The sequence below is a fragment of the Myceligenerans pegani genome (assembly GCF_014892515.1).
Lineage (GTDB): Bacteria > Actinomycetota > Actinomycetes > Actinomycetales > Cellulomonadaceae > Myceligenerans > Myceligenerans pegani.
Genome location: NZ_JADBGR010000082.1, coordinates 1 through 114,756, shown reverse-complemented (window position 1 = coordinate 114,756; position 114,756 = coordinate 1). Strand labels below are relative to the sequence as shown.

Annotated in this window: 103 protein-coding genes (1 of these 103 only partly in view); 67 read left to right on the top strand and 36 right to left on the bottom strand. The window is 72.9% G+C overall.

The genetic code is table 11. The features are described from left to right. A protein-coding gene (locus IIE03_RS11470) for a carbohydrate-binding protein (protein WP_192862886.1) crosses the window boundary here: on the top strand, nt 1-403 show its end. It extends 2,279 nt beyond the left edge of the window; the window shows 403 of its 2,682 coding nt (coding positions 2,280-2,682); its start codon lies off the left edge, out of view; its stop codon occupies nt 401-403. Nucleotides 404-532: 129 nt separating this feature from the next. On the opposite strand, the gene IIE03_RS11465 is transcribed toward IIE03_RS11470, so the two are convergent. Together IIE03_RS11465 and IIE03_RS11460 are read right to left on the bottom strand one after the other, a co-directional pair. Then, entirely contained in the window at nt 533-988 is a 456-nt protein-coding gene (locus IIE03_RS11465; RefSeq protein ID WP_192862885.1) for a VOC family protein, read from the bottom strand. Nucleotides 989-1,116: 128 nt separating this feature from the next. Beyond that, nucleotides 1,117-1,506: a helix-turn-helix domain-containing protein gene (locus IIE03_RS11460; RefSeq protein WP_192862910.1), complete on the bottom strand. Its 390-nt coding sequence runs from the start codon at nt 1,504-1,506 to the stop codon at nt 1,117-1,119. A gap of 312 nt (nt 1,507-1,818) precedes the next feature. Here IIE03_RS11460 and IIE03_RS11455 point away from each other — a divergent pair, with 312 nt between their 5' ends. Both IIE03_RS11455 and IIE03_RS11450 read left to right on the top strand, forming a co-directional pair. Beyond that, nucleotides 1,819-2,523, top strand: a complete 705-nt coding sequence (locus IIE03_RS11455; RefSeq protein WP_192862884.1) for a GH12 family glycosyl hydrolase domain-containing protein — start codon at nt 1,819-1,821, stop codon at nt 2,521-2,523. A 216-nt stretch (nt 2,524-2,739) separates the two neighbouring features. Next, nucleotides 2,740-3,309 carry a GNAT family N-acetyltransferase gene (locus IIE03_RS11450; protein WP_192862883.1) on the top strand — a complete coding sequence of 190 codons (570 nt, stop codon included), beginning with the start codon at nt 2,740-2,742 and terminating at the stop codon, nt 3,307-3,309. A 166-nt stretch (nt 3,310-3,475) separates the two neighbouring features. Here the strand turns inward: IIE03_RS11450 and IIE03_RS11445 are convergent, their stop codons facing one another. From IIE03_RS11445 to IIE03_RS11425, 5 genes are all read right to left on the bottom strand, one after another. After that, nucleotides 3,476-5,176, bottom strand: coding sequence for a carbohydrate-binding protein (locus IIE03_RS11445; protein ID WP_192862882.1), 1,701 nt, complete (start codon nt 5,174-5,176; stop codon nt 3,476-3,478). 244 nt (nt 5,177-5,420) lie between these two features. Continuing rightward, the gene (locus tag IIE03_RS11440; RefSeq protein WP_192862881.1) at nt 5,421-6,356 is read right to left on the bottom strand and encodes a carbohydrate kinase family protein; all 936 of its coding nucleotides are present in this window, start codon (nt 6,354-6,356) and stop codon (nt 5,421-5,423) included. A gap of 33 nt (nt 6,357-6,389) precedes the next feature. Then, nucleotides 6,390-7,190 carry an ATP-binding cassette domain-containing protein gene (locus IIE03_RS11435; RefSeq protein ID WP_192862880.1) on the bottom strand — a complete coding sequence of 267 codons (801 nt, stop codon included), beginning with the start codon at nt 7,188-7,190 and terminating at the stop codon, nt 6,390-6,392. Further along, a complete protein-coding gene (locus IIE03_RS11430; protein ID WP_192862879.1) occupies nt 7,187-8,218 on the bottom strand; it encodes an ABC transporter permease in 1,032 nt (343 codons plus the stop codon). The genes IIE03_RS11435 and IIE03_RS11430 overlap by 4 nt, the downstream gene beginning before the upstream one ends. 6 nt (nt 8,219-8,224) lie before the next feature. After that, nucleotides 8,225-9,325, bottom strand: a complete 1,101-nt coding sequence (locus tag IIE03_RS11425; RefSeq protein WP_225997608.1) for a substrate-binding domain-containing protein — start codon at nt 9,323-9,325, stop codon at nt 8,225-8,227. A 116-nt stretch (nt 9,326-9,441) separates the two neighbouring features. Between IIE03_RS11425 and IIE03_RS11420 the strand changes: the two genes are divergently transcribed. Beyond that, complete coding sequence (locus tag IIE03_RS11420; RefSeq protein ID WP_225997633.1) at nt 9,442-10,503, top strand: LacI family DNA-binding transcriptional regulator; 1,062 nt, start codon at nt 9,442-9,444, stop codon at nt 10,501-10,503. 174 nt (nt 10,504-10,677) lie between these two features. Then, the gene (locus tag IIE03_RS26730) at nt 10,678-12,750 is read left to right on the top strand and encodes an endonuclease/exonuclease/phosphatase family protein (protein WP_192862878.1); all 2,073 of its coding nucleotides are present in this window, start codon (nt 10,678-10,680) and stop codon (nt 12,748-12,750) included. Between the two features lie 109 nt (nt 12,751-12,859). Here IIE03_RS26730 and IIE03_RS11410 read toward each other — a convergent pair whose 3' ends face one another. Next, nucleotides 12,860-13,297, bottom strand: a complete 438-nt coding sequence (locus IIE03_RS11410; protein ID WP_192862877.1) for an Lrp/AsnC family transcriptional regulator — start codon at nt 13,295-13,297, stop codon at nt 12,860-12,862. Between the two features lie 214 nt (nt 13,298-13,511). On the opposite strand from IIE03_RS11410, the gene tig reads away from it, so the two are divergent. The 4 genes from tig (at nt 13,512) to clpX (ending at nt 18,287) form a co-directional block, all read left to right on the top strand. Further along, nucleotides 13,512-14,891 (top strand): trigger factor, encoded by a 1,380-nt coding sequence (gene tig / locus IIE03_RS11405; RefSeq protein WP_192862907.1) that lies wholly within the window; start codon nt 13,512-13,514, stop codon nt 14,889-14,891. Between the two features lie 302 nt (nt 14,892-15,193). Continuing rightward, nucleotides 15,194-15,826, top strand: coding sequence for an ATP-dependent Clp protease proteolytic subunit (locus IIE03_RS11400; protein WP_318842933.1), 633 nt, complete (start codon nt 15,194-15,196; stop codon nt 15,824-15,826). 37 nt (nt 15,827-15,863) lie between these two features. Then, nucleotides 15,864-16,574 carry an ATP-dependent Clp protease proteolytic subunit gene (locus tag IIE03_RS11395; RefSeq protein ID WP_318842932.1) on the top strand — a complete coding sequence of 237 codons (711 nt, stop codon included), beginning with the start codon at nt 15,864-15,866 and terminating at the stop codon, nt 16,572-16,574. 423 nt (nt 16,575-16,997) lie between these two features. After that, nucleotides 16,998-18,287 (top strand): ATP-dependent Clp protease ATP-binding subunit ClpX, encoded by a 1,290-nt coding sequence (gene clpX / locus IIE03_RS11390; protein WP_192862876.1) that lies wholly within the window; start codon nt 16,998-17,000, stop codon nt 18,285-18,287. A gap of 84 nt (nt 18,288-18,371) precedes the next feature. Here the strand turns inward: clpX and IIE03_RS11385 are convergent, their stop codons facing one another. Continuing rightward, nucleotides 18,372-19,793 (bottom strand): glycosyltransferase family 61 protein, encoded by a 1,422-nt coding sequence (locus IIE03_RS11385; protein ID WP_192862875.1) that lies wholly within the window; start codon nt 19,791-19,793, stop codon nt 18,372-18,374. A 168-nt stretch (nt 19,794-19,961) separates the two neighbouring features. Beyond that, nucleotides 19,962-21,800: an AMP-dependent synthetase/ligase gene (locus IIE03_RS11380; protein WP_192862874.1), complete on the bottom strand. Its 1,839-nt coding sequence runs from the start codon at nt 21,798-21,800 to the stop codon at nt 19,962-19,964. A 270-nt stretch (nt 21,801-22,070) separates the two neighbouring features. Here IIE03_RS11380 and IIE03_RS11375 point away from each other — a divergent pair, with 270 nt between their 5' ends. The 4 genes from IIE03_RS11375 (at nt 22,071) to IIE03_RS26725 (ending at nt 25,835) form a co-directional block, all read left to right on the top strand. After that, nucleotides 22,071-22,415, top strand: a complete 345-nt coding sequence (locus IIE03_RS11375; protein ID WP_192862873.1) for a chorismate mutase — start codon at nt 22,071-22,073, stop codon at nt 22,413-22,415. A 155-nt stretch (nt 22,416-22,570) separates the two neighbouring features. Continuing rightward, nucleotides 22,571-23,821, top strand: a complete 1,251-nt coding sequence (locus tag IIE03_RS11370; RefSeq protein ID WP_192862872.1) for a baeRF2 domain-containing protein — start codon at nt 22,571-22,573, stop codon at nt 23,819-23,821. Nucleotides 23,822-24,039: 218 nt separating this feature from the next. Then, the gene (locus IIE03_RS11365) at nt 24,040-24,579 is read left to right on the top strand and encodes a DUF1877 family protein (RefSeq protein ID WP_192862871.1); all 540 of its coding nucleotides are present in this window, start codon (nt 24,040-24,042) and stop codon (nt 24,577-24,579) included. 281 nt (nt 24,580-24,860) lie between these two features. Next, nucleotides 24,861-25,835, top strand: a complete 975-nt coding sequence (locus tag IIE03_RS26725; RefSeq protein WP_192862870.1) for a hydroxyacid dehydrogenase — start codon at nt 24,861-24,863, stop codon at nt 25,833-25,835. A gap of 140 nt (nt 25,836-25,975) precedes the next feature. Here the strand turns inward: IIE03_RS26725 and IIE03_RS11355 are convergent, their stop codons facing one another. From IIE03_RS11355 to IIE03_RS11345, 3 genes are all read right to left on the bottom strand, one after another. Next, entirely contained in the window at nt 25,976-26,869 is an 894-nt protein-coding gene (locus IIE03_RS11355) for a VOC family protein (RefSeq protein WP_192862869.1), read from the bottom strand. Nucleotides 26,870-27,196: 327 nt separating this feature from the next. After that, on the bottom strand, nt 27,197-29,962 hold the full coding sequence (gene valS, locus IIE03_RS11350) for a valine--tRNA ligase (RefSeq protein ID WP_192862868.1): 2,766 nt from the start codon (nt 29,960-29,962) through the stop codon (nt 27,197-27,199). Nucleotides 29,963-30,085: 123 nt separating this feature from the next. Continuing rightward, nucleotides 30,086-30,592, bottom strand: a complete 507-nt coding sequence (locus tag IIE03_RS11345) for a hypothetical protein (protein WP_192862867.1) — start codon at nt 30,590-30,592, stop codon at nt 30,086-30,088. Nucleotides 30,593-30,842: 250 nt separating this feature from the next. Here IIE03_RS11345 and IIE03_RS11340 point away from each other — a divergent pair, with 250 nt between their 5' ends. The 3 genes from IIE03_RS11340 to cofE all read left to right on the top strand — a co-directional run bounded on the left by IIE03_RS11340 (nt 30,843) and on the right by cofE (nt 33,181). Further along, nucleotides 30,843-31,157: a hypothetical protein gene (locus IIE03_RS11340; protein WP_192862866.1), complete on the top strand. Its 315-nt coding sequence runs from the start codon at nt 30,843-30,845 to the stop codon at nt 31,155-31,157. Nucleotides 31,158-31,364: 207 nt separating this feature from the next. Then, entirely contained in the window at nt 31,365-32,354 is a 990-nt protein-coding gene (locus tag IIE03_RS11335; RefSeq protein ID WP_318842931.1) for a TIGR03557 family F420-dependent LLM class oxidoreductase, read from the top strand. A gap of 50 nt (nt 32,355-32,404) precedes the next feature. Next, entirely contained in the window at nt 32,405-33,181 is a 777-nt protein-coding gene (gene cofE, locus IIE03_RS11330; protein WP_192862865.1) for a coenzyme F420-0:L-glutamate ligase, read from the top strand. On the opposite strand, the gene IIE03_RS11325 is transcribed toward cofE, so the two are convergent. From IIE03_RS11325 to IIE03_RS11315, 3 genes are read right to left on the bottom strand one after another with little or no spacing between them, the layout of a single operon-like run. Beyond that, nucleotides 33,178-36,483 carry an ATP-binding protein gene (locus tag IIE03_RS11325; protein ID WP_225997628.1) on the bottom strand — a complete coding sequence of 1,102 codons (3,306 nt, stop codon included), beginning with the start codon at nt 36,481-36,483 and terminating at the stop codon, nt 33,178-33,180. The genes cofE and IIE03_RS11325 overlap by 4 nt on opposite strands. A 2-nt stretch (nt 36,484-36,485) precedes the next feature. Beyond that, nucleotides 36,486-37,244, bottom strand: a complete 759-nt coding sequence (locus IIE03_RS11320) for a DUF4194 domain-containing protein (RefSeq protein ID WP_192862863.1) — start codon at nt 37,242-37,244, stop codon at nt 36,486-36,488. Continuing rightward, a complete protein-coding gene (locus tag IIE03_RS11315) occupies nt 37,241-38,710 on the bottom strand; it encodes a DUF3375 domain-containing protein (RefSeq protein WP_192862862.1) in 1,470 nt (489 codons plus the stop codon). Before IIE03_RS11315 ends, IIE03_RS11320 begins: the two co-directional genes overlap by 4 nt. 212 nt (nt 38,711-38,922) lie before the next feature. Between IIE03_RS11315 and IIE03_RS11310 the strand changes: the two genes are divergently transcribed. The 4 genes from IIE03_RS11310 (at nt 38,923) to IIE03_RS11295 (ending at nt 41,426) form a co-directional block, all read left to right on the top strand. Then, complete coding sequence (locus IIE03_RS11310; RefSeq protein ID WP_192862861.1) at nt 38,923-39,135, top strand: helix-turn-helix transcriptional regulator; 213 nt, start codon at nt 38,923-38,925, stop codon at nt 39,133-39,135. Nucleotides 39,136-39,391: 256 nt separating this feature from the next. Then, a complete protein-coding gene (locus IIE03_RS11305; RefSeq protein ID WP_192862860.1) occupies nt 39,392-40,072 on the top strand; it encodes a YdcF family protein in 681 nt (226 codons plus the stop codon). Nucleotides 40,073-40,250: 178 nt separating this feature from the next. Then, nucleotides 40,251-40,577, top strand: coding sequence for a YkvA family protein (locus tag IIE03_RS25820; protein ID WP_225997605.1), 327 nt, complete (start codon nt 40,251-40,253; stop codon nt 40,575-40,577). Nucleotides 40,578-40,697: 120 nt separating this feature from the next. Next, a complete protein-coding gene (locus tag IIE03_RS11295) occupies nt 40,698-41,426 on the top strand; it encodes a hypothetical protein (RefSeq protein WP_192862859.1) in 729 nt (242 codons plus the stop codon). 29 nt (nt 41,427-41,455) lie between these two features. Here the strand turns inward: IIE03_RS11295 and IIE03_RS11290 are convergent, their stop codons facing one another. From IIE03_RS11290 to IIE03_RS11280, 3 genes are all read right to left on the bottom strand, one after another. Further along, on the bottom strand, nt 41,456-41,938 hold the full coding sequence (locus IIE03_RS11290) for a GNAT family N-acetyltransferase (RefSeq protein WP_318842930.1): 483 nt from the start codon (nt 41,936-41,938) through the stop codon (nt 41,456-41,458). Nucleotides 41,939-42,189: 251 nt separating this feature from the next. Further along, nucleotides 42,190-42,822, bottom strand: a complete 633-nt coding sequence (locus IIE03_RS11285) for a 1-acyl-sn-glycerol-3-phosphate acyltransferase (RefSeq protein ID WP_192862857.1) — start codon at nt 42,820-42,822, stop codon at nt 42,190-42,192. Between the two features lie 159 nt (nt 42,823-42,981). After that, on the bottom strand, nt 42,982-43,596 hold the full coding sequence (locus IIE03_RS11280) for a DUF4126 domain-containing protein (protein WP_192862856.1): 615 nt from the start codon (nt 43,594-43,596) through the stop codon (nt 42,982-42,984). 194 nt (nt 43,597-43,790) lie between these two features. On the opposite strand from IIE03_RS11280, the gene IIE03_RS11275 reads away from it, so the two are divergent. From IIE03_RS11275 to IIE03_RS11265, 3 genes are all read left to right on the top strand, one after another. Beyond that, nucleotides 43,791-47,441: a S8 family peptidase gene (locus IIE03_RS11275; protein ID WP_192862855.1), complete on the top strand. Its 3,651-nt coding sequence runs from the start codon at nt 43,791-43,793 to the stop codon at nt 47,439-47,441. A gap of 207 nt (nt 47,442-47,648) precedes the next feature. Continuing rightward, a complete protein-coding gene (locus tag IIE03_RS11270) occupies nt 47,649-48,572 on the top strand; it encodes a glycoside hydrolase family 19 protein (protein ID WP_192862854.1) in 924 nt (307 codons plus the stop codon). A gap of 177 nt (nt 48,573-48,749) precedes the next feature. Beyond that, the gene (locus tag IIE03_RS11265) at nt 48,750-50,027 is read left to right on the top strand and encodes a hypothetical protein (RefSeq protein ID WP_192862853.1); all 1,278 of its coding nucleotides are present in this window, start codon (nt 48,750-48,752) and stop codon (nt 50,025-50,027) included. Nucleotides 50,028-50,050: 23 nt separating this feature from the next. Here the strand turns inward: IIE03_RS11265 and IIE03_RS26720 are convergent, their stop codons facing one another. Together IIE03_RS26720 and IIE03_RS11255 are read right to left on the bottom strand one after the other, a co-directional pair. Then, a complete protein-coding gene (locus IIE03_RS26720) occupies nt 50,051-51,298 on the bottom strand; it encodes a trypsin-like peptidase domain-containing protein (protein WP_192862852.1) in 1,248 nt (415 codons plus the stop codon). Further along, complete coding sequence (locus IIE03_RS11255; protein ID WP_192862851.1) at nt 51,285-51,776, bottom strand: DoxX family protein; 492 nt, start codon at nt 51,774-51,776, stop codon at nt 51,285-51,287. The genes IIE03_RS26720 and IIE03_RS11255 overlap by 14 nt, the downstream gene beginning before the upstream one ends. 70 nt (nt 51,777-51,846) lie before the next feature. Between IIE03_RS11255 and IIE03_RS11250 the strand changes: the two genes are divergently transcribed. After that, a complete protein-coding gene (locus tag IIE03_RS11250; RefSeq protein ID WP_192862850.1) occupies nt 51,847-52,770 on the top strand; it encodes a LysR family transcriptional regulator in 924 nt (307 codons plus the stop codon). Here IIE03_RS11250 and IIE03_RS11245 read toward each other — a convergent pair. Continuing rightward, entirely contained in the window at nt 52,742-54,259 is a 1,518-nt protein-coding gene (locus IIE03_RS11245) for an MFS transporter (protein WP_192862849.1), read from the bottom strand. The genes IIE03_RS11250 and IIE03_RS11245 overlap by 29 nt on opposite strands. A gap of 91 nt (nt 54,260-54,350) precedes the next feature. Here IIE03_RS11245 and IIE03_RS11240 point away from each other — a divergent pair, with 91 nt between their 5' ends. The 4 genes from IIE03_RS11240 to IIE03_RS11225 all read left to right on the top strand — a co-directional run bounded on the left by IIE03_RS11240 (nt 54,351) and on the right by IIE03_RS11225 (nt 57,854). After that, a complete protein-coding gene (locus IIE03_RS11240; protein WP_192862848.1) occupies nt 54,351-54,905 on the top strand; it encodes a TetR/AcrR family transcriptional regulator in 555 nt (184 codons plus the stop codon). A 121-nt stretch (nt 54,906-55,026) separates the two neighbouring features. Further along, nucleotides 55,027-56,619, top strand: coding sequence for a cytochrome b (locus IIE03_RS11235; RefSeq protein ID WP_192862847.1), 1,593 nt, complete (start codon nt 55,027-55,029; stop codon nt 56,617-56,619). Nucleotides 56,620-56,700: 81 nt separating this feature from the next. Next, nucleotides 56,701-57,408 carry a TetR/AcrR family transcriptional regulator gene (locus IIE03_RS11230; RefSeq protein ID WP_192862846.1) on the top strand — a complete coding sequence of 236 codons (708 nt, stop codon included), beginning with the start codon at nt 56,701-56,703 and terminating at the stop codon, nt 57,406-57,408. After that, the gene (locus tag IIE03_RS11225) at nt 57,405-57,854 is read left to right on the top strand and encodes a hypothetical protein (protein ID WP_192862845.1); all 450 of its coding nucleotides are present in this window, start codon (nt 57,405-57,407) and stop codon (nt 57,852-57,854) included. The genes IIE03_RS11230 and IIE03_RS11225 overlap by 4 nt, the downstream gene beginning before the upstream one ends. A gap of 14 nt (nt 57,855-57,868) precedes the next feature. Here IIE03_RS11225 and IIE03_RS11220 read toward each other — a convergent pair whose 3' ends face one another. Next, on the bottom strand, nt 57,869-58,558 hold the full coding sequence (locus tag IIE03_RS11220; RefSeq protein ID WP_192862844.1) for a response regulator: 690 nt from the start codon (nt 58,556-58,558) through the stop codon (nt 57,869-57,871). Between the two features lie 113 nt (nt 58,559-58,671). Here IIE03_RS11220 and IIE03_RS11215 point away from each other — a divergent pair, with 113 nt between their 5' ends. After that, a complete protein-coding gene (locus tag IIE03_RS11215) occupies nt 58,672-59,925 on the top strand; it encodes a sensor histidine kinase (protein ID WP_192862843.1) in 1,254 nt (417 codons plus the stop codon). Between the two features lie 62 nt (nt 59,926-59,987). Then, the gene (locus tag IIE03_RS11210) at nt 59,988-61,094 is read left to right on the top strand and encodes a fatty acid desaturase family protein (protein WP_192862842.1); all 1,107 of its coding nucleotides are present in this window, start codon (nt 59,988-59,990) and stop codon (nt 61,092-61,094) included. A 51-nt stretch (nt 61,095-61,145) separates the two neighbouring features. Here the strand turns inward: IIE03_RS11210 and IIE03_RS11205 are convergent, their stop codons facing one another. From IIE03_RS11205 to IIE03_RS11195, 3 genes are all read right to left on the bottom strand, one after another. Further along, on the bottom strand, nt 61,146-62,639 hold the full coding sequence (locus IIE03_RS11205; protein ID WP_192862841.1) for a copper resistance CopC/CopD family protein: 1,494 nt from the start codon (nt 62,637-62,639) through the stop codon (nt 61,146-61,148). A gap of 55 nt (nt 62,640-62,694) precedes the next feature. Further along, complete coding sequence (locus tag IIE03_RS11200) at nt 62,695-63,267, bottom strand: DUF305 domain-containing protein (RefSeq protein WP_192862840.1); 573 nt, start codon at nt 63,265-63,267, stop codon at nt 62,695-62,697. Nucleotides 63,268-63,365: 98 nt separating this feature from the next. Further along, nucleotides 63,366-63,881, bottom strand: coding sequence for a DUF6153 family protein (locus IIE03_RS11195; RefSeq protein ID WP_192862839.1), 516 nt, complete (start codon nt 63,879-63,881; stop codon nt 63,366-63,368). Nucleotides 63,882-64,085: 204 nt separating this feature from the next. On the opposite strand from IIE03_RS11195, the gene IIE03_RS11190 reads away from it, so the two are divergent. Both IIE03_RS11190 and IIE03_RS26715 read left to right on the top strand, forming a co-directional pair. After that, on the top strand, nt 64,086-66,095 hold the full coding sequence (locus IIE03_RS11190) for a hypothetical protein (RefSeq protein ID WP_192862838.1): 2,010 nt from the start codon (nt 64,086-64,088) through the stop codon (nt 66,093-66,095). 39 nt (nt 66,096-66,134) lie between these two features. Continuing rightward, nucleotides 66,135-67,241, top strand: coding sequence for an NADAR family protein (locus tag IIE03_RS26715; protein WP_318842929.1), 1,107 nt, complete (start codon nt 66,135-66,137; stop codon nt 67,239-67,241). A gap of 101 nt (nt 67,242-67,342) precedes the next feature. Here the strand turns inward: IIE03_RS26715 and IIE03_RS11180 are convergent, their stop codons facing one another. After that, nucleotides 67,343-68,089 carry a phosphotransferase family protein gene (locus IIE03_RS11180; RefSeq protein WP_192862837.1) on the bottom strand — a complete coding sequence of 249 codons (747 nt, stop codon included), beginning with the start codon at nt 68,087-68,089 and terminating at the stop codon, nt 67,343-67,345. Nucleotides 68,090-68,175: 86 nt separating this feature from the next. Between IIE03_RS11180 and IIE03_RS11175 the strand changes: the two genes are divergently transcribed. Further along, nucleotides 68,176-68,748, top strand: a complete 573-nt coding sequence (locus tag IIE03_RS11175) for a GNAT family N-acetyltransferase (RefSeq protein ID WP_318842928.1) — start codon at nt 68,176-68,178, stop codon at nt 68,746-68,748. An 18-nt stretch (nt 68,749-68,766) separates the two neighbouring features. Here IIE03_RS11175 and IIE03_RS11170 read toward each other — a convergent pair whose 3' ends face one another. From IIE03_RS11170 to IIE03_RS11150, 5 genes are all read right to left on the bottom strand, one after another. Next, nucleotides 68,767-69,171: an ArsR/SmtB family transcription factor gene (locus IIE03_RS11170; protein WP_192862836.1), complete on the bottom strand. Its 405-nt coding sequence runs from the start codon at nt 69,169-69,171 to the stop codon at nt 68,767-68,769. Between the two features lie 120 nt (nt 69,172-69,291). Beyond that, a complete protein-coding gene (locus IIE03_RS11165; protein WP_192862835.1) occupies nt 69,292-69,879 on the bottom strand; it encodes an HhH-GPD-type base excision DNA repair protein in 588 nt (195 codons plus the stop codon). Between the two features lie 21 nt (nt 69,880-69,900). Continuing rightward, a complete protein-coding gene (locus IIE03_RS11160) occupies nt 69,901-70,794 on the bottom strand; it encodes a hypothetical protein (protein ID WP_192862834.1) in 894 nt (297 codons plus the stop codon). Between the two features lie 17 nt (nt 70,795-70,811). After that, nucleotides 70,812-71,297: a GNAT family N-acetyltransferase gene (locus IIE03_RS11155; protein ID WP_192862833.1), complete on the bottom strand. Its 486-nt coding sequence runs from the start codon at nt 71,295-71,297 to the stop codon at nt 70,812-70,814. Then, nucleotides 71,290-71,706, bottom strand: coding sequence for a PNPOx family protein (locus IIE03_RS11150; protein WP_192862832.1), 417 nt, complete (start codon nt 71,704-71,706; stop codon nt 71,290-71,292). Before IIE03_RS11150 ends, IIE03_RS11155 begins: the two co-directional genes overlap by 8 nt. 114 nt (nt 71,707-71,820) lie before the next feature. Here IIE03_RS11150 and IIE03_RS11145 point away from each other — a divergent pair, with 114 nt between their 5' ends. From IIE03_RS11145 to IIE03_RS11130, 4 genes are read left to right on the top strand one after another with little or no spacing between them, the layout of a single operon-like run. Beyond that, nucleotides 71,821-72,678 (top strand): tryptophan 2,3-dioxygenase, encoded by an 858-nt coding sequence (locus tag IIE03_RS11145; protein WP_192862831.1) that lies wholly within the window; start codon nt 71,821-71,823, stop codon nt 72,676-72,678. Further along, nucleotides 72,678-73,547, top strand: coding sequence for an amidohydrolase family protein (locus IIE03_RS11140; protein ID WP_192862830.1), 870 nt, complete (start codon nt 72,678-72,680; stop codon nt 73,545-73,547). Before IIE03_RS11145 ends, IIE03_RS11140 begins: the two co-directional genes overlap by 1 nt. After that, on the top strand, nt 73,544-74,938 hold the full coding sequence (locus IIE03_RS11135) for a kynureninase (RefSeq protein ID WP_192862829.1): 1,395 nt from the start codon (nt 73,544-73,546) through the stop codon (nt 74,936-74,938). The genes IIE03_RS11140 and IIE03_RS11135 overlap by 4 nt, the downstream gene beginning before the upstream one ends. Before the next feature lie 24 nt (nt 74,939-74,962). Then, on the top strand, nt 74,963-75,880 hold the full coding sequence (locus tag IIE03_RS11130) for a PaaX family transcriptional regulator (protein ID WP_318842927.1): 918 nt from the start codon (nt 74,963-74,965) through the stop codon (nt 75,878-75,880). On the opposite strand, the gene IIE03_RS11125 is transcribed toward IIE03_RS11130, so the two are convergent. The 4 genes from IIE03_RS11125 to IIE03_RS11110 form a co-directional block, all read right to left on the bottom strand. Further along, entirely contained in the window at nt 75,790-76,731 is a 942-nt protein-coding gene (locus IIE03_RS11125; protein ID WP_192862828.1) for a putative F420-0 ABC transporter ATP-binding protein, read from the bottom strand. The two genes, IIE03_RS11130 and IIE03_RS11125, sit on opposite strands and share 91 nt — an antisense overlap. Further along, nucleotides 76,728-77,876, bottom strand: coding sequence for a putative F420-0 ABC transporter permease subunit (locus tag IIE03_RS11120; RefSeq protein ID WP_192862827.1), 1,149 nt, complete (start codon nt 77,874-77,876; stop codon nt 76,728-76,730). Before IIE03_RS11120 ends, IIE03_RS11125 begins: the two co-directional genes overlap by 4 nt. Continuing rightward, complete coding sequence (locus tag IIE03_RS11115; RefSeq protein ID WP_318842926.1) at nt 77,873-78,916, bottom strand: putative F420-0 ABC transporter substrate-binding protein; 1,044 nt, start codon at nt 78,914-78,916, stop codon at nt 77,873-77,875. The genes IIE03_RS11120 and IIE03_RS11115 overlap by 4 nt, the downstream gene beginning before the upstream one ends. Before the next feature lie 281 nt (nt 78,917-79,197). Next, a complete protein-coding gene (locus IIE03_RS11110; RefSeq protein WP_192862826.1) occupies nt 79,198-80,448 on the bottom strand; it encodes a hypothetical protein in 1,251 nt (416 codons plus the stop codon). Between the two features lie 113 nt (nt 80,449-80,561). Between IIE03_RS11110 and IIE03_RS11105 the strand changes: the two genes are divergently transcribed. From IIE03_RS11105 to rplS, 30 genes are all read left to right on the top strand, one after another. Beyond that, nucleotides 80,562-81,329, top strand: coding sequence for an SDR family oxidoreductase (locus tag IIE03_RS11105; RefSeq protein ID WP_192862825.1), 768 nt, complete (start codon nt 80,562-80,564; stop codon nt 81,327-81,329). A gap of 151 nt (nt 81,330-81,480) precedes the next feature. Then, entirely contained in the window at nt 81,481-83,103 is a 1,623-nt protein-coding gene (locus IIE03_RS11100; RefSeq protein WP_192862824.1) for a molybdopterin-dependent oxidoreductase, read from the top strand. A 304-nt stretch (nt 83,104-83,407) separates the two neighbouring features. Beyond that, complete coding sequence (gene ileS / locus IIE03_RS11095; RefSeq protein WP_192862823.1) at nt 83,408-86,758, top strand: isoleucine--tRNA ligase; 3,351 nt, start codon at nt 83,408-83,410, stop codon at nt 86,756-86,758. Nucleotides 86,759-86,795: 37 nt separating this feature from the next. Further along, the gene (locus IIE03_RS11090; protein WP_192862822.1) at nt 86,796-87,731 is read left to right on the top strand and encodes a hypothetical protein; all 936 of its coding nucleotides are present in this window, start codon (nt 86,796-86,798) and stop codon (nt 87,729-87,731) included. A gap of 141 nt (nt 87,732-87,872) precedes the next feature. Beyond that, on the top strand, nt 87,873-88,877 hold the full coding sequence (locus IIE03_RS11085; RefSeq protein ID WP_192862821.1) for an ABC transporter ATP-binding protein: 1,005 nt from the start codon (nt 87,873-87,875) through the stop codon (nt 88,875-88,877). Further along, nucleotides 88,874-89,743 carry an ABC transporter permease gene (locus IIE03_RS11080; RefSeq protein ID WP_192862820.1) on the top strand — a complete coding sequence of 290 codons (870 nt, stop codon included), beginning with the start codon at nt 88,874-88,876 and terminating at the stop codon, nt 89,741-89,743. The genes IIE03_RS11085 and IIE03_RS11080 overlap by 4 nt, the downstream gene beginning before the upstream one ends. Then, nucleotides 89,733-91,019, top strand: a complete 1,287-nt coding sequence (locus IIE03_RS11075; RefSeq protein WP_192862819.1) for a sensor histidine kinase — start codon at nt 89,733-89,735, stop codon at nt 91,017-91,019. Before IIE03_RS11080 ends, IIE03_RS11075 begins: the two co-directional genes overlap by 11 nt. After that, entirely contained in the window at nt 91,016-91,627 is a 612-nt protein-coding gene (locus IIE03_RS11070) for a response regulator (RefSeq protein WP_192862818.1), read from the top strand. The genes IIE03_RS11075 and IIE03_RS11070 overlap by 4 nt, the downstream gene beginning before the upstream one ends. Before the next feature lie 99 nt (nt 91,628-91,726). Continuing rightward, the gene (locus IIE03_RS11065; RefSeq protein WP_192862817.1) at nt 91,727-92,371 is read left to right on the top strand and encodes an MSMEG_1061 family FMN-dependent PPOX-type flavoprotein; all 645 of its coding nucleotides are present in this window, start codon (nt 91,727-91,729) and stop codon (nt 92,369-92,371) included. A gap of 118 nt (nt 92,372-92,489) precedes the next feature. Beyond that, nucleotides 92,490-92,855 carry a TrmH family RNA methyltransferase gene (locus tag IIE03_RS11060; protein WP_318842925.1) on the top strand — a complete coding sequence of 122 codons (366 nt, stop codon included), beginning with the start codon at nt 92,490-92,492 and terminating at the stop codon, nt 92,853-92,855. A 380-nt stretch (nt 92,856-93,235) separates the two neighbouring features. Then, nucleotides 93,236-94,531: a bifunctional folylpolyglutamate synthase/dihydrofolate synthase gene (locus IIE03_RS11055; protein WP_225997617.1), complete on the top strand. Its 1,296-nt coding sequence runs from the start codon at nt 93,236-93,238 to the stop codon at nt 94,529-94,531. 70 nt (nt 94,532-94,601) lie between these two features. Next, nucleotides 94,602-95,597, top strand: coding sequence for a dihydroxyacetone kinase subunit DhaK (gene dhaK, locus IIE03_RS11050; RefSeq protein WP_192862816.1), 996 nt, complete (start codon nt 94,602-94,604; stop codon nt 95,595-95,597). Nucleotides 95,598-95,678: 81 nt separating this feature from the next. Continuing rightward, the gene (gene dhaL / locus IIE03_RS11045; protein ID WP_192862815.1) at nt 95,679-96,356 is read left to right on the top strand and encodes a dihydroxyacetone kinase subunit DhaL; all 678 of its coding nucleotides are present in this window, start codon (nt 95,679-95,681) and stop codon (nt 96,354-96,356) included. Nucleotides 96,357-96,429: 73 nt separating this feature from the next. After that, nucleotides 96,430-97,164 (top strand): dihydroxyacetone kinase phosphoryl donor subunit DhaM, encoded by a 735-nt coding sequence (gene dhaM, locus IIE03_RS11040; RefSeq protein ID WP_192862814.1) that lies wholly within the window; start codon nt 96,430-96,432, stop codon nt 97,162-97,164. Nucleotides 97,165-97,251: 87 nt separating this feature from the next. Then, entirely contained in the window at nt 97,252-97,938 is a 687-nt protein-coding gene (locus IIE03_RS11035) for a TetR/AcrR family transcriptional regulator (protein WP_192862813.1), read from the top strand. Continuing rightward, nucleotides 97,935-98,372 carry a DUF4233 domain-containing protein gene (locus IIE03_RS11030; protein ID WP_192862812.1) on the top strand — a complete coding sequence of 146 codons (438 nt, stop codon included), beginning with the start codon at nt 97,935-97,937 and terminating at the stop codon, nt 98,370-98,372. The genes IIE03_RS11035 and IIE03_RS11030 overlap by 4 nt, the downstream gene beginning before the upstream one ends. Nucleotides 98,373-98,409: 37 nt before the next feature. Then, a complete protein-coding gene (gene ndk / locus IIE03_RS11025) occupies nt 98,410-98,880 on the top strand; it encodes a nucleoside-diphosphate kinase (RefSeq protein ID WP_192862811.1) in 471 nt (156 codons plus the stop codon). 161 nt (nt 98,881-99,041) lie between these two features. Next, nucleotides 99,042-102,902 (top strand): chromosome segregation protein SMC, encoded by a 3,861-nt coding sequence (smc, locus tag IIE03_RS11020; RefSeq protein ID WP_192862810.1) that lies wholly within the window; start codon nt 99,042-99,044, stop codon nt 102,900-102,902. 243 nt (nt 102,903-103,145) lie between these two features. Next, nucleotides 103,146-103,658: a hypothetical protein gene (locus IIE03_RS11015; RefSeq protein ID WP_192862809.1), complete on the top strand. Its 513-nt coding sequence runs from the start codon at nt 103,146-103,148 to the stop codon at nt 103,656-103,658. A gap of 154 nt (nt 103,659-103,812) precedes the next feature. Beyond that, on the top strand, nt 103,813-105,048 hold the full coding sequence (gene ftsY, locus IIE03_RS11010; RefSeq protein WP_192862808.1) for a signal recognition particle-docking protein FtsY: 1,236 nt from the start codon (nt 103,813-103,815) through the stop codon (nt 105,046-105,048). A gap of 344 nt (nt 105,049-105,392) precedes the next feature. Further along, the gene (locus IIE03_RS11005) at nt 105,393-106,673 is read left to right on the top strand and encodes an ammonium transporter (RefSeq protein WP_264158583.1); all 1,281 of its coding nucleotides are present in this window, start codon (nt 105,393-105,395) and stop codon (nt 106,671-106,673) included. Between the two features lie 46 nt (nt 106,674-106,719). Continuing rightward, nucleotides 106,720-107,058, top strand: coding sequence for a P-II family nitrogen regulator (locus tag IIE03_RS11000; RefSeq protein WP_192862806.1), 339 nt, complete (start codon nt 106,720-106,722; stop codon nt 107,056-107,058). Further along, nucleotides 107,033-108,883 (top strand): [protein-PII] uridylyltransferase family protein, encoded by a 1,851-nt coding sequence (locus IIE03_RS10995; RefSeq protein ID WP_318842924.1) that lies wholly within the window; start codon nt 107,033-107,035, stop codon nt 108,881-108,883. The genes IIE03_RS11000 and IIE03_RS10995 overlap by 26 nt, the downstream gene beginning before the upstream one ends. A 90-nt stretch (nt 108,884-108,973) precedes the next feature. Further along, nucleotides 108,974-110,608, top strand: a complete 1,635-nt coding sequence (gene ffh / locus IIE03_RS10990; protein WP_192862805.1) for a signal recognition particle protein — start codon at nt 108,974-108,976, stop codon at nt 110,606-110,608. An 8-nt stretch (nt 110,609-110,616) separates the two neighbouring features. Then, nucleotides 110,617-111,720, top strand: coding sequence for an amidohydrolase family protein (locus IIE03_RS10985; RefSeq protein ID WP_192862804.1), 1,104 nt, complete (start codon nt 110,617-110,619; stop codon nt 111,718-111,720). Between the two features lie 205 nt (nt 111,721-111,925). Further along, nucleotides 111,926-112,348, top strand: a complete 423-nt coding sequence (gene rpsP, locus IIE03_RS10980) for a 30S ribosomal protein S16 (RefSeq protein WP_192862803.1) — start codon at nt 111,926-111,928, stop codon at nt 112,346-112,348. Next, entirely contained in the window at nt 112,348-112,587 is a 240-nt protein-coding gene (locus IIE03_RS10975) for an RNA-binding protein (protein ID WP_192862802.1), read from the top strand. The genes rpsP and IIE03_RS10975 overlap by 1 nt, the downstream gene beginning before the upstream one ends. Nucleotides 112,588-112,715: 128 nt before the next feature. Next, on the top strand, nt 112,716-113,288 hold the full coding sequence (gene rimM / locus IIE03_RS10970) for a ribosome maturation factor RimM (protein WP_192862801.1): 573 nt from the start codon (nt 112,716-112,718) through the stop codon (nt 113,286-113,288). A gap of 1 nt (nt 113,289) precedes the next feature. Next, the gene (trmD, locus tag IIE03_RS10965; RefSeq protein ID WP_192862800.1) at nt 113,290-114,159 is read left to right on the top strand and encodes a tRNA (guanosine(37)-N1)-methyltransferase TrmD; all 870 of its coding nucleotides are present in this window, start codon (nt 113,290-113,292) and stop codon (nt 114,157-114,159) included. Nucleotides 114,160-114,372: 213 nt separating this feature from the next. Next, nucleotides 114,373-114,729: a 50S ribosomal protein L19 gene (gene rplS / locus IIE03_RS10960; protein ID WP_192862799.1), complete on the top strand. Its 357-nt coding sequence runs from the start codon at nt 114,373-114,375 to the stop codon at nt 114,727-114,729. The last annotated feature ends 27 nt before the right edge of the window (nt 114,730-114,756 follow it).

Genomic DNA, 114,756 nt, shown 5'->3' with positions numbered 1-114,756 from the left:
CGGCGGCGGAACGGCCAACCACGGCGTCTGGGCGCGTCCGGCCGAGGCCGGGGCGGGCCCGTACGACCTCGTGGTCCGGTACGCGAACGCCGACAAGAACACCGGCCACGCCTACAACACCGACGTCATCAGCCGGTTCCTCGACGTGACCGAGGAGGGCGGCGGCACCACGCGCGGCGCCTTCCGGCACAACTACTCCTGGAACGGCTACTGGACCCACACGGTGCCGCTGGACCTGACCACCTCCGGCGGCGCGCTCCGGTTCGGCAACGCGACCGGGTGGGCGCCCGACATCGACTGGTTCGCCCTGGCGCCTCTGGTGCAGGGCGTGACCAACGAGTCGGCCACGCCACGGCACGGGCGCCCCGGGGGTCAGCCCGGCTCGTCGCCGGGTCGCCGGTAGCCGGCACCCCGAGCCCGAACCGCGGGCCATGAGCGCGCTGGCCGGACCCCGATCGACTCGGGGTCCGGCCGGCGTGGTCGGCCGGTCCGGCGTGGTCGGCCTGTTCGGCGGCGGGCCGGCGGGTCGAGGTCAGCTGCTCCAGCGGTCGATGTCGGCCTGGGTCACCTCCACCGGGCCGGTGGCGGGCTGGGTGATCCGGATGTGGTTGCCGAACGGGTCGCGCAGCGCGCAGTCGATGCCGTACGGCTGCTCGGTGGGCTCCTCGGTGAACTCCACGCCCTGGGCGCTCAGCTCCGCGTGGGTGCGACGGCAGTCGTCGGTGGTGAGGATGCACGCGAGGCCGAGCGCTCCCTTGGTCAGCAGGTCGCGCACCTGGACCGCCACCTCGTCGCTCACCGACGGCGGGCCCGGCACCTCGAGCAGCAGATGGCGGTCGGGATCGGCCGGCAACGCGACGGTCAGCCAGCGCATGAAGCCCAGGTCGACGTCGTTGCTCACCTCGAACCCGAGCTTGCCGACGTAGAAGGCGAGCGCCTCGTCCTGGTCGGTGACGTACACGGAGGTGATGGAGATGTTCTTGAACATGCCGGTCACGCTACGGCGGGACGACGGCGGTGCGCTTCTCCGAAACTGCTCAACCGTCGGCGGCTTCTCAGCCCGGCCGGTGGTTCAGCTCTCCGATGGCCTCTCGGCCGGCGGGCCGCGGTGGCCTGTCAGCCGGCCGGCCGCATCCAGCTCTTGGTGAAGCAGACGGGGGCCGCGACCGGTCGCACCCGGCGCCGGTACTCGGTCGGCGAGACGCCGAGGACGTCCCGGAAGGTGCGGCTGAACGTCCCGAGACTGCTGAACCCCACCGTCATCGCGACGTCGGTCACGGGTGTGGCGGTGTCGCGCAGCAGGGCCATCGCGCGCTCGATCCGGCGCCGCTGCAGGTAGCGGTGCGGTGTCTCGCCGAAGACCGCACGGAACCTCCGGCTGAAGTGTGCCGGCGAGACGTGCGCGATCCGGGCCAGTGCGGGCACGTCGAGCGGCCTGCCGTAGTCGCGCTCGATGGCGTCCCGGGCCCGTAGCAGCCGGCGATTCTCCTGCTCCCGCGGGGACATCGCCCGGCCCGCCGTCGGGCGGCTCAAGGTACCGGAAGTCACGCGACAACCCTACGCCGGGGCGCTCCCACGCGGCGCCGGCGGCCGCGGTGGCCAGCAATTACTCCGATGTCTGGCGACGAAATGAGGGTCATACTTCCCTTTTTCACCCCTTCGAGCTAGGCTCTGAACCGCAGTCATCGGAGCAAAGTTCCCGGCCCACCATCACGACCCCACCGAGGCCGACGTCGTCCTCCACGCCGGGAACCCGGGCCGTCCGGCCCGCAGAACGATGATCGCTCCGCTGTCATCCGAGACGGAAAGGCAGAACCGATGAGACGCCGATCATTTCTCCTGGCCGCCCTGGCGGCTCCCCTCGCCGGCACCGGTGCCGCGCTCGCTGTCCAGGCGCCCGCCCGGGCCGCCACCTGGTGGTCCTCCGACCGCTGGGGTACGTGGCGGACCGGTGAGTACACCCTCTACAACAACATCTGGGGCGAGGGCCACGGGGCGCAGACGATCTGGGCCAACTCCTTCGACAACTGGGGCGTGTGGGCCGACCACCCGAACACCGGCGGCATCAAGTCCTACCCGAACGTGTCCTACACGCTCGGACGCGACGTCTGGAACATGGGCAACGTCAACAGCTCCGCCAACGTCACCGTCCCCTCGGGTTCCGGGCTCGCCTACAACACCGCCTACGACGTCTGGGGCAACGGTCACGACCACGAGATCATGATCTGGACGCAGTGGACGTCGAACGTCGGCCCGATCGGCAGCTACCGCACCACCGTCGACCTCGGGGGCCGCCGATGGCGGTACTACCAGGGCCACAACGGGGGCAACCACGTCTACAGCTTCCTCGCGGAGTCCCAGAGCACCAACGCGTGGGTCGACATCACCGCCCACTGCCAGTGGCTGGTCGGCAACGGCTACATGCCGCGGGTCCGGATCGACCAGATCCAGTTCGGCTGGGAGATCACCTCGTCCGCCGGCGGCCGCGACTTCCGCGTGAACTCCTACTCACTGAACCGGTAGCCGGCCGCCATCTCCCACCGGACCGCCACCGCCTCCGGGGAACGTCGCCCCCGGCCGTCCCGGGCCGGCGTCCCGCTGCCGAGGCAGCGCCTCGCAGAGTGAGGTACTGCCTCGGCAGCGGGGGTTTCGTGGACCCGGGGCGCGCCGCGAAGCGATGCGGTCGGAGTGACGACGGCGCTCGGAGTGACGACGTGCTCGGGGTGACAGAGTGGGATCGTGAGCATCGAGGTCCGCCCCGCCACCGTGTTCGACGACGTCCGCACGCTCGTCGGCCCCAAGCGCCCGGACGCGAACGTGTGCTGGTGCCTGAGCTACCGGATCGAGCCGAAGCTGAACAGGTCGCTGCTCGGGACCGCCCGCGGCGAGTACGTCGCCGAACTGATGCGCGAGGGCCCCATCGGCGTCCTCGCCTACGACGGCGACGAGCCGGCCGGGTGGGCCGCGATCGCGCCCCGTGCGGCGACGTCGTTCGCGCGGAGCCGCAAGATCCCGCACGTCGACGACCTGCCCGTGTGGTCGCTGTGGTGCCTCCGCGTCCGGCCGGGCTTCCGGGGACGCGGGCTGTCCCACGCGCTGATCGCCGGGGCCGTCGACCTCGCGCGCAGCCAGGGCGCGCCGGCCGTCGAGGCGTACCCCGTCGACAACGGCCGTGAGAAGGTCGACCTGACCATGGCCTACGTGGGCATGCGCCGGACGTTCGAGGCCGCGGGTTTCGAGCACGCCGCGGACACGACGTCGGTCCTCAACGGCTTCCCGCGGGTTCTGATGCGCCTCGACCTGCGTTGAGGGGCCTGGCTCGGACGGGTCCCCGAGGATCCGGTCCGGGCCCGGTCGCCTGCTGTGTGGTCGGTCCGTTGTCGGGTGGTCGGCCGGATGTCGCGAAGTCGGCCCCTCGGGCGACCGATCTCACGACATCCGGCCGGCCACGCAGCGGCCGGCACCGCCGCGCGCGTCAGGAGAGCGTGATGCTGTCCAGTTCCGCGTAGCCCGTGCCGCCCTCGAAGTACGGGGAGCCCTTGGCGAGCCGGATCACGTTGTGGCCCGCACGCAGGTCGACCGTGACGTTCACCGTCGAGAACTGCGCCCAGCCCGCCGTCGGCGGGTAGGAGACGGTGGACCAGGCGCCGCCGTTGTAGGCCAGGCCGTGGGTCGACGTCGCCCCGGTGCCGTTCGCGTACCGGATCGTCATCGTGTAGCTGCGGGCGGTCGGCACGTTGACGGTGAAGTCGACGAAGCTGTCCGAGCGCATGTCCGCCGAGCCGTCGATGCCGCCGACGTAGTACCCGCCCGATGCGCCCGACGACGAGCGCGTCTGCGCGTTGACCACCGACGCGTTCTCCGCCTCGTAGGTCTGCTGCCACGACGACGTCGGACCACCCGCCGGCGTGACCACGACCTGGTACGCGCCCTCCGCGGTCATGCCGGTGACCGGAACGGTGACGCTGCCGTTCGAGACGTTCATCCTGGAGGTGGACCTGACGGTCGGGGCGGAGACGTGGGTGTGGCGGCCGGATCCGGGAACGGACCTGACGGTCACGTCGACCGAGGACCCGAACGAGGACAGCCCGTTCACCCGCACCGCGTTGTCGCCGCTGTCGCCGCCGAGGACGACGTTGACGATCTTGCGGGTCGAGTCGTAGGAGGCGACGCCGTCGAGCCAGCTCTGCGGTGTCGTCCGCACGACGTTCCCGGCCATCTCGCCGTACCAGCGGTAGGCCCAGTACGACGCCGTCGGCTGCCCCTCGAGCGTGAACAGGCCGTCGAAGGTGCCCGCCTCGAACCAGTAGGCGCGGTGCGCCTCGCGCGCGCCGTGCCGCTCGAAGACGGAGATCCAGTGGACGGCCACGCTCGGGATGTCCATCTGGTTGTACGAGTTGTACTCGTTGATCGCGATCGGCCGCGGGCTGATGCCCAGGGACCGCTCGATCGCGCGGTAGTCGGCCACGTGGTCGTCGAACGAGTTCCAGTCCATGTCGCCCAGCTCGTGCCAGACGATCACGTCCGGGAGCGTGTTCGTGTCCCGTGCGTGCGTCAGGAACGACAGCATCCGGTCGTGGCTGTAGTGGGAGTCGCCAGGGCCGACGATCGGCGTCACCGTGTCCATGGTCCGGATGAGCCGGTGGGTGCGGGTCCAGCCGTCGTGCCAGCTCCCGGCCGCGGCGGTGTCCCAGGTCCAGTCCGGCTCGTTCCAGATCTCCCAGCCGTGGACGTTCGTCGTGGCCGTGGCGTCCAGGCGTTCCTGGACCATCGTGCGGACCTTGTTCTCCCAGTCCGCCCAGCCCTGCCACTCGTACGGGAAGCGCGGGTAGATGTCCGGCATCCGGATGAACTGCTGCGCGCCGGCGCGGGTGATGTTGCCGGCCACGTCGAGCGCGTCGCAGCACGGCTCGGTGGCGCCGTTGCCCAGGTGCGTGGTGCCGGGCGGCGGCTGGGTGAAGCTGATGGGGCTGAGCGGCAGGAGCTGCTCCGTGCTCGGCTTCGTGTCCGAGCCGACGCCGTACAGGCCGCCGGCGGCGACGTGCGTGACGGGGCGGACGACGGAGCCGACGTCGACGGTGAGCGTGTTGCCCGCGGCCGACGCCGGGATCGCGGGGGTCAGGGACGCGCCCACCACGAGGGCGAGCGCGCAGGCTCGGGACAGGATTCTTCGCATGGCTTCTCCTCGTTGAGAACGTGACGGCGAACGTGAACCGGTTCGACGATCCCGGCTCGGTCCGCGACGCTAGCTTCGAACGCCGTTCGCTGCAATACCCTGAAACTCTGCAGGTCGGAGCTCCGTGCGAAGCCGCTTCCGGTGAATCGGTTCGAACCGGTTCGGCCCGCAACGCCCGGCCCTGCCTGCCCACGCCGGCGCGTACCGCCCGCCCTGCCCACGCGCATCGCCGTCCGTCGGCGGCTCAGGGCGCGACCGCGGCCTCGTCCAGCTCGGCGAGCCACGGCGGGTTCGCCCCCGACCGCGCCACGGTCCGGGCCGCCACCTCCGCGGCGAGCGCCACGACACCGCTCCAGTCGCCCGGGGCGGTGCCGTGCAGCGCCCCGCGCCGGTCGGCGCCGACGAGACCACGCGCGACCATCCCGTGGATCAGGCCGCCCATGAACGCGTCGCCGGCGCCGATCGTGTCGACGACGTCGACCCGCCGCCCCGGGACGTCGAGCTCGCCCCGGGCGGTCACCAGCAGGGCACCCTCCGCGCCCCGCGTCCCGACGACGACGGCGCCGCCGGCGGCCCAGCGGCGCAGCACGCCCGCGAACGGCTCGCCCGGGTACAGCCAGCGGAGATCCTCGTCGGACACCTTGACGACGTCGGCGAGCTGCACGAGCCGCTCCACCCGGCGGCGGACCGCCGCCCGGTCGGGTCGGATCGACGGGCGCAGGTTCGGGTCGTAGGTGATGGTCGCGGTCGCCCGCGCCTCCTCGACCAGCCGCAGCACGTCGCCGGCGCCCGGCTCGAGCAGGGTCGCGACGCTGCCCACGTGCACCAGGGACGCGTCCCCGGCGCGCGGCAGGTCCGGCTCCCACCGCAGCGCGAACTCGTAGCTCGCCCCGCCGTCGTCGTCCAGCCGCGACGCCGCGACCGACGTCGGCCCGGTCCCGACGGCGGCCGGCGTCAGTTCGACGCCGGACTCGTCGAGCCAGGACCTGATCCGCCGGCCGCGGTCGTCGTGGCCGATCGACGTCGCGAAGCGCGGCCGGCGGCCCAGCCGTCCCAGCGTCACGGCGACGTTGGCCGGGCTGCCGCCCGGATGCTCGCGCCGTTCGCCGCCGGCCGTGGTGACGACGTCGGTGAGCGCCTCGCCGATCACCAGGACCCGGCGTTCGTGCTGGTCGTTCATCGCTGATGCTCCTGTCCGGGATCGGGCGGGCGCTCAGGCCTCGGCGGCCCCGGTCATGAGCGCGACCGCCTCGGTCATCGTGTGCGACCGCGGCGTGATCGTCGCGGCACGCCGGCCGAGGCGCTGGACGTGGATCCGGTCGGCGATCTCGAACACGTGCGGCATGTTGTGGCTGATGATGATCACCGGCACGCCCTTGTCGCGCAGGGTCCGCACGAGTTCCAGCACCTGCCCCGACTCCCGCACGCCGAGCGCCGCCGTCGGCTCGTCGAGGACGACGACCTTGGACCCGAACGCCGCGGCGCGGGCGACGGCGACGGCCTGCCGCTGGCCGCCGGAGAGGCTCTCCACGGGCACGGTCACGTCCTGCAGGGTGGAGATGCCCAGGTCCGTGAGGTGGCGTCGCGCCGCCTTGCGCATCCCGGCCCGGTCGGTGAGGCGCAGCACGGACCCGAGCAGCCCGGGGCGCCGCACCTCGCGGCCGAGGTACAGGTTGGAGGCGATGTCCAGCGACGGCGCGACGGCGAGCGTCTGGTAGACCGTCTCGATCCCGGCCGCGCGCGCGTCCTGCGGTCGCTTGAAGTGGACGCGTTCGCCGTCGAGCAGGATCTCGCCCTGGTCGGGGATCTCCGCACCCGTGAGGCACTTGATCAGGGTCGACTTGCCGGCGCCGTTGTCGCCGATGATCGCGAGCACCTCGCCGGGGTACAGCTCGAGGTCGACGCCGTCGAGCCCGACCACGTGGCCGTACGTCTTGACCAGCCCGCGCGCCCGCAGGACGGGCGTTGCCACGGGGGAGGGGGTGCCGTTGACGGAGGTCTCTGCGGTGGTCATCTGCGCACCTTCCGGATCCACTGGTCGAGCGAGACCGCGACGATCACGAGGATGCCCACGGCCAGGGTCTGGTACAGCACGTCGAGTCCGGCGAGGGACAGCCCGTTGCGGAAGACGCCGACGATCAGCGCGCCGAGCAGCGTCCCCCAGACCGTGCCGCGCCCGCCGAACAGGCTCGTCCCGCCGATGACGACGGCGGTGATCGAGTCCAGGTTCATGTCGACGCCCACGTTCGGGCTCGCCGCGTTGGCGCGGCCGATCTGGATCCACGCGGCCAGGGCGAGGATCGCGCCGGCGGCGAGGTAGACGCTGATCAGCACGCGGTTGATGCTGATCCCGGACAGCCGGGCGGCCTCCTTGTCGTCGCCGACGGCGTAGACGTGCTTGCCCCAGGCGGTGCGGGACAGCGCGTACGCCGCGACGAGGTAGGCCGCGAGCATCAGCATGACGCCCGTGGAGACCCGTACCCCGCCCACCGGGATCGTCGTACCGGTCCAGGTGAGCAGGGCCGGCATGTCGCCACCGCGGACGGTGGCCCCGTGCGAGTACAGCAGGGCCAGGGCGGTGAACACGCTGAACGTGCCGAGCGTGGCGATGAACGGCGGCAGCGACAGGCGGGTCACCAGGAGCCCGTTCAGGCCGCCGCAGGCGACCCCGGTCGCGAGCCCGATGAGCAGGGCGAGCGCCGCCGGCACGCCGGACCCGCTGGCCACCTGGGCCACGACCATCGAGGACAGCACCATGACCGACCCGACGGACAGGTCGATCCCGGCGGTGAGGATGATGAGGGTCTGGGCCACGGCGAGCGTCCCCACCACCGCGACCTGCTGCGTGATCAGCGACAGGTTCGCCGGTGCCAGGAAGCGCTCGTTGAGCATCCCGAACACGACGACGGACAGGACGAGGACGATGGCCGGGCTCAGGGCGGGGTACCGGTGCAGCACGCCGCGGGCGCGCTCGAGCGGGCTGCGCCGGTCGAGGAACTCCGCGGCCGGGTCGGCCGGGGGCGCGGTGGTGGTGGCGCTCATCGGTGATCAGCCCCAGCAGATGTCGGTGGCCTCGGTCGAGTCGATCGACTCGACCCCGTCGACGGGCTCGTCGGTGACCAGCTCGACGCCGGTGTTGAAGAAGTCCAGCCCCTCGCTCGTCTCCGGCGTGGTGCCGTCGGTCGCGAGCTGCGCGATGGCCTCCACGCCGAGCTCGGCCATCTTCACCGGGTACTGCTGGCTCGTGGCGTCGATGACGCCGCCGGTCACGTTCTGCACGCCGGCGCAGCCGCCGTCGACCGACACGACCAGGACGTCGTCGCCCGTCTTGCCCGCCGCCTCGAGCGCCTGGTAGGCGCCGTACGCCGCGGGCTCGTTGATCGTGTACACGACGTTGATGTCGGGGTTCTTCGCGAGCAGGTTCTCCATCGCGGTGCGGCCGCCGTCCTCGGCGCCGTCGGTCGCCTCGTGGCCGACGATCTCGTAGTCGCCGCCGGAGTAGGCGCCGGTGGCCGCCTCGTCGCCGTTGGCCTGCGGGTCGGCGACGTCGATCCCCATGCCCTCCAGGAAGCCCTGGTCGCGGTCGACGTCGACGGTGACGACCTTGTCGGCGAACAGGTCGAGCATGGCGATCGTCGCCTTCTCGCCGTCGAGCGCGCCGGCGGTCCACTCGCCGATCTTCTGCCCGGCGAGCCGGTTGTCCGTGGCGAAGGTGATGTCCACGGCGTCGGCCGGGTCGGGCGGCGTGTCGAGGGCGATCACGTACAGGCCGGCGTCCCGCGCCGAGGCGATGGCGTCGACGACGGACGGGCCGTTCGGCGTGATGAGGATGCCGGCGTCGCCGCGGGCGATCGCGTTCTCGATCGCCTGGATCTGCGTGTCCTCGTCGCCGTCCTCGCGGCCGGCCGCCATCGTCAGCGACACGCCGTGCTCCTCGGCGGCCTCCTCGGCGCCGTCCTGCATCGCGACGAAGAACGGGTTGGTGGTGGTCTTGACGATCAGCGAGACGCCGATGGCGTCGCTGTCGGCGCTGCCCGTGCCGCCGCCGCACGCCGCCAGGGCGAGCGCCGCGGCGGTGCAGGTGCCCGCGAGCGTCGCGCCACGCCGCCACCGGCGCCGGTTCCCGGGCTTCGCGATCATGAGGGTCATCGTCGAACTCCTTTGCCGTGGGCTCTCGCCCGACAACGTTGTCAGCGCAATGTCTACCCGAGCCGCGCGGTAGGGTCAACCCACGAGGATCGAGGAGAGACAGTTTCGTGACATCGATGTCAGGCGACACTTCCACGCCCACCACGGCCCGCCGGCCCACGATGCGCGACGTCGCGCGGCTGGCCGGCGTCGGCGTCAAGACCGTCTCGCGGGTGGTCAACGGCGAGCCCAACGTCTCCGCCGACACCGCCGAGCGGGTGCGGCGCGCCGCCGCCGAGCTGCAGTACGAGCCCGACCTGCACGCAGGGAACCTCCGGCGCGCCGACGGGCGGTCCCACACCATCGGCCTGCTCGTGTCGAGCGTGGCGAACCCCTTCGCCGCGCAGGTGCACCGCGCCATCGAGCGCGTCGCCACCGAGCACGGCTACGCGGTCTTCGCCACCAGCCTCGAGGACGACCCGGTGGCCGAGCAGCGGGCGATCGCCGCGCTCTCGCGGCGCCGCGTCGACGGCTACGTGGTCACCCCCGTCCACGACGACCAGTCCTACCTGCGGGTGCACCTCGACCGCGGCACCCCGCTGGTCTGCATCGACCGGGAGCCGGCGGGCATCGACGTCGACAGCGTCGTCACGTCCAACTACGACGGCGCCCGCGACGCGGTGCGGCACCTCGTCGCGCACGGCCACCGGCGCATCGCGTTCCTCGGCGACCTCGAACGCATCCAGACCGCCCGCCTGCGCCGGGCGGGCTACCTCGACGAGCTCGCCGACGCCGGCATCACCCCCGACCCGGCGCTGATCGTCCTCGACCTGCACGACGACGCGAGCGCCACCGCGGTGACCCGGCGCCTGCTCACCCTGCCGGAGCCGCCGACGGCGATCTTCTCCAGCCAGAACCTCGTCACCGTGGGCGCGATCCGGGCCCTGCAGCAGCTCGGCCTCGAGCACGACGTCGCCCTCGTGGGGTTCGACGACGTCGAGGCGGGCGACCTGGTCAAGCCGCGGGTGTCGGTGGTCGCGCAGGATCCCGACCGGATCGGCAGGCTCGCGGCGGAGCGCGTCTTCGCCCGGATCGGCGGGGACGGGGGGCCGGCGCGCCAGATCGTCGTCCCCACCCGGCTGGTCGTCCGCGGCTCGGGCGAGATCGCCCGCCCGGAGGCGCAACGCGGGGGCTCCTGAGCCGCCGATCGACCGGAGGGCGGCCGGCGGGGCGTCCGGGCGGGCGGCCGCGGTGGGGTTCCGTTCGTCGTCGTTCCCTGGCCGTCGCGTGTTCATCCTGTCGTCAGCGTCCGGCGCTTGCATGAGTCGACCCGGTTCGTCCGGTCAGCTTCGCCCGGTCTACAAGGAGATGCCATGCGCGGTAGGACCATCGTCGGCGCGGCCCTCGCGGTCGCGACCCTGTTCGCGGGGGCGGCGGCACCGTCGTCGGCCGCACCGGAGGCCGGCGGGCCGCGCGGCGGCGACGTCGTCCTCGGCGAGCCGCACGACGCGGCGCACGCCCACAACGACTACGAGCACGAGCGCCCCCTGCGCGACGCCCTGGCCCACGGCTTCACCAGCGTCGAGGCGGACGTCTGGCTGGTCGACGGCGAGCTGCTCGTCGCGCACGACCGGGAGGACGTGGACCCGGACCGCACCCTGGAGAGCCTCTACCTGGACCCGCTGCGCGACCTGGTGCGCCAGAACGCCCGCCACGGCGACCGGAGCGTCTACCCGGGATGGGACGGCAGCCTCCAGCTCCTGATCGACATCAAGTCCGACGGCGAGGCCACCTACGCCGCGATCCACGAGGAGCTCGCCGAGCACCGCAGGATCATGACCCGCGCGGTGCGCGGCCACGTGCGGCCGGGCCCGGTGACCGCAGTGATCAGCGGGAACCGCCCGCTGGAGACGATGCGCTCGCAGCGGGTGCGGTTCGCGTTCTACGACGGGCGGTCCGGCGACCTGGGCTCCGGGCTTCCGGCGACCGTGATGCCGCTGGTCAGCGACAACTGGAACAACCTGTTCGACTGGCAGGGTGAGGGCGCGATGCCCGCCGCGGAGCGCGAGCGCCTGCGCGACGTCGTGGCCGAGGCGCACGCCGCGGGCTACCGCGTCCGGTTCTGGGCCACGCCGGACCGGCCGGGGGCGGCGCGCGAGTCCGTGTGGACCGAGCTGGCCGACGCCGGGGTGGACCACATCAACACCGACGACCTGGCCGGCCTGGACGCGTTCCTCACCGCGCGGGCGGCGGGCCCGGACGGCCCGGACGTGGCGACCGAGCTGACGGTCATGACGTTCAACATCTGGGTGGGCGGCACCCGGGTCGACTTCGACCAGGTCCCGGCGGCGATCGAGGCGGCCGGGGCCGACGTCGTCGGCGTGCAGGAGTCGGGCGGGAACCTGCGGCGGATCGCCGACGCGCTCGGCTGGGACCACGTGAACGAGCCGCTGCAGATCATCAGCCGGTACCCGCTGCGGCCCGGCGCGGCCGCGGACCACGTGTTCGTGGAGACGGCGCCGGGCCACGGCGTCGCCATGAGCAACGTCCACCTGCAGGCCTATCCGTACGGCCCGTACGACCTGCGCGACGGCGCGTCGACGGCGGAGGTGCTGGCCAACGAGAACGACATCCACATGGAGCAGATGGCCGGCCGGTTCGAGTCGCTGGGTGCGCTCGCGGGCTCCGGGTTCCCGGTGTTCCTCACGGGCGACTTCAACGTGCCGTCCCACCTGGACTGGACCGCCGCGACGGCGGCGGCCACGCCGCGCCCGTTCGACCTGGCGCTCGAGTGGCCCGTCTCGCGGCGGCTGGCGGAGCTCAGGTTCCGCGACACCTACCGCGAGGCGCGCCCCGACCCGGTGGAGGCGCCCGGATACACCTGGACCCCCGGCTACCCGGCAGGCGCCGTCACCGGTGACGAGGTGCACGACCGCATCGACTTCGTGTACGCGGCGGGGGCGACCGAGACGGAGGAGAGCGTCGTGGTCGGCGAGCCGGCGTCGGCGTCGCCGCTGCCGGGCGACTTCGGCGCGCCGCACAGCGACGTCGAGGTGAGCCCGTGGCCGTCGGACCACCGCGCCGTGGCCACGACGTTCGAGGTCGACGCCGCGCCGCTGCCCGACGTCGAGGAGCCCGCGCCGGCGACGATCGCGACGGACCGCGCGTCCTACGCGCCGGGCGACCCGATCGAGGTGACGTTCGACGGCGGTCCGGGCGGGGAGCGCGACTGGATCGGCGTGTACCCGGCCGGGACGGCGCCGGGCTCCGTCCCCTCCTACCGCTGGCTGTACGTCTCGGGCGCGACGAGCGGGTCCCGGGTGGTCGACGGGTCCGCGCAGGGCACGACGTGGCCGCTGCCGCCGGGCGAGTACGACGTGCACCTCCTGGTGGACGACGGCTACGGCAGCATCGCGACGGCGCGGTTCACGGTCGCAGACGGCTGAGGCCCGAGCGGTCGGTCCGATGCCGGGTGGTCGGCACGATGTCGGATGATCGGTCCCTCGAGCGGCCGATCATCCGACAACGGACCGACCGCAGGGCAACCGGCGCCGCTCACGCCTCCGGGCGGTCCACGACGCGGGACATCACGATCGAGGTGCGGGTCTTGACGACGTGGGCCGCCGAGCGGATCCGTTCCACGGTGCGCTCGATGCCGGCCATGTCGGCGGCGACGACGTGCACCATGGCGTCGGCGTCGCCCGTGACGGTCGCGACCCGGACGACCTCCGGGATCGGCGACAGGTCGCGCCGCAGCACTGCCGGGGCGACGATGCCGTCGCAGAAGATCTCGACGTAGCCCTCCAGGGTCCAGCCCATCGCGGCCGGCGTGACGTGCACGGTGAACCCGGCGATCTCCCCGCGCGCGAGCATGAGGTCCACCCGCCGCTTCACGGCCGGGGCGGACAGCCCGACGGCCTTTCCGACCTCCTGGTACGTGGCGCGTCCGTCGCGCAGCAGGCGCTCGACGATCGCCCGGTTCAGCTCGTCCATGTGCGCATGGTGTGCCGCGCCGGGGAAGCGCGCAAACCCGCGCCCGGCGTCGCATTCGGCAGGAGACGCCGCGGGGCGTAAGATGATCGGGATTGCCGTGCACCTGTCGCACGATTCTGCATCCCCGCGCCCGCCAGGTGGCTCCTGCCGTCGTGAGTTCTTCACGCTCCAGGTACCGGGTGAGCGCACCACCGATCATCTGGAGACCAACGAAGTGAAGAGCGCCGTCGAGACCCTGGACCCCACCAAGGTCAAGCTGACTGTCGAGGTGGACTACGACGAGCTCGTCCCGAGCATCGACCACGCCTACAAGCACATCGCGGAGCAGGTGAACATCCCCGGCTTCCGCAAGGGCAAGGTGCCCCCGCGCATCATCGACCAGCGGGTCGGCTGGGGTGCCGTCGTGGAGCACGCCGTGAACGACGGTCTCAACGACTTCTACCGCCAGGCGCTCACCGAGAACGAGCTGCGCCCGCTCGCGCAGCCGACCGTCGATGTCACCGAGATCCCGGCCAAGGCCGGCGAGGGGCAGCTGAAGTTCACGGCCGACGTCGAGATCCGCCCGGTGCTGGACCTGCCCGAGCTGAGCACGATCGACCTGACCGTGGAGCCGGCCGAGGTCACGGACGATGACGTCACCGAGCGCCTCGACGCGCTCCGCGAGCGCTTCGGCACCCTGGTCGGCGTGGACCGTCCGGCCGCCGAGGGCGACTACGTCGTCATCGACCTGAGGGCGACGATCGGCGACGAGGAGGTCGACTCCGTCTCCGGCGTCTCCTACCAGATCGGCTCGGGCAACATGCTGGAGGGCCTGGACGAGGCCCTGACCGGCCTGTCCGCCGACGAGACGACGACGTTCCGCGCCCCCCTCGCCGGCGGCGACCACGCGGGCGAGGAGGCGGACGTCACCGTCACCGCCACCAGCGTGAAGCAGCGCGACCTGCCCGAGGCGGACGACGACTTCGCGCAGCTCGCCTCCGAGTTCGACACGCTCGACGAGCTCAAGCAGGACCTGCGGTCGCAGGCCGCCCAGGGCAAGGGCTCCGACCAGGCCGTCGCCGCGCGCGACGCGCTCCTGGAGAAGCTGCTGGGGGCCGTCGAGGTGCCGGTGCCGTCCGGCGTGGTCGAGGCCGAGGTGCACCGTCACCTCGAGCAGGAGAGCCGCCTGGAGGACGACGAGCACCGCGCCGAGGTCACCGAGGACGCCACCAAGGCGCTGCGGAACCAGATCCTGCTAGACACGCTCGCCGAGAAGCTCGAGGTCAAGGTCGGCCAGGGCGAACTCGTGGAGTACCTCGTCAGCATGTCGCGCCAGTACGGCATGGAGCCGTCGGAGTTCATCCAGACGCTGGAGCAGGGCGGCCAGATCCCGGCGATGGTCGGCGAGGTCGCGCGCTCCAAGGCGCTGGCCGTCGCGCTGCGCCAGATCGAGGTCAAGGACTCCAACGGTACCGTCGTCGACCTGAGCGAGTTCATCGGCTCGGACGAGATCGACGAGCAGCAGTCGGCGCTGGAGCAGGCGATGGCCGACGCGCAGGCCGCCGCCGACGCGGCGGACGGGACCGAGGGCACGCAGGAGCCCGCCAAGGCCTGACCCGGCCGACCTGACGACGGCGCCCGGGGCGGCCTTTCCATACGGAGGGCGCCCGGGCGCCGCCGTGTCCCAGTCCCCATTAAACACGATTAATGGCCGTCGTTCTCCGTGGCATGGACTGGCGGGGACGGGTGTGCGGACCCGACGATGGGGAGACGCGCGATCGCTCGTCTTACGCCCAGGGCAGCGCACGTGCGCTGTCGGCGAAACGGGGCCTTACTAGGGAGTTCCGGCGGCTCCGGGCGCGTTAGGGTCGATCGACATGCTTGCGCAGGAACCTGCCGGACACTGAGGAGTGGGACGTGAACGATCTGCGGACAGACGCTGAGCCGGTGGCACGGTCGGAGGGGTCGAACTTCGGCCTGAACGACTCGATCTACAACCGGCTGCTCAAGGAACGCATCATCTGGCTCGGCTCGGAGGTGCGTGACGAAAACGCCAACGCGATCTGCGCCCAGATGATGCTCCTCGCGGCCGAGGACCCGACCAAGGACATCTGGCTCTACATCAACAGCCCCGGTGGCTCGATCACCGCCGGTATGGCGATCTACGACACGATGCAGTTCGTCCAGCCGGACGTGGCGACCGTGGCGATGGGGATGGCGGCCTCGATGGGCCAGTTCCTGCTCAGCTCGGGCGCGAAGGGCAAGCGCTACGCGACCCCGCACGCCCGCGTGATGATGCACCAGCCCTCGGGCGGCATCGGTGGCACGGCCACCGACGTGCGGATCAACGCCGAACTGATCATGCACATGAAGAAGGTGCTCGCGGAGCTCACGGCCGGGCAGACCGGCCACACGGTCGAGCAGATCGTCAAGGACAGCGACCGGGACAAGTGGTTCACGGCGCCCGAGGCGCTCGAGTACGGCTTCATCGACCACGTCGTCGAGCACGCGGCTCTGGCCGGCGGCGGCGGCATGAACACCGCGTCCTGACGACGCCGAGACCACTTCGAAGATCGAGGAGACCACAGTGAGCCCTGAAGCCCAGTTCCTGGCGGCGGCCGAACGCCTTGCCGGTTCGTACGCGCGGCCCGGCGGCGTCGGACTGCCGTACGGCGCCCCGTCGAACCGTTACGTGCTGCCCCAGTTCGAGGAGCGCACCGCGTACGGATTCAAGCGCCAGGACCCGTACACCAAGCTGTTCGAGGACCGCATCATCTTCATGGGCGTCCAGGTGGACGACGCGTCCGCCGACGACGTCATGGCGCAGTTGCTCGTCCTGGAGTCCCAGGACCCGGACCGCGACATCATCCTGTACATCAACAGCCCGGGCGGGTCGTTCACCGCCATGACGGCGCTGTACGACACGATGCAGTACGTCAAGCCGCAGATCCAGACGGTCTGCCTGGGGCAGGCCGCCTCCGCGGCGGCCGTGCTGCTCGCGGCGGGCCAGCCGGGCAAGCGCCTGGCGCTGCCGAACGCCCGCGTGCTGATCCACCAGCCCGCCATGGAGGGCGGCGGCTACGCGCAGGCGTCGGACATCGAGATCCACGCCAACGAGCTCATCCGGATGCGTGAGTGGCTGGAGGAGGCGCTGGCACGGCACTCGGGCAAGACGAGCCAGGAGGTCCGCGACGACATCGAGCGCGACAAGATCCTCACCGCCGCCGAGGCGAAGGACTACGGCCTGGTGGACCAGGTCCTGGAGTCGCGCAAGGTGCAGGTCATCCCGGCATCCTGAGAGGTCGCGCGTACGGTGGTGCGGTCGGCCGGTTGCGGGCGCGGGGCGGTCGGTTGTCGGGCGGTCGGTCGGGGGACCGACCCCCGCCGACAGCGGCCGACCGCTCGCCGGCCGGCCCGCGTCGCCGGGACACACGAGACCAGTGGGCCGGCCGAGACCGCTGGGACCGCCCGGACCGGCGGCACCGCCGGAAAAACGAGACACGCCGCTGAAATCATGGCAATCTTGCGAGAGCTGGCGAGAATCGCACCTGGACGACCCGCCGTGAGTCCGGCTGACAACCGGGGCCCCGGTGGTGTGCAATAGGAGGTAACCGACAGGGGCCGGCGGCCCCATCCGGAGATCTGGCAGCCTTCCGGAAGTGACAGAAGCCCGAGAGCCCGGACCGCGCTCGCGAGAGCGCAGGAGCGAGGAGACGAATACGTGGCGCGTATCGGTGACGGCGCTGAGCTGCTGAAGTGCAACTTCTGCGGCAAGTCCCAGAAGCAGGTCATCAAGCTGATCGCAGGCCCGGGCGTCTATATCTGCAACGAGTGCATCGAGCTCTGCAACGAGATCATCGACGAGGAGATGAACGAAGCGGCCGAGGTCGGGCTCACCGAGCTGCCCAAGCCGCGCGAGATCTTCGAGTTCCTCGAGCAGTACATCATCGGCCAGGAGTCCGCCAAGCGGGCCCTGGCCGTCGCGGTCTACAACCACTACAAGCGGATCCAGGCGAGCACCGGCCCCAAGGCGCCGGGCAACCAGGAGGACGCGGACCAGGTGGAGATCGCGAAGTCGAACATCCTGCTGATCGGGCCCACCGGCACGGGCAAGACCTACCTCGCCCAGACGCTCGCCAAGATGCTCAACGTCCCGTTCGCCATCGCGGACGCCACGGCCCTCACCGAGGCGGGCTACGTGGGCGAGGACGTCGAGAACATCCTGCTCAAGCTCATCCAGGCCGCCGACTTCGACGTCAAGAAGGCTGAGACCGGGATCATCTACATCGACGAGGTCGACAAGGTGGCCCGCAAGGCGGAGAACCCGTCGATCACCCGCGACGTGTCCGGGGAGGGAGTGCAGCAGGCACTCCTGAAGATCATCGAGGGAACCAGCGCGTCGGTCCCGCCGCAGGGCGGCCGCAAGCACCCGCACCAGGAGTTCATCCAGATCGACACCACGAACGTGCTGTTCATCGTCGCCGGCGCGTTCGCGGGACTCGACGACATCGTGGCGTCCCGCGCCCGCAAGCGCGGCATCGGGTTCGCGGCGCCGATGGAGACCGGCGCCGACGACGACCTGTTCGCCGAGGTGCGCCCCGAGGACCTGCAGAAGTACGGCCTGATCCCCGAGTTCATCGGGCGCCTGCCCGTGGTCGCGTCCGTGTCGCCGCTCGACCGGGAAGCGCTGGTCCGCATCCTCACCGAACCGCGGAACGCGCTCGTGAAGCAGTACAAGCGCATGTTCCAGATCGACGGCGTCGAGCTGGAGTTCGAGGACGGCGCCGTCCAGGCCATCGCCGACCAGGCCCTCCTCCGGGGCACCGGCGCCCGCGGGTTGCGCGCCATCATGGAAGAGGTGCTGCAGCAGGTGATGTTCGACGTCCCCAGCCGCGACGACGTCGAGCGCGTGGTGATCTCCCGAGACGTCGTGCTGGAGAACGTCAACCCGACGGTCGTCCCGCGCCGCGTCCCCGTCCGGGGCCGCCAGCCCCGCGAGAAGAGCGCCTGAGGGGCCGAGCAGGCGGTTCGGTACACACGAAGCCGACGTCGAAGCGAACCACCTGACTGTTCGAACGGGCCGGGTTGTCGGCGGTCAGCGGGTGGTTCGGCGGCGCAGGCTTCGGGCCGTGTGGTGCAGGAAGGATCCCACACGCCGGGCCGGGGTCGTGGCACGCCAGGTGCGGGAGTGCTCGATCTGGTCCAGGCGGCGCTGGAGCACGGAGATGCGGTCCCGGAGTGCGTCCTCGGAGTCCCGCCGGGCGGGGATCGTGTCGGGCGCCGCAGTGACCTGCTCCGCACCCGTCGCCTCCGCGGCCTTCTGCGCTGCGATGCTCTCGGCGATCTTCACCAGCGAACCGCTCCGCGAGAGCTGCCCGACGGCGGCGAGCGCGCCCTGAAGGAGGCGAGCCCGAGCCTCCAGGCCGGACCCGGCGCGAGAACCCTGGGAGACCCAGCTCGCCCAGTTCTCCAGATCCTCCTTCTGCGACTGCTCGAAGGCGGACTCGCTCCAGGAACCGGACAGGTCGACGCCGTGCTTGTCGAACGCCTCGACGAGCGCCTGCTGGTCGGCCAGCGGGAACGCGTGGTACATCGCCGGGCGGCCCGAGGCGTCGACCGAGAACGGTAGGTTGCCGACGAGCGTGTCCAGGTAGTCCAGCGTCCGCACCCGGTCCTCCAGCAGCACTCGGCCGACGTGCTTGCCCTTGCGTCGGACCAGGACGCTCACGTCCTGGTCGATCCTGCCGAGGAGCTGGCGCCCGTGCATTGCCGAGCCCTCGGAGAAGATGATCGTGCGGGCGCTCGCATACAGGTCGAGTTGCTCGCGCAGCGGCGCTGCCTCGGGCCGGATCACGGTCACCCCCGCAGCTCGGAGGCGGTCCTCGAGGTACCGCTCGCCACCCAGCCGCAGGTTCATCCCGGCGCGCGAGACGAACAGGGTGCCGTCGGGAGGGCCGGCCGGGAGCATCGGCCGGGTGTGGTCGTCCAGTGCGTCCAGGTACTCGCGGGCGGGGCCGACGGTCAGGTGCTCGGCCTGGGGGAGGATTCGCAGCTCACGGACGAAAACCGGGCGCGAGGTGACGAACGCGACCTGCTCGCGCGGGACTCCGTACCAGTCCAGGATGTCCCAGAACCAGGTGGGCACGGCGGCCTCGTTGACCCACGGCCGGAGCATGAAGAGAAACGTGTCGTCCGGTCGTTCCAGCCGGGAGAAGAGCAGGCGCGGCGCGTGCTCCGCGACGAAGTGCCCGAAGTGGTCGGCGAGGAAGCCGCACCAGACCGCCGGGCCGTCGAGTATCTCGGCAGGTTCCGGGCTCGGGGTCGGTGTCCCGACGGCGCGGGGGCCGTCGGCCCGGCGCCCGCCGCGCAGGTGGTGGGCGAAGTCGGGGACGTCGCCGGTCCAGAACGACGGGGCGACCCGGCGCCGCGCCTGGGCGGTGGTGAGCGGATCGATCCGCACGCCGTTCGCCCGGTAGGTCCGACCGGGGTGGATCGCTTGCTGGGGGAGCGGGTCCATGAGCAGAGGGTCCCCCGGAATCTCGGGCACCGCAACGAAAGTGGCCGGCACGGCCGACCAACGGCTGCGCGTGGTCGGTCATGGCATGAGTGATCGGCAGATCGAACGACCGATCGCTCACGAACGGACCGATCGCGGGCGTCGCGGCCCTGCGATCGGCCGGCGGGCTCATGCCCGGGTGGGTGTGGACGGGGTCGTAGGCGTGGACGGGGCGTAGAGGTCGTCGATGAGGTGGGCGAAGTCGGCGATCACCCTGGCGCGCTTCACCTTGGTCGACGGCGTGAGGTAGCCGTTCTGCTCCGTGAAGTCGAAGTCCAGGACGCTGACCTTGCGGATCGACTCGGCCTTGGACACCGCCTCGTTCGCGTGCCGCACGGCGGCGTCCAGTGCCTCGAGCACCGTGGGGTGCACCCGCGCCTCGGTGACGCTCAGGTTCGGCAGGCCGTGGTTCGCGCACCAGCCCGGCAGCATCTCGGCGTCGAGCGTGACGAGTGCGCCGATGAACGGGCGCTGATCGCCGACCACGACGACCTGGCTCACGATCGGGTGCGCGCGCAGCCGGTCCTCCAGCACCGCCGGCGCGACGTTCTTGCCGCCGGCGGTGACGATGATCTCCTTCTTGCGGCCGGTGATTCGCAGGAAGCCGTCCTCATCGACCGTGCCGAGGTCGCCGGTGCGGAACCAGCCGCCGGTGAGGGCCTCCGCCGTGAGCTGCGGCTGGTTGTGGTAGCCGCGGAAGATGTGCGGGCCGCGGAGCAGGACCTCGCCGTCGTCGGCGATGGCGATCGACGTGCCCGGCAGCGCCGTGCCGACCGTCCCGATCTTCGTGTGCGCCGGCCGGTTGACCGACGTCGGCGCGGTGGTCTCGGTGAGCCCGTAGCCCTCGAGGATCGTGACGCCGACCCCGCGGAAGAAGTGCCCGAGCCGCTCGCCGAGCGGCGCGCCGCCGGACACCGCCCACTCCAGGTGCCCGCCCATGGCGGCGCGCAGGCTGCCGTACACCAGCCGGTCGGCGACCCGGTGCGCCAGACGCAGCCCGGTGCCGGGCCCTGACGCCGTGTCGGCGGCCCGCGAGTACCGGATCGCGACGTCGGCGGCCCACGCGAAGATCCGCCGCTTCACGGCGGATCCGGACGCCTTCGCCTCGGCGGAGTTGAAGACCTTCTCGAACACGCGCGGCACGGCGAGCAGGTAGGTCGGCGCGAACGTGCCGAGGTCCGGCACGAGGTTCTTGACGTCCGGCGCGTGGCCGAGCACGGAGTTGCCCGCGAAGACGGCGACCTCCACGAAGCGCGCGAAGACGTGGGCGAGGGGGAGGAACAGGAGGGTGCGCGATCCCGGGGTGTCGAGCATCTCCGGGATCGCCACCGCGGCGTTCGTCGTCAGGTGCGCGAAGTTGCCGTGCGTGAGCTCGACGCCCTTGGGCCGGCCGGTGGAGCCGGAGGTGTAGATGATCGTGGCGACGTCGTCCCGGCGCACCGCGTCGCGTCGCTCCGTGACGGCCAGCAGCGGCAGATGGGCACCGGAGGCGCGGAGGCCGGCCACGGCGCCGTCGTCGATGACGAGGACGTCCTCCAGCGCGGGGAGCGAGTGCCGGGTGCGCCCGATGGTCTCGGCGTGCGCGGCCGACTCCGCGAAGATCAGCCGGACACCCGCGTCCGAGCAGATCCACTGCACCTGCTCGGCCGACGACGTCTCGTACACCGGCACGGGGACGGCGCCCGCCGCCCAGACGGCGAAGTCGAGCAGCGTCCACTCGTAGCGGGTGCGGGACATGATGCCCACGCGGTCGCCCGGCCCGACGCCGTAGGCGATCAGCCCGCGGGCCACGGCCAGGACCTCCTCCTCGAACGCCGCGGCCGTGACCGGGATCCACGGCCCGTCCGGGGTGTCGCGGCGCTCGATCAGCGTCTCGCCCCCGGACCTGGTGACACGGTCCCGCAGGATCGTGTTGATGCTGGTGCCCTCGGGCACGTTCACCAGGGCCGGCGTGGAGACGACTGTCATTGGGCTGAGCTCCGCAGTGTCAAGGGGTGGGACCCACTTCTCACGCACCGGGCTCCAGTGCGGAAGTGCGAGAAGACTGTATACCCGCGACTTCGCGTGACAGAACTCGCCGTCCTGTCAACGCGGGCGCCTCGGACACGGCCCGCGCCCGCGTTGCGCACGGCCCGCGCCTGCCTCGCCCGCCTCGTGCGTGTTGGGGGCGGAACCGTGCGACGTCCGGTGGTCGGCACGAGGGCGCTCGGTGCCCTCCACCGGGTTAGCCTCGTGTCCATGACCTCGGACCCCGCTGCCTCGTCGATGCCCTCGGAGATCCTGCGCCTGCGCGCAAGCATCGACAACATCGACGCCGCCCTGGTGCACCTGCTGGCGGAACGTTTCAAGCTGACCCGTCAGGTGGGCGAGCTCAAGGCGATCGGCAACATGCCGCCGGCCGACCCGGCGCGCGATGCCCAGCAGATCGAGCGCCTCACGGAGATCGCCGAGGCCTCGGGACTCGACCCGGACTTCGCTGTGCAGTTCCGGCAGTTCATCGTCAGCGAGGTCATCCGGCGGCACGAGCTGATCGCGCGCGAGCACGCGGACGAGACGATGCCGGAACTCGATACGTACGCTTGAAGGGATGCTTTCTGACGGGACGGTGGGCGACGTCGGTCCGGCGGCCTCCCGTCACGAAATTCCCAAGGAAAAACCTGGTCCAGGGGTGGCGCTCGCCAGCGATACGACGGAGGCTGGAGGGATTCTGAGCTACACCCTCGTACCAGGAGGCGGGAATGAAGATCGACTGGCTCAAGCCGCTCCTCGGGCACCCCGGACCGTTCGCCACCGTGTACCTCGACGCGACACCCTCCGACAAGGCCGTCGCCGATCGCGACGTCGCGAACCGGTGGCGCGCGGCGCGGAGGTCGCTCGCGGCGCAGGGTGCCCCGGACGACGTCCTGGACAGCATGGAGGAGGCCGCCCGGCGCCCGACGTGGGAGCAGGGCCTGCACGGGCGGGTCGTCATCGCCGACGACACCGGCGTGCTGGTGGACCGGGTCCTGCACGAGGCGCCGACGTCGGACGTGGCCTCGTGGTCGAACGTGCCCGAGCTGCTGCAGGCGGTCCGCGCCGCGGACGAGTCGGTGGAACTGCTGGTGGTCGCGATGGACCGGAAGGGCGCGGACTTCACGCGGACCGGCGTCGGCGGCCGGAGGTACGAGGAGTACACCGCGCCGGACGACGAGATCGCCAAGCCGGGGTCGCCGGCCGTCAAGCGTGCCCGGATCGAGTCGCGCGCCGAGGACTCGTGGGGGCGGAACGCGGCCGCGATCGCGACCGAGGTGGACCGGTGGGTCGAGGAGTCCGCCCCGGAACTCGTGGTGCTCACGGGTGACGTGCGCACGGTGCCCGGCGTGCGGGAGCGCGTCGGCCTCCCGACCGCGGAGCTCTGCGTCGAGGTCCCGGGCGGTGTCCGGGGCGGACCGGCGACGCTCGGCGGCGGGGCGGCGAGCGGCGGCGCCGCCAACGGTGGCGCGTTCGCCGAGCGGGTCGCCGAGGCGCTGGACAGCTACCGCGAACGGCGGCGCGAGCGTGTCCTCGCCGAGCTGAGGCAGGGTCTCGGCCGCGACGAGGGCGCGGTCTCGTCGGTGGACGACGTCGTCGCCGTGCTCAGCCGGGCGCAGGTGGCCGAGCTGGTGCTGGCGGAGGAGTACGGGACGGGCAACGGCCAGGGGAACGGACGCACGCTGTGGATCGGGCCGGAGCCGGTGCACATCGCGTCGGACCGGTCCGACCTCGAGGCGCTGGGCGTGCGTGAAGGCCTCGAGGAGCTCCCGGCGGCGGTGGCGCTGGTACGCGCGGCGATCGCCCAGGACGCCGGGCTCACGTTCGCGCCCGAGGGCTCGGTCGGCGTCGGCGCGAGCGGCCTCGTCGATGGCGTGGCGGCGACGCTGCGCTGGCACGACGAGCACACTCCGCACGAGCTCGCCGGCGCGATGTCGGGGGACGACGTCCGGCTCCGCGGCGAGCGGACTCGCGGCTGAGTCGCCACGCGGTCGGCAACCGGTCGGGGAGTCGGCGGGGCCTACGGGTTCCCCACACCCCCTGACCGGTTGGTCCGGTGTGCGATCCGTGAATCCGCTTCGCAAACGGCCCCGGATGTAAAGTCTTTGTGAAGGCTGTCGGCGTTCCGAGCCGTTGCGGTTGGTCTGTTCAATATGCCCGACCCGCAGTGTGACGCAAGTCGCTAGCGTGCCCGGCCATGGGGAATCACGAGGGGAACCGGCCGAGCTTCACCACGGTGCTGAGCGGAGTCCACTGCGAGTACGCACGGCTCGGCGCGGACGATGCGGCCAGGGCCGCAGGCGACGACGACTGGGCGGCTTCGCACGTCGAAGCGCTCGCTGACGACTGGGTGGAGCGCGACGTTCCGCCCGGCGAAGCACAGTACTTCACCATCGGCCTCGCATGGGGCGGGCTGCACGGCCTCCTGCGGGAGCACGGGGGGCTCGCGGTCGACGTCGTCCAGGGAGGCAAACCGCTGGGGGTCCCGGGGGCGATCGGGACGGCGCGCCTGCTGCCGTCCGCCGACGTGGCCACCGCCGCCGCGTTCCTGACGGGGACGCCGTTCGAGGAACTGGCGCCGCTGTACGACGCCGCCATCTGCGACGGCTGCCCGGACCCGACGGAGCATCCGCCGGAGGAGCGGCTCGACACCCTGGCCGACGCCTACGAGGACCTCGGCCGGTTCTTCACCGCCGCGGCCGACGCGGGCGACTCGGTCGTGCTGATGCTCAACTGACGTGCTCACAGCTCAAGCTCAACTGACGGGATCTCCCGGGACAGCCCGGCCGCGCCACAGCGAGGTGGTGCGGCCGGGTCCGAGTGCGGGTTCGGCCGGGTCCGCATGCGGGGTTCGGCCGGGTCCGCATGCGGGTGCGGACGAGTGCGGGGTCTGATGGCCGTCCGGCAGCGGAATGCGCTTTCACGATTCTCTTGACGGGCTTCGCCGCGGCACTCTAGCCTCCCGGTGATCGCCGGCGTGGGAATCCGCCGGCCCCGGGGCACCATCGAAGGAGCAGCGTGATCGAGTACGCAGTGGCGGTCGGATCCGACCGGTTGGCCGAGCGGTTGTTCGGCCCCGGGTACGAGGCCCTGGCCGATGTCCCCGCCCGGCGGATCGGTGAGGTGCTCACCGAGTTCGAGTCGGACGAGGCACGGCGGGTGCTGTCCCGGGTCGAGGTCCTGCTGACCGGCTGGGGGGCACCGTCGCTGCCCGCCTCGGTGCTGCGTCATGCGCCGCGGCTGCGCCGGGTCATCCACGCGGGCGGCGGCGCCGGATACCTGTTCCCGGACGGGCCGGGGGACGTCGCGGCGTCGGACGTCGGCATGGCCAACGCCATTCCTGTCGCCGAGCTCACGCTCGCGATGATCCTCCTGGCGAACAAGGAGGCATTCCGGGCGCGTGACCTGCTCCGCGAGCGGCGCGCGTTCATCGACCGGGAGGACGAGTTCCCGACGGCCGGCAACTACGGGCGCACCGTGGGCCTGGTGAGCGCGTCGCGCATCGGCCGGCTGGTCATCGACCTGCTGCGCCCGTTCCCCAGCCTGCGGGTCCTCGTCTACGACCCGTTCCTCACGATCGACGACGCCGCGTCGCTGGGTGTCGAGAAGGTGGAGCTGGCCGAGCTGGCGCGCCGCAGCGACGTCGTCTCGCTGCACGCCCCGGTCGTGCCCGAGACGGTGGGCATGATCGATGCCGGGTTCCTCGCGCTCATGCCCCACGGCGCCACGCTGATCAACACGGCCCGCGGCGTGATCGTGGACGCGGCCGCGCTGGAGAAGGAACTCGTCAGCGGCCGGATCAACGCGATTCTCGACGTCACGGACCCCGAGGAACCGCTGCCGGCCACGTCGCCGCTGTACGACCTGCCGAACGTGTTCCTCACGCCGCACATCGCCGGGTCCATGGGCACCGAACTGCGGCGCATGGGCGACTGGGTCGCGGCGGATCTCGCCCACTACGCCCAAGAGGTGGCGAGCGGCGCGAACGACTGAGTGCGCCTGCGGCCCGCGGAATACTGCTCGACGACATCCGCGCGAGCACGTCCGACATCTCCCGCCGACGGACGGGCGCTCGGCGGATCCGGGCGACGCGACGCCGCGCCGCCCGCGGTGCCGGGCGTGCCGGCACGGGGTCAGGCCTGTCCTGCCTGTGCCTCGGCCTCGAGGAACTCCGCCGGCGGGGCGAACTGGGACAGGACGAGCTCGGCGCCGAACGGGTCGCGGATCGTGGCCTCCTTGGTCCACTCGCTGTCCTCGGTCGCCAGCACGGTTGCTCCGCCGCGCTCCGCCGTCGCCGCCGACTCATCGCGGTCGGCCACGGCGAAGGCCACCGACCAGCGTGCCGGGCCGGCGGCGGGGGCGATCCCGGCGACGACGTCGGCGAAGCCGGGCGGCACGTGCTCCTGGCGCTCGTGGATGGCGGGGTCCACCGTACGGGCCAGGTGGTCCCCGTACCCCGGGACGCGCGCCATCCCGGCGCCGAGGTCGTCGCTCCGCTCCCACCCGAACAGCGGCCCGTAGAACCGCAGCGCCTGGTCCACGTCAGGGGTGAGCAGGCTGCTGAAGTTCCAGGTCCCCGGCGCGTTGACGGCCTGGGCGCCGGGTCGCGTCCCCGCTTGCCACAGGCGGCTGGGCGCGCCCTGCGGGTCGGCGATCCGGGCCATCTGACCGGCGGCCGGCCCGCCCGGTGGCCCCACGGGCTCCGGCGGGGAGCTCACGACGCCGCCCAGCGCGGTGACCCGCTCCGCCGTGGCGGTGATGTCGTCGACGGCCAGGTACGTGTGCCACATGACCTCGCCGTCGAAGCCCGGGTCGGGTGTGGCGATCGCGGCGATCGAGGTGGCGTCCGTGCCGTCCCGGGACGCGACGACGTAGCGCCCCGGCGCCGCGGGCGGCACCTTCTCGGTGAACCTCCAGCCCAACAACTCGCCGTAGAAGGCGAGCGCCGCGTCGACCTCGTGCGTCTCCAGGTCGATCCAGCTCGGCACGCCATGAGGGTAGGTCCGGGTGGTGGGTGCGTCGGCCATGGTGTCCTCCGGGTCGGTCCGATACCCCGATCCTGCCTCGGGACACTGACATCCGCCGCCTCGCGTTCCGCGTCGGTCCGCGTTCTGCGCCTGCCAGCGTTCGCACCGGCTCCGCGTTCCATGCCGCCCCGGCTCGCGTTCTGCGCCGACCCGTGTTCCGCACCGGCCCGCGTTCCGTCACGACGGCCCGTGTGGCAACACCACGATCGTCGGCGGCACGGTCATCTGTGTCGCGATCTCGGCTCGGCGCCAGACCGCCGCGGGTCTCGTGGATCCGGCCGGAGGCGGTCGGCACCCACGAGACCCACGGGTCTCCGCGTCGCGGATTCAGCCCTTCTTGCGGGGCTCCGGCTCGCCGAGCTCGACGTCGGACGTCACCATGCCGCCCTGGACGTTCGGGTCGCCCTGGCCCTCTGCGGTCTCGACGAGCGTCAGGCCGCCGGTCACCCGGCCCGCGGCCCGCACGTCGCCGATCGCCAGCTGAACGGCCGGCAGGTCCGCGGCGGGCACCGCGAGGGTGCCCGCGAGGACCGGGGCGCGCATCGACGTCTTCGCCTCGGACTTCACCTTCCGGATCGCCGCCAGCGCGTTGCCGGCCGCGGTGAGGTGCGTGGCATCGACGCCCGCGGCGCCGGCCCGCAGGGGTTCCGCTGTCGGCCATGCCGCGCGGTGCACGGAGCCCTCGCGCCACCAGGACCACACCTCCTCCGTGGCGAACGGAAGATAGGGCGCCAGCAGGCGGAGCTGCGTGTCGAGCGCGATCGCCAGCGCGGTACGCGCCGAGAGGGTCTCGGCCGACCCCGCCGTGCTGCCCGCGCCGTCCCCGTAGGCCCGGTCCTTGACGAGTTCCAGGTAGTCGTCGCAGAACGTCCAGAAGAACGTCTCCGTCACCTCGAGCGCCCGCGTGTGGTCGTAGGCCTCGAACGCTGCCGTCGCCTGCTCGGCCACGGTCGCGAGTCCCGCGAGCATCGCGCGGTCGAGGTCCACGGTCACGGCCGCCGGGTCCAGCAGGATCTCTCCCCCGCCGGACTCGGGGTCGAGCCCGAACGACAGCGCGAACTTCGACGCGTTGAGGACCTTGATCGCCAGGCGCCGGCCGATCTTCATCTGACCCACCTCGAACGCGGCGTCCGCGCCGAGACGGGCGGAGGCCGCCCAGTAGCGGACCGCGTCCGAGCCGTGCTCCACGAGCAGGTCCATCGGCGTGACCACGTTGCCCTTGGACTTCGACATCTTCTTGCGGTCCGGATCGAGGATCCAGCCGCTGATCGCCGCGTTCCTCCAGGGCAGCGCGCCGTTCTCCAGGTGCGCGCGCACCACGCTGGAGAACAGCCAGGTGCGGATGATGTCCTGGCCCTGCGGGCGCAGGTCCATCGGGAAGACCCGCTGCCACAGGTCCTCGTCGCGCTCCCAGCCGGACACGATCTGCGGGGACAGCGACGACGTCGCCCACGTGTCCATCACGTCGGCGTCGCCCACGAACCCGCCGGGCTCGCCGCGCTGGTCCTCCGTGAAGCCCTCCGGCGCCTGCGACGTCGGGTCCACCGGGAGCCGGTCCTCGGAGGGCACGATCGGGTTCGCGTGGTCCACCTCGCCGGAGGGCAGCACCGGGTACCACAGCGGGATCGGCACGCCGAAGAACCGCTGCCGGCTGATCAGCCAGTCGCCGTTCAGCCCGCCCACCCAGTTCTCGTAGCGCACGCGCATGTGGTCCGGGTGGAAGTCGAGCTCCTTGCCCCGGGCCAGCAGCTCGTCCCGCAGCTCGCTGTCACGGCCGCCGTTGCGGATGTACCACTGGCGCGACGTCACGATCTCCAGCGGCTTGTCGCCCTTCTCGAAGAAGTTCGCCTTGCGCTGGGTCGGCACCGGCTCGCCCTCGAGGTCCCCCGAGGAGCGCAGCGCCTCGACGATCGCCTTGCGCGCGCTGAAGGTCGTCATGCCGGAGATCTCGCCGAACAGCGCCTCACCGGCACCGCCCTCGATCCACTCGGGGACCTCCCGGGTGATGCGCCCGTCGCGCTGCACGATCGACCGGGTCGGCAGCTGCAGCTCACGCCACCACTGCACGTCCGTGAGGTCGCCGAAGGTGCAGCACATGGCGATGCCCGCACCCTTGTCCGGCTCCGCCGCGTGGTGCGCCAGCACGGGGACCTCCACGCCGAACAGCGGCGAGGTCACCGTGGTGCCGAACAGGTGCTGGTACCGCTCGTCGTCCGGGTGGGCGATGAGCGCCACCACGGCCGGGATCAGTTCGGGGCGCGTCGTCTCGATGAACACCTTCCCGCCGTCGGGCCGCCCGAACGCCACCTTGTGGTAGTGGCCGGGGTAGTCCCGCGCCTCCAGTTCGGCCTGCGCGACCGCCGTCTGGAACGTCACGTCCCACAGCCCCGGCGCCTCCGCCTGGTACGCCTCGCCGCGGGCGAGGTTGCGCACGAACGCCCGCTGCGCGGTCGCGATCGAGTCCGCACCGATCGTCTGGTACGTCTGCGACCAGTCCACCGACAGGCCGAGACGGCGCCACAGCTCCTCGAACTTCTGCTCGTCCTCCGTGGTGAGGCGCTCACACAGCTCGATGAAGTTGCGGCGGCTGACCGGCACCTGATCGGCGGGCTTCACGTTCTTGCCGTCCGTACCCTCGTGCGGCGGCTCGAAGTTCTCCACGTAGGGCAGCGACGGGTCGCACCGCACGCCGTAGTAGTTCTGCACGCGGCGCTCGGTGGGCAGGCCGTTGTCGTCCCAGCCCATCGGGTAGAAGACCTCGTACCCACGCATGCGCTTGTACCGGGCGATCAGGTCGGTGTGCGTGTAGGAGAACACGTGTCCCACGTGCAGCGAACCGGACGCGGTGGGCGGCGGGGTGTCGATCGAGTAGATCTGCTCGCGGGTCTTGCTCCGGTCGAACGCGAACGTGCCCTCGCCGCTCCAGCGGGCGTCGAACTTCTCCTCCAGGCCGTCCGCGCTCACCCGATCAGGTACTCCCTTGACCACCGCGCGGACGACGTCGGCACCGGCTACCTGAGCGGCGGGTGTTGTCGTGGCGTTGGTGATGGTCGTGGCCGGGTCCGTGTGCCCGGCAGGGATCGGAGTACTCATGGGTCAAGTGTCCCAGATTCCGCACGACAGGGCGCCCGGATATCCACAGCCCGGATCGGACCTCTCACCTGCTCCGCGCTGCGTGGCAAGCGGGCCCGGACCTGCTCCCGAACGGTCTCGGGATCAGCCGAGGGCGCTCTCGTCGCAGCGGTCCGTCTCGACCGGGCCCGAGAGCCCGACGATCGGCGGGTACGCCCCGACCGTGAGCTCCCAGCCGGCCGGGTCGGTGGCCGTGACGTACACGTCGCCGCCGCTCTCGGGGTAGACGACCTCGGACACCGGGTCGAAGCCGTGCTCGTCCAGGACGGGATCGAGGACGGCGGCCAGCTCGGTGAGCCCGCCGCTCGGCTCGTACAGATCGCCCTCGCCCAGGCTCTCGGCGAGGAAGAGCACGCACCGGCCGTCGGGCTGTTCCGCGACGTGCGGGAAGCGGTCCTTGGCGGTCCACTCCACCTCGGGGATGTCGCGGGTGAGGGCGCCGACGACGTCGTCGTACGCCGCCGTGTACTCCGTCGTCGCGGCGTCGAGCGCGGGCGGAGGCTCCGGCGGGTTGCCGTCCGCCCCGGCCGTGCAGGAGGACAGCACGCCGACGGCGAGCAGCGCCGCGCCGGTCCGTCGTACGTGGAACATGGACCGCATCCGTCTCCTTGGTCGCGTTCACCAGCCATCGGGCCAGGGCCGCCGGCCGTCGCGCCTGGCTGTTCCGGCCCTCAGTCCCGGGACGCTACCAGCGCGAACGCCTCTTTGTCGTGGCTCGTAGCGGTATGCGCGGTGGGGACCTCTCCCCATGCCCGCGCCCACCGTCCGGGAACGAGCGGACGGGCGCCACCGAGTGCCGGAAAGTGCTCGGGCGGTCGCGAAGCGCCGCTAACGTCCTGGTATGGAGTTCATCCTTACTCTGATCCTGATCGTCCTCTTCGTCATCCTGGTCATCAATGTCACCGGGAACCTCGGGCCCTCGGCGAAAAGCCTCCGCAGGCTGGAACGCCGGTTCGATTTGCTGCTGGACCATCTCGGCGTAGCCGAGCCCGGTGCCGCGGCCGTCCCGGCGAAGACCCTCGCCAAGATCGACGAGTTGATCGCCAACAACATGATGGGGGACGCGAGACGGATCTACCGCGAGGTGACCGGGACGGACCCCGACGACGCCGCGGCGTGGGTCCGTCAGCGCGCCGAGTCCCGCGCCGGATCCTGACGCGTCGGCATACGGCGGGTGCGGGTAGGTGTGGTCGGTCCCTCGTCGAGCGGTCGGCCCGATGTCAATCCGGTCGGCCGCCTGAGGGACCGATCGCATTGACATCTGACCGACCGCTCGACGTGCGGCCGACCGCATCGACGGACCGACCGCTCGACCGGCGACTGACCGCACGGCCCTCCCGCGTGGTCCCTATAGGGTCGGTTCGTGGCGACGATCGGTCTGGCGGCGATGCTCGAGGCGCTGCATCCACGCGACGCGGTGGAGCTGGCGGTGTACGCGCAAGCGCGCGGCTTCGGCGGCGTGATGGCGACCGACCGGTTCCAGCCGTGGACGGCCCGGCAGGGGCAGGCGGCCTTCGTGTGGGACGTGCTCGGCGCGCTGGGGGAGCGGACCACCGGAGACCTCGGCCCGGTCGCCGTGCCCGGGAACCGGATGCACCCCGCGGTGCTCGCGCAGGCCTCGGCGACGCTGGCCGCGATGAATCCCGGGCGCCACTGGCTGGGCGTGGCGAGCGGCGACGCCGTCGACGAGCACGTCACGGGCGACTACTGGCCCGAGGCGCCGGGCCGGATCGCGCGGCTGTTCGAGGCCGTCGACCTGATCAAGAAGCTGTTCGCGGCCCCGGCCGGGCGCGACGTCCGGTTCGCCGGGCAGTACTTCCGGCTGGAGGCGACACGGTTGTGGACGGCCCCGGAGACGGCCCCTGAGGTCCTCGTCGCCACGGGCGGTCCGGTGACCGCGCGCCGCGCCGGGCGCCAGGCGGACGGCCTGATCACGATGGCGGCGCCGCCCGAACGGCTCGAGGTGCTGCTGGACCGGTTCGCGGCGGGCGCGCGGGAGGCCGGCAAGGACCCGGACGCCATGCCGAAGGTGGTGCAGGTCCCGGTCTCCTGGGCACCGGACGCCGCGCGGGCCGAGGAGAACCTGCTGGCGAACCCGCCGATCGGGGCGGCCCGGCTCCCCCGCTCCGACCTGCGTTCCCCGCACGACGTCGCCGCCGTGGCCCGGCTCCTCCGGCCCGAGGACTTCGCCGGCCGCGTGCTCGTCTCCGACGACCTCGCGGCGCACCGCAAGCACCTGCAGGGCTTCCTCGACCTGGGCTTCGACCGTATCTACGTGCACGACGCCGGCCCGGACCCGCGCGCCTGGATCGACGCCTACGCGGCCCAGGTCCTTCCGGACCTCACCCCCTGACCGGCCACGACCGCCGCCCACCTGCCCACCCACCAGGGGAGAATGCCACCATGCACCGCCTCACCGTGTGGGCGCCCGACGGGCTGCCCGAGATCACCCCGGGCACCGATCTCGGCGTCGCGATCGGCGACCTGCTGGCCGCGCAGGACCCCGCCGACCGGCCCGCCGAGGGCGACGTCGTCGCCGTGACCTCGAAGATCGTGTCCAAGGCGGAGGGCCAGGTCGTCGCGGCCGCGGACCGGGAGCAGGCGATCACCGACGAGACCGTCCGCGTCGTCGCGGTGCGCGAGCGGCCCGACGGCCCGCCGCTGCGCATCGTGGAGAACCGCCTCGGGCTGGTGATGGCGGCCGCGGGGGTGGACGCGTCGAACACGCCCGACGGCACGATCCTGCTCCTGCCGCGCGACCCCGACGCCTCCGCGCGAGGCCTCCGCGCCGCGCTGCGGGACCGGTTCGGGCTGGCGCGCCTGGGCGTCGTCGTCACCGACACCGCCGGCCGGCCGTGGCGCGACGCCCTCGTCGACATCGCGATAGGCGCCGCCGGCATCGCCCCCACCGACGACCTGCGCGGCGGCACCGACAGCCACGGCCGCCCCCTGAACGTCACGGTCACCGCCGTCGCCGACGAGGTCGCCTCCGCCACGGAACTCGTCCGCGGCAAGGCGACGGGCCGCGCGATCGCCGTCGTCCGCGGCCTCTCGCGGTACGTGTCCGACGACGACGGCCCCGGCGCGCGCTCACTCGTGCGCCCCAGCGCCGACGACCTGTTCCGCGAGGGCTCTCGCGAGGCCTACGAACGCGGCCTGAAGGATGCCCGGGATCTCTAGGCAGCGGACGTGCGCTCCACCACCGGGGACGGGTCCAGGGTCACCACGTCGATCCGGGAGTCGCGGCCGTCCGTGCACGTCGCCAGCCCGACGCCGCCGACGTACTCCTCGAGCGTCTGCAGCAGCTTGAGCGGCGTGGCCAGGATCATATGGAACCCGAAGTCCCGGAACGTGTCCATCGCGGTTCGGGTGAACTCCGTGTCGGCCTTGTCGAACGCCTCGTCCAGGATCACCGAACCGTAGGCCGGCGTCCCGTCGCCCAGCGTCGACAGCCGGTAGCGCAGGGCCGCGGCCAGGCAGAACACCACGAGCTTCTGGCGCTGACCACCCGACAGCCCGGCCGACGACTCATGCACGTCCAGCGTCAGGCCCGCCCCGTCCAGCTCGACCCCCGTGAACCGCACGTGCCGCCGCGTGTCCAGGCACAGCGCCCGCCACGCCCGGTCGGCCGGATCCGCCGAGGCCAGCCGCCGCATGAGCCGCTCCAGCCGCGGCATCGCGGTGCCCCGGTCCGTCGCGAGCCCGTCGAGCGCGTCCAGGAACTCGCGCACCGCCGCGGGCTGCTGCTCCTTGACCCGGATCTCCAGGAACCGCCCCGGCGCGTACTCCGACCGGCGCAGCGACTCGTTCACCGGCACGATCCGCTCCCGGATCACCGACGGCGCCTGCCGGATCTCGGCCGCCAGCCGGTCCAGCGCCCGCTGCGCGCCGCCGGTGAGCATCTGCTCGAGCTCGTCCTCCAGCTCGGGCAGCCGCTGCGTCCGGATCTCCTCGCCGAGCGCGAGATAGTGCCCCCGGTCACCGACGGACGCCCCGATGTCCCGCGTGAGCGAGGGCCAGCTCCGCCGGAACTCGCCCAGCAGTTCCGTGATCTCCCGCTCCGCCGCACCCGAACTGCGCAGCCCCGCCTCCCGCTCGGCGTCGAGCGCACGGGACACCACCAGCGACACCTCGTCGACCACGTCGTGCGTGACCACCGGACGCACCTCGGTGTAGCGCCGCTCCAGCTCGGCTCGGTGCTCCTCCGGGATCGTCCCCGACACCGTCCCGCGCAGCTCGTCCACCACCCGCTCGATGGCCCGCCGCGCAGCCCGCGCCTCGGCCAGGACGTCCGCCGCCACGGACGCCGCGGTACGCGCGGCCACCAGCCGCCGCTCGGCCCCCGTCACGTCGTGCTCCGCCGCCGCGAGATCCTGAGTCCCGCTCAGCAGCGAGTCGAACGTGCGCTGCGCCTCGGCCAGATCCTGCTCGGCCGACTCGATGTCGACGTCGTGCCACTCCCGACGCTGCACCTGCCGCAGCGCGAAGGCGCGCCGCAGCCGTTCCCGCTCGGCGGCCGTCGCCGCGGCGACCGCGTCCTCCGCCGCGGTCAGCCGCGCCTGCACCTCGCGCGCCTTGCCGAGCAGATGATCGAGCTTGTCCGTGACGTCCGCGCCCAGGACCCACGTCGCCGGATCCGCCGCGGCGTCGTCCTTGACCACGTGATCACTCGCGTGCTTGACCTGACCCGCCAGCGTCACGGCGCGCTCGGCCTCGTCCAGGCCCGCGGCGTCCTCCACGCACAGGTAGTCGTAGTCCGACAGGTGCCGCTGCAGCCAGCCCGACGCCGGACCGTCCGCCACCTCCACCTTGTGGATCAGCGAGTCCGGGCCCGACGCCGCACGGGGCGCGTCCTGGCGCACCCCCACGACCCGGTACTCCAGACGCGTGCCGAGATCCGCCGCGTCCACGGCGTCCCGCACCGCGTCCCGGTGTGCCGACGGCACCAGCAGCGTCGTCGCCAGCGGGCGCAGCACGCGCTCGATCGCCCCCGTCCAGCGCTCCTCACCCGGACGCACCCGGAGCAGCTCCGCCGCGAACCGCAGCGCTGACTCGCTGATCCCCGTCGCGTCGCACACCGCACGCCGCGCTGCCAGCAGATCGGCCGGAAGATTGCTCCCCGACGTCCGCAGCGCCTGCACCTGCGCCGAGATCGCGGCGTGCTCCGCGGCGACCGCCGCCCGCGCCTCGTGCGCCTGGCGCATCTGCGCCGCCGCGCCCGTGAGCACCGGCATGGACCCGGTCACGGGGCCGGCCTCGGCGCCCTCGCTCCCCGCCAGCTCCGACCGCGCCAGCTCCCGCAGCGCGGAGAACTCCCCGAACGACTCCGGCGCCGACAGCCCCACCGACTCCAGATCCGCCGCCAGCTCCGCGCGCCGCCTCCGGGTCAGCGCCGCGATCTCGCCCGCTCGCTGCAACCGGTCGCCCTGCGTCGCCATCGCCTGACCGCCACGCACCTGCAGCACGCTCACCGCCTGCCGGTGCGCGCTCGCGGCCTGCTCCACCTCGTCGTCCGCCACGTCGCGATCGTGCGCCGCCGCGTCCTCGTATCGCTGCGCGTCGCCGAGCGCCGCCGAGGCGAGCTCCAGCTTGATCGCGTCCCGGTACGGCTCGAGGGAGCCGTGCAGCGTCGCCGCCTGGACCGCCGACCGGGCGCCCTCGTCGAACCGGCGGCACAACGGGGCCAGCCGGTCCAGCATCTCCAGCTGCCGCCGCGCGTCCGCGATCCGCGCGTGGGCCCGCGACACCTCGGCGAACTGCTGCGCCGCGGCCTCGGCCAGGCCGAACGTGATCGGCTCGTCGAGCATGTAGTCGCGGAACAGGTCGTCCAGGCTGCCCAGGTTCTTGGCCGACTGCGTGCGGTGCAGCAGCACCAGCGCGCTCGGGTCGCCGACGCCGAGGCGCTCGCTGAACGCCGCCGCGAACCCGGCGTGCCGGTCCGACACGGTGGCCTCGGGCAGGTGCGCGCGCAGGCCCGGGGCGTCGAGCCCGGTGCGCACGAAGGGCTCCAGGTCGAGGAGGTCGGCCTCGCCGGGCTGGTACACGTACAGGTCCGCGGACTGCGCCGCGCCGCGGCGCAGGAGCATCAGGCGCACGAGCGTCGCGACCTGCCCCGTGCCGTCCTCGTAGCGCAGCAGGACGCCGCTCCACGTCGTGGCCGGCCGCAGCGTCTCGGCGACGGCCTCGCCCGTGGCGCCGTCGGTCCGGTGCCGCCACGCACCCCGCACGTAGCTCGTCACGGACCGGTCCTCGCGCCCGCCCGCCACGGCCGCGGCCGCCGCCGCGTTGAACCGGAGCTCCGACGGCGGAGTGAGGACGGCCGCCACGGCGTCGACCAGGGAGGACTTGCCGGAGCCGGAGTGCCCGGTGAGCAGGAAGCCCTTCCGCGCGATGTCGACACGGTGGTGACCCGTGAACGTGCCCCAGTTGACCACCTCGACGCGGGCGAGGCGCCACTGGCCGGGTCGCGTGCCGCTCTGCATGCTCACAGCCCTTCCCTGCTCAGACGTGCGTACTCGGCCTGGACGGCTTGGATCTCGTCGGCCCCGAAGAGGGTACGCAGGACCGGCGACACCACGCAGCGGCGCCCCGGCCCCGCGGGGCGCAGGATGCCCGTGTCGACGAGCCGGTCCCACCCCGCCGCGATCCCGACGTCGAACCCGGTGCCGTAGCCGGTGGTGCCGGTGCCGCCGCGGCGCCGGAACGCGTGCAGGTGGTCGACGACGTCGTCGAGGTCGACCACCACGTCCTGACCGGGAGACTCCAGCAACCGGGTGCGCAGGTGCAGCAGGAGCACCGTGTCGAGGAACGCCAGGGGGACCTCGCGGACCACGGGCGGCGCGTCGGGCGCGGACGCGGCGTCGCGCACGAACGCGATCTGCTCGTCGTGGTCCACCACCACGTCCAGGTACATGTCGGCGAGCCGCGCGTGCACCGTGTCGAGGTGGGTGAGCAGGTCGCGCCAGGTCTCGTCGTCGTCGGCGGCGGACAGGTACGGGCCGCGGACCAGGGCCGCCAGCGCCCGCCGTGCGGCCGCGGGGAGCGTCCCCGGATCGCCCTGCCAGAGCCGGGCCGTGGGCTCGTCCGTGCCGGTGCCGATGCCCGACGACGGCGGGACGCCCGGCGCGTTCACGGGCGCGGTGGCGTGCTGCCCGGTGTCGTCGGGCCGCCCCGGCCGGACGACACGCGCCGGCCCGCTGCCGCCCGGACGGGAGTTGCTGAGATGTTCCATGGGTCCGGTCACGGGACGGGCTCCTCGAAGCGATGGCGTGGTACTCGGGCGCGACGCAGGCTGCCCCGGGCTCCCGACCAGGTGATGTCCTCGGTGCCGCCGTCGCGGCGCCCGTGCCGCTCGGCGAGGGACAGCAGTCCGACGACGCTCGCCAGGCCCTGTGTCGCGGGATGTGCCCGCAGCACCTCGCCGACGGTGGCACCGCCCCGGCGTGCCACGACGTCGTTCACGTTGCCGCGCAGCTCGTCCTCGTCGATCTCGGCGGACCGGGCGAGCGCGCGGAGCGCGGCGAGGTCCGTGGGGGCGTCGGTGGTCGCGGCCCGGGGCCGCACCAGCGGCGCCGGGCGGTCGTCGGCGGGATCGTGCGGGCGGATGCCCGCCGGGGACGCCGGTGCGACGGCCCCGAGCTTCAGGGTCAGGCGGGTCGGGGCGTGCGGCGGCACCTCGTCGGCGAGCTCCAGGGCGGTGGCCTCGGCCTCGCGCAGCAATCCGGCCAGCGCCTGTTCCTGGGGGAGGTCTCCGGAACGCGCCGCGCGCTGGAGCGCGCGGCGCAGCGCGGTCAGCGTGCCGGTGGCGTCATCCGTGGCCGAGCGCAGGTCCGCCACGAGCCGGCGGAGGGCGGCCACCTCGGCCGGGGTGAGCTCCGCCGCGGCGCCCGGGGCCTGCAGCAGGCGGGTGACGTGTGCGGTGGCGTCGTGCTCGCCCGCATCGAGCACCGCGCGGAACTCCGTGAGGTTCCGCCCGGCCGGCGTCTCCGCGAGGTGGTCGACGCCGCGGAACACGTCGTCGACGAACGCGTCCCGGGCGGGGCCGGATTCCGTGAGGCCGCGGCGCAGTTCGGCGTCGGTCGACGTCAGCGCCGCGCGGACGCGCAGCAGGTCGGCCGGGACGCCGTCCGCGAGGGCGAGGACCTCGCGGACGCGCTCGGCCACGCCCGCGGGGTCCAGGGGCGCCGCGGCGCCCCGCCGGACGCGGTCGATCTCGGCGTCGAGCCTCGCCCGCTCCGCCCGCAGCGCGGCGAGCCGGGACTCGGGGTCCGGCTCGACGGCGTCGGCGACGTCGCGCACGGTCTTCAGGACGATCGACAGCCGGGTCGGCGTGGCCACCGGATGCGGGTCGGTGAGGCCGGCGACGAACGTGATCGCGGCGAGCGCGCCGTCGGACAGCTCGAGCTGCTCGGGTCCCGTCCCGCCGTCCGCCCGTACGGTGGGGCGGCGCACGAGGACGCCGTCGCGCAACCACTCGGACACCTGCGGTCCGGCCGAGTGGGGAAGCGTGAATCCCTGGCGCCGTAGTTCGGCGATGTCGTCCTCGAGCCGTTCCACGAGCTCCGTCTCGGGCAGGCGGCGCGTGCCGCCGGCGAGGTGCCGCCCGAGCAGCGTGACCGCGGCCGCGGCGTGCGCCGAGCGCAGCAGCATCCACGCGGGATGCTCGCCGGCGAGGCGTCGCGCGGTGCGCGCTGTCGAGACGGTGCTCATGAGCGCAGAGAGTACTGGGTTTCGCTGACCGGCATATGACGGGCCAATACCCGACGGTGATACGACGCGCAACCTTTCGCCGCTCGCCGGGCCGTTGGGCGTGACAATGGAAAACTAGATGAATAGGCTCGACGCAGGACAGGGTCTGCCGGCGACGTACCGACCGGCGGACCTTGTCGTGCGTCCAGCCAGCACCACAGCGCGGAGGAACCGTGAGCACAGCAGCCGAGATCGTCGCCCGAGTCCGCAGGGAGCGGGATCTGAGCATGAGCGTGCTGGCCGAGCTGGCCGGTGTCTCGCGGTCCACGGTCAGCCGGATCGAGTCGGGCAAGTTCGAGCCCACCTTCGCGCTGCTGCAGCGCGTGGTCGAAGCCGCCGGGTTCGACATCGACGCGGCACCCGAGGAGACGAGGGCATGCAGGTAGGAGCTGGAATCGGGCGACGTGGGATGCGAGTCCCGCGCGTGCGCCGCACCATGATCCCAGTGATTCCGCCGCTCCGGCATCACTGACGCGGAGTCGTGAAATGGGTGAATCTTCCGCTACGTTGTCTCCGCATGCCGCTGGTAATCGACCGGAAGCGCGTGGCGACATGAACGAACTGACCCGTCATCGGGGGCCGACGGGAGGGGGCGAGATGCCCGCTCGTGCCGTACGACGCTCTGGGACGTATGGTCCGGATATGCCGAACGTCAGGATCCCCGCGGGGGTGCGGGAGGACGTCGAGACGCTGTGGGATTTTCACGACCTGCGGCAGGATCCTCATGAGGTCGATGTCTGCATCGGCCTCGGCGGACACGACACCGGAGTCGCCGACTACACCGCCGAGCTCTACCACCAGGGGTACTTCCCCCGGATCGTCTTCACGGGCGCGAACGCGACCACCACGCTCGAGGCGTTCCCGCACGGCGAGGCCGTGGGGTACCGCGAGAGGGCGATCGCGCAGGGCGTCCCGGACGACGCCGTCCTGATCGAGCCGCTCGCCCGGAACACCGCCGAGAACGTCGAGTACAGCCGCAAGGTCCTCAGCGAGCACTCGATCGACGCCCGGTCGGTCATGTTCGTCACGAAGCCGTACCACCAGCGGCGCGTCTTCGCGACGTGCCAGGTCGTGTGGCCGGAGGTGGAGGCGTACTGCGTCTCCCCGCCGCTGCCGCTCGACGAGTACGTGTCGAGCATCGGCGACGTCGACCGCGTGATCGACATGCTCGTCGGAGACACGCAGCGCCTGACCGTGTACGCGGAGCGCGGCTTCATCGCGGCGGACCAGGAGGTCCCCGGCGAGGTGCAGGGCGCGTTCGACCGGCTCGTCGCCGCCGGGTACACGAGCCGCCTCGTTCCCGAGGAGCCCGTCCGGGTCTGAGGGCCTCCTCCCACCGGACCTTCTCCCACCGGCGGGACGGCGGCGTTCCGGGTGCTCCGGTGGGTGGGAGCGTGCGTCGTGCGACGGTGTGGTCGGCGCGGCTCGGATGGCCCTCCGGCATCACGGTCTTTGGGGACAAGTCTGGCGAGTCTTCGAGAATTCCGTTACGTTCGAACGCATGAACTGGAAGCAGATCATCGCGCTCGTGGCGTCGATCGGCACGATTGCGAGCCCGATCGATCTGATCCCCGACGCCATCCCGATCCTCGGCCTGTCGGACGACGCGGTCGCCGTCGTCGTCGCCGGGTACACGCTCTACAAGGCCGTCAAGGCGTTCCGCGCCGCGCGCGTCGCGAAGGCGGCCGGTGGCGCCGCCAAGGGCGCGGCGGACGCGGCGAAGGGTGCAGGGAAGCCGAACGGGGCCTCGCCCGGGACGACGCCGCCCCCGGGCAACGGCGCGAAGATCATCGTGGACCCCGGGGAGCAGCCGGGGGGACGGAAGTAGTCGCCGCGGGAACGGTCGGCACGTGAACGGTCGCCGCGTGAATGGTTGCCACGTGGCCCGACTTCGGCGACATCTCGGGACCTCGGGCGTTTGCCCGGTTCTGGTAGCTTCACTTCCATCATGAGCGATGGGAGTCAGACGGTGCGCGAGCCCGGTGCGGAGCAGAACGTCGTGGAGGCCGCGGAGCAGGTCGCGGAGGATGTCGTGGCGCCGGTGACGTCCGGCGCCGAGGAGACGTCCGCCCCGGCGGAGTCCGGTGCCGAGGGGGCCGACGCCGAGCCAGTCGGTAGCGGGGCGGCCTCGGCGACCGGTGCCGATCCTGCGGGTGCCGACTCTGTCGGTGCCGCGCCGGCCGACGCCGGTGAGCGGCGTGGGGGCGGGCTCGAGGAGAAGGCCGCCGAGGCGCTGCACGCCCTCGTCGAGCGCGGTGCCGAGAAGATTCCCGGTGATCAGGGCAGCACGATCTCCCGATTCGCGGTCGCTCTCCTCTCGTTCGGCAGCGCGATGACGGAGCGCGGGCGCGACAAGGAGACGAAGGGGACGTCGGCCCTCGTGTCGGACGCCGTCCAGGTCTTCAAGAGCCTCGACGACGACCCGGCCAAGCAGCGCGAGGCGATGGAACGCGCACTCACCGACCTCAGCTCGAACCTCGTCGGCGAGCAGGAACGCGGCAAGGCGCTCGACGTCGCGCAGCAGGCCATGGGCCTGTGGCGCAGCGCGCGCGGCGCGGGCCTGGCCAAGTCGGACGACGCCCTGTCCCTGCGTTCGCTCGCCGGGATGCTGCGGAGCAACGGCGACGAGGACGGCGCCGCGCAGACCGAGGAAGAGGCGCGCAGGCTGGAGAAGTAGATGCGGTCGGCCGGGTGCCATGCGGTCGGTCAGCGCACCATACGTAGCTCGGTGATGTTCGCGAAGCTGTCGTCGGTGATGCGCGCGCCCTCCACGGTGAAGCCGTTGCGTTCGTAGAAGCGCCTCGCCCGGGGGTTGTCCTCGGCGACCCAGAGCTGGCACGGCGTACCGGGCGGGACGACGGCGTCCAGCAGCGCCTGGCCCACGCCCGTGCCGTGATGGTCGTCCAGGACGTAGAGCATCCAGAGCTGCGTCTCGCGCACCGGCTCGACGCGGTGCTGCGCGCGGGCCCGCGACGCGTGCGCGAAGCCGACCGCCTTGCCGTCGACCTCCGCCAGGGTCGGCGCGAGTCCACGCATCAGGGATCGCTGCCAGCCCCTGGTGCGCTCCGCGAGGGTATGGGTCTCCCAGAACTCGGCGGGAAGCAGTTCGCCGTACGCGGTGACCCAGGTGGTGTGATGCACCCGCGCGACGGCACCGGCATCGGCGACTCTGGCGATCCGCAATCTCACGAAACGGCAGCCTACTGCCGAGCGGCCCGATGTCGAGTCAGGCGTACCAACGCTGGCCGACGCCGACCGGACCGGCCGATCCGGACCAGCCACTCGAAGGACCGGCAGTCCGATGCCGCGTGGTCGGTTCCCTGTCGGACGATCGGTCCGTTGTCGGATGATCGGTCGCTCGGGGGACCGATCACCCGACAACCGAACGACCACACGACAAACGACCGACCGCATCGCCAGGTCGGGGCGGAGGGGCGGGGTCAGGCTGCGGCCGCAGGGTGTTCGCCCGGGGGGTCCTCTGCTCGGAGGCGGGGTTCGACGCGGTTCTCCGGGCGGACGCCCGACTTGTCGGCGTAGAAGGCGCGGATGCGGTCCATGTCCGCGCGCACGTCGCCGGTCATCCGGAGCGACGGGCCCAGCCCGGCGACACGCCGGTCGCCGTCGACGTAGCCCAGCGTCACCGGCATCCCGGCCGCCTGCGCGATCCGGTAGAAGCCCGACTTCCAGTAGCCCGAGCCGCCGCCGCGCGTTCCCTCCGGGGTGACGACCAGGTGGGAGACCGTGCCGGCACGCATACCCCCGAGCAACTGGTCGACCAGGCCGGCCGGATCGCCCCGGTCCACCGCGACGCCGCCGAGTGCACGGATCAGCCCGGAGAACGGACCGCGCAGCCACGAGTCCTTGATGAGGAACTTGATGCGCACGTCCAGCTCCCACGCGATCGCGAGCATGAGGAAGAAGTCCGTGTTGGAGGTGTGCGGCGCCCCGACGAAGATGGTCGGCTCGTCCGGCGCCTTGCTGGGAGCGAAGCGGTAGCCGGTGAAGAGCCAGACGAGCCGTGCCCCCGCACGCCGGACGGCGCGGGTGACAGCGGACGAGCGGGTGCGAGCCATGGGTGTCCTTGATCTCGGGGAGGTGAGATCCCAGTTTCTCAGACCCGCGAGGCCATCCGGCCATGTGGCCGCCAGTCGGCGTGGTCAGCGTCGAGCTGCAATCCCCGGCGTGGAGTCCGACGGTTCAGGACCCTGCCGCACGAGTGCGGCGCGCGCTGTCTACGCCGTCCCGTACGCCTCGTCGATCTGCTTCATCCGCCGGTGCCTGCGCACGCCGCGCACGATCATCCACAACCCGATCGCGAACAGGATCAGCACGGGAATCATCAGGAACGGCAGCGTGATGCCGAGGAACGAGATGCCGACCGCCGCCACGTCCTCCACGGTGCTCACCACGGGGGCGGCCGTCCCGCCGCTCACCGTGTTGGTGATGACCCGGCCGCCCGCCTTGGCCGCGTGCACCACGAGCGCCAGCACGATCCCGATCACCACCGTGACCCACTCACCGCCCGCCACGAACGCCTCGGGATCCTGCACCGTGACCGTCTCGGACGCCGCTCCGGCCCCGAAAGCGATGCCGCCCGCGGTGGGCCGGACCACCGTCTGGACGACGTCGTTGACCGAGTCCAGCGCCGGGATCTTGTCCGCCGTCATCTCCAGCACCAGGAGCACCGCGAGGATGGCCATCACCCACGGGTTCTCCAGCCACGTCCAGCCGGACGGCAGCGAGAGCAGGTCGCTGAAGCGGGACAGGATGCCGAGCAGGAGCAGCGGGATCCAGGCGTTGACCCCAGCGGCCATGGCGAGGCCGCTACCGGTGGCGAGTTCGAGCATGCGTCGAGTGTTCCACGAGACACCGACACCGCACCACGAAATGCCGCCCTTGTCCGATCCGTGATCTCCCGCGCGGCCATGCATCTCCCGCGTATGTCCTGCGCGGCGCGATGCAACGATCCGCCCTGCCCCGGCGTCACCTCCTCGTGAAGGAGCGGCGCGCCGCAGCGCCGCGAACCGTCGGAGAGGTCACCATGCGCAGAATTTCGCTACGAGTCACAGCGGCCGTCGCCGCGCTGGTCGTGGGAGCGATACCCGCCGCCGTCGCCGCGCCCGACAGAGCCCCGGCTCCGCCGGGCGGCGCCACCGGAGGAGATGGGGTCGCCGCCCCGGCCGCCGCGACCGGACGGGTTGTCGTCACGCTCCTCACGGGCGACCGCGTCTCCTTCCTCCCGGACGAGGACCATCCCGCGGGCGGGTCTGTGGTCCGGATCGACGCGGCGCCGCGGCCCGGCGGCGAGCCCGTCTCTTTCCGCCGGACCGCGGCGGACGGCACCACGCTCGTCGTCCCGTCCGACGTCGCCACGCTGGTCCCGGCCCGGCTCGACCCGTCGCTGTTCGACGTCGTGGCGCTCGCCGCCGTCCAGGACCCGGACGGCCCGGGTACCGGCACGGGCCGAGGTCAGACGGGAGCCGATCAGGCCGGAGGCGGGCAGGGCGCGGCGCCCGGCACCGCCATCCCGGTCATCGTGCGCGGCGGGGCGAACCTGCCGGGCGCGCCGGCCGCGCGCGTGCTTGAGTCGATCGGCGCCACGGCCGGCAGCCTGGCTCCCGCGCACGGATCGAAGGGCACCCCTTCGCCGACGTCGGGCACGTCGGCATCGGACACCGCGGCGCCGGACACCTCGGCATCGCGCACCTCGGCATCGGACACGGCCTCGGGCGGCGCGGCGTCGGACGCCGTGACGAGCGGGTCGGCAACGGACACCGCGCCACGCGGGCCGGCCTCGGGCGCGACGACGCCGGGCGGCCCGCCCTCCGACACGACCGCCTCGGGGACGAGGTCGCTGCTGAAGGCGCTCGCCGACCCCGCCCGGGAGCGCCGGAGCGCGCCCCGAACGGCCCCGAAGGTCTGGCTGGACATGCCCGTCGAGGCCGCCGACGCCGACAGCGCGCCGCAGGTCGGCGCGCCCCAGGCATGGGACGCCGGGTACACGGGCGAGGGCGTCACGGTCGCGGTCCTGGACAGCGGGATCGACACGACCCACCCGGACCTTGCCGGCGCCGTCGTCGGGGAACGCGACTTCACCGACGACCCCGACGGCCCCGACCCCACCGACGGCCACGGGCACGGCACGCATGTCGCGTCGATCCTCGCGGGGAGCGGCGCCGCCTCCGACGGCGCCCACCGGGGGATCGCGCCGGACGCGGACCTCCTGAACGCCAAGGTGCTCGACGACAACGGCGACGGCCTGGTCTCCTGGTCGATCGACGCGCTGGAGTGGGCGGGCACACAGGACGCCGACATCGCGAACATGAGCCTCGGCCAGCCGTGGTACTACACCGACGGCACCGACCCGGCGTCGCTCGCCGTGGACGCCGCGACCGAGCGGTACGACATGCTCGTGGTCGCCGCCGCGGGCAACGACGGCCCGGGCCGGCACACGATCACCCCGCCGGGCACCGCGACCAGCGCGCTGACCGTCGCGGCCGTGGACGACGCCGACGAGCAGGCCTGGTTCTCCAGCGCCGGCCCCCGGTTCGGCGACCACGCCCTCAAGCCGGACATCGCCGCGCCCGGGGACGGGATCGTCGCCGCACGCGCCGCGGGCACGTCGCTGGGCGACCCGGTCGACGACCTGCACACCGCGCTCAGCGGCACCTCGATGGCGACCCCGCACGTCGCGGGGGCGGCCGCGATCCTGGCGCAGCAGCGCCCGGATCTGTCGGCGCGGCTGCTCAAGTCCGTGTTGATGACCGCCGCCGAGGACACGCCGCCGAACACGTGGCAGGAGGGCGCGGGGCGACTCTGGATCCCGGGCGCGCTGGAGCAGCCGGTCACGGTGGAGCCCGCGTCGCTGTCGCTCGGCCTGCTCACCTGGCCGCAGCGGCCCGAGACGCGCACCCTCACGTACACCAACCCGGGCGCCGCGGACACGACGCTCGACCTGTCCGCCACGCTCCGCTCCGACGACGGCGGCGACGTCCCCGGCGGCCTCCTCACGCTGAGCGCCGAGCGGCTCACGGTCCCGGCCGGCGGCTCCGCCACGGTGGACGTCACGATCGACGCGGGCCTCACGGCCGGCGGACTGTTCGGCGGCGAGGTCACGGCCACCGACGCGGACGGGCGCTCCCTGCGCACGGTCGTCGGCCTGTCCGACGAGCCGGAGTCGTACCGGCTGCGCGTCGAGGCGACGGGACGCGACGGCGCCCCGGCGGGCGCGGACGACTGGGTGACGATCATGCGGCTGGAGAACTCGGACGACTTCTTCGAGTTCCCGGCCTTCCCCGACGACGGCGTGCTGGAGTACCGCGTGCCCGTCGGCACCTACTACGTGGGCGGCTTCGTCACCGACACGGCCGGCACGGGCCCCGGCTCCGTGACGGCGGTGTCCGCGCCCGAGATCGCCGTCGACCGTGACGTCACGGTCACGCTCGACGCGCGCGACGCCGTGCCGGTCGAGGTGCGCACCCACCGGCCGGCGGAACGGGAGTCGGCGGGCCTCACCCTCGCGCGCGAGGTGGCCGGAGGATCGTGGGCGCAGGACGGGAGCTCCGTGACGGCGGGCCAGGACCTGTACGCGCTGCCCACGGATCACGTGGACCAGGGCGAGTTCCGCCTGCTCACCGAGAGTCACCTGCGCGCCCCGGACGACTCGCCGTCGTACCGCTACGACATGATGCACGTCCACGACGGCGCGGTCCCGGACGACCTCACCGAGTTCGCCGGACGGCGGACGACGGCGACCGTGCGGCTCGACCACAGGGCGAGCCACGAGGGGCAGCGTGTGGAGTCGTTCACGTACGCGGGCGTCCGGAACACCGGGCGGTGGGAGACGTCGTGGACCGTGGACGCCCCCGCGACGGTCACGCAGTACCTGTCGACCGACCCGGCGGTCTCGTGGACGCACGGCGTGTCGCCGGCGTCGTGGGAGCACGGCAGGGCGCCCCAACTGCTCTCGGCGGACCGGCGCTACGAGCCGGGCGAGCGGGCCAGGGAGACGCTGCTCGCGCAGGTGCACCACGCCGGGTTCTACGTCGACCCGGCGAACGACGACGCCACGTCGGTGCACCGCCGCGCCGACGGGTTCCTGAGCGCGAGCCTGCCGCCGTGGGTGGACGACGCCGGCCACTCCACGCAGGATCCGCTCGACGAGTTCACCACCAACCGCGTGCGGCTGTGGCGCGACGGCGAGCTGCTGGACGAGGGCGAGTTCTACCCGGCCGTCTTCGCCGAGGTGCCGGACGCCGAGGCGGGCTACCGGCTGCGCCTCGACCTGACGCGCGACGCCGAGTGGTGGCCCTTGTCGACCGAGGTCCACGCCGACTGGAGGTTCCGTTCGGGAGCCGTGGAGGAGACGACCGCGCTCCCGCTCCTGCAACTCGACTACGGCGCACGGCTCGACGCGCACAACCGTGGTGAGGAGACCGAGGTGCTGCGGGTCTCGGTCGGCCACCAGGAGCGGTCGGACGGCGGCCGCGTCCAGGGTCTGAGGCTGTGGTGGTCCGCGGACGACGGCGACACATGGCGGCGGGCACCGGTCCGGGAGCGCGGTGAGGGCCGGTTCGACGTGCGGGTCACCGTGCCGGACGGCACCGAGCACGTGTCGCTGCGCGCGAAGGCGTGGGACGACGCCGGCTCGCGGCTCGAGGAGACGGTGATCCGGGCGTACGCCGTGGAGTGACGGGTACGTGCGGTCGGCTGGTTGTCGAGCGATCGGCTCCTTGTCGCGAAGTCGGCTCCCCGGGCGGCCGACCATCAGACATCCGGCCGACCGCTACGCCGGCCATGTGGGAATCCCTCATTCGTGGCGCCGCGGACACTTGCTAACGTCCCGAACAAATCGACGTCGGGCGCCCGCGGCGCCCCGAACACGAACGAGGTGGTTCACGTGAGGTCCCGTCGAAAGCCGCTCCTTCTCGCAGTTCTCACCGCTGCGCTCCTGACCGCCGGAGCGACGCTCGTTCCCGGCACCGCTGCCCAGGCCGAGCCCGCCGAGTGCAACTCGGCCCCGTGGAACAGCGGGTCCGTCTATGTCGGGGGCAACTCGGTCACCCACGACGGCGGCGCCTGGCGCGCCAAGTGGTGGACCCAGGGCGAGGAGCCCGGCACCACCGGCCAGTGGGGGGTGTGGGAGTCGCTCGGCGCCTGCGACGGCGGTGGCGGCGGTGACGACGGCGGCGGGGAGCCGGGCGACGGGTTCGTCGTGAGCGAGGCGCAGTTCAACCAGTTCTTCCCGAACCGGAACCCGTTCTACACGTACTCCGGGCTGGTCGACGCGATGAACTCGTTCCCGGCCTTCGCCCACACCGGCAGCGACGCCGTGCAGCGGCGGGAGGCCGCCGCGTTCCTCGCCAACGTCTCGCACGAGACCGGTGGCCTGGTCCACATCGTGGAGCAGAACACGGCGAACTACCCGCACTACTGCGACACGTCCCAGCCGTACGGCTGCCCGGCCGGCCACGACCAGTACTACGGCCGCGGCCCGATCCAGCTCAGCTGGAACTTCAACTACAAGGCCGCGGGTGACCACCTGGGCCTCGATCTCCTGCACAACCCCAGCATGGTGCAGAACAACTCGTCCGTCGCGTGGCGGACCGCGCTCTGGTACTGGAACACCCAGAGCGGCCCGGGCACCATGACGGGCCACGCGGCGATGGTGAACGGCGCCGGGTTCGGCGAGACGATCCGGAGCATCAACGGCAGCATCGAGTGCAACGGCGGGAACCCGGCGCAGGTGCAGAGCCGCGTCGACAAGTACCGCGACTTCACCGCGCGGCTCGGCGTCGACCCGGGCGGAAACCTGTACTGCTGATCCCGGTACTGCTGATCCCGGAACCCGGCGGGGGCCGCTGACGCACCCCCGCCGGGTTCCGCGCCGGTCGCGCAGATGAACCGGGCCTGAACGATTGCCGGCAGCCGTTGTCAGCCTCCTCACTCGCCAGGGATGCTGTGTCCTGGTTCGTTCGCATTCTCCCCGGAGCGAGGGCACATGGCGTTGGATGGGTACGACGACGGGTTCGGTGCCTGGCGCCGGAGGCGCGTCCTCGGGATGGATCCGCTGGTGCTCGTCGTGGTCCTGCCGCTGCTCGGCCTGGGGTACGTGATGGTCACCATGCCGGCCCTCTTCGGTGCGGCCGGCAGGCTGCCCGCGGTGCCGGAGTTCGCGCAGGCGGTACTGAACTGGCTCGGCACGTTCGGCCACGGTCTGTCCGCGGCGGCCGCCGCCGTGACGGACACACCGATCGGCTCGTTCCTTCTCGGTGCCGCGTTCGTCGCGCTGCCCGCGACATGGCTGGCCGCGGGGATCCGGTCGGTGCGCGGCGGATCGGTGCGTCCGGCGGCGACGGCCGTGGTGGGCGGCGTGACGGGCCTGCTTCTGGTGCCCGCCGTGACCTGGCTCGCATACCTGGCCGTCCGGCTGTGGGAGTTCGTCGTCGCGAACCCGGTCCTGGCGCTTCTCCTGTACCTCACCGTGGTTCTGGGGATCCACGTGGTCCTCGCCGTCGCGACGCGCGACGGGTTCCTGGGCGGCATCCTGATACTCCTGGGGACGATCGGACTGTGCGTCCTGTGGCTCCTGGTGCCGGAGATCGCCGAATTCGTGGAGGCGCACCTGCGCTACTTCGTCGCCGCCGCGGTCGCGGTGCCCGCCCTGGTGATGGCCGGGGTGGTGCGGGCCACCGGTGACAGTTGGGCGGGCTCGGTGTTCTTCCTCGCGGGCGGTGCGGTGGTCGCCGCTTTCGTGCTGTTCGCCTGGGGGCTCATCGTGGCCATCGCGGCACTGGCGTTCGGGCTCGCGATCCTGGGCTACACGGTGTGGCTGGCGTACTGCGCCGGCGGGATGACGTTCGGACCGGTGTACACGGCCCGGAGGGCGGGCACCGGGCGCGGAGGTTGCCTGGACACGTCGGCCGGTATCGGCGCCGGGGTGGGGCTGATGCTGCTCGCGGCGTCGCTCGACCCCACGTTCCACGAGACCCTGGCGGACGCGTGGCCCGCCCTCGGCACCGGCGGCCCGTTCCCTACCCTGTGGTTCCCCGACGCCATCGGCCAAGAGATCGCCCCCGCTGTGGAGGGCTTCGTGGTCGTGGCCGACGGCGGCCTGCTCGCCGTGGTGACCACCCTCGCCGTGGTCTCGCTGCTCGCCCGCACGGAGCCGTGGGACGACGACGTGAGGAGCGTCGTGCTCGTCCCACTGCTCACGACGACGGGGTGGATGGTTCTGGGCCTGTTCCTGGCCTGGTTCGCGAACCGCGACGACGACTGACTGGCGGCGCCCGCTCCACCGGGTCACGTCTCGCCGTCGCGGACGAGTCCGAGGGCAGCGTCGCGGGCGACATCGACCGGGATCGCGAGGCCGTCGGGCTCGCCGGGCGTCGTGGTGAGCACGCCCAGGACGTAGCCGTCCTCGTCGACGAGCGGACCGCCGGTCGCCGCCCTGGGTGCCCGGCGGTCCAGCCGGATCACCGGGCGTTCGGTGCCTCCGGCCCGGACCGAGGAGTCCAGGTCGCGCACCGTGCCCGTCGTGACGTCGCCGTCGGCGCCCACCGCGTGGACCCGGTCGCCGGGCCGGGCGTCCGCCAGTCCGGAGCCGGAGTGGAGGGCGGGCAGCGCGGAGTCGTCGTCGACGCGCAGGGCGGCGATGTCGACGTCGGGCCGCCGGCCGAGGACCCGCGCGACGAGCTCGGTGCCGTCGGGCAGACGCACGGCGACCTCGTCGGCGCCGTCGACGACCTGCGCGCTGGTCACCAGGATGCCGGGCACCGCGACCCGGAACGCGCTGCCGGTGCCGCCGGGGGCACGCACCGCGACGACGCTGCCCGAGACCTCCGCCATGGCGGAAGCCGGCCGGCCCCGGTCCGGAGACGACTCGGTCCACTCCCGCGGGCCGAGCCGTCCGATCAGGTCGAAGCCGTCGTCGCCGTCGCGCGCGTAGACGGCCGCCTCGCCCTCGGCGATCGACACGCCCGGGGCCAGGACGCTGGGGTAGACGCCGTGGCTGACGATGGCCAGGTTCGGCTCGCCCGGCCGGGGCGCCTCCGCCAGGATGCGGTCGTTCAGGCGGTCGTCGGCCCGCTCGTCACGGACGGGGTAGAGGCGTTCCAGCCCGTCGACCACCTCGGCCCGGCCGAAGGCCAGCTCGGCGGTGTCCCGGCTGCGGCAGTAGGGGCTCGCCCAGACCGCGCCGACCGGGATCCCGAGATCGGCGACGCCGTCGCCGATCATCGCCGCCTCGGTGCGACCCTCGTCGGAGAGGTTGCGCTGGGTCGAGCAGTCGTCCAGGTCTACCTCCGCGTCGTCCGGGTCCGACCGGTCCGTGGCCGCGTGCCGGATGACGAGCGTCAGCCCGCCCTCGCGCAAGCGGTCCAGCAGGTCGCCCTGTCCGGCGGGCTCCGGTGACTCCGGTGACGTCCCGCCGGTCTCCGCGGAGCGGGACCGCGGCTCGCCGTCGTCACCGGGTCCGCCGCACGCGCCGAGGAGGAGCACCGCCGCGAGGACGGCCGCGACGGTGCCGCCTCGGGCCCTACCGCGCGCCACTGGGCTGCTCCGAGCGGACGTCGTCGGTGCGGCGCCGGCCGAACAGGCGGTCGACGGCGAGCCCGCCCGCGCCGGTGCACACGAGCGCCAGGGAGGCCGCCAGCATGATGAACGCGAATCCGGAGCCGCTGCCGTCCTGGCCCATGACCAGCGCCTCGCCGGGGTGGACGAAGATCAGCGCCCCGGCCATGACGACGGCGAGGCCGGCGGCCACCACGCGGGTCAGGGCGCCGCACAGCAGGAGGACGCCGCCGATCAGCTGCATGTAGGCGCCGAACCAGGCGCTGACCTCGGGCAGGGGGATGCCGGCGCCGCGGTAGTTCTCGATGTTCGCGCCCGCCCCACCGGGCTGGGACACGTCTCCCCAGCCGTGTGCGACGAACACGGCGCCGGCGGCGAGACGGAGAACGAGGAGGCCGACGTCGGACAGGATCCGCTGGGTGTTGTCGTCGAGGACGGGTCGGGTCGTGAGGTTCATGGCACCACTGCACCAGTGCGCCCGGCGGGCGGGGAAGGACCGGCTCGGTCTAGATTTATACTCTGCGGGTATGGACGGGATCGAGGTCCGCGAGCTGCGTTACTTCGTCGCGGTGGCCGAGGAGCTCAGCTTCTCGCGTGCCGCCGAGCGTCTCGGGATGGCCCAGCCGCCGCTGTCGAGGGCGATCCGTCAGCTCGAGCGGCGCCTCGGCGGAACCCTGTTCCACCGCGACACCCGGCGGGTGGGCCTCACCGAGCTCGGGGAGACCCTGCTCGACGAGGCCCGGTACGCGCTGGACGTCCTCGCGGGGGTCGGGCGTCGCGCGAGCCGCGCGGCGCAGGACACGCCGACGCTGGTCGCCACCGCCAAGCCGGGCGTCGCCACGGGCATGCTGCCACGCATTCTGGCCGCGTACGCGTGCCTTCCGGGAGCCGTCCCGGTCGAGACGGTCGTCAGCGGGTACCGCGAGCAGGCCGACATGGTGCGCGACGGACGGGCCGACGTGGCCCTCGTCAGCTCCTTCTTCGACCGGCGCGGGCTGGACAGCGAACCGCTGACCACCGAGCCCCGGGCGGCCGCGCTGCCCGCCGGGCACCCGCTCGCCCGGCGGGAGGAGCTGCGCTGTGCGGACCTGCACGGCGAACCGATGCCGCAGTGGCCCGAGGCGACGCCGGCGGAGCGCGCCTACTGGTCCGGCCGTGACCACCACGTCGCCGAGACCCGCGGCCGCCTGGCGGAGGACGAGAGCGCCGAGGTGCGGGGCCCCACGGTGAGCGACCCCGGCCAGCTGATCGAGGTGGTGGCCCTGGGCCAGGCCGTCGCGCTGATCCCGCGGAGCCTTGCCGACGCCAACCCGCGGCCCGACATCGTCTACCGGCCCGTGACCGACGCGAGCCCTTACACGATCTCGCTCGCGTGGTCCGAGGGATCCCGCTCGCCACACCTCGCCCGCCTGGTCCGGGCCGCTACCGACCTTCTCGTCCCGACGGGATGAGGCGCCAGGTCACGACGGCGGCGGCCAGGGTCAGCGCCGCGGCGACCAGGCAGCTCGTCTGCAGCGCCCCCACGAAGGCCTCGCGCGCGCCGTCGACGACCTCGGGCCGGTCGCTCGCGGCGGCGACGGCGGAGGCGAGCGAGTCCGACACGCGCGCGGCGACGTCGTCGGGCAGGTCCTGGGGGACGACGACGCGGGCGCGGTAGCCGAGCGTCACGAGCGACCCGAGGAGCGCCACGCCGAGCGCGGCGCCCAGCTCGTAGGCCGTCTCGGAGATCGCGGACGCGGCGCCCGCCCTCGCGGGCGGCACGGCCGAGACGACGGCGTCCGTGGTCAGGGTCATCGCGAGGCCGACCCCCAACCCCGTGGGCACGAGGGCCAGGGCGAGCCACACGTAGTGGTCGGTGCCCTCGGCGGCCGCGATCGCCACCATGCCGAGGGCCGTCGCGGCGAGCCCGGCGGCGATCGCGCGACCGCGCCCCAGACGCGCGACGGCCACGCCGACCACCGCCACGACGGCGATCGACGCCAGCGTCGCCGGCAGCTCCGCCAGCCCTGCCACCAGCGGGCTGAACTCCCGCACGAGCTGCAGGTACTGCGAGAAGAAGAACAGCAGCCCGGTCAGGGCGAAGATCGCGATGAGGTTGGCGAGCACCGCCCCGGTGAAGGCCGGCACGCGGAAGAGGTCGATGTCCAGCAGCGGAGCCAGCGATCGGCTCCGGAGGCTCCTCTGACGGCGGACGAACGCGACGCCGGCGCCGACCGCCAGCACGAGGGCGCCGATCGTCGTGGTGTCGAGGCCGTCGCTCACCGCGTGCTTCACGCCGTAGACCAGCGGCATGAGCGCGGCGAAGGAGAGCGCCGCCGAGAGCAGGTCGAGCCGGCCGGGTGCGGGATCGCGTGACTCCGGCAGCAGGACGATCCCCGCGCCGACCAGGACCAGGACCACCGGGAGGTTCACGAGGAAGACCGACCCCCACCAGAAGTGCTCGAGCAGTACGCCGCCCACGAGCGGTCCGGCGGCGGCCCCCGCGCCCGCCGCCGCGGACCAGACCGCGATCGCCCGGGTGCGCTCGCGGGCGTCGGGAAAGATCGTGCGGATCAGGGAGAGGGTCGACGGCATGAGCGTCGCCCCCGCGACCCCGAGCAGCAGCCGGGCGCCGATGAGCACCTCTGCGGTGGGGGCGAAGGCGGCGAGCGCCGAGGCGGCGCCGAAGGCCGAGGCGCCGATCAGGAGGAGCCGCTTGCGCCCGATCCGGTCGGCGACGGTGCCCATCGTCACGAGCAGGCCCGCGATGGCGAGCGAGTAGACGTCGCCGATCCAGAGCACCTCGGTGGCGGTCGCGTCGAGGTCGCGGGTGAGCGAGGGGACGGCCAGGTACAGGACGGTGCCGTCGATGGCGAGCAGGCCGACCGCCAGGACGAGGACGGCGAGCGCGGCCCACCGGCGCCGGGTGGACATCGCGGTGGTGGGGACGGTCGTGGTCATGATCTTTACTGTACCGGCTGGCCGGTATAGTAAAGACGTGACGTCGCTTACTGTGGCAGGGTGGGCGGCTGGACCGGGAGGGGTGCAGCAGGTGAGCAGGGTTGCGGGACGGGACAGGGAGGCGACGCGCCGCGCGCTGCTGGACGCGGCGGCGCGGGTGGTGCGCGAGCGCGGGGTGTCGGGTTCGCTCGACGACGTCGCACGCCGCGCGGGGGTCTCCAAGGGCGGCCTGCTCTACCACTTCGCGGGGAAGGGCGAGCTGCTGCAGGCCCTGGTGGTCGACCGCCTGGAGCGGTTCCGGGCCGCCGTCCTCGCCGACGTCGCCGTGGACGACGACGGGCCCGGTCGGCTCGTGCGGGCCTACGTCCGCGTGACCATCGACGGCGCGAAGGACGCCGCCGCGGCGCGCGAGGAACTGGCGCTCATCGCGCACCTGTCCACCATCGAGGCGGTGGGCGACCTCGCGCGGGAGGACTCGCGCCGGTGGCGCGAGGAGCTCCGGGACGACGGGCTGCCCGAAGGGCTGTGCAACCTGGTCGTCGCCGCGGCCGACGGCGCCAGCGCCCAGCCGATCTGGGGCGACGAGCCGTCCGCCGACGAGCTGGCGGCGCTGCGCGACCGTCTGGTCGAGATGACGTACGTGTGACGACGCGGGTGGTGACGCGCGGTTGGTGACGTGCGTGGAGTGACGTGCGTGGAGTGACGACCGCCACATCACATCTGCTCGCCCCGGCTCGTCGTACGGGTGAGAGCAACGGGAGGTCGTCATGCGAAAGCTCCTCACCCGCCAGAGTTCAGCGACTCGCCGCCACGGACCGGGTCCCCTCGCCCGCCTCGACCGGCGGTTGCGCGCGTCGGTCGGGCAACGGCGCGTCCACCTGCACTGGGCGAACCTGTTCGGCGTCGTGTCGGTCGCCTGCCTGCTCGTCCTGGCGGTCACGGGCGTGCTGCTGATGTTCACCTACGTGCCCTCCAGCGAGCTCGTCGCCTACGACGGGCCGCACGAGCCCCTCGTCGGGTCCCGGGTGTCCAGGGCGTTCGACTCGACCATGGAGATCTCGCTCGAGCAGGCGGGCGGCATGCTGGTGCGGCAGACCCACCACTGGGCCGCACTCGTGCTGCCGGCCGCGATGATCGCGCAGATCCTCGCCGTCTTCCTCACCGGCGGGTTCCGCCGGCCGCGGCGGGCGGGCTGGGTCCTGCTGATCCTCGCCTTCATCGCCGTCCTGGTCGCGGGCTGGAGCGGATACGCGCTGCCGGACGACATGCTGTCCGGCACGGGCCTGCGCATCGTCGAAGGCGTCGTGCTGGGCATCCCCGTCATCGGGACCTGGCTCGTCTCCTGGATGTTCGGCGGCCGGTTCCCGGGCGAGATCATCGAGAACCTCTACCCGGTGCACGTCGCGATCGCCCCCGTCCTGATCGCCGTCCTCCTGCTGGTGCGTGCCCGCCTCGCGTACGCCCGGGGCTCGGCCGGCCCGGCCGACCCGGCGGCCCGGGCGACCCTCGGCCTGCGGCTCTGGCCCGACGCCGCCCTGCGCGCCGCCGGCCTGACCGCGATCACCGGCGCCGTCCTGGTGCTGCTGGGAGCCACCTCCAGCATCAGCCCGATCGGGTCGTACGGCCCGACGGCGGCCGGTGACGTCGGCGCGGGCAGCCAGCCCGACTGGTACATCGGCTTCCTCGACGGGGCGCTCCGGCTGGTTCCCGTCGGCTGGGAGGCCGAGTGGTTCGGCTGGACGTGGACCTTCGCGATCCTGGTTCCGCTCGCGGTCGTCTCCGTCTACTTCCTCCTCGTCGTCGTGTACCCGCATCTGGAGTCCTGGGTCACGGGTGATGACGCCGAGCACGACACGCTCGACCGGCCCCGGAACGTCCCGGCGCGCACGGGGATCGGCGTCGCCGGCGCGCTCTTCTACGGCGTGCTGTGGGGCGCCGCGAGCGCGGACGTCGTCGCCACGGCGTTCAGCGTGAGCTTCGAGTCCGTCATCACGGCTCTCCAGGTCGCGCTGGTGGCCGGCCCGCCCCTGGCGTTCGAGGTGACGCGCCGGATCTGCGTGGGGCTCCAGCACAGGGACCGTGAGGTCGCCCGGCACGGGCACCCCACGGGCCGGATCGTCCGGCTGGCCACGGGCGGCTACGTCGAGCTCCACCGACCCGCGGCCGAACCGGAGCCGGCGCGCCTGACGGTGGCCCCGGTGCGGCCCCGGCCGACCAGGCCGGACGGGGACGGTCAGCCGACCCGCCGTGAGCGATTCCGGAGGGTTCTGGCCCGCCGGTTCGAGACCGGGCATGTCGTCATCGAAGCAGCGGGTGCCCGCGCCCGGACGACGCGCCGGGCGCCGAACAGAACCGACTGAACCGGCTCGGGCCTTGCGGTGCCCCCGGCGTCTCGCAATAATGAGACCGACGGTCGGTTTATTAATTCCGGAGGAGACCGAATGGCCCGGACGGTCAACGCTGCCGCACACGCGCAGCGGCGCGACGAGTTCCTCGACGCGGCCCAGCGGATGGTCGACACCAAGGGCTTCGAGGCGATGAGCGTGCAGGACGTCCTGACCGAGGCAGGCGCCTCGAAGGGCGCCTTCTACCACTACTTCGGCTCCAAGCAGGACCTGCTCGAGGCGCTCGCGGACCGCATGTCGGCCGCGATCACGTCTCGCCTCGCGCCGGTCGTGGACGACGCCGATCTGGCCGCCGTCGCGAAGCTGCGCCGGTTCTTCGCGGACCTGGGCGAGTGGAAGACCGAGCGCCGCGATCTCCTGGCTGGGATACTGCGGGTCTGGTACTCCGACGGCAACGCGGTCGTGCGCGTCAAGGTGCGCGCGACGATCACCGACCGGATCGCGCCGCTGCTGGCGCGCATCGTCGCGCAAGGCGTGGCGGAGGGAGACCTCACGCTTGCTCATCCAGAGCGTGCGGGCCGCGTGCTCGTGGCCCTGATCCAGGACCTCAACGACGAGCTCGCCGCGCTGCTCCTCCGGGGCGAGGACGGACCGGCCGGCCTGGCCGCCGCCTGCGAGACGGTCGCGGCCTCCACCGAAGCCGTGGAACGGATCCTCGGCGTCCCGCCGGGTTCGGTCGTCCTCGTCGATCGGGGCGTCCTGCGCACCTGGTACGGGTCGGAACCGGAAGGGAGCCTGACATGACAGAACTCGTGCTCGTCATCCTGTTGCTGCTGTTCATGCTGCAGGGCCTCGCGAAGTTCTTGCTCTGGGCCGTCGTGCCCTACGAGACCAGGATCAAGCGGATCGCGGCGATGTACGCGAGGGGCCCCGGGCCGATGAGCGTCTTCGACACGGTCAACACCGCTCTCGCGGGCGTTCTCGTCGTGCTGCTCTTCCTCACGGACATGCAGCACCTGAGCTTCCTCACCGGACTGATCGCCGGCATGGTCCTGATCCAGATCAGCTTCCACCGGTTCAACCAGGAGCTGCCCGACGACAAGGCGCCGCGGATGCCTGCACCACCCATCACGCTGATGTCGTACGCGATCCAGGCACGGCCGTCGCGGGCGTGGCTGGAGTACTCGCTGATCACCGCGCTGTTCGTCTGGGGGATCGCCGTGCTGGTCAGTCGGAACCTGTTCGGCTGAGCCGTGAGCGTGCCCTACCGGCCCGCGCGGACCAGTCCTGACTCGTAGGCACGCACCACCATCTGGGTCCGGTCGCGCAGCCCGAGCTTGGTCAGGATGCGCGATACGTGCGACTTGACGGTCTGCTCCGCGAGCACCAGCGTGTCGGCGATCTCGGCGTTGGACAGCCCCGCCGCGACCTGGCGCATCACGTCCAGCTCGCGATCGGTCAGGCCGGACAGCGTCGCGTCGGGCCGGGCCCGCGCGTCCGGCCGCGCCGCGTAGTCGGCGATGAGGGCCCGCGTGATCTTGGGGGACAGGAGCGCCTCGCCGGCGGCCACCACGCGCACCGCGTGCGTCAGCTCCTCCGGCGGGGAGTCCTTCAGCAGGAACCCGCTCGCGCCGGCGCGCAGCGCGGCGAAGACGTAGTCGTCGGCGTCGAACGTGGTCAGCATGATCACCTTGGGCGGCGTGCCAGGCGAGCCGAGGATCGCGCGGGTCGCGTCCAGGCCGTTCACGCCGGGCATGCGGATGTCCATCAGCACGATGTCGGGCCGCGTGCGGCGCACGACCTCGGTGATCCCCGCACCGTCGTCGGCCGTCCCGACCACGGTGATGCCCTCGTGGGCGTCCAGGAGCGCGGCGAAACCGGCACGGATCATCGATTGGTCGTCGACGACCAGCACGCGGATCTCGTGCCCGGCCGTGTCGGGATGGGACGCCATGACCTCAACCTATCCCGGCAACCCGGTCGCAACAGACCAGGTGACCGACCGGTCCCGGGATTGGCTCTCACGAGTGACGCGCGCGCCCGCGCCGGAGCCTTAGTCTGACGGCGATGAATCGTCCCCGGGAACGCCGCCTGCCGGTCGTCATGCGCGCCCTGACACGGACCGACGCCGCCACCGCCTCGCCCGCGCGCCGCGCCGTCGTGTGGCTGTGGACGGTCGTCTCGGTCGGCACGGTCGTGCTCGTCGCCGTCGGCTGGCCGGTCACCGCCTCCGGCTACGGCACCCGCCCCACGGTGGCCATGGTGGGGATCCTCCTGCACTGCTCCGCCGCGGGCCTGGCGGTCCGGTGGCCGTGGGCGGGACTGGGCGCGTCGATCGCCGGGGCGCTGATCCTGATCCCGATCACCGCCGGGGCCGCGCCCGGATGGCCCTGGCCGTGGCCCGTCACCGTACTGCTCACGCACTGCCTCACGGTGTTCGTCCTCGCCCTGCGCCACTCCTGGTACTGGGCCGCGTCCCTCTGGTCGGCCGGGGCCATGCTCACGGTTCTGGCGCCGGCCGCCATCGACCACCAGGCCGACGACGCCGTCATGGCCAACGGCGTCGTGCTGCTCTCGGTCAGCGGTGCGTTCGCTCTGGTCGGGCTGCTGGTCCGGCTGTGGATCGCGAGTGTCGGTCGCGTCGAGGAGGCCCAGCGGCTCAGCGCCGCCGAGGTCGCCCGGCGCCGCGAGCTCGAGGAGCGCAACCGCATCGCCCGCGAGCTGCACGACGTCGTCGCCCACTCCATGTCCGTCATCACCGTCCAGGCCACCACGGCCCGATACCGCCTGCCCGGTCTCGACGACGCCGTCCAGCAGGAGTTCGCGGAGATCGCCGCCTCCTCCCGGCGCGCGCTCGGGGAGATGCGCGGCCTGCTCGGCATCCTGCGCGGGCACGACACCGCGCCGACCGCACCCCTGCCCGGCCTGCCCGACGTCGCCGGACTCGTCGACTCCACCCGCGCCTCGGGCGCCGAGATCACCTACTCGGGGACCGACTCCGAGGTGCCCGACGCCGTCGGCCTCACCGCCTTCCGCGTCGTGCAGGAAGCCCTGAGCAACGCCCTGCGCCATGCCCCGGGATCGTCCGTCGCGGTCACGATCTCCGACGACGAGCACGACCTCACCGTCCGCGTCACCAACTCGGCCCCGGCGGAGCGGGCCGCCGACCCCGCGCCCGGCGCCCGGCTCGGCCTGGCGGGCATCCGCGAGCGGGTCGGCGCCCTCCGCGGCACGGTCACGGCGGACACGACGGACGACGGCGGCTTCGAGCTCACCGCCGTCATCCCCGTCGTCGAGGACGAGGACCCGCTACTCACGTAGGGGGTGAAGTTGGCTCTCGCGAGGGACGCGCAGCGCGTGACCTCGTTCCTACCGTGACGTTCATGACCATCGACACCCCGGTCCGCCCGCCTCGGCCCGCTCCGCCTGCTCGACCCGTCCGGCCACGCACCGCCCGCAATCCGCAGACCGCGGACTACTTCGACCTCATGCGTCGTGTCAGCGACGCGGGCCTGATGGAGCGGCGGTTTCGCTGGTACGTGTGGCGGACCGTGGCGCTGGCGGCGCAGCTGGCCGTCGCGCTCGTGCTGCTGCTGACGCTGGGCCAGACGTGGTGGCAGCTGCTCGTGGCGGCAGGGTTCGCCGTCGTCTTCACCCAGGGCGCGTTCCTCGCGCACGACGGCGCCCACCAGCAGGTGTTCACCAGCGGGTCCCGCAACGCGTGGTTCTCCCGGATCATCGGCAACCTCGTGGTCGGGCTCAGCTACGGCTGGTGGACCCGCAAGCACAACAAGCACCACGGCAACCCCAACGTGATCGGCAAGGACGGCGACATCGCCACCGGCGCCCTCGTGTTCGTGCCGGGGCAGGGGGAGGGACGCACCGGCCTGCTCGGCTGGGTGACCCGGCGCCAGGGCTGGCTGTTCTTCCCGATGCTCACGCTGTTCGGTCCGGTGTTCCACGCGACCGCCATCCACAGCCTCGCGACCACGCCGGCGATCAAGCACCGCGGCGCCGAGGCGTGGCTGCTCGCGATCCGGCTCATCGGCTTCCCCGTGCTCGTGATCGCGACCCTCGGGCCGTGGCTCGGGGTCGCGTTCCTCGCGGTCGAGCTGATGGTGTTCGGTCTCTACATGGGGGCGTCGTTCGCGCCGAACCACAAGGGCATGCCGTTGATCCCGAAGGACGCCGACGTGGACTTCCTGCGCCGGCAGGTGCTCACCTCCCGCAACATCCGCGGCGGGCGGTTCCTCGACTGGGCGATGGGCGGCCTGAACCTCCAGGTGGAGCACCACGTGTTCCCGCGGATGGCGTCGGGCAACCTGCGGCGGGTGCAGCCGATCGTGCGCGAGTTCTGCGCCGAGCGGGGCATCCCGTACACGGAGGCCGGGCTGGTGGAGTCCTACGGGATCGTGATCCGCTACCTCAACCGCGTGGGCCTCGGGCACAGCGACCCGATGGAGTGCCCGATCGCGGCGCGGTACCGGTGACGCCCGCCGCGGCCCGCGCCGGGCGTCCGGCGCGGCCTGACGAGTCCGCGATCAGCCCTGCACCGACGCGCCGACCAGCCAGGCCGTGAGCAGCACGACCACGACCATCAGCGTGGTCTCGCGGCCGGCGCTGCGCCGCAGCGTGGTGCCCGCCGTACGGGAGCGTCCCGCATGGCGCACCACCCCACGACGTCGTGCCGTGAGCCGCGGCACGACGCCGAAGTGGTGGTAGGCGCCGATCGCCCCGACGACGAGCACCACACCGACCTTGGCCAGCAGGAGCAGTCCCCAGCTGCTCTCCCAGAGCTGTGCCGGGCGGTCCAGGACGCCGGCCGCCAGCAGCACCCCCGCCGCGCCGACCACCGTCACGGACACGGCCGCGACGACCGAGAAGCGCGCTCCCAGGAGCGCGGCGTCGGGTTCGCGTCCGCGCCGGCGTCTGACGCGCAGCAGGAGGCCCATCGCGACGACGCCGCCCACCCAGGTGGCCGCCGCGGCGAGATGTGCGACGTCGGCGATCACGATCAGCCAGCGGGGTTCGACGGTGTTGCTGTGGCCGCTGACGACGTGTCCGGCGCCCATCACGACGGCGCCGAGGACGGCGAGCCACGAGCCCGGCAGGGTGCGCCAGGCACCCGCCGCCACCGCGAGGGCGCCGGCGGCCTGGAGACCGACGGCCCGGAGGGTCGTGCCGGTGAGCGAGCCGCCGATCGCGGAGGGCGAGATCGCCGCCGTGAGATCGCCGTGCGCCACGAGTACCGATCCGGCCATGACGCGGACGGCGAGGCCGGGGAGGACCAGTACGCCCGCCCACCGGACGAGTCGCAGCACGGCCGCGACGTCGGCCGGGTCCCGGCCGCGCAGCACGAAACCCGTGAACACCAGGCCGCCTGCGGCCACCAGCCCGCCCCAGAGCGCGGCGGCGCTGCCCAGCCGTGCGATCGCCTCCGCGACATCGGTCGCGGGGCTGTCCATGGCGGCGGGATCGTGATCCATGTCGTGGCCCGTGCCGGAGTGCGACCCGTCGGTGCCGGAGGCGCCACCGCTCGCGGCATCACCGCTGCCGGCACCACCGCCGACCTCTCCCGGCGTCGTCGCGCCGGCGGACGGCGTGCCGGTGGCGTCGGGGGACCCGCTCGGGCCCGCGCCGGTCACGGTGAAGCCGAAGGAACCCTCCAGCGGATGGCCGTCCTGGGCCGCGGCGTTCCACGTCACGGTGTAGTCGCCGGCGCCCAGCGCGTCGCGCGGGGTCGCCGTCAGGACGAGGCCGTCCTCGGCGCCAGCGACGTCGGCCTCGACGGTGCCCTCCGGACCGTCGATCACCACGCCGTCGCCGAGCGCACTCACCGGCAGCGTGAACCGCAGCGTGACCTCGGTGACCGGGCGACTCGACGTCGACCCCGCGGCGGGCGCCGTCGACTCGAGCCGGGTGTGCGCGCCGGCGGACGGCGCGCACCAGAGCGCGAGCAGGAGGGCGGCGACCAGTCCGGCGGCCGTCCGTGCCACGACGGTGCGGGGGTGCGCGCCGGCAAGCGTTCGGCGCATGGGGACTCCTTTGCACGGTGGTGCGCCGGCCGGGCGCCGGCGCACCACCCGTCGGTCACATCGAGGCGAGGAGCTCTTCCATCGTCTCGATCTCGGCGTCCTGCGTGTCGATGATCGTCTGCGCCATCTCGACCGCGCCCGCGTCCTGACCGGACTCGATCTCGGTTCGCGCCATCTCGATCGCACCCTGGTGGTGCACGATCATCTGCTCGAGGAAGAGGCGGTTCGCCTCGGGGCCGGCGGCGTCGTCCAGCATCTGCATGTCCTCCTCCGACATCATGCCGTCCATCCCGGCGTGGCCGGAGTGCTCGGAGGTGCGCTCGGCGCCCCAGGTGTCCAGCCACCGGCCGAGCTCCTCGATCTCGGGGGCCTGCGCCTCCTTGACCCGGGTGGCGAGCTCGGCGATCCGGGGGTCGGCGCCGGGCTCGGCCAGGACGATGTCCGCCATCTCGATCGCCTGCTCGTGGTGCGGGATCATCATCTGCGCGAACATGACGTCGGCGTCGTTGTGCTCCGTGTGCTCGCCGGCCGTGCTCGCGGTGTCCTGCGCGGGCTCCTCGGGGCCCGAGCAGCCCGCGAGGGCGAGTGCGCCGGCCAGGGCGACGACGGAGATCAGGGTGTGCTTCATGGGTCTTCCTTCAACTCGTCTCGGGTAGCACTCACTGGCGCGACCGTGCTCCGACACGGTCGCGCTGCGGGTCGGCGCGATGCGCGCCGCGGCCGGGTCTACGTCCGCGAGATACAGAGTTCGTGCAAGGAAGGAGCGGCGACCGCCCGGACGCCGGCCGGTGCCGGCAGCAGGGGCGTCGACACCTCGAGCGGGGCTCGCCACAGGAGCCGCCGTGCGGGCACGACGAGGGCGAGCATCGCGACGAGGACCATGAGGCACATCGCCGTCGTGAGGTCGTGCCCGCCGCAGCCGTCATGGCAGGCGCCCGTGCCCGGCTCGCCGAGGGCCTGGATCTCCGGGCCCTGCGCCGACGTGTCGGCGACGGCGGTGGGTCCCGACGTCGTGACCCGTTCCGCCGCTGCCCGCGAAGCGGGGCCGACGGAGACTTCGACGACGGAAGCACCGTCGACGACGGCGGCGCCGTGGGGCACCTGGTGCGTGTGCGACGTCGGTGATCCGCTCATCGAGTGCATCGTCACCACGCCGACGATCACCGTCAGGATCGCCAGCGCCCCGATCGGGCGTCGCCGGGGACCGCCGACGAGCGACCGGAGGAACGAGAGCACGTGCACGGCACGGAGGCTATCCCACTGCGGGACCCGCATGGAACCGACGTGCGAGGACGGAACGCGAGCCGAGTGGGGCGTGCCCCACCCCGGATGCACCGGGCAGCACCATGGCGCCGCGAATGCGGTCGCACCAGGATCTGTCTCGATCAGATCGCTGTGCGGGCGAACCGCTGCCCGGGCGATTCCGCACCGACGCGAGGAGTTCACATGGTTCCCAGGCGGCAGCCGCGAGGGTTCACCGTTGGCCGGATCGCGGCCCTGGTGGTGATCGGGTTGACAGTGCTCGGCCTCGTCCTCCTGGACCGGCCGGACGACTCGCGACCGGTGGTACCCGATGGCGCGACGTCCGGTGAGATCGCCCTGGAGCCGTGCGCGTACGACACCGAGGCGGGGAGCCTGGAAGCGGACTGCGGGACACTGATGGTCCCGGAGAACCGGCGGGACCCGCGCTCGGACCTGATCGCGCTGCCGGTGACCCGCATTCGGGCCACCGGCGGGAACCCCGCAGAGCCGATCTTCCGGTTGGGAGGTGGTCCCGGCGCGACGAACATGTCGTTCCCGACCGCGAGCCGCCTGGCCGAGCGCCACGACGTGGTCCTGGTCGGATACCGCGGCATCGACGGATCGACGGTCCTGGACTGCCCCGAGGTGCAGTCGGCGCTGCGGCAGTCGGCCGACCTCGTGAGCGACGAGTCGTTCGACCGCTACGCCGAGGCGTTCGCCGAATGCGCGCAGCGCCTGGTGGCCGAGGGCGTCGACCTCGAGGGCTACTCGCTTCCCCAGCGCGTCGACGACCTGGAGGCGGCACGCCAGGTTCTTGGGTACGCACGGATCAACCTGTTCAGCTCGAGCGCGGGGACCCGGACCGCGATGATCTACTCCTGGCGGTATCCCGAGTCGATCCACCGCTCGGCGATGCTCGCGGTCAACCCTCCGGGCCGATTCCTCTGGGACCCGGCGACCACCGACGACCAGCTCGACCACTACGCCGAGCTCTGCCGCGCGGACGAGGGGTGCGCTTCCCGCACCGACGATCTCGCCGCATCCATGGCCGCGACGGCGGCGGACATGCCGGATCGCTGGGGGTTTCTGCCGATCAAGGACGGCAACGTCCGGGCGGCCACGATGTTCGGCCTGTTCCACACGACCGAGAGCGCCGCGCCACTGAACGCGCCGACCATGTTCGATGCCTGGCTGCGCGCGGCCGACGGTGACCCGAGCGGGCTCTGGGCCCTGTCCGTGCTGGCCGATCTGGTCTTCCCGGAGTCGTCCACCTCGGGCGACGGCGCCGCGTCAGGCATGATCGACGCGGAGATCGTCGACGCCTACTACGCGCGCGGCGGCGATCCCGGCTCGATCCTCGGCAACGCCGCCTCCGACATCCTCTGGGGCGCCGGGCGGCTCACCGAGGCGTGGCCGGCGAGCCCGGACCACGCGGACTACCGGCAGGTGCGGCCGTCACCGGTGGAGACGCTGCTGATCGGCGGTACGGTCGACTTCTCGACACCGGCGCGCCACGCCACCGACCAGTTGCTTCCCGCACTGCCGAACGGCCGGCAGGTGATCCTGGCCGAACTCGGGCATTCCGACGACTTCTGGCACTACCAGCCCGAGGCCGGCGAACGGCTCCTCACCACGTTCTTCGACAGCGGAGAGGTGGACGACTCCCGGTACGAAACCCGCGCGGCGGAGTTCGAGGTCGGGCTCACGATGGCGACCCTCGCCAAGATCGTGGCCGGCGCACTGCTCGGTGGTGCCCTGATCGCCACCGCGATGCTCGGCTGGATGGCCGGCAGGGTGCGTCGCCGGGGCGGCTTCGGGCGCGGGGCGAGCATCTGGCTGCGCAGCCTCGCCCCGGCGATCCTGGGTCCTGGCGGATGGTTCCTGGCCGTTCTGCTCGTGTGGAGCCTGTGGCCGGCGGTGTTCGTGGGTGGTCCGGCCGTGGTGGTGGTGTCCATGGGCGCGACGATCGGGCTCGGCGTGTACCTGGCCTGGGTCGACCGGGACCGGCGTCCCGCCACCCGCTCGCGGGGCTTCGTCGTGGCCGTCGGCGGGTCGTTCCTCGGGGCCTGGCTCGGCTACCACGTCGCCGATGCCACGGTCGGCGTACTGACCGCGCTCGTCGGCGCGACCATCGCGGCCAACCTCGCCCTGCTCACCATCGACATCATCGGCGACCGGCCGCACCCGATCCGGCAGGTGTCTCGCCCCTCGTGACAACCGTGCACGCTATCGTTCAGGCGGATCGGAGGCACGGTGACGATACTCAACCGGACGTACCGGATGGTCGACGGCGAGCGGGTCGAGGGGACCTGGCGCTGGGTGTTCATCCACAACGGCCACTACTTCCTGACACCGCTGGAGATCTACGCCGACGGCGCCATCTACTGCTGGGAGTGGGTCGACCTCGACGGGCTCGCGGAGAAGCTGCGCTCCGGCTGGGTGGTGACGGAGGCGGAGCCGGGCGGCCGGGGCTCGGCGCACGGGCTCGCGTCCTGGACGTTCGACACCGTGTACTCCGAGGTCGCCGCCGAGGAACTGCTCGGCGAGGTGGCCGACCTGATCGACGAGCTGAACGACCGGCCCGACTCGAGCGACCGCTGCGCGATCGCCGTCGACCGGTTCCTGGCCAGCCGCAGCGAGCCCGACTTCGCGGCCCTGCGCGAGGCGTACGACGCCGTGCCCGAGCACCTGCGGATGTACGTCCTCGGCGACCAGGACGCCAAGGACGCTCCCCTTCACGAGCTGTGCGAGAAGTCGTACGACGAGGTGATGGACCCGGACGACGTCACCCGGGCGAACCTTGCCTACTTCGAGGAGTACGGTCCCTTCGCGTCCGGTGCACGGCCGTCCCACCGGCCCGGACCGGCCGACGACGGCGCCGCGCCGCGCGGCTTTCTCCCGCTGGGGAACTGGAACATCCGCTACGCAGGAGAGCAGTCCCCGCACATCGGCCTGCGCAACGACTTCCCCGCGCCGATCGCCGTCGGCGACGAGACCTACCCGAGCGTCGAGCACGCCTACTGGGCGCAGTCCACGAGCGATCCGGCCGAGCGGGCGGCGATACGCCGGGCCGGGTCGGCGTGGGAGATCCAGCAGATCACCGCAGCCTCGGCCGCCCCGGTACCGGACTTCCACCGGATGCGGACGGCGGTGATGGCCTGGGTGCTGCGGCTCAAGTTCGCGCAGCACCCGGACCTGGCGGAGCTCCTGCTCGCGACCGGCGACGCCGTCATCCACTACGACGACCTCCACTCGGACTTCTGGGGCCGCGGGCCGCACGCCGGCGGCAACTGGATGGGCCACCTCCTGGAACTCGTCCGCGCCGAACTCGTCGCGCAGCGCGCCGGCATCCCGCACTGAGTTCGCGGCGCCAGGTGAGTGGCGTCATGGTCGCCGGACGTCGCGACGTCGTCGCGGCACGGCAGCACCGGCCCCCGGCCCGGCCGGCTCGGACGCCGGTCCTAGGGTTCCCGCATCCGGGACCTGAGCACGTCGAACTCGCAGCCTGGCGCGTCCGGATCGAAGCCGTGCTCGATCAGCCACCGTGATGCCACCAGGCTGCGCAAGGACCACCAGGCCCGGATCACGCCCCGGTCCGCGCCCGGGCCGTAGCCGGCCAGCAGGTCGTCCAGGCGTTCCTCGTGCCCGAGCGTCAGGATGGCGAGGTCGAACATGGCGTCGCCCGGCGCGGCCTCGGACCAGTCGATGATGCCGGTGACCTCGTCGCCGTCGACGAACACGTGCGTGATCTGCAGGTCGCCATGGATGAAGGCCGGCTTCCACGGTCGGAGCGCGGCCTCGGCGATCTCGCGGTTGCGCCGGATCACGTCGGCGGGCAGCACGGCGTCGGCGAGCAGTGCCTCGCACTCCCTGTCGAGCTCCGCCGCCACGTCCTCGAGCCGGTGTCCCGGCCACGGCGGCAGCGGCGCATCGTGCAGCCTCCGTACCGTGGCGCCCGCCGCGGCCCACGCCGCCGGCGACGCGTCCGACGGTTCGCCCAGGCGGCCCAGTGCCTTGCCGGGCACGGCGGCGATCGCGAGCACGGGCGGCTCGCGCCAGAGGACCGCCGGCGTCGGTACCGGCGCCATGGCCATCGCCCGCACCTCGGTGTCGGCGTGCGCCGCGTCGCCGTCGACCTTCAGGAACACGTCACCGACGCGCAACGTCGCGCGCTGGCTGTGCGCGACGACGACCTCGACCTCTTCCATGCCCGCCATCCTGGCGAGGATCGCCGCGCATGTCCCGGGAATTGATCGGCGCCGGCCGGAGCGCCGCGCTCCGCTACGATGGGCGTGTGAGCGAGGCCGTCCTGAGAACTGCGCGGATGGCGTTGCGCCCGGTCCGGGAGGACGACGTCGATCGGCTGTGCCTGCTCAACTCCGAGCCCGGCGTCATGCGGTATCTCGACCGGCGGCCGCCGTCGCGTGACGCCGTCGAGGCGGAGGTCGCGGAACTGTTGCGGCATCGTGCCCGGCATGCCGGCTTCGGCCGCTTCGTCGCCGAGGACGACGGCGGAACGTTCCTCGGCTGGTTCGGTCTGCTGTCCGACGGCGCCGGCGTTCCCGAGCTCGGCTACCGGCTGCGTCGGGGCGCCTGGGGGAAGGGCCTCGCGACCGAGGGCGGCCGGGCTCTCGTCGATCACGCCTTCGAGCTCGGCGTGGAGCGGGTGGTCGCGGAGGCGATGGCGGTCAACGCCGGTTCGCGACGCGTCCTGGAGAAGTGCGGCCTGCGCCACGTGGAGACGTTCCACGTGCCGTTCGACGACCCGCTGCCCGGGACCGAGCACGGCGAGGTCCGGTACGAGATCACCCGGACCGACTGGCTGAGGTCCCGGGGCGCCGACGGGGTCGTGCTGCCAGGCGCTTGACCGGGGCCGCCGGCACGCTCAGCCCTCTGTTCGCCGGCCCCTCTCGATTCGGCGTCCGAGTGGCTCGACCGTGGTCAGGGACCGGGCGATCCGGTCGAGGGCGCCGGGGACGATGGCGTAGTAGGCCCACTTGCCGCGCTGGGTGCGGGTGAGGAATCCCGCGTCGACGAGGATCTTGAGGTGGTGGCTGACGGTGGGCTGGGCCAGGCCGACGGGTTCGGTCAGGTCGCACACGCAGGCCTCGCCTCCGTCGTGGGCGGCGATGATGGAGACGAGCTGGACGCGGGTGGGGTCGCTCAGGGCCTTGAAGACGCGGGCGAGCTCGCGGGCGGGGTCGGGGTCGATGGCCTCGCGGACCATGGGCGCGCAGCATGCGCCGGAGGGGGCCACCGTCGTCGGGGTGAGCTCGAGCGTCGTCGTCATGCCTCCACCTTGCCACGGATCGAACTTCGTGGATATGTTGCCCTCCGAACAGCTCGCGCACCTCAAGGACGGCGGGCTGCCAGACAGCCACCCTTGAGGTGTGAGCAGTGAGGACCCGGTTTACTCGCCCGTCGCCTTGGCGGCCGCCTTCTGGGCCTTCTTGAAGGCGCGGACCTCCTGGAGGGTTTCGGCGGAGGTGACATCGGCGATGGAGCGGCGGGAGCCGTCCTCTCCGAACTCTCCTGCCGCCTCGCGCCAGCCCTCTGGCTGGACGCCGCGTTGCTTGCCCAGCAGGGCGAGGAAGATCTTGGCCTTGCGTTCGCCGTAGCCGGGCAGGGCGTTGAGGCGCTTGAGGACCTCGGCGCCCGTGGGCTCGCCGTCGGCGCCCGGGTCGGTCCAGATGCGCGACGCGTCGCCGTCGTACTCGTCGACCACAGCCTGGGCGAGCGCCTGGACGCGTCCGGCCATGGACCGTCCGTAGCGGTGGATGGCCGGGGGAGTGGTGGACAGTTCGACGAATCGGTCGGGTTCGGTCTCGGCGATCAACTGCGGGTCGATGGACCCGAGCCGATCGAGGATCTTCCGCGGGCCCGCGAACGCATGCTCCATCGGATACTGCTGGTCCAGGAGCATCCCCGTGAGCAGGGCGAACGGGTTGTCGCTCAGGAGTTCGTCGGTGTCAGGGTCGCCGGTGATCCACAGTCCCATGCGGCCATTATCACGCTGCGTTCAGTCGCCGTCCTTCGGAGCCGCGTCGGTCCTCGCCACGCCGCCCTTCACGTCCAGGTCGATGTCGGCGAGCAGCGGCGGCACCGGTACGTCGTCGTTCTCGAGGATGACCTCGGCCCACGTGTCGCCGAGTCGTACGTCCACGCGGTGCGCCAGCCCGTCGTCGTCCACCCAGTACCGGATCCGGGAGGCGTCCGGGTCGACCGGCTGGGCGTCCTCGTGGTCCGGGCCGCCCGACGCCGGCGCCTCGCCGCCGGCATCCGTCTCGTCAGCACGATCGCGGTCGCTGCCGTCGCCCCGCCCGCCGCCGCCGTCGTCACGGGTCCCACCGCCGTCACCCAGCCCCGACGTCGGCCCCGCGAACACCGTCACGCTCCGCCCGCCGGTCTCGTCCTCCCGCAGCCAGAGCGCACCGCCCCGCCGGATGAGCGCCGCGTCGTCGGGCCGCTCCGCGCCGAGGCCCGCCAGGACGGCGAGCACCACCCCCAGCGCCGACCCGCTCGGGTCGAGCGGCGCGGCGGTCCAGCCGTCGAGCGAGGTCAGCGGCTTGCCCATGGTCTTCCCGGCGGCCGTCGCGACGAGCTCACCGTTCCAGGTCACGCGGTCCGACGGGAGCCCGTCGGAGGACACCGTGCCGTACCCGGTGCCCGTCGAGTAGTCGAACCAGCCGTCCAGCCTCAGCTCACGGCCCCGGTCGGTGAACGTCGCGGTGATCGCGCGGCTGCCCGCGTCCACGTTCCGCGCCCGGACGTCCGCGAGGAGCCGTGACTCCGTCACCGTCACCGGGCGTGCGGGTTCCGGCTCGGGATCCTCGGCGCTCGCGGTGCAGGCCGCGATGAGGAGCGCCAGCGCGACCACGGTTCCGGACGTCTGCCGCGCTCTCCACGATGCCACGAGTGGAATCTATGGCGTCAGCGCACGAGCCGCACCTCCAGGACGCCGTCCTCCCCGGTTCCGGTGGTGGCGTCGGGCAGGAAGCCGTTCTTCTGGAAGAACTTGCGCGCGCCGGTGTTGGCCGCCGCGATCCACAACTCGGCGGACCGTGCGGGCGGGAGCACGCCGTTCAGAAGCGCCCGGCTGATCCCGCTGCCGTGCATCTCCGGCGTCACCCACAGGTCGTGCAGGGCGAGATCACGCTTGGGCTCGTGGCCGAGCCGCGGCGTCGCCTTGCCGACGACGGCGAACCCGACCACCAGCCCGTCCACCTCGGCCACGAGCGGGGTCTCGCCCGCGGTGAGGCGGCGCTTCCAGGCCTCGATGCCGGCCGCCTGCGTGTCCGTCCTCCAGTGCTCCTCGGGCACGAGCGGCAGGTAGACGGCGCGCCGCCCGGTCCAGTGGACGGCCGCGATCGCGGCCGCGTCGTCGAGGGTGGCGTCGCGCAGCGTGTACTCAGGCATGCGCAGACGGTACCCGCCGCAGGCGTCCCACCAGGCATTCCTCCAGCGCGAAGGTCTGCAGCAGCTGGCGCGGCACGGGGGCGAGGATCGTCACCGCCTCCTCGGCCGGCAGCACCCGCAGCAGGTCGACGTGGAAGTTCGTCGTGCCGCGGGTCAGCTCGAACGTCCCGGCGCCGGTGATGTTCCGCATCCAGTCCGTCCGGGAGCCCCAGGGAAGCGGGATCACGGCGAGGATCTCGGCGGAGTCGGGGTCGCGTCCGGCGAACGCGACGACCGGCGTCGTGTACTCCGTGCCGGACGTGCGGCCGACGTGGTGCACGACGGCGAACGGCGGGAAGCCGTTCGCGACCTTCTCGAACGCGGGGTTGACGGTCTTGGCCAGGGCGGCGACGGGCTCAGGCAGGTCCATGCGTCCCATCATGGCGAGAAGGCCGCCGGGGAGCGAACCGCCGTGCCCAGATCTCTCAGATTCGTGTCGGTCGTCAGGTTGGCGTTATGGTCGGTTGAGGAGGGGAAAGGCGTGATGAAGACGACGACGGCGGGGGTGCGGCCCCTGGAGGAAGGCATCCGGACGGATTTCCGGGAGGAGATGGACTACGCCTCCTACCTGGGACTGGATCAGGTGCTCTCCGCGCAGCACCCGGTCAGCCGGCCGGAGCACCACGACGAGCTGCTGTTCATCATCCAGCATCAGACCACCGAGCTGTGGCTGAAGCTCGTGCTGCACGAGCTCCGCGCGGCCCGCGCGCACCTGGACGAGGACGACCTGCTCCGCGCGCTCAAGGCGGTCGCCCGCGTCAAGCATATCCAGCGCACCATCACCGAGCAGTGGTCGGTCCTGGCGACCCTGACGCCGAGCGAGTACGCGGAGTTCCGCGGGGTGCTCGGCTCGTCGTCGGGCTTCCAGTCGTACCAGTACCGCGCGGTCGAGTTCATCCTCGGCAACAAGAACGAGAAGATGCTGCCGGTCTTCCGCGGCAACCAGGAGGCGTACGACCTGCTCGACGGCCTCCTGCGCGAGCCCACCGTCTACGACGCGTTCCTGCGCCTGCTGGCTCGCCGGGGCCACGCCGTGCCCGACGAGATCCTCGAGCGCGACGTGACCGAGGCCTGGGTCGAGCACCCCGATCTGATCCCCGTGCTCACCGGCATCTACCGGGACCCGTCCTCCGCCTGGGACATCTACGAGGCGTGCGAGGACCTGGTCGACCTGGAGGACGCCTTCCAGTTCTGGCGGTTCCGGCACCTGCGCACCGTGCAGCGCACCATCGGCTTCAAGACCGGCACGGGCGGGTCCTCGGGCGTCGACTTCCTCAAGCGGGCCCTGGATCTGACGTTCTTCCCGGAGTTGATCTCGGTACGGACGGAGGTCGGTGCCTGATGGCTCGGTCGCTCCTGCCCGCCGTGATCGACCACCACGTGCATCTGGGCCTGGTGGACCCGGACCGGCTCGCCGGCTCGGTCGTCGCCGAGGTGCACGACCTCGGTTGGGATCCCGTGGTCATCGCCGCCATCGCGAAGGCGCCGCCGTCCGGCGTCAAGGTCCGCTTCGCCGGCCCGTTCCACACCGCGCCGGGCGGCTACCCGACCGGGCGGGCCTGGGTGCCGCGGGCCGCCGTCCGGCCGGTCGCCGGCCGCACGGACGCGCAGCGCGCCGTGGCCGACGTCGTCGCCGTGGGCGGGTCGTTCGTCAAGATCGCCCTGCACGCCGACATGCCGCTGCTCGACGACGTCACTCTGGTCGCCCTCGTGCGTGCGGCGCGCGCGGCCGGGCTCCCCGCCGTCGTGCACGCCGAGGGCGCCGGACAGGCCGCCCGCGCGCTCGGCGCGGGCGCGGAGGTGCTCGTGCACGCGCCGTTCTCGGAGCCGCTGCCGGACAAGCTGCTGCGCGCCTCGGCCGGCCGGACCACCTGGATCTCCACGCTCTCGATCCACGAGGGGGAGGCGCTCGCGACCGCGCTCGACAACGTGCGTCGGTTCTCCTCGGCGGGCGGCGCGGTCGTGTACGGCACGGACATGGGCAACGGCAACACCCCGGTGGGCCTGAACACCCGGGAGATCGAGCTGCTCGGCGAGGCGGGCCTGACCGGGAAGGCGCTGCTGCGCGCCGTGGTCGGCGCCCCGGACCGCGTCGTCCCCGGACGCGCGCTGATCTCGCCGCACCCGAGGCCGGAGACCGCCGACGAGCTGGTCGACTGGCTCACCGACGCCCGCCGCCTGACCCCGGCGGACCTGGAGGCCCTGACATGACGACCCCGAGCAGCGCGACGGCGGCGCACGGCGGCGCATCCGCCGCGGCCGACGCCACCGACCGACCGGCGGTCCCCGAATCGACCGCGCCGGCGACCGCCGTCGTCCCCGAGACCGTCGCGCCCGCCGCCGCGCCCGACGCCGTCGCGCTCACGCCGCCGGACCTCGCCGAGCGGGCCGCGGCGCTCGACGCCGCGGACCCGCTGGCCCACTACCGCGACCGGTTCGCCCCGAGTCCCGGTCTGGTGGCCTACCTGGACGGCAACTCGCTCGGCCGCCCCCTGCGCGCCACGCGCGACCGGCTCGCCGGGTTCGTCGACGACGTCTGGGCCTCCCGCCTCATCCGCGCCTGGGACGAGGGCTGGATGGATGCCCCCACCGAGCTCGGCGACGCCATCGGCCGGGTCACGCTCGGCGCGGCCGCCGGCCAGACCGTCGTCGCCGACTCCACCACCGTGATGCTGTACAAGCTGGCGCGCGCCGCCGTCGGCGCACGCCCCGGCCGCGACGAGATCGTCGCCGACACCGAGAACTTCCCGACCGACCGCTTCGTCCTCGAGGGCATCGCCGCCGAGCGCGGCATGACGATCCGCTGGATCCGGCCCGACCCGGCCCTCGGCGTGACGGCGGACGACGTCGCGGGCGTGGTCTCGGAGCGCACCGCGCTCGTGCTGCTCAGCCACGTCGCGTTCAGGTCCGCGTTCATCGCCGACATGCCGGCGATCACGCGCGTCGTGCACGACGCCGGGGGCCTCGTCCTGTGGGACCTGTGCCACTCGGTGGGCGCGGTGCCCGTCGAGCTCGACGCGTGCGGCGTGGACCTCGCGGTGGGGTGCACGTACAAGTTCCTGGGCGGTGGCCCGGGCGCGCCCGCGTTCGGCTACGTCGCACGGGAACTGCAGGCCGGGTTGCGGCAGCCGGTGCAGGGCTGGATGGGCGCGGCCGACCCGTTCGCCATGGGACCCGCGTACGAGCCCGCGCCCGGCATCCGGCGGTTCATCAGCGGCACGCCGCCCGTCGTGGGCATGCTGGCCCTGCGCGACATGCTCGCGCTCCTCGAGGAGACGGGGATGCCGGCCGTGCGCGCCAAGTCCGTGGCGCTGACCCGGTTCGTGATCGAGGCCGCGGACCAGCACCTCTCCCCGCACGGCGTGCGCGTGGCCTCGCCGCGGGACGCCGCCGTGCGCGGCAGCCACGTCACGCTGGAGCACCCCCGGTTCCGGGAGGTGACGGCGCTGCTGTGGCGGTGGGGCGTCGTGCCCGACTTCCGCCCTCCCGCCGGGATGCGGATCGGGCTGTCGCCGCTGAGCACGTCGTTCACGGAGGTCGCGCGCGGCCTGGCGCTGGTCGCCGAGGCGCTGCGCGACCCCGGGGCCGCCCCGAGACAGTGACCCGACGACCGTGACCCGCCCCCAGTGACCGTCCTCGACGACTTCGAGTCGCGTCCGGGCAGCGCTACCTCGCTGCTGCGGACCCTCGTCGGTGCGACCCTGCGGGACCAGGGTGGGTGGATGCCCGTGTCGGCCCTGGTCGCGCTGATGTCCGAGCTCGACGTCCCGGCCGCGCGCACCCGGACCGCGCTGGGTCGCGTCAAGGCGAAGGGGCTCCTGGTCGCCGAGGCCCGCGACGGCGTCGCGGGTTACGCCGTCGCCCCGGCCGCGGCCGAGATGCTCGGCCGCGGCGACCGGCGCATCTTCGGCCCGCGCCGCACCGGGGACGACGCCGGCCGCTGGTGCCTCGTCTCCTGGAGCGTGCCCGAGGACCAGCGGGACCTGCGGCACCGCCTGCGACGCCGGCTCGCGGCGATCGGCTGCGGGTCGGTGTCGTCGGCGCTGTGGATCTGTCCGGAGCACCTCGCCGACGACGTCGCCGTCATCCTCGACGAGCTCGAGCTGACCGGCCGGGCGACGGTCTTCCTCGCCTCCGAGATCCGCTACCCCGGCGGACCCGCGGCGGCGATCGCCCGGTGGTGGGACCTGCCCGCGCTGCGCGAACTGCACGAACGCTTCCTCGCGGGACACGCCGAGCCGATCACCCGGCTGCTCGACGGGGAGCGTGGCGCGGGCGGGCCCGAGCCGTCCGAGGCGTTCCGCACCTGGATCCGGGCGCTCGACGCCTACCGCCCGATCCCGTACCAGGACCCGGGCCTGCCGCCGGAGTTCCTGCCCGAGGACTGGCCCGGCACCCGCAGCGCCGAGGTCTTCACCCGCCTCGCCGCGGCAGCGCGCCTCCCGGCCGGCGTCTACGCGACCGGGATCGTGGCGGCCGGGGAGAAGGTGAGGACCGGGCGCCCGGTGCGGGGGTGGGGGAGGACGTCGCAGCCGACCCCGTAGGCCGGCTCGATGATCTCCGGGACCAGGACCTGCTCCGTCGGGCCCGCCGCGACCACCCGGCCCTCGGCGATCAGGACCACGTGGTCGCAGGTCGCCGCGGCGAGGTTGAGGTCGTGCAGCGCGGCGAGCACGGTGACGCCGTCGGCCGCGAGGGTGCGCAGCACCTCCATGGTGTGCAGCTGCGCGGCGATGTCCAGGTGGTTCGTGGGCTCGTCCAGCAGGAGCAGGCGCGGAGTCTGCGCGAGCGCGCGGGCCAGGTGGACGCGCTGGCGCTCGCCGCCGGACAGCGTGGCGATCTGGCGGTCGGCCAGGTCGGCGGCGCCGGCGCGTGCCAGGGCGCGGTCGGCGGTCTCGCGGTCCGCGTCCGAGTTCCCCGCGAGCAGGGCACGGTGCGGGATGCGGCCCAGCAGGACGGCGTCGTGCACCGTGATGGGCAGGTCCGTGCTCGCGTCCTGCTCGACGAGCGCCAGCGTGCGGGCGCGGGCGCGGCGCCCCGTCCGCAGCAGGTCGTCGCCGTCGAACACGACGACGCCGTCGTCCGGCGGCCGGATCCCCGCGATCGCCCGGAGCAGGGTCGACTTCCCGGATCCGTTCGGCCCGAGCAGCCCGGTCACGGCCCCGGCCGGCGCGGCCAGCTCGACCCCGTCGAGGATCAGCCGCCCGTCGATGCCCCAGGACACCCGCTCGGCCGCGAGCCCCGCGTCGCGCCGGACCGACGGGTCCGGTTCCCCCGAGGACGACGACGGTCCCGGCTCGGTGCCGCGCGACGGCCTCCGAGCGTCCGATCGGGCCCGGTCGGTCGGGCGCGGGCCCCGCGCGATCGAGGGGGACGACGGCGATCGGTCCGTCATGCGCGGGCCCTGCCCTTCCAGAGGAGGAACGCGAAGACCGGCGCGCCGACCGCGGCCGTGACGATCCCGACCGGCAGCTCGCGCGGGGCGAACACGGTCCGGGCCAGCGTGTCCGCCCAGACCAGGAACGACGCCCCGGCGAGAGCGGACAGCGGCAGCAGGAGGCGGTGCCGGGCGCCGACGACCAGCCGCACGGCGTGCGGCAGGATCAGCCCGACGAACCCGATCGACCCGCTCTGCGACACCAGCGCGCCGGTCAGCAGCGCGACCGCGATCAGCAGCGTCCAGCGGACCCGCTGCACGTCCATGCCCAGCGTCGCCGCCGCGGACTCGCCGAACGTGAACGCGTCCAGGACCGACCCGGACAGCATCAGCCCGGTCCCGAGGAGCAGCGTGGCCGCCCCGGTCACCGCGACCGAGACCCAGGTCGCCGACCCGACCGAGCCCATGAGCCAGCTCATGACCTCGCGGAACGCGTCGCCCTTGACCGACCAGAAGATGACGAACGACACCGCCGCCGCGCACATCTGGCTGATCGCCAGCCCGGCGAGCACGGTGCGGGTCGGCGTGACCTGGCCGAGCGCGCCCGCCAGGCCGAGAGCCGCCGCGAGCGCGAGCACCGCGCCGCCGAACGCCGCGACCGGCAGCAGCGCGAGCGCGGCGCCGCCGCCCGCCACGAGCACCAGCACCGCGCCGAGCGACGCGCCGGAGCTCAGGCCGAGCAGGTAGGGGTCGGCCAGCGGGTTGCGGGTGAGGGACTGCATCACGACGCCGCACACCGCCAGACCCGCCCCCACGGCGGCGGCCGTCAGGGCACGGGGGGCGCGGAGCTGCCACACCATGCCGTCGCGGATGGGGGACAGCGGCTCGACCGGGAGCCCGAGCGGTTCCAGCACCAGGTCGAGGCGGAGGTGGGTGGCGAGCGAGCGGCCCACCTCGGCGGCGGACAGGTCGGCCGGCCCGATCAGCACCGCGGCGAGCAGCGACGCGACGAGCACCCCGCCGAGCGCGAGCCCGGCGACCGCGGGGCCGCCCCGTCCGGCGGACGCGCCTGCCGGACGGGGCGGCCGGTCCCGGCCGTCCGCGGTCGTCCGGCTCTCCGCAGCCGCCCGGCCCTCCGCCGTCGTCCCGGTCGACGGGGTCACCGGCCCAGCGCTCCGAGCTGGTCGACGACGTCGGCCGCGGCGTCCACGTTCCGTACGCCGGCCTCGGTCGCGGGGAACGGTACGACGACGTAGTTCTCGTTCCGTACGGCCGTCATCTCGGCGGTCGCCGGGTTCTCCGCGAGCCGCTCCCTCTTGGCCTCGGCGGTGTTCCAGGCGGCGTCGACCAGCACGATCACGTCCGGATCGGCGGCGACGGCCTCCTCCCAGGCGAACGAGGTCCAGGTGTCGCGCACATCGGCGGCCACGTTCTCGAGCCCGGCCGCGTCCATGATCATCTGGGGCGCGCCGATGCCCGCGCCGACGTACGGGACGTCGTCGCCCGAGGAGTACCAGAGGGCCGTCAGGCCGCGGTCGTCGGGCTCGATCGCCGCCAGCGCCGACCGCTGCTCGGCGACCAGGTCCGCGGCGGCGTCCTCGGCCCCGAAGACGCGGCCGATCTCCTCGATCTCGCCGAAGACGTGGTCGAACGTGAGCGGGTTTGGCATGTACGCGGGGTCCTTGCAGGCCGCGGGGGACACGTAGGTGGCGACGCCGAGGGCGGCGAGGGTCTCGCGGTCCCCGGCGGTCTCCGCGGTGAGGTTCGACTCCCAGCCCGCGTAGATCAGGTCGGGCTCGAGCTCCAGTACCGCCTCCGAGCCCGGCGCCTCGTCGGTCAGGGGCTCGGCCAGCGCCGGGACGTCGGCGGCGGCGTCGGTGAGGGACTCGGGCACCGGTCCGTCGAGGAACGCGGTGCCGACGATCCGGTCGCCGAGGCCGAGCGCGAGCAGCATCTCCGTGGTCGACGACTTGATCGTCACCACACGTTCGGGCGGCGCGGGGATCTCGGCGGCGAAACCGCAGTTGTCGAGGCGGACCGGGAACGTGTCCGACGCCGGGCCGCCGTCGTCCGGGCTCCCGTCCGTGCCCGAGGTGGCGGACGAGCACCCGGCGAGGGCGAGCACGGCCGCCGCGGCCAGCGCGGTGGCCGCGGCGGCGGGGCGAGCGGTGGTGCGGACGACGGCAGGGATGAGGGTACGCACGATGGCTCCTGTGCAGGGTCGCTGATGAGGCCCGCGCCGCAGGACGACCCGCGGTGCCGGGCTGGGGGCGACGCGCCATCTCGCGCCGGCGGATCAGCGGCCCACAGTCCGGGCCGCGACGACGGGACAGGTCAGGAGAAGTCCCGCGATCCGGCCCACAGCATACGCCGCGTCACCGACAGGGAGGGCAACCGGCCCCGGCCCCGGCCGAGGCGACCGCGGCGGAACCTGCCCCCGGCCGAGGCGGCGCCGGCCGAGGCCGCCGGTCGTCGGCGCGTGCTTCAGCGGACGCAGGTGCGGAAGGACTTGCTCGGGAAGGACCACGACCCCGCGGACCAGCCGCCCTTCTCGCGCACCGCGAACGAGTAGTCGCCCGGCGGCAGCGTGATCGTGATCGTCCGCGCCCCGGCGCACGTCTTCCCCCCGGCCGGGATGGTCACCGAGTCCGTCTCCCTGCCCGTCCACGCGACGTAGAGCTGGCGGCCCGTGGCGTTGCGGACGGTCAGGTGCAGGCTGTCCCCGGCGTCGCCGGTCCTCCGGGGCCGCGTGAGGCCGTCGCCGTCGCGCAGGGCGGCCGCGACCTGCTTCCTGATCGTGGCGGTCCGGAGCCGCTCCCGGGCGACCTCGGCGGCGAGGGACTTCGCGCGGGCGGCGACGCCCGGCAGCGCGTCGAGCCGCTGACCCGCGAGCCTGCCCGGCTTCGTGCCCGGATAGTCCTCTACCGCCCGGGTGAGGGCGTACCGGGCGGCGCCGAACACGTCCGGCTCGTAGCGGGCGTCGCGCGCCGCCGCCTCCGCGCGGGCGATCCGCTCCTCGCCGCAGCGCAGCAGTGACCAGGACAGGGCCTCGTGCGCGGCGGCCCGGACCGGCTCGAGCGCCTCGCCCTTCAGCCTCGCCCACGCGCGCGCGGGATCGAGCGCCCGGCAGGGCTCCTTCTTCCGGCCCCGCTCGACGTCCCGCTCGTACAGCGCCCAGACGCGTTCCCGCGCGGTCTCGGCGAGGTCGGACTCCGGCGCGTCGGCCATGACGGCGGCGTACTGCCGCACCGCACGCCGCTCCTCGTCCCGGGCCTCCAGGTCCCGCCCGAGCGCCATCCGCGCCTCGGACCGCTCGTCGAGGGCGCCGCCGTACCGCGCCGCGCCCGAGGCGAGGTAGTCGCCGTATCCGGCGATCGCCCTGCGGTACTCCTCCCGCCCCGCCAGGTGGCGCGCCCGCTCCAACTCCTCGCAGGCGGCGATCTCGGCGCGCAGCCCCGACCGGTCGACCGGGGAGTCGAGGAACGAGACGCTGCCCGAGTCCAGCGCGGACTTCAGGTGCCGGTCCGCCGCGTCGCAGTCACCCGCGGCGTGCGCGCTCCGCCCGAGCGCGGCCTCGCTCCTGGCCTCCGCCCGTGAACCCTGCAGCAGGGTCACGAACAGCCAGACCACGGCCGCGACCACCAGCACCAGCGCCACCGCGAGGACCGCCGACCGGCCGCGGCGCGACCTCGGCTCGTCCCGCGTGACCGGTGCCAGTACGTGCAGATCGCTCACCGAGGCCCCCGTTCGTCCGTGCCCGCGCCTGCCACGATGTAGCGCGGTATGTCGGAAATGGTGCCACGAGATCCCGCCGCCGAGGAGAGAACGCCCGCGTACCCTCGTGCCACATGAGCACTGGGAGAAGAGCACTCGTCACCGGGGCGTCGTCGGGCATCGGCGCGGCCACCGTGCGCCGCCTCACGGCCGACGGCTGGAGGGTGGTCGCCGCGGCCCGCCGCAAGGAGCGGCTCGAGGCGCTCGCCGCCGAGACCGGCGCGGAGCCCTACGCCGTCGACGTGACCGACGACCACGCCGTGGCCCGGCTCGCCGAGCACCTGGCCGCCACCGGCGGGCTGGACGCCGTGATCAACATCGCGGGCGGCGCGCTCGGCCTGGACAAGGTCGAGGACGGCGACGTCGACGGCTGGCGCTGGATGTACGAGGTGAACGTGCTCGGCACGCTGCGCGTCACCAAGGCCACGCTGCCGCTGCTGCGCGAGGCGGGCACGGCCCGCGGCGTCGCCGACGTCGTGAACCTCACCTCCACGGCCGCGCTCGGCGCGTACGAGGGCGGCGCCGGGTACACGGCCGCCAAGCACGGCGAGCACATGCTGTCCCAGACGCTGCGGTGGGAGATCGCCGGCGAGCCGGTGCGCGTCATCGAGATCGCGCCCGGAGCGGTCGCCACCGAGGAGTTCTCCCTGGTCCGCTTCGGCGGCGACGCCGAGAGGGCCGCCCAGGTCTACGCCGGCTTCACGCCGCTCACCGCCGAGGACGTCGCCGACACCGTCGCCTGGACCGTCTCCCGCCCGGACCACGTCAACATCGACCAGGTGACGATCCGCCCCCGCGCCCAGGCCCACAACAGCAAGATCGTCCGGAACGCCGACGTGTGACCTGAGTGGTCGGCCCGTTGTCGGATGATCGGTCCCCCGGGCGACCGATCATCCGACATCCGGCCGACCACCCGACGACCGGCCCTTACGGAATCCTGACGATGTCCGCCGGCGCGTGGGATTCGCCGGGCGGCGGTGGCAGGCTGGCGGCATGAACGCAGGTGACAAGCGAGGCGTGCTCGCCGCCGTGGCCGGGGTCGTCGCCGGAGGAGTCGGGCTGGCGGTGTCCGAGCTGCTCGCCGCCGTGATCGCCCCCGGTGCGAGCACGATCTTCGCCGGCGGCGCGGCGGTGGTCGACGTCGTCCCGCCGTGGCTCAAGGACTTCGCCGTCGAGTGGTTCGGCACCGCCGACAAGGCGGTGCTGCTCGGCTCGATGGGCTTCGTGCTCGCGGCGGGCGCGGCCCTCGCCGGATGGCTGGAACGCCGCCGGACCTGGACCGGCGTCGCCCTGCTGGCCCTCGTGGGCGTGGCGGGCGCGGCCCTCGCCGTCGCACGGCCCGGCGCGACGGCGCTGTGGGCGGCGCCGAGCTTGATCGGGATCGCGGTCGCCGTCCCGGTGCTGCGGGCGGCGATCGGGTCGCTGTCCGCCGGCACGATCGGTCGGGCCGTGGGCGATCGGCAGAACGATGCGCCGATCACCCACGAAGCGACCGACCACGAGGCCGGCGCCGAGACCACGCCCGCCACCCCGCCGTCGTCGGCCCCGGACCGGCGCCGGTTCCTCCAGATCACCGGCCTCGCCGCGGCCGGTGCGGTCGTGGCGCTCGCGGCGTCGCAGGCGATCAGCGCCGGCGGGCGCGCCGTCGAGGCGGTGCGCGAGCGGTTCCGCCTGCCGGGCCCGGCCCACCCCGCCGCCCCCGTCCCGGAGGGCGCCGACCTGGCTGTGGACGGCCTGACCCCGTACGTCACGCCGAACGACGTGTTCTACCGCATCGACACCGCCCTCCGGGTCCCGGAGGTGGATCCGGCGGACTGGTCGCTGCGCGTGACCGGGATGGTCGACGAGCCGTTCGAGATCGGCTGGGACGAGCTGATCGAGCTGCCGATGACGGAGCACCACGTGACGCTCGCGTGCGTGTCGAACCCCGTGGGCGGCGACCTCATCGGGAACGCGCTCTGGCTGGGTCACCCGATCCGGGAGCTGCTGGAGCGGGCCCGGCCGCAGGCGGGCGCCGACATGGTGCTCTCGCGGTCCGTGGACGGCTTCACCGCCGGCACGCCGCTCACGGTGCTCATGGACCCGGACCGCACGTCGCTCCTGGCCATCGGCATGAACGGGGAGCCGCTGCCCACCCGGCACGGGTTCCCGGCGCGGCTCGTGGTGCCCGGGCTGTACGGGTACGTGTCGGCGACGAAGTGGGTCTCCGAGCTCAAGGTGACCACGTTCGAGCAGGACCAGGGCTACTGGACGCCGCGCGGCTGGTCCGCGCTGGGGCCCGTCAAGGTGCAGTCCCGCATCGACGTCCCGCGGAACGCGTCGACCGTCGGCGCGGGGGAGGTCGTCGTGGCCGGGGTCGCGTGGGCGCAGCACACCGGCATCGAGGCCGTCGAGGTCAGGGCCGACGACGGCGACTGGGTGCCCGCCGAGATCGCGGACACCGTCGGGCCCGACACCTGGCGGCAGTGGCGCGCCGTCCTGGACCTCGACGCGGGCGACCACACCGTCGCCGTCCGCGCGACGACCGCCGACGGCGAGACCCAGACCGACGCCGAGGCGCCGCCCGCCCCGGACGGCGCGACGGGCCATCACACGGTCACGTTCGGCGTGGGGTGACACATTTCGGGTTGCGACCTGGCGATAGGATTGCCCCACAGGCGTCGACCCGGCCATCACCGGTGAGCCTCCGGAAGAACGGGTACCGACACGTGACCGCACCCGCGGTCGCCGTCGGACACCTCAGTAGAACCGGACGGGCAGGCCCGTCACAGCCGTCAACGAGCGGCCGTTCGCGAAAGCGAACGGCAAGCGGGGTGGTACCGCGGCCCGCGGCTCGTCGTCGTCCCCGGACGGCGGCGGCGCGACGTCGTCCTCGCAGCAGCGCTGCCGGACCGACGACCACCGCAGGAGCCCCGAGACCATGGCCGACCCAGCCCGCTATCCCTTGCACCGCGACGAGGACAACGTCGCCGCCTCCCCGGACCTGCCCGCGCTCGAGCGCGAGGTCCTCGACCACTGGGAGGTCGACGGGACCTTCCAGGCCTCCATCGACCAGCGCGACGCGGGCGAGAACGGTGAGAACGAGTTCGTCTTCTACGACGGCCCGCCCTTCGCCAACGGCCTGCCGCACTACGGCCACCTGCTGACCGGCTACGCGAAGGACGTCGTGCCGCGCTACCAGACGATGCGCGGCCGGCGCGTCGAGCGCCGCTTCGGCTGGGACACGCACGGCCTGCCGGCCGAGCTCGAGGCGATGAACCAGCTCGGCATCAAGACCAAGGACGAGATCGTCGAGCTCGGCATCGACACGTTCAACGCCGCTTGCCGCAGCTCGGTCATGAAGTACACCGACGAGTGGCGCGCCTACGTCACGCGTCAGGCCCGCTGGGTCGACTTCGAGAACGACTACAAGACCCTGGACCCGACCTTCATGGAGTCGGTGATCTGGGCGTTCAAGTCGCTGTACGACAAGGGCCTGATCTACGAGGACTTCCGCGTCCTGCCGTACTGCTGGAACGACCAGACGCCGCTGAGCAACCACGAGCTGCGCATGGACGACGACGTCTACCAGAACCGCCAGGACCCGGCGGTGACGGTGGGCTTCGACGTCGTGAGCGGATCCGCCGACGGGGCCGTGCGGCCGGGCGACAAGCTCCTGATCTGGACGACCACGCCGTGGACGCTCCCGTCGAACCTGCTGGTCATGGTGGGGCCGGACATCGACTACGCCGTGGTGGAGGCGGCGGGCTCCCGGTACGTCGTCGCCGAGGCGCGCCTGGCCGCGTACGCCCGCGAGCTGGTCGAGGAGGGAGCGGAGGAACCTCGCGTCGTGGCCCGCCTCACCGGCCGTGACCTGCTCGGCGTCGCCTACACGCCGCCGTTCTCCTACTACGCGGGCCGCGAGCGCGCGCACCGCGTCGTCGAGGCGGACTTCGTCACCACCACGGACGGTACGGGCCTGGTGCACAGTGCCGGCGCGTTCGGTGAGGACGACAAGATCGTCTGCGACCGCGAGGGCGTGGAGTCCGTCATGCCGGTGGGGGCCGACGGGCGATTCACCCACCCGGTGGACGAGTACGCCGGGCTGCAGGTGTTCGACGCGAACCTGCCGATCATCGACCACCTCAAGGCGCGCACGCGCGGCGCGGGCGATGACGAGGCCGGTTCGGTCACGGCCGGCACGGTGCTGCTGCGCCGCGAGTCCTACGACCACTCCTACCCGCACTGCTGGCGGTGCCGGCAGCCGCTGATCTACATGGGAGTGTCGTCGTGGTTCGTCGAGGTGACGAAGTTCAAGGACCGGATGGTCGAGCTGAACAAGGACATCGCCTGGGTGCCCGAGCACATCCAGGAGGGGCAGTTCGGCAAGTGGCTGGCGGGCGCCCGAGACTGGTCGATCACCCGCAACCGGTTCTGGGGTTCGCCGGTACCGGTGTGGAAGAGCGACAACCCCGAGTACCCGCGGATCGACGTGTACGGGTCGTTCGAGGAACTGGAGCGCGACTTCGGGCGGCTGCCGCGCGACCCGGCCAACCCCGACGTCCCCGACCTGCACCGGCCCTTCGTCGACGAGCTGACCCGGCCGAATCCCGACGACCCGACCGGAAGGTCGACGATGCGGCGCGTCGAGGACGTGCTGGACGTCTGGTTCGACTCCGGCTCCATGCCGTACGCCCAGGTGCACTACCCGTTCGACAACACGGAGTGGTTCGAGCACCACTACCCGGGCGACTTCATCGTGGAGTACATCGGGCAGACCCGCGGTTGGTTCTACACGCTGCACATCCTGGCGACGGCGCTGTTCGACCGCCCGGCGTTCCAGACGGCGCTGTCGCACGGCATCGTGCTGGGCTCCGACGGCCGCAAGATGTCCAAGTCGCTGCGCAACTACCCGGACGTCAACGAGGTCTTCGACCGCGACGGGTCCGACGCCATGCGCTGGTTCCTCATGGCGTCGCCCATCCTGCGCGGCGGCAACCTGGTCGTGACGGAGGAGGGCATCCGCGACGCGGTGCGCCAGGTGCTGCTGCCGTTGTGGAGCACGTACTACTTCTTCACGCTCTACGCCAACAGCGTGAAGGGCTCCGGCGACGCCGCCTCCGCCGACGCAGGCAGGGGCCGGATCGCGCGGAACCTCGACCCGGAGCGCGTGGCGCGGCTGGGCGTGATGGACCGGTACCTGCTCGCACGGACCCGCGACCTGGTCGAGACGGTCACGGACCAGCTCGACGGGTACGACATCGCGGGCGCGTGCGAGTCCGTGCGCCAGTACCTCGACGCGCTGACCAACTGGTACGTCCGCACGCAGCGGGACCGGTTCTGGGAGGAGGACGCCGACGCGTTCGACACCCTCTACACCGCGCTGGAGGTGCTCTGCCGGGTCATGGCGCCGCTCGCGCCGCTGACCACGGAGGAGGTGTGGCGCGGCCTCACCGGCGGCCGGTCGGTGCACCTGGCCGACTGGCCGTCGCTCGGGGCGCCCGAGAGCTCGCCGATCGGATGCGCGGAGGACGCGATCCTCGTGGCCGACGACGTGCTGGTGGCCGCCGTCGAGTCGGCCCGGGCCGTCGTGTCGCAGACACTGGCGCTGCGCAAGGCGAACAAGCTGCGGGTGCGCCAGCCGCTGCGCTCCCTGGTCGTGGCCGTGCCTGATCCGGACGGTGTCGCGCCGCATCTGGACCTGCTCGCCTCGGAGCTGAACCTGAAGTCGGTCGAGCTGGTGGCCTTCTCGCCCGAGGTGGCGTCGTCGTACGGGATCACCGAGCGGCTCGCGGTCAATGCGGGGGCCGCCGGGCCACGCCTCGGGAAGGGCGTGCAGGCGGTCATCAAGGCGTCGAAGGCGGGCGCGTGGACGAAGCGGGCGGGCGACGACGGCTCCGAGCGGGTCGTCGTCCGGACGGACGACGGCGAGGTCGAGCTGCTGGCGTCCGAGTACGAGCTCGCCACGGTCGTGGGCGAGGGGGCGGGGGCCGACGTCGCCGCCGCGGTCCTGGCCGGGGGCGGATTCGTCGTGCTCGACCTCGCGCTCGACGACGACCTGCGCGCCGAGGGCTACGCCCGTGACGTGATCCGTGACGTGCAGGAGGCGCGCAAGGCGGCCGGCCTGCACGTGACCGACCGCATCGCGCTCACGCTCGAGGTGCCGGGCGAGTGGGTCGACGCGGTGCGGGCGCACGAGGGGCTCGTGGCCGGCGAGACGCTCGCGGACACGGTGTCCGTCTCGGCGAACGACGGGGCCGACCGCACGGTTTCGGTCCAAAAGTCCGCTTAGTTGACCTGAATGGAGATATTTTGCCAGGATCGCCCGCGTGAGTGAGCTACGCGTGGGTGATCCTGCCACGGTGCCGCGGTACGGGTGGGTGCTGGGCGCACTGCTCGCCGCGCCCGCGGCCTGGCTGGCCGTCGCGGTCGCGCCCCAGGCGTTCCTCCTCGCCCGCGTCGACGGGTCGAGCCTGTCCGGGCTGCCGAGCTTCGTCACCGGCATGATCGCCGGGGGAGCCGCCGCGGGGTACCTGGTGGTCCTCGTGCGGCGGTTCAGTGGAGGTGGCGGTGTCGAGGCCGATCGCGGCGTCGTCGGCGTCGTCGGCGGTCGGTGGTCCACCGTCCGGTGGGCGGCCGTGGCGGCCGTCGTCGGGACCCTCGGCACCGCGGTGGGGACGTTCCTCCTGGCCGGGGGCTCCATGGCCGGCTGGTGGCCGAGCGGTGCGTCGGCGGGCTCCGAGATCGTCGCGGGGCTCACCGTCGTCGCCCTGGCGGCCACGGCCGGCGGCCTCGCGCTCGGGCTGCTTGCCGCCCTCGGGCCGGTCTGGCTCCGCGCGTGCGCCGTCGCGGTGCCGATCGCCTTCGCGCACGACGCGCTGCTGATCGTCGCATCGGCCTTCGCTGGGCCTGCCTCTCCCGTGGCGCCGCTGGTGACGAGCTGGTTCCTGGCGGTGCTGGTGGGCGTGGCGCTCGGGACGAGTGTCGCCGCTGGGCGGCCGTGGACGTGGGTCCTGTGGGCGCCGGCGCTCACGCTCGTGTGGGTCGCGCAGTCGCTGCGGCCGGCGATCTCCGCGGCGCTGCAGCAGGTGCACATGGGTGCGGAGGTCCTGCGTGCCTACCCGTTCGAGCCGCTCCGGGTGCTGGGGGAGCACCTTTGGCTCACGCTGATCGATCCGGGCTCGCACGGGCCGGTGTCCCTGTGGGTGATCGCGCCGGTCGTCGGCGTGGCGGTGGCGGGGTGGAGGCTGCGAGGGCCGCGCTGAGCGAGTCGCGCGTGCCGGCCCACGTGCCGGCCGTCCTCGGCGCCGGCGGGCCGTAACCTGCCGGGTCCATCGTTCGGTGGACACGGGATCCGACCGGCCGGTGGTGGTGGCCGAGGCCTGGCGCGCGAAAGCATGGTGGGCATGCAGACGGAACGGGCGCCAGTGCGCGGAACGGTGGAGCGGGTGCGCCCCCGCGATACGGCAGTGAGCGTGCGCGGGCTGCGCAAGACGTACCGGTCGCGCGGCGCGGGAGGAACCGCGCGCGTCGCGGCCGTCGACGGCCTCGACCTGCACGTCGAGCGCGGCGAGATCTTCGCCGTGCTCGGCCCCAACGGCGCGGGGAAGACCACCACCGTCGAGATCCTGGAGGGCTTCCGCGATCGCGACGCCGGGGAGGTCTCCGTACTGGGTGAGGACCCCGCGCGAGCCGGCCGCGCCTGGCGTGCCCGCATCGGCGTCGTGCAGCAGGACTCGCGCGACCTGGGCGAGCTCACCGTCGCCGAGATGGTCGGCGCCACGGCGCGGTACTACCCGGTTCCGGGAGAACCCGCCGAGGTGATCGAGGCCGTCGGCCTCACCGAGCACGCGCGCAAGCGGACGCGCGCGCTGTCGGGCGGGCAGCGCAGGCGGCTCGACGTCGCGCTCGGCATCGTGGGCAGGCCCGACCTGCTCTTCCTCGACGAGCCCACCACCGGCTTCGACCCGCAGGCGCGCCGCTCGTTCTGGGACCTCGTGACCGGACTGCGGGACGACGGCGCCACGATCCTGCTGACCACCCACTACCTGGAGGAGGCGGCGTACCTCGCCGACCGCGTCGTCGTCATCGACCACGGAACGGTCGTCGCCTCCGGGGCGCCGGACAGCCTGGGCGGCCCGGACGCGCGCACGCCGCTGGTCAGCTGGCTGGACGGCGGTGCGCGGCGATCGCTCCGCACCGACCGACCCACCGAGGCGGTGGCCCGGCTCGCGCGCGAGATCGGCGGTCCCGGCGGTGAGATCCCAGGGCTCACCATCACCCGGCCGACCCTCGAGGACGTGTACCTGGACCTCATCGGCGGCGGGCGCACCGCGGCCGAGGAAGGCGCCGGGACCGGTGCGGAGACCAGCGCCGGAAGCAGCGACGAGAGCAGTGAGGCACGGCGATGACGACCAGCACCCGCGACAGGGTTCCCGGCACCTCCCCGACCCGCCCCCGTCTGCCCGGCCCGCTCGCGCTCGGTCTCGTGCGCACCCGCGTGGAGCTGCTCGGCTTCGTCCGCGAACGCGACGCGATGATCTTCATCTTCGCCTACCCGCTGATCATGATGGCGATCTTCGCCTCGGTGTTCGGCGGCGAGGACCAGGTGTTCGACATCGGCGCCGGTCCCGTGGAGATCAACTTCGCGCAGTACTTCCTGCCCGGCATGGTCGCCACCGGCGTCATGCTGTCGAGCTTCCAGACCATGGCGATCTCTATCGCCGTCGAGCGGGACGACGGCACGCTCAAACGGTTGCGCGCCACGCCCCTCCCGGCACTCTCGTACTTCCTCGGCAAGGTGGGGCAGGTGCTCCTGGTCTCGGTCGTGCAGACGGCGGCCCTGATCGCGCTCGCGAGCCTCGCGTTCGACGTCCCGCTGCCCGACGGCGACCGCTGGTGGACGTTCGCCTGGGTGTTCGCGCTCGGGACCGCGAGCGGCGCGGTCTGCGGCGTGGCGTTCTCGACGGTGCCGCGGTCCGGGCGCTCGGCGTCCGCGGTGGTGACCCCCGTCGTCCTGGTGCTCCAGTTCATCTCCGGGGTGTTCTTCCCGTACCCGTCCCTGCCCGACTGGATGCAGCAGGTCGCGCAACTGTTCCCGCTGAAGTGGCTGGCCCAGGGCATGCGGTCGGTGTTCCTGCCCGACGAGTTCGCCGCGGTCGAGACCACGGGGGAGTGGCAGCACCTCCTCGTCGCGACGGTCCTGGCCCTGTGGCTCATCCTGGGACTCGTGATCGGAGTGCGGACCTTCCGCTGGCGGAGGCGCGATGACGGGTGAGGCGACGGCGGACGGCGACGAGGAACGCGCGGGCGTCCGGAGCGACGCCGCCCCGCCGGCTCCCGACGGGCCGTACGCCGCCTGGGACCGGATCGTCGTGTGGTGGGACGTCGTGTTCGTCGCGATCCTGATCCTGACCGCGATCCAGATCGCCGTCGAGGGGGCACGGGGCGCCGACCTGTTGCTGTCGTACGTGGCCATCGCCGCGATCGGCATCGCCTACGCGGTCTGGGGCGGCCGTGCGGCGCGCTCGCGGAACCAGTCGGCTGCCGCGGCGTACGTCGTGGTGCTCGTGATCGGCACCGGAACGGCGACCGCGAGCTCGGGGAGCGCGCCGCTGCTGTTGTTCGTGGCGTTCTCACATGCCTGGATGCTGCTCGAACGGCGCCGCTGGGCGGTCGTCGTCAGCGCGGCGCTCGCGCTGGCGGCGAGCCTGGGGATCCTGATCCGCGTGGGCTTCGCACCGGAAGCGGTGATCGTCGTGCCGGCGCAGATGGGCGTGGTCCTGCTGTTCGCCGTCGGGCTGGGCATATGGGTCGCGTGGACCATGCGGCAGGGTGAGGAGCACGCGCGTCTCGTCGACGAGCTCCGCGCTGCGCAGGACGCCCTGGCGCGGTCGCATCACGCGGCCGGCGTGGAGGCCGAGCGGGCCCGGATCGCCCGCGAGATCCACGACACGCTCGCGCAGGGCTTCACGAGCGTCGTCATGCAGGCGCAGGCGGCGTCGGCGGTGCTGGACGCCGACGACGGCGCCGAGGCGGCGCGCGACCGGCTCGGCCTGATCGAGGAGACCGCGCGCGACAACCTCGCCGAGGCCAGGGCGCTCGTCGCGGCGTTCGCGCCGGCGCCGCTGAAGGAGCAGTCGCTGGCCGAGGCGCTCGGCCGGCTCGTGGCCAGGTTCGGCGACGAGACCGGCCTGCAGGCGTGGTTCGTCGCCGACGGCGTCCTGGGGTTGCCGCCGTCCGCCGAGGTGGTACTGCTGCGGGTGGCCCAGGAAGGGCTCGCCAACGTGCGGCGCCACGCCGCGGCGAGCGCGGTCGAGGTCCGGCTGACCCGCGTGGACGATACGGTGCTGCTCGAGGTGTCCGACGACGGACGCGGACTCCCCGAGGGATTCGGGTTCGTCGCCGGCGAGGGTTTCGGGCTCTCGGGCATGCGGGAGCGCGTCACGACGGCGGGCGGCAGCCTGTCGATCGGTCCCGGGGAGACGGGCGGCACGGTGCTGGCGGTTCGGCTGCCGCTGCACGACGGCGAGAGCCAAGGGGAGCGCGGATGATCCGGGTGCTGGTGGCGGACGACCACCCCGTGGTGCGCTCGGGCCTGGTCGGCATGCTGAGCGTCGAACCCGACCTCGAGGTGGTCGGTGAGGCGAGCGACGGCGCGGAGGCGGTCGCACTGGCCGGCGAACTCGCGCCGGACGTCGTTCTCATGGATCTCCGGATGCCGGTGCTCGACGGCGTCGGGGCCACGGCCCGGATCCGTGCGGTCGACAGCCCGCCGCGCGTCGTCGTGCTGACCACGTACGACACCGACGCCGACATCCTGCGCGCGGTCGAGGCCGGTGCCACGGGCTACCTGCTCAAGGACACGCCCCGCGCGGACCTGGTCGCCGGCGTCCGGTCGGCGGCGCGGGGCGAGACGGTGCTGGCGCCGAGCGTGGCCACGCGCCTCGTGTCCTCGGTCCGGGCCGAGCGGCTCACGCCGCGCGAGGTCGAGGTGCTCACGCTGGTCGCGAGCGGCCACTCCAACGCGGAGATCGGCACCCGGCTGTTCATCGCGGAGGCCACCGTGAAGACCCACCTGATCCGCGTCTTCGCCAAGCTGGACGTCCAGGACCGCACCGCGGCGGTCTCGGCGGCCCGACGACAGGGCTGGCTCGGGTGAGGGCTCAGGCCGCACGGCCGAGGGCAGCGGCCAGGGCAGAGCACCTCGAAAGGCGCTCGAGGAGTTCCATGTGCTCGACGGCACGGATACGTTGACGGCATGACTGCTGAAGCGACTTCCCGGTTCGGTACCCCGATCACGTCCGTCACGGAGCTGGAAGGCATCGTCGGGCAGGCGACGTATCCGGCGCGAGACAAGGTGCGCACCGCCCTGCACGAGCTCGACAGGGAGTTCCTGGCCGCGTCCTCGCTCGGCTTCGTCGCGACGGCCGACCCGGACGGCGGCCTCGACGTGTCGCCCAAGGGCGACCCGGCCGGGTCGTTCGCGATCGTGCTCGACGACCGCACGCTCGCGATCCCCGAGCGTCCCGGCAACCGCCGCGCCGACGGCTTCCACAACCTGCTGGCGGACCCGCGCATCGGGCTCATCTTCGTCGTCCCCGGCCGCGGCGACACGCTCCGGGTCAACGGCACCGCCCGCATGGTCCGCGACGCACCCTGGTTCGCGGACCTCCGGGTCCGGAACCACGTCCCGGTGATCGGCCTGGAGGTCGAGATCGCCGAGGTGTTCTACCACTGCTCGAAGGCGTTCCTGCGTTCGAGGGCGTGGGACCCGGAGTCGTGGGAGCCCGACGCCGCGCCGCGCCGCGCCGTCATCTCCCAGGCACTCGAGCGCAAGGACCAGACCCTCGCCGAGGTGGAGCAGCACTACGGCCCGAGCTACGCGGAAAAGATCTACGGCTGACGTCCCGGCGACGTGGCGGTCGGCACGGCTGCTGGGACCGCCTGATCATCGCGCCCCTGTGGGTCGCCTACGACGCGAACCTCGGGACCCTGCCGCGCACCTGCGACGCGGTGGGGGCGTGCAGGCCGTGCCGCGCACGCCGTACGACCGCAACGTCCTCGCCACCAGCGACACACTGCGCGGTCGGCGACCGTGCATTCACTGGGTCGCACCTTCCACCGAGGAGTGGCTCGACAGACAGCGCAGCGCCGGCCGCCGCGTGCTCGCGGCGGAACTGGCCGACGGCGCGACGCCGCTCCCGCGCCTCGGCGCCGCTACGGGGACCACGGTTGTGCTGCTTGGCCACGAGCACCACGGCGTGCCCGACGACGTCCTCGCCGACATCGACGAATGCGTCGAGATCCCGATGGCCGGCTGGGGTGCGAGCCTGAACGTCGCCGTGGCGGGCGGCCTGGTGCTGTACCGACTCGCGGGCCTGATGTAGCGGGGTCGCTACCCGGCTCCGAGGCGAGCGCCGGGGTCGCCGATATCGACGATCACCGGCGCTCGCGTCCCAAGGGCACCACGAGCATCGGGATGGACGATGGGACCCGTGACAGCTCGGCGACGCCGCCGAACGTGACATACCGGCTGGTCGCAGTGTCGTCGGCCACAGGGCGAGGGTATCCGGTCGGGTCTCACCCGTCCCAGGTCCACCTCGATGCACCGGTACCCATGGTGGTGCGACGAACGACCCGGCATCGACGACGTGATGCGACGACCGGCGGAACGGGGCGGACCCGTCCGCCCGGGTGGCGCCCGCCCACTTATCCTCGTCTCGTGAGCGACGCCTTCAAGACCGTGAGCCGGGAGATCTTCTCCCGGATGCCCGAGCACAAGATCGACCCCACCATGGCACGCGTCGAGCGCGTGCTCGAACTGCTGGGCGACCCCCACCGCGCGTTCCGGGCGATCCACATCACCGGCACCAACGGCAAGTCCTCCACGGCCCGCATGATCGAGTCCCTGGTCCGCGAGCACGGCCTGCGCACCGGCCTGTTCACCAGCCCGCACCTGGCCAGCGTGACCGAGCGCATCCAGATCGACGGGGAACCGCTCGACGAGGACCGCTTCGTCGAGGTCTTCGAGGACGTCGCGCCGTACATCGGCGTGGCCGACCGCGAGTCCGAGGCCGACGGCGGCCCGCCGCTGAGCTTCTTCGAGGTCCTGACCGTCATGGCGATCGCCGCGTTCGCCGACGCGCCCGTCGACGTCGCTGTCATCGAGGTGGGCCTGGGCGGCAGCTGGGATTCCACGAACGTCGTCGACGCCCCGGTCGCCGTCCTCACCCCCGTCGCGATGGACCACGAGAAGTGGCTCGGCCACAGCATCGCCGAGATCGCCGCGGAGAAGGCCGGGATCATCAAGGACGGCGCGACGGCGATCGTCGCCGCCCAGCGTGAGGACGCCGACGCCGAGATCCTGGCGCGCGCCGAGCGGACGGGCGCCCGCTTGATCCGCGAGGGCGTCGACCTGGAGGTCGCCGGCCGGCAGCTCGCCGTCGGCGGCCAGCTCGTCGCCCTGCGCACCCCCGGAGGCCTCTACACGGACGTGTACGTGCCCCTGCACGGCGCGCACCAGGCGCACAACGCCCTGCTCGCGCTCGCCGCGACCGAGGCGCTCATCAGCGGCGGCAAGGCGCTCGACGGCGGCGTCGTCGAGGCCGGGTTCGGGCAGGTCACCAGCCCGGGCCGGCTGGAGGTCGTGCGATCCAGCCCGACGACGATCGTCGACGCCGCCCACAACCCCGCCGGCGCGGAGGCCATGGTCGAGGCGCTCGAGGAGGCGTTCGACCTGCACCGTGTCGTCGGCGTCGTCGGGATCATGGCCGACAAGGACGCCGAGGCGCTCCTCGCCGTCCTCGAACCGGTGCTCGCGGAGATCGTGGTCACGCGGAACACCAACGAGCGGTCGATGGAGCCGGAGGAACTGGCCGACGTGGCGAACGACGTCTTCGGTGAGGACCGCGTGCACGTCGCGGCCGACCTCGCCGAGGCGATCCAGGTCGCGACGGACCTGGCGGAGGCGGGCGACGTCGTCGGCGTCGGCGTGGGCAGCGCCGTGCTGGTCACCGGCTCCGTCGTCACGGTCGCGGACGCCCGCGCGCTGCTGCGCCGGTGAACGGGCTCCCGCGCGCCGCGGCGCCGGTGAGAGGATGGATCTGCCCGCGTCGACGAAGAAGGGACCAGCCGTGAAGAAGCTGCTCAACGATCCCGAGAACGCCGTCGCCGATTCGCTGGCCGGATTCGCGCTCGCGCACGCCGACCTGGTCCAGGTGCATCACGACCCCACCTACGTGACCCGCGTCGGCGGCGCCACGACCGGCAAGGTCGGCCTGGTCAGCGGCGGCGGCTCCGGCCACGAGCCGCTGCACACCGGCTTCGTCGGCGACGGGATGCTCGACGCCGCCGTCCCGGGTGCCGTGTTCACGTCGCCCACGCCCGACGGCATCCTGCCCGCGCTGCACGCCGCCGACGGCGGGGCGGGTGTGCTCGCGATCGTGAAGAACTACACGGGCGACGTACTCAACTTCGACCTCGCCGTAGAACTCGCGGAGGCCGACGGTGCCCGCGTCGCCACGGTCGTGGTGAACGATGACGTCGCCGTGGAGAACTCGACCTACACCGCGGGCCGCCGGGGCGTGGCCGGGACGCTCTGCGTGGAGAAGATCGCCGGCGCGGCGGCGATGCAGGGCGGCGACCTCGACGACGTCACCCGGATCGCGCAGCACGTGGTGGACAACGTGCGCACCATGGGGGTCGCCGTCACGGCCTGCACCGTCCCGCACGTGGGAGGGCCGAGCTTCGACCTCCCGGACGACCAGCTGGAGATCGGCATCGGCATCCACGGTGAGCCCGGCCGGCGCCGGGTGAAGGCGGTCCCCGCGGACGAGGTGACGCAGATGCTGCTCGACCCGGTCGCCGACGACCTCGAGCTGTCGCCGGGCGAGCGTGTGTTGCTGTTCGTCAACGGTATGGGCGGAACCCCCGCCTCGGAGCTCTACGTGGTCTATGGTCGAGCGCGGCGCCTCCTCGAACAGCGGGGCGTGACCGTGGCTCGCTCGCTCGTGGGCAGCTACGTCACCTCCCTGGAGATGCAGGGCGCGTCGGTCACCGTGCTGCGGCTGGACGACGAGCTCGAGGCGCTGTGGGACGCTCCCGTGCACACGGCGGCACTGCGCTGGTGACCGGGGTGCATGCGAGCGGAGAGGGTGAAAGTCCGATTTGCCGACTCCACGGCACGACTGGAGGCATGAGGTGATGCTGCGGTGACGCTGGATGCTGACTGGGCGGAGCGCTGGATCCGGCGGACCGCCGACGCGGTCGCCGACAGGCGTGACGAGCTGACCGAGCTGGACCGGGAGATCGGCGACGGCGACCACGGCGAGAACCTCGTCCGCGGCTTCCGGGCGGTCGTCGCCAAGCTGGACGCCCGGCGCGCCGAGGTCGACGGGTCCGGTGCCGGCGGTCCGGAGGCACCGCCCCGCCTCGTCGGCGACGTCCTCAAGCTCACCGCGACCACGCTGATGTCCACCGTCGGCGGGGCGTCGGGTCCGCTGTACGGGACGGCGTTCCTCCGTGCCGCGAAGGTGACCGGCCACGAGACGATCGACACCCGCGGGATCGTCGCGATGCTCGAGTCCGCGCTGGACGGGATCACCGCGCGCGGCAAGGCCGAGCCGGGGGAGAAAACCATGGTCGACGCCTGGACGCCCGCCGTCGAGGCCGCCGAGCGCGCCGCCGGCGAGGGCGACGAGGCGGACGCCCTGCGCGCGGCCGCCGCGGCAGCGGACGCCGGGTCGACGGCGACGATCCCGCTCGTGGCCACCAAGGGACGCGCGTCGTACCTCGGGGAGCGCAGCGCCGGGCACGAGGACCCCGGCGCGCGGTCCACCGCACTGCTGCTCGCGGCAGCCGTCGACGCGCTCGGCGAGGAGCCGGCATGACCGGCGACGGCGGAGCCCTGGCAGTGCCGGGAATCCCGGCGCGCACCGGCCGCGCGAGCCGGCGGGAGGTGGCATGACGGTCGCGATCGTCCTGGTGTCGCACTCGGCGGCGATGGCGCAGGGCCTGGCCGAGCTGGCCGGGCAGATGGCTCCCGATGTGACGCTGATCCCCGCCGGAGGGCTGCCCGACGGAGGGCTGGGCAGCTCGCTCGACGACGTGACCGCGGCGCTGCGCAAGGCGGCGGCCGCGGCATCGGACGTCGTCGTCCTGGCCGACCTGGGCTCGTCGGTGCTGACCGTGGAGTCGGCGCTGGAGCTCGAGGAGGACCTGACGGCGTCCGCGGTGCTGGCGCCCGGCCCGTTCGTCGAGGGCGCGGTCGCCGCGGCCGTCGCGGCGCACGGCGGTTCCGACGTGGACGGCGTCGTGGCGGCGGTGCGGGACGCCGGTGGCACGTTCGCGCGGGCCGCCGGCGTCGTGCCGGACACCGACGACGCCGCGGCGGAGGCGGGAGTGGGGCCCGTCCAGGCGGACGCGGCGGACGGCGGGGCCGACAGCGTCACGACCACCGCCACGCTGCGCAACCCGCTCGGGCTGCACGCCCGGCCTGCCGCACTGGTGTCCCGGAAGGTCGCGGAGCTCGGCGCGTCGGTGCTGGTCGACGGCGTGGACGCGTCGAGCGTGCTGCAGCTCATGGCGCTCGGGGCGACCCAGGGACGCGAACTGACGATCACGGTGAGCGGCCCGGACGCGGCCGGGGCGGCGAGGATCCTGGCGGAGATGATCGGCTCCGGCTTCGGCGAGGTGTGACGTGTCGTCCGGGCGCCCGCCGCGGCCGTCGTCGGGCTCCTTGGGACGAGGAGCCCGGCGGCCACGGGGCCGGTGCAGAATATCCGGATGAGCGAGAACCGACCTGGCCTGCGCGAGCGCAACAAACGCGTCCGCCGGGGCGCCATCATCGACGCCGCCCAGCGCCTCGTGCGGGAGCACGGGTACGACGCCGTGACCACCGGCCGGATCGCCGCCGAGGCCGGGATCTCGCCGCGCACCTTCTTCAACTACTTCGACTCGAAGGACGAGGCTGTCATCGGGATCCGGACCGACGTGGGCCTCGATCCGGACGCCGCCCGCACCTTCGCCGAGGGCGGCCCCAGCGGCCATCTGCTCACGGATCTGCGGGCGTTGATCGGAGGGATGCTGGACCAGCTCGGCGACGAGCCGGCCCGGGTGCGGGCGGCGGTCGAGCTCGTGCGGCGTGAGCCCCGCCTGCTGCAGCACCACCAGGACGCCATCGAACGGCACCGGACGGAACTGATCGCCCTGCTCGAGGAGCGGCGGCCGGTGGCGCCGTTCACGGCGGACGCGGAGACCGTCCTCGCGGCCGCGGGCGCCGTCGTCCAGGCCACCACGCTCGCCTGGGTGCGGTCCGGCGGAGGGCACGGGGTCCAGGTCCACATGCCGGAGGCGATCCGTGAACTGCGCTCCATCCTCTGCGAGGAGCCGCCGGACGTAGCGGACACCACATCGGGTCGCGCGCGGCAGGGTGCGGACGCCGCCCCCGGGCCGGATATCGTAGCGGGGTGAGCAAGGACCGACCCGCCCCCGGCGATCGCATCAAGGCCCGGCCCTCCGCGCTGGTGCAGTTCACCTCGACCGTTCTGGCCTGCGAGGCCGTACTCGTGCTGTTCATCACGCTGGTCGCGTTCGGCCTGCGTGACCTCGCCTTCGAACGCGGGCCGCTCCAGTCGGACTCGGCGGCCGTGGTGTGGGGCGTGGGCGGCGGCCTCGCCCTGCTGCTCCTGGTGCTGTCGCGGCTCACGAGGCGCCCGGCCGGGATCGCGGGCGGGACGCTCGCACAGGTTCTGGTGCTCGCCACGGGGCTCGTCGTGCCGTTGGCGACCGTCGTCAACCTGGTGTTCGCGGGTCTGTGGGTGATGGCGGTGCGGCTCGGTTCGCGCGTGGACCGGGAGCGTGCCGCGTACGACGCCGAGCACCCCGAGACCGCGCCCAACACCTGAGCGATCGCCGTCGTACCGGCCCATTACGCTAGGGCCCATGACCGACGTCGTCACCGAGAACCTGCCCACCGAGACCGCCGAGGCGCCCGTGACGGAGCGCACGCTCGTGCTCGTCAAGCCCGACGGCGTGCGCCGCGGTCTGTCCGGCGAGATCCTGCGCCGCATCGAGGCCAAGGGATACACCCTGCGCGCCGTGCGACTGCTCGACGCCACGCCCGCGCTGCTGCACAAGCACTACGCGGAGCACGAGGGCAAGCCGTTCTTCGAGCCGCTGGTCGAGTTCATGATGTCGGGCCCGGTGCTCGCGGTCGTCGCCGAGGGCGAGGGTGTCATCCCCGGCTTCCGGTCCTTGGCCGGCGCGACGAACCCCACCGAGGCGGCCCCCGGCACCATCCGCGGCGACCTCGGCCGCGACTGGGGTACGGCGGTGGTGCAGAACCTGGTGCACGGGAGCGACTCGCCGGAGTCGGCCACCCGCGAGATCTCCCTGTGGTTCCCCGAGCTATGAGCGCGGTGCACGACCAGACCGACCGGTCCCCGGCCGCCGGACTCGGGTAGCGAGCACGCGAGGTACGAGCGCCCGCAGCGGGGGAGCCCGGCGGCCCGGGAAGACCGAGAGAGACACGCCGGTGTGACCGGATTCGCGGCGTGTCCGGTTAGGGTTGTGCGGTGCATCTCAAGACGCTCACGCTGCGGGGCTTCAAGTCCTTCGCGTCGGCGACAACGCTGAACCTCGAGCCCGGGATCACCTGCGTGGTGGGTCCCAACGGCTCGGGCAAGTCGAACGTCGTCGACGCGCTTTCCTGGGTGATGGGCGAGCAGGGGGCGAAGTCGCTGCGCGGCGGCAAGATGGACGACGTCATCTTCGCCGGCACCTCCGGCCGTGCTCCGCTCGGCCGCGCCGAGGTCAGCCTGACCATCGACAACACCGACGGCGCGCTGCCGATCGACTACACCGAGGTCACGATCAGCCGGACGCTGTTCCGCACGGGCGGCTCCGAGTACGCGATCAACGGCTCCTCCTGCCGCCTCCTGGACATCCAGGAGCTGCTGAGCGACTCCGGCATCGGCCGGGAGATGCACGTCGTGGTGGGACAGGGGCAGCTCGACGCCGTCCTGCGGGCCACCCCCGAGGAACGCCGGGGCTTCATCGAGGAGGCCGCGGGCGTCCTCAAGCACCGCAAGCGCAAGGAGAAGGCGCTGCGGAAGCTCGACCAGATGCAGGGCAACCTGGCCCGGCTCGCCGACCTCACGGCCGAGCTGCGCCGCCAGCTCGGCCCGCTCGGACGCCAGGCCGAGGCCGCCCGCAAGGCACAGACCGTGCAGCGCGATCTGCGCGACGCGCGCGCCCGCCTGCTCGCGGACGACCTCGCCCAGCTCCAGGCGCAGATCGAGGCCGACCTCGCCGACGAGAACGCGCTGAAGGAGCGCCAGGCCCAGGCCGAGGCGGGTCTCGCGGAGGCGCGCGCGGAGCTGTCCCGCCTCGAGCAGTCGGCGTCGGCGACGTCGACCGAGGTGAGTCGTGCCGGGGACACGCTGTTCGCGCTGTCCCAGACCCGGGAGCGCCTGCGCGCGCTCCAGTCGCTGGCCGACGAGCGTGCCCGTCTGCTCGGCACCTCGGAGCCCGCTCACCATCCGGGTCAGGACCCCGACGACCTCGAGGCCCAGGCCGCCCGGGCGCGCGCCAGCGAGGAGGAGCTGGCGGCCGAGGTGGAGATCGCCCGCGAGGCCGTGGAGGCGGCCGTCGAGGAGCGCACGGAGGCGGAGTCGGCGGCCCAGGAGGCGGAGCGCGCGCACGGCGCCCTGATGCGCGCGGCGGCGGACCGGCGTGAGGGCATGGCGCGACTGGCCGGGCAGGTCGCGGCGCGGCGGAGCCGGGTCGAGGCCGCGGAGTCGGAGCTGGCCCGCCTGCGGGAGGCCGTGTTCGAGGCCGAGCACCGCGCAGAGGAGACGAGCCGCGAGTTCGCCGCCCTCGAGACCGAGGTGTCGGGCGTGGAGGAGGGCGAGGAAGGGCTCGACATCGCGCACGAGGCCGCCGTGGCGAACCTGGAGCTGGCCCGCGGCGCCGTCGAGCGGCTGACCGCCGAGAAGACGACCGCCGAGAAGGAACGCGGCGCGGCGGCCGCGAGGGTCGAGGCGCTGGAGCTCAGCCTGGACCGCAAGGACGGGGCGGGCACCCTCCTCGCCGCCGACCTGCCGGGCGTGCTCGGTTCGGTCGCGGCACTCCTGGGCGTCGAGCCGGGATGGGAGGCCGCGGTGGCCGCCGCGCTCGGCCCGCTGGCGGACGCGGTGGCCGTGTCGGGCCTGGACGCGGCGGTGGACGCGCTGCGGCTGCTGCGCGACGAGGACGCGGGCCGCGCGAGCCTGGTGGTCGGCGCCTCGGCCTCGTCCGGGCCGTCCCGCCCCGACGTGCGGCTTCCGGACGCCGTTCTCTGGGCGGCCGACGTCGTGCACGTGGCCGCCCCCGCCGAGGCGGGGCTGCGGACGATCCTGCGCGACGTGGTGGTCGTGGAGGATCTCGCCCGGGCCCGGGCCTTCGTGCGCGACAACCCGGAGCTCGTGGCCGCGACGCGGGCCGGCGACCTGCTCGGCGGGGCCCGCGCGTGGGGCGGGTCGGCGGCTGCGCCGAGCGTGCTGCACCTGCAGGCGGCGCTCGACGAGGCGAAGGCGGCGCGCGACGACGCCGCCGCGCGCGAGGAGAACGCGGAGACCCACCTGATCGCCGCCCGGGCGGAGCTCGACGCGGCGACGTCACGCCACGACGAGACCCTGGCCAGGCTCAACGAGTCCGACGCCGCGATGGCCGCGGCGGCCGAGCACCTCGGTTCGCTGCGCGCCTCCGCCCGTTCCGCCCGTGAGGAGGCGGAGCGGCACCGCGCGGCTCTGGAGCAGGCCATGGCCCGCCGCGAGGAGGACGAGATGGACCTCGCGGCACTGGTCGAGCGACTGGAGGCCGCCGAGGAGGAGCCGGAGCAGGCCGCCGAGTCGCTGGACGAGGCGCAGGCTCGCCGGGACGAGACCGCGGCCGCCGCGACGGAGGCCCGTGCGCGCGAGACCGAGGTGCGGCTGGCGCTGCGCACGGCCGAGGAGCGGGCTCGCGCGGTGTCCGGCCGCGCGCAGGCCCTGGCCCACGCCGCCCGGCAGGAACGCGAGGCGCGGGCCGCCGCCGCCGAGCGGGAGGAGGCCCGACGGCGGGACGCCGCCCGCGCGGTGACGGTACGCCAGGGCGCGGCCGTCGCGCTCGAGCGCATCGGCCGGTCCCTCGAGCGGGCGCAGGCGGACAAGGCCGCCGCCGAGGAGGCGCGGGCCGCGGGGAACGCGCAGCTCGGTGCCGTGCGGGCCACGGTGGAGTCGCTCACCGCGGAGCTGCGCGAGCTGACGGACGTCGCGCACAAGGACGAGGTCGCTCGTGCCCAGCAGCGTCTGCGCCTGGAGCAGCTCGAGGCCCGCGCGATCGACGAGCTCGGCACCGATCCGGAGGTGCTCGTCGAGGAGTTCGGCCCGCACCAGCTCATTCCCCTCTACGACGGCGACGCCCCGGCCCGCCGCCGTGCGCGGCGTGCGGTCGTGGAGCGGGACGACGAGGGCAACCCGATCCGTCACGCGGGTGACCCGCCGCTGCCGCGGGGCGCTGCCGCGCGCGCCGAGGCGATCGAACTGCGCGCGTCGGCGCTGCGGGAGTTCGGCCTCGACCCGGCGGATCCGGAGGCGGCGAAGATCGTGCAGCAGGTCGCCGGCGTCGAGCCGGAGGGCGAGGGGGTGACGCCGGACGCGGGCGATGAGCCGTCCGGGAGCGAGGCCACCGCGGCAGGCGCCACGGACCAGGCGCGAGGGCCGAAGCCCGACCGGATGGTCCCGTACGTGCGCGAGGAGCAGGAGGCGCGCCTGAAGAAGGCCGAGCGTGCGCTGGCACGGCTGGGCGCGGTGAACCCCCTGGCGCTGGAGGAGTTCGCGGCGCTGGAGGAGCGGCACCAGTTCCTCGAGACGCAGCTCGCCGACCTGAGGAAGTCGCGCGAGGACCTGTTGCAGATCGTCTCCGACATCGACGAGCGCGTGCAGCAGGTGTTCGCGGAGGCGTTCCAGGACACGGCGAACATGTTCCTCGAGATCTTCCCGCGGCTCTTCCCGGGCGGAGAGGGCAAGCTGCGGCTGACCGACCCGTCGGACCTGCTCGCCACCGGTATCGAGGTGGAAGCCCGGCCCGCGGGGAAGAAGGTGAAGCGCTTGTCGCTGCTGTCCGGTGGCGAACGGTCGCTCGCGGCCGTGGCGTTCCTGGTCTCGATCTTCAAGGCCCGGCCCAGCCCGTTCTACATCATGGACGAGGTCGAGGCGGCGCTCGACGACGTGAACCTCGGCCGGCTCATCGAGATCTTCAAGGAACTGCAGCGCGACAGCCAGCTCATCGTGATCACCCACCAGAAGCGGACCATGGAGGTCGCGGACGCCCTGTACGGCGTGACGATGCGGGGCGACGGCGTGACCACCGTCATCAGCCAGCGGATGGGCGATCGCGAGGCGGTGCCCTCCTGAGCCGCCGGGCTCAGCCCCGCGGGCGCCATGCCTTGCCGCTGCCGGGCTCCGTCGACGCGACGCCTCGTTCCTCGGCGCCCGCCGCCGTCGCGACGGTTTCCGGCGGCGACGGGTTCGCGTCCTCGGTCTTCGCACCGGTTCCGGCGGCCAGGGACTGGTTGCCTGTGGGATGTGTGGTGTTTCTGACGGTCGTTCGGCGCGTCCGTGGGGGCATCCGACAAGGTTTCGGGAGAGAATGACGCCATGTGGTGGTCGGTCCTCCTCCTCGTCGTGTGTCTCCTGCTGGCTGCCGGGGTGTTCCTGGTGGCCAACGTCATGGACGCGGCGGACGGCAATCAGCGGGCCGACACGTTCCCCGGGCGGTTCCGTGCGGGGTGGCACCGGGTGGCCGGCGGCGGCTGGCCCAAGCAGACCGGCCGGGTGAAGGGTGCGTCGGCGGTGGCCACGCATGCCGTGGGTGCCCCTTCGGTATGGGTCGGCAAGCCCGGTCAGGGTCGCCGGTCGGACGAGGCCGCGCCGGTCGACATGGAGATGTCGGAGTTCTTCCGGGCAACGGTCGAGGACAAGCCGGGGTACATGGACGCGGAGGAGCTGCAGGGCCTTCTCGGCAAGGCCCGCGATCAGGCGACCAAGGCGGTGAACGTTCCGATCCAGACCGTCAAGCCGGTGCTGAGCGACCCGAGGGCACTCCAGAACCTCGTGCCTCGCCCGTTGCGTCCCGGCGCGGGCGAGCGCCAGGAGGACAAGCAGGGCTGAACGGTCTCGGCCGGGCGGATCCGGCTGAGCGGCTCGGGAGAGCGGTCTCGCCCTGCCCGGAGGTCGCGGCTCTGCTCTACGTGACGTCCCCCGTCCGTCCACAGGCGGCGGCCGCACGCCACGCCCGGGGAGTGCGTCTGGGAGAATCGTCCGCGTGAACGAAGTTCCCTGGATCGAGATCATCGTCGGACTCGTCGTGGCCGCCTCCGGTGGCGGCCTGATCGCCTTCCTGCGCGCCCGCGCGAAGGGGTCCGGCGATGCCGGCGGGGCCGACACCATCGAGAGGCCCGGCCAGGTCGACGAGGTCACGTCCGAGACCGAGGAGGCGGGCGGGCCGGCGTCGGGCACCGTGGTGATCCACGAGCCGGGGACGGGGACGATCGCCGAGGAGGCACCGTCCGAACCGGCCGCGGAGAAGCCCGCCGTGGCGAGGCCCGTCGTCGAGAAGCCGGCTCCCGTCGCGGGGAGGCTCGTGCGGCTCCGTGACCGCCTCGCCAGGTCGGGGTCGCCGCTGGGTGCCCGCCTGCTCGAGGTGCTGTCCCGGGACTCGCTGACCGAGGACGACTGGGACGAACTGGAGGAGGAACTGCTCCTCGCCGACATCGGCGCCGGCCCGACGGCCGAACTGCTGGACAGCCTGCGCACCCGGGTCCGGGTGCTCGGCGTGCGCGAGCCCGCCGCCGTGCGCGAGCTGCTGCGGGAGGAACTGGTCGCGCTCGTGGGCCCGGACATGGACCGCTCGCTCCACGTGGAGCCGTCCGCGGGCGAGGAGGGCACGCGGCTGCCTGCCGTCGTGCTCGTCGTAGGGGTGAACGGGACGGGCAAGACGACCACGGTCGGGAAGCTCGCGCGGGTGCTCGTGGCGGAGGACAGGTCGGTGGTGCTGGGCGCGGCGGACACGTTCCGGGCGGCGGCGGCGGATCAGCTGACCACATGGGGGGCGCGGGTCGGCGTCGGGACGGTGCGGTCGGACAAGGAGGGCGCGGACCCGGCGTCGGTCGCGTTCGACGCCGTGACGCGCGGCCGCGACGAGAAGGCCGACGTGGTGCTCGTCGACACGGCGGGACGGCTCCAGAACAAGGCTGGGCTCATGGACGAGCTCGGCAAGATCGTGCGCGTGACGTCGAAGGTCGCGGCGCCCAGCGAGGTGCTGCTCGTGCTGGACGCGACCACGGGGCAGAACGGCCTCACGCAGGCGCGCGTGTTCGCGGAGGTCGCGGGCGTGACGGGCATCGTGCTGACCAAGCTGGACGGGACGGCGAAGGGTGGCATCGTGGTCCAGGTCCAGCGCGAGCTCGGCGTCCCGGTCAAGCTCGTCGGCCTGGGGGAGGGCCCGGACGATCTGGCCCCGTTCGACGCGGCCGAGTTCGTGGACGGAATCCTCGGCTGAGAGTGCGCTGCGAACTCGGCTGACTCCAGGTCAAGAAGCGGTCATGGTTGCCCCGGGATGCAGGCGTGTCCAAATGGTGAGAAAACTCTGAAGACCGTGTGAAGTCACGGACGGGTAGCGCTGGCATCACGATCGAATCACAATGGCGGCGGACATTTCACCCAGCGCGCTCGCGAAATCAAGTATTTACACTCTTTCGCACTGCGTCACATATCCGTAACATCGGTGCCGGTCCCGTGTAACGACACTTGGGGAGCGTGATCACCGACCAGCCACCCCCGGCTGGCATGGAGAGAGGCAAACGGATGGAAGAGTTCGCACTGGACAGTGGCAACACTGCCTGGATGCTCACCGCCTCCTCGCTCGTGCTGCTGATGACGCCGGGACTGGCGTTCTTCTACGGCGGTATGGTGCGCGGGAAGAGCGTCCTGAACATGATGATGATGAGCTTCGTCTCGATCGGCGTCGTCGGAGTCCTCTGGGCGCTGTACGGCTACTCGATGACGTTCGGCAACGACATCGGCGGAATCATCGGCGACCCGACGCAGTACTTCGGCCTGGTGATCAACGACGCCGACTCGCTCATGTTCGGCTCCGGCGTCCCGGCACTCGTCGCCGCGTCGTTCCAGGCGACGTTCGCGATCATCACGGTCGCCCTGATCTCGGGTGCGGTCGCCGACCGCGTCAAGTTCGGCACGTGGATCGTCTTCGCGATCCTCTGGGTCACGCTCGTCTACATCCCGGTCGCGCACATGGTGTGGGGCGGCGGCCTGCTCGGCACGGACGGCCCGATCGCGGCGGCACTCTCGGCGCCGATCGACTTCGCCGGCGGCACCGTGGTGCACATCAACGCCGGTGCGGCCGCGCTCGCCCTGGTGCTCGTGGTCGGCAAGCGCAAGGGCTTCGGCACCGAGCCGATGCGCCCGCACAACCTGCCCTTCGTCATGCTCGGCGCCGCGCTCCTGTGGTTCGGCTGGTTCGGCTTCAACGCCGGCTCCGAGTTCGCGGCCGACGGCACGTCCGGCCGCGCGTGGATCAACACGACCGTCGCCACCTGCGCCGCGATGCTCGCCTGGCTCGTCACCGAGAAGTTCCGCGACGGCGCGAGCACCTCGCTGGGTGCCGCGTCCGGCGTCGTCGCGGGCCTCGTGGCGATCACGCCGGCCGCCGCGTCGGTCGACATCTACGGTTCGCTCGTCATCGGTGCCGCGGCGGGTGTCGCATCCGCCCTGGCGGTCGGCCTCAAGTACAAGTTCGGCTACGACGACTCGCTCGACGTGGTGGGCGTCCACCTGGTGTCCGGCCTCGTCGGTACCGTACTGATCGGCCTGTTCGCGACGGCGGCCGACGGCGCGAACACCTGGTGGGCCGGCATCGGCGAGGAGAACGGCGGCCTGGAGGGCCTCTTCTACGGTGGCGGTGCGATCCAGCTCGTGTCGCAGATCATCGCCGCGCTCGTCGCGATCGTGTTCTCGTTCGTCGTCACGTACCTGATCGCACTGGTCCTCAAGGTCACCCTCGGCTGGCGTGTCACCGAGCAGGAGGAGGTCGACGGGATCGACCTCGCCGTGCACGGTGAGACGGCGTACGAAGGTGTCGGCTCGACCATCACCGAGGTTCGCTGACCCGGCCGGGCCGGGACAGGGACCTTACGACTAGGGAGGTACGTGCATGAAGCTCGTCACGGCAATTCTCCAGCCGCATCGGCTCGACGACGTGAAGTCGGCCCTCGAGTCGGCGGGCGTCCGAGGGATGACCGTCTCCGAGGCAAGCGGCTACGGCCGTCAGAAGGGGCACACCGAGGTCTACCGTGGTGCCGAGTACACCGTCGACCTCGTGCCGAAGGTGCGCATCGAGGTCCTGGTGTCCGACGAGGACGCCGGTCCGGTGTCCGAGGCCATCGTCGGCGCGGCCCAGACCGGCAAGATCGGCGACGGCAAGGTGTGGACCGTGTCCGTCGACGACGTGGCCCGCGTCCGCACCGGTGAGCACGGCGACGCCGCGCTCTGACGTGCCGCAGGGCTCACCGGAGGCCCCGCATCCCACGCACGGGGTGCGGGGCCTCCGCGACGAACTGCTGGCCATCGCCGCGGAGGCCACAGGCACGCCGTCGGGCAACGGCACACCGGGCCGGGAGCGCCGCGCCGCCCTCGTCCGGCACGTGACGGACCGGCTCACCGCGCTCTGGGAGTACGCGGTCGAGGACGTCCCGGGCACCGGCGTCGCGCTGGCCGCCGTCGGCAGCCTCGGCCGCGGCGACATGGGGCCGATGAGCGACCTCGACCTCGTGCTCGTGCACGACGGCCGCACCCACACCGACGAGCAGCTCGCCCGGGTCGCGGAGCGCCTCTGGTACCCCCTGTGGGACTCCGGCGTCGACCTCGACCACTCCGTCCGTTCCCTCGCGCAGTGCCGCAAGGTGGCGTCCAAGGACCTGCCGGCGGCCGTCTCGTGGCTCGACGTGCACGCGATGGCGGGCGACACCGCGCTCGTGCACCGCGCCGCGACCGGTGTCCTCACCGACTGGCGGGACGCGGCACGCCGTCGCCTCCCGGAACTCCTCGGGACCGTGCGCGAGCGCGCGGAACGCTCCGGCGAGCTCGCCTACCTCATCGAGCCGGATCTCAAGGAGGCCCGCGGCGGCATCCGGGACGCCGTGGTGCTGTCGGCGCTCGCCGCGACCTGGCTGACCGACCGTCCGCACGGCACGGTCGACGACGCGTACACCCACCTGCTCGACGTGCGCGACGCCCTCCAGGTGACGGCCCGCCGCCGCACCACGCGCCTGCTGCTGGCCGACCTCGACGAGGTCGCCGACCGCTGCGGCTACGACGACGGCGACGACCTCCTCGCGAGCCTCGCCGCGGCCGGCCGGGAGATCTCGTACGCGCTGGACTCGACCGTGCGCCGCGCGCGCAAGGCCCTGGACCGCAGGCCGATCGGCAAGCCCCTGATCATCCGGGGGCGCATGAAGCCGCCGCGCCTGCGCCCGGTCGGTGACGGCCTGGTGGAGCACGACGGCGAGCTGGTGCTGGGGGTGGACGCGCGGCCGGCGTCGGATCCTCAGCTGTCCCTGCGGGCGGCCGCCACGGCGGCGCGCACCGGCCTCCACCTCTCTCCGGTGACGATCTCGTCCCTGCGCGACTGCCCGCCGCTGCCCGAGCCCTGGCCGCCGGCCGCGCGTGCCCACCTGCTCGCCCTGCTCGCCTCGGGCAGCGCGCAGGTGCCCGTGTGGGAGGCGCTCGACCTGGCCGGGGTCGTGACCACGTGGATCCCTGAATGGGCCGACGTGCGCAACCGTCCCCAGCGTGCCGCGATCCACCGGCACACCGTGGACCGCCATCTCGTGGAGACGGCGCGCCTCGCCGCCCGGCTCAAGCGCGGCGCGACGTTCGGCGCGCCCGCCGACGCGGGCCGCGCGACCGGCCCGGACGCCGGCGGGAACGCCGGCGGGGGCGACGTGCTCCTCCTGTCCGCACTCCTGCACGACATCGGCAAGGTGCGCGGAGCGCCCGACCACTCGGTCGAGGGGGCGCGCCGCGTGCCGGCGATCATGCGTCGCATGGGCTTCGACCGCGCGGTGTCCGACGACGTCGCCCGGCTTGTCCGGCACCACCTGGTGCTCTCGGAGCTGGCGGTGAGCGGCGACCACGACGACCCGGAGACGCTGGAGGCGCTGCTCGAGGCCGTCGACCACCGCGCCGATCTCCTGGACGTCCTGCGGCTCCTCACGGAGGCGGACACGACGTCGCTCGGCCCCAAGGCATGGACCCCCTGGCGGGCCAGCCTGGTGGACGACCTCACCGGCAGGGCCCGCTCCGCCCTGGGCGGCTGACGCACCACATCCGCCGGGGCGGCGGATGTGGTGCGGGACATGCTGCCGCGGCGAGCGGCCCGGCGCGGTTGCTCAAGTACCCTGGACCCCGTGTTCAACTCCCTGTCCGACCGGCTGACCCAGACGTTCAAGAACCTGCGCGCGCGCGGGCGCCTCTCGGAGGCGGACATCGATGCCACCGTGCGCGAGATCCGGCGCGCGCTGCTCGACGCGGACGTCGCCGTGCCCGTGGTGCGTGAGTTCACCAGGGCCGTACGGGAGCGGGCGCTGTCGGCGGAGGTGTCGGGGGCGCTCAACCCGGCGCAGCAGGTCGTCAAGATCGTCAACGACGAGCTGGTCGAGATCCTGGGCGGTCGGACCCGGCCGCTGAACCTGGCCAAGACGCCGCCCACCGTGATCATGCTCGCGGGCCTGCAGGGTGCCGGCAAGACGACGCTCGCCGGCAAGCTGGCGCTCGCGCTGAAGGACCAGGGGCACACGCCGCTCCTGGTCGCCGCCGACCTGCAGCGGCCGAACGCGGTGAACCAGCTCTCCGTGGTCGCCGAGCGCGCGGGCGTGCCCGTCTTCGCGCCGCACCCGGGCAACACGGCGTCGGCCGACGACCCCGCCGCCGACGCGCCGCTGATCGGTGACCCTGTCGCCGTCGCGCGCGACGGTGTGGCGGAGGCACGCGCCAAGCTGCACGACGTCGTCATCGTGGACACCGCGGGCCGGCTCGGCATCGACGAGGTCCTGATGAAGCAGGCCTCGGACATCCGCGACGCGATCACGCCGGACGAGGTCCTGTTCGTCATCGACGCCATGATCGGCCAGGACGCGGTGAACACGGCGAAGGCGTTCGCCGACGGCGTCGACTTCACCGGCGTCGTGCTGTCCAAGCTGGACGGCGACGCGCGCGGTGGTGCGGCGCTGTCGGTCGCACAGGTGACCGGCCGGCCGATCATGTTCGCCTCCGTGGGCGAGAAGCTGACCGACTTCGAGGTCTTCCACCCCGACCGGATGGCGTCCCGCATCCTCGACATGGGTGACGTCCTCACCCTGATCGAACAGGCCGAGAAGGCGTTCGACGCCGAGCAGGCCGAGAAGATGGCCCAGAAGGTGGCCACCGGCGAGGACTTCACGCTGGCGGACTTCCTGGTGCAGATGCAGCAGCTGAAGAACATGGGCTCGATGAAGAAGATGCTCGGCATGCTGCCTGGCATGGGCCAGATGCGCGAGCAGCTCGACCAGTTCGACGAGCGCGAGGTCGATCGCATCGAGGCGATCGTCCGGTCGATGACGCCGGCCGAGCGGGACAACCCGAAGATCATCAACGGCTCGCGGCGCGCGCGGATCGCCCGCGGCTCCGGCACTTCGGCCAACGCCGTCAACCAGCTGCTCGACAGGTTCTCGCAGGCCCAGAAGATGATGAAGCAGATGGGGCGGGGCGGCGGCATGCCGGGCATGGGCCCCGGCGGAATGCCCGCGATGCCGGGCGGGCCGGGCATGGGCATGGGGAAGAAGTCGCGCGGCAAGACCCAGCCCCCGAAGAAGAAGAAGGGAAAGTCGGGGAACCCCGCGAAGCGGGCACAGCAGGAGCGTGAGGCGATGCAGCGCGCGCTCGGGGGCGGCCGCCGGCAGTCGTCCGCACCGGCCGGCGCGGCGTTCGGCAAGGCCGGCGACGACCAGGCCCCGCCGGACATGGAGGCGCTCGAGAAACAGCTCGGCAAGTTCCTGGACAGGTGAGAGTCCCCGTGTCGGACGCCCCGACCCTGCACATCCGCGGAAACGTTCTCCTGGACGACGACCGCGAGCTCGGCGACCTCTGGGTGCGGGGCGGCCGGGTCAGCCTGACCCGGCCCTCGGCCCAGGGCGCGGGCATGCGCGTGATCGAGGGCTGGGCGCTGCCGGGTCTCGTGGACGCCCACTGCCACATCGGCCTGGCCGCCGAGGGCGCCGTCCCGCACGACGTCGCCGCGCGCCAGGCCGTCGCCGACCGGGACTCGGGCGTGCTCGTGGTGCGGGACGCCGGCTCGCCGTCGGACACGAGGTGGGTGCAGGCGCGTGGTGACCTGCCTCGGCTCATCCGCGCCGGGACGCATCTGGCGCTCGCCAGGCGCTACCTGCGGAACTTCGCGCGCGAACTGGACGATCCGGCCGAACTACCCGCCGCGGTCCGCGAGGAGGCCCTGCGCGGCGACGGCTGGGTCAAGCTCGTCGGGGACTGGATCGACCGGTCGCTCCCGGAAGGCGGTGACCTGACCCCGCTCTGGCCCGGCGACGTGCTGGCGCGTGCGGTGGCCGCCGCGCACGCGGAGGCGGCGCGTGTCACCGTGCACACGTTCGCGACCGAGACGGTCGACGCCCTGCTCGACGCCGGCGTGGACGGTATCGAGCACGGCACCGGCATGACGGCCGAACAGATCTCGCGGGCCGCGGAGGCGGGGGTCGCGGTGACGCCGACGCTGCTCCAGGTAGCGCAGTTCGAGGCGATCGCGGCGCAGGCCGAGCCGAGGTACCCGGTGTTCGCGAAGCGGATGCGGCACTTGCACGCCCGCCGCTACCAGCAGGTACGCGACTTCTACGACGCCGGCGTGCGGCTGCTCGTCGGGACGGACGCGGGCGGCACCATCGGGCACGGGCGTATCGCCGACGAGTGCGCGGAACTCGTGGCCGCCGGTGTGCCTGCCGCCGAGGTCGTGGCGATGGCGTCCTGGCGGGCGCGCTCGTTCCTCGGACTGGGGGCCGTCGTCGAGGGATCGAGCGCCGACCTCGTGGTGTACCCGGAGGATCCGCGCGAGAACATCGATGTCCTGCGGTACCCGACGGCGATCGTGCTGCGCGGCGAGCTGTACTGAGTTTCCCGGAGCCGCAGCTACGCCTTCGGCGGCTCGGGACCGGTCGCCTTGGTCAGCGGGTGCCAGGTCTGGCACAATATCCGGGTACTCGGTGCGCCCGGGCCCCTCTCACCCGCACGCACCCGGTCCCGACCTCACCCACCGGACCACCCCCACGGCCGGCTGGACGGGTCACCCCATTCTGAGAACCAGGAGAGACCACTTCGTGGCCACCAAGATTCGTCTGAAGCGCTTCGGCAAGATCCGTGCGCCCTACTACCGCGTCGTCGTCATGGACTCGCGGACCAAGCGCGACGGTCGTGCGATCGAGGAGATCGGCAAGTACCACCCCACCGAGGAGCCGTCCCTCATCGAGATCGACTCCGAGCGCGCGCAGTACTGGCTCGGTGTCGGTGCGCAGCCGACCGAGCAGGTCACCGCCCTGCTCAAGGTGACGGGCGACTGGCAGAAGTTCAAGGGCCTGCCGGGCGCCGAGGGCACCCTGAAGACCAAGGGTGAGAAGGGCGACGCCTCCGCCGCGATCGACGCCGTGCACGCCGAGGCCGAGAAGGCCAAGGCCGACGCCGCCGCCAAGGCCGACGCCGCCCCGGCGGAGGACGCCGAGACCCCGGCCGAGACCGAGGCCTGATGCTCGCGGAGGCCCTCGAGCACCTGGTGCGCGGGATCGTCGACAACCCGGACGACGTCCGCGTGTCCGCGAAGACGCTGCGCAGGGGCGACCTGCTCGAGGTCCGGGTGCACCCGGACGACCTGGGCCGTGTCATCGGCAGGGGCGGCCGGACGGCACGCGCACTGCGATCGGTCGTCGGCGCGCTGGCGGCCGACGGCTCGGTTCGCGTCGACGTCGTGGACGTCGACCGGCGCTGACGAAGGGCGCGAACGAACGCACGGGGCCCGGTCCGAGGACCGGGCCCCGCTTCTTTTGCCCCGCCGCGGAGCGTGCGGCACGGTGGGGCGGCGGGCCGAAGCTCGCACCACGAACCGAGGAGTCTCAGATGGAGCTGACCGTCGCCCGGATCGGGCGCGCTCACGGACTGAAGGGCGAGGTCACGCTGGACCTGCGGACCGACGATCCCGCCGAACGCCTCGGCGTGGGCCAGGTCCTGCGGACCGTACCGGCCGAGGCCGGGCCGCTGACCGTGACCCGGGCCCGCGTGCACCAGGACCGGTGGGTGGTGATGTTCGCCGAGGCGCCGGACCGTACGGCCGCCGAGCGCCTGCGCGGCGTCGAGCTCGTGGTCGACGTGGACGCCTCGGACGAAGAAGATGCCTGGTACCCGCACGAGCTCCGCGGCCTGCGGGCGGAGCTCACCGACGGGACCGTGGTCGGCGAGGTCGTCGGGCTCGACCACCTGCCCGCCCACGACGTCCTGGTGGTGTCGGAACCGCTGCCGGCCGGTACCGCGCGCACGCTCGTCCCGTTCGTGAAGGCGATCGTGCCGGTGGTCGACGTCGCGGCCGGGCGGGTCGTGCTCGACCCGCCCGGCGGGCTCCTCGCGCGGAACGCGGACTCGGCCACCACGGCCGGGCCCGACGCACTCCCCGGTGACCCCGACGAGGACGGCTGACGTGCGGATCGACGTCGTCACGATCTTCCCGGACTACCTCGCGGCCCTCGACCTGTCGCTGGTCGGCAAGGCGCGGCAGCGCGGGCTGCTGGACCTGCACGTCCATGACCTGCGGGACTGGACCACGGACCGCCACCGTACGGTGGACGACACCCCGTTCGGCGGCGGGGCGGGCATGGTGATGCGCCCCGATGTCTGGGGTCGCGCCCTCGACGAGGTCCTGGGGGCGGGCCCGCCGGGGGACACCCCGCAGGCGCCGCCGTCCCACGAGCCGGCCCCGCCGCGATCGCCGTCGGGCAGCACGCTCGTCCTGCCGACGCCGTCCGGTGAGGTCTTCACGCAGCGGCACGCCGAGGACCTCGCGACCGCGGAGCATCTCGTGTTCGCCTGCGGGCGCTACGAGGGGATCGACGCGCGGGTCGCCGAGCACTACCGCGCCATGGGGGTCGACGTGCGGGAACTGTCGATCGGCGACTACGTGCTCAACGGCGGCGAGGTCGCGGCGCTCGTGATGATCGAGGCGGTCGGGCGGCTCGTGCCGGGGATGGTGGGGAACCCCGAGTCCCTCGTGGAGGAGTCGCACGGGGCCGCGGGGCTGCTCGAGTACCCCGTGTACACCAAGCCGCCCCGGTGGTACGGCATCGACGTCCCCGAGGTGCTGCTCTCCGGGCACCACGCCCGGATCGACCGGTGGCGGCGGGACGAGGCGCTGCGCCGGACGGCAGGACGCCGGCCCGAGATGATCGCCGCGCTCGACGGGGCGGCGCTCGACAGGCACGACACCGCGCTGCTCGCGGAGCTCGGGTGGACGGTGTCCGACGACGGGCGCGTGGTGGCCACGCCCCCGATCGGGGACGCGCCGGCCGAGTGACATCACACCGGCGCGGCCGTCGGACCGGTGCCGTTGTGGCAGAATAGGTCCTCGGCGCGTCGGCGGTCAGGTCTCTGCCACGGGGGACGGCCGCCGGGTCGGACCCGGCACGATCGTCAGCACGGCACGCCACCTCACATCAGCCCAGTCGGCCGCGGGATCCTCGCGGCCGCGAGATTCGCGCCTGACCTGTGGCAGGTACGGAGAAGAACGATGCAGAAGCTCGACAGCGTCGACGCAGCCTCGATGCGCGACGACATCCCGGAGTTCCGCGCCGGTGACACCCTGAAGGTCAACGTCAAGGTCATCGAGGGCACCCGCTCCCGTGTCCAGGCGTTCCAGGGCATCGTCATCCGTCGCCACGGCGGCGGCGTGGGCGAGACGTTCACCGTCCGCAAGATCAGCTTCGGTGTCGGCGTGGAACGTACGTTCCCGCTCCACGCGCCGACGATCGACTCGATCGAGGTCGTGACCCGCGGTGACGTCCGCCGGGCGAAGCTGTACTACCTCCGTAACCTGCGCGGCAAGAAGGCGAAGATCAAGGAGAAGCGCGAGACCGCCGCTTCCTGATCCCTCGTCCGGCCGGGCAGGTGGTTG

What these genes read in the sequence shown, in the direction of transcription:
- IIE03_RS11465 (WP_192862885.1), bottom strand. Translation starts at nt 988, where the DNA reads ATGTTCAAGAACATCTCCATCACCTCCGTGTACGTCACCGACCAGGAC.
- IIE03_RS11460 (WP_192862910.1), bottom strand. Translation starts at nt 1,506, where the DNA reads ATGTCCCCGCGGGAGCAGGAGAATCGCCGGCTGCTACGGGCCCGGGAC.
- IIE03_RS11455 (WP_192862884.1), top strand. Translation starts at nt 1,819, where the DNA reads ATGAGACGCCGATCATTTCTCCTGGCCGCCCTGGCGGCTCCCCTCGCC.
- IIE03_RS11445 (WP_192862882.1), bottom strand. Translation starts at nt 5,176, where the DNA reads ATGCGAAGAATCCTGTCCCGAGCCTGCGCGCTCGCCCTCGTGGTGGGC.
- IIE03_RS11440 (WP_192862881.1), bottom strand. Translation starts at nt 6,356, where the DNA reads ATGAACGACCAGCACGAACGCCGGGTCCTGGTGATCGGCGAGGCGCTC.
- IIE03_RS11435 (WP_192862880.1), bottom strand. Translation starts at nt 7,190, where the DNA reads ATGACCACCGCAGAGACCTCCGTCAACGGCACCCCCTCCCCCGTGGCA.
- IIE03_RS11430 (WP_192862879.1), bottom strand. Translation starts at nt 8,218, where the DNA reads ATGAGCGCCACCACCACCGCGCCCCCGGCCGACCCGGCCGCGGAGTTC.
- IIE03_RS11425 (WP_225997608.1), bottom strand. Translation starts at nt 9,325, where the DNA reads ATGACCCTCATGATCGCGAAGCCCGGGAACCGGCGCCGGTGGCGGCGT.
- IIE03_RS11420 (WP_225997633.1), top strand. Translation starts at nt 9,442, where the DNA reads ATGTCAGGCGACACTTCCACGCCCACCACGGCCCGCCGGCCCACGATG.
- IIE03_RS26730 (WP_192862878.1), top strand. Translation starts at nt 10,678, where the DNA reads ATGCGCGGTAGGACCATCGTCGGCGCGGCCCTCGCGGTCGCGACCCTG.
- IIE03_RS11410 (WP_192862877.1), bottom strand. Translation starts at nt 13,297, where the DNA reads ATGGACGAGCTGAACCGGGCGATCGTCGAGCGCCTGCTGCGCGACGGA.
- IIE03_RS11385 (WP_192862875.1), bottom strand. Translation starts at nt 19,793, where the DNA reads ATGGACCCGCTCCCCCAGCAAGCGATCCACCCCGGTCGGACCTACCGG.
- IIE03_RS11380 (WP_192862874.1), bottom strand. Translation starts at nt 21,800, where the DNA reads ATGACAGTCGTCTCCACGCCGGCCCTGGTGAACGTGCCCGAGGGCACC.
- IIE03_RS11375 (WP_192862873.1), top strand. Translation starts at nt 22,071, where the DNA reads ATGACCTCGGACCCCGCTGCCTCGTCGATGCCCTCGGAGATCCTGCGC.
- IIE03_RS11370 (WP_192862872.1), top strand. Translation starts at nt 22,571, where the DNA reads ATGAAGATCGACTGGCTCAAGCCGCTCCTCGGGCACCCCGGACCGTTC.
- IIE03_RS11365 (WP_192862871.1), top strand. Translation starts at nt 24,040, where the DNA reads ATGGGGAATCACGAGGGGAACCGGCCGAGCTTCACCACGGTGCTGAGC.
- IIE03_RS11355 (WP_192862869.1), bottom strand. Translation starts at nt 26,869, where the DNA reads ATGGCCGACGCACCCACCACCCGGACCTACCCTCATGGCGTGCCGAGC.
- valS (WP_192862868.1), bottom strand. Translation starts at nt 29,962, where the DNA reads ATGAGTACTCCGATCCCTGCCGGGCACACGGACCCGGCCACGACCATC.
- IIE03_RS11345 (WP_192862867.1), bottom strand. Translation starts at nt 30,592, where the DNA reads ATGTTCCACGTACGACGGACCGGCGCGGCGCTGCTCGCCGTCGGCGTG.
- IIE03_RS11340 (WP_192862866.1), top strand. Translation starts at nt 30,843, where the DNA reads ATGGAGTTCATCCTTACTCTGATCCTGATCGTCCTCTTCGTCATCCTG.
- cofE (WP_192862865.1), top strand. Translation starts at nt 32,405, where the DNA reads ATGCACCGCCTCACCGTGTGGGCGCCCGACGGGCTGCCCGAGATCACC.
- IIE03_RS11325 (WP_225997628.1), bottom strand. Translation starts at nt 36,483, where the DNA reads ATGCAGAGCGGCACGCGACCCGGCCAGTGGCGCCTCGCCCGCGTCGAG.
- IIE03_RS11315 (WP_192862862.1), bottom strand. Translation starts at nt 38,710, where the DNA reads ATGAGCACCGTCTCGACAGCGCGCACCGCGCGACGCCTCGCCGGCGAG.
- IIE03_RS11305 (WP_192862860.1), top strand. Translation starts at nt 39,392, where the DNA reads ATGCCGAACGTCAGGATCCCCGCGGGGGTGCGGGAGGACGTCGAGACG.
- IIE03_RS25820 (WP_225997605.1), top strand. Translation starts at nt 40,251, where the DNA reads ATGAACTGGAAGCAGATCATCGCGCTCGTGGCGTCGATCGGCACGATT.
- IIE03_RS11295 (WP_192862859.1), top strand. Translation starts at nt 40,698, where the DNA reads ATGAGCGATGGGAGTCAGACGGTGCGCGAGCCCGGTGCGGAGCAGAAC.
- IIE03_RS11285 (WP_192862857.1), bottom strand. Translation starts at nt 42,822, where the DNA reads ATGGCTCGCACCCGCTCGTCCGCTGTCACCCGCGCCGTCCGGCGTGCG.
- IIE03_RS11280 (WP_192862856.1), bottom strand. Translation starts at nt 43,596, where the DNA reads ATGCTCGAACTCGCCACCGGTAGCGGCCTCGCCATGGCCGCTGGGGTC.
- IIE03_RS11275 (WP_192862855.1), top strand. Translation starts at nt 43,791, where the DNA reads ATGCGCAGAATTTCGCTACGAGTCACAGCGGCCGTCGCCGCGCTGGTC.
- IIE03_RS11265 (WP_192862853.1), top strand. Translation starts at nt 48,750, where the DNA reads ATGGCGTTGGATGGGTACGACGACGGGTTCGGTGCCTGGCGCCGGAGG.
- IIE03_RS11255 (WP_192862851.1), bottom strand. Translation starts at nt 51,776, where the DNA reads ATGAACCTCACGACCCGACCCGTCCTCGACGACAACACCCAGCGGATC.
- IIE03_RS11250 (WP_192862850.1), top strand. Translation starts at nt 51,847, where the DNA reads ATGGACGGGATCGAGGTCCGCGAGCTGCGTTACTTCGTCGCGGTGGCC.
- IIE03_RS11245 (WP_192862849.1), bottom strand. Translation starts at nt 54,259, where the DNA reads ATGACCACGACCGTCCCCACCACCGCGATGTCCACCCGGCGCCGGTGG.
- IIE03_RS11235 (WP_192862847.1), top strand. Translation starts at nt 55,027, where the DNA reads ATGCGAAAGCTCCTCACCCGCCAGAGTTCAGCGACTCGCCGCCACGGA.
- IIE03_RS11230 (WP_192862846.1), top strand. Translation starts at nt 56,701, where the DNA reads ATGGCCCGGACGGTCAACGCTGCCGCACACGCGCAGCGGCGCGACGAG.
- IIE03_RS11225 (WP_192862845.1), top strand. Translation starts at nt 57,405, where the DNA reads ATGACAGAACTCGTGCTCGTCATCCTGTTGCTGCTGTTCATGCTGCAG.
- IIE03_RS11220 (WP_192862844.1), bottom strand. Translation starts at nt 58,558, where the DNA reads ATGGCGTCCCATCCCGACACGGCCGGGCACGAGATCCGCGTGCTGGTC.
- IIE03_RS11215 (WP_192862843.1), top strand. Translation starts at nt 58,672, where the DNA reads ATGAATCGTCCCCGGGAACGCCGCCTGCCGGTCGTCATGCGCGCCCTG.
- IIE03_RS11210 (WP_192862842.1), top strand. Translation starts at nt 59,988, where the DNA reads ATGACCATCGACACCCCGGTCCGCCCGCCTCGGCCCGCTCCGCCTGCT.
- IIE03_RS11205 (WP_192862841.1), bottom strand. Translation starts at nt 62,639, where the DNA reads ATGCGCCGAACGCTTGCCGGCGCGCACCCCCGCACCGTCGTGGCACGG.
- IIE03_RS11200 (WP_192862840.1), bottom strand. Translation starts at nt 63,267, where the DNA reads ATGAAGCACACCCTGATCTCCGTCGTCGCCCTGGCCGGCGCACTCGCC.
- IIE03_RS11190 (WP_192862838.1), top strand. Translation starts at nt 64,086, where the DNA reads ATGGTTCCCAGGCGGCAGCCGCGAGGGTTCACCGTTGGCCGGATCGCG.
- IIE03_RS11180 (WP_192862837.1), bottom strand. Translation starts at nt 68,089, where the DNA reads ATGGAAGAGGTCGAGGTCGTCGTCGCGCACAGCCAGCGCGCGACGTTG.
- IIE03_RS11170 (WP_192862836.1), bottom strand. Translation starts at nt 69,171, where the DNA reads ATGACGACGACGCTCGAGCTCACCCCGACGACGGTGGCCCCCTCCGGC.
- IIE03_RS11165 (WP_192862835.1), bottom strand. Translation starts at nt 69,879, where the DNA reads ATGGGACTGTGGATCACCGGCGACCCTGACACCGACGAACTCCTGAGC.
- IIE03_RS11155 (WP_192862833.1), bottom strand. Translation starts at nt 71,297, where the DNA reads ATGCCTGAGTACACGCTGCGCGACGCCACCCTCGACGACGCGGCCGCG.
- IIE03_RS11150 (WP_192862832.1), bottom strand. Translation starts at nt 71,706, where the DNA reads ATGGACCTGCCTGAGCCCGTCGCCGCCCTGGCCAAGACCGTCAACCCC.
- IIE03_RS11145 (WP_192862831.1), top strand. Translation starts at nt 71,821, where the DNA reads ATGAAGACGACGACGGCGGGGGTGCGGCCCCTGGAGGAAGGCATCCGG.
- IIE03_RS11140 (WP_192862830.1), top strand. Translation starts at nt 72,678, where the DNA reads ATGGCTCGGTCGCTCCTGCCCGCCGTGATCGACCACCACGTGCATCTG.
- IIE03_RS11135 (WP_192862829.1), top strand. Translation starts at nt 73,544, where the DNA reads ATGACGACCCCGAGCAGCGCGACGGCGGCGCACGGCGGCGCATCCGCC.
- IIE03_RS11125 (WP_192862828.1), bottom strand. Translation starts at nt 76,731, where the DNA reads ATGACGGACCGATCGCCGTCGTCCCCCTCGATCGCGCGGGGCCCGCGC.
- IIE03_RS11105 (WP_192862825.1), top strand. Translation starts at nt 80,562, where the DNA reads ATGAGCACTGGGAGAAGAGCACTCGTCACCGGGGCGTCGTCGGGCATC.
- IIE03_RS11100 (WP_192862824.1), top strand. Translation starts at nt 81,481, where the DNA reads ATGAACGCAGGTGACAAGCGAGGCGTGCTCGCCGCCGTGGCCGGGGTC.
- ileS (WP_192862823.1), top strand. Translation starts at nt 83,408, where the DNA reads ATGGCCGACCCAGCCCGCTATCCCTTGCACCGCGACGAGGACAACGTC.
- IIE03_RS11085 (WP_192862821.1), top strand. Translation starts at nt 87,873, where the DNA reads ATGCAGACGGAACGGGCGCCAGTGCGCGGAACGGTGGAGCGGGTGCGC.
- IIE03_RS11080 (WP_192862820.1), top strand. Translation starts at nt 88,874, where the DNA reads ATGACGACCAGCACCCGCGACAGGGTTCCCGGCACCTCCCCGACCCGC.
- IIE03_RS11075 (WP_192862819.1), top strand. Translation starts at nt 89,733, where the DNA reads ATGACGGGTGAGGCGACGGCGGACGGCGACGAGGAACGCGCGGGCGTC.
- IIE03_RS11070 (WP_192862818.1), top strand. Translation starts at nt 91,016, where the DNA reads ATGATCCGGGTGCTGGTGGCGGACGACCACCCCGTGGTGCGCTCGGGC.
- IIE03_RS11065 (WP_192862817.1), top strand. Translation starts at nt 91,727, where the DNA reads ATGACTGCTGAAGCGACTTCCCGGTTCGGTACCCCGATCACGTCCGTC.
- IIE03_RS11055 (WP_225997617.1), top strand. Translation starts at nt 93,236, where the DNA reads ATGCCCGAGCACAAGATCGACCCCACCATGGCACGCGTCGAGCGCGTG.
- dhaM (WP_192862814.1), top strand. Translation starts at nt 96,430, where the DNA reads ATGACGGTCGCGATCGTCCTGGTGTCGCACTCGGCGGCGATGGCGCAG.
- IIE03_RS11035 (WP_192862813.1), top strand. Translation starts at nt 97,252, where the DNA reads ATGAGCGAGAACCGACCTGGCCTGCGCGAGCGCAACAAACGCGTCCGC.
- ndk (WP_192862811.1), top strand. Translation starts at nt 98,410, where the DNA reads ATGACCGACGTCGTCACCGAGAACCTGCCCACCGAGACCGCCGAGGCG.
- IIE03_RS11015 (WP_192862809.1), top strand. Translation starts at nt 103,146, where the DNA reads ATGTGGTGGTCGGTCCTCCTCCTCGTCGTGTGTCTCCTGCTGGCTGCC.
- IIE03_RS11005 (WP_264158583.1), top strand. Translation starts at nt 105,393, where the DNA reads ATGCTCACCGCCTCCTCGCTCGTGCTGCTGATGACGCCGGGACTGGCG.
- IIE03_RS11000 (WP_192862806.1), top strand. Translation starts at nt 106,720, where the DNA reads ATGAAGCTCGTCACGGCAATTCTCCAGCCGCATCGGCTCGACGACGTG.
- IIE03_RS10975 (WP_192862802.1), top strand. Translation starts at nt 112,348, where the DNA reads ATGCTCGCGGAGGCCCTCGAGCACCTGGTGCGCGGGATCGTCGACAAC.
- rimM (WP_192862801.1), top strand. Translation starts at nt 112,716, where the DNA reads ATGGAGCTGACCGTCGCCCGGATCGGGCGCGCTCACGGACTGAAGGGC.
- rplS (WP_192862799.1), top strand. Translation starts at nt 114,373, where the DNA reads ATGCAGAAGCTCGACAGCGTCGACGCAGCCTCGATGCGCGACGACATC.